The following is a 100,107-nucleotide window of genomic DNA, read 5'->3' on the forward strand; positions in this document are numbered from 1 at the left end:
AGTGTAGGAGCAGGTACAGCCACGTTAGGGGGAGCGGTTATTAAAGCTACTACGATTGATTTAACAGATGCTGCGTCAGCAGTGACATTTACGAATCCTGTAGTGGTGACCGGAGCGATAGATAATACCGGTAATGCAAATAATGGTATAGCAACGTTTACCGGTAATAGTACAGTAACTGGCAATATAGGTAATACGGCAGCATTAGCAACAGTGAATGTAGGAGCAGGTTTGCTACAAGTACAAGGCGGAGTGGTAAAAGCGAATGCAATAAACTTAACGGATGCTGCGTCAGCAGTGACATTTACGAATCCTGTAGTGGTGACCGGAGCGATAGATAATACCGGTAATGCAAATAATGGTATAGCAACGTTTACCGGTAATAGTACAGTAACTGGCAATATAGGTAATACGGCAGCATTAGCAACAGTGAATGTAGGAGCAGGTTTGCTACAAGTACAAGGCGGAGTGGTAAAAGCGAATGCAATAAACTTAACGGATGCTGCGTCAGCAGTGACATTTACGAATCCTGTAGTGGTGACCGGAGCGATAGATAATACCGGTAATGCAAATAATGGTATAGCAACGTTTACCGGTAATAGTACAGTAACTGGCAATATAGGTAATACGGCAGCATTAGCAACAGTGAATGTAGGAGCAGGAATAACATTACAGGCTGGAGGAAGCCTAGCTGCGAATAATATAGATTTTGGAGTCGGCAGTACTTTAGAGTTTAACGGACCTCTTGATGGTGGTGGTAACATAATCCCTTATTATTTTAAAGGAGCTGTAGCAAACGGTAATAACGCTATATTAAATGTTAATACAAAGTCACTTACGGTATATCATTCAACTATAGGAACAGTTGCGGAAATCAATATTGGAGCCGGTAATCTTTTTGCAATTGATGCAAGTGCTGGTGATGTTACTATATTAAATGCTCAAGATATTAATTTTGGAGCTCTAGATTCTGCTTTAGCACTTTCTAACTTAACCGGAGTCGGAGTAAAAAATGTATTGTTAGCAGCTGATTTAGTAGCTCCCGGTGCTAATGAAGGTGGTGTAGTCTTTGATGGTGGGGTTAATGGCCTGAATATCGGGAGTAATGTAGCAGGTACCGCTAGAAATATCGGTGATGGAGGCGGTAATAAATTTAACACTTTACTTATTTATAATGCTGTTACAATAACCGACGATGTAAATTTAGGAGGTATACAGAACGTGCTTATTAATAATAATGCAGATTTTACTAGTAGTACAGCATTTAATGCTGGTGCTATACAAATAAACGATGCTACTTATACGATTGATGCAAATAATGGTAATTTAAATGTACCGGCAGGAAATATTCAATTTGCACATGCGGATGCTCAATTAATATTACAAAATAGTTCAGGAAACGACCGTACGATCACACTAGGTGCGAATATAGACCCTGATAATGACGATGAGGGTATAGTAACATTAAATTCTGTAACTGCAGGAAAAAAATTAACGATAGCCGGAGGCAAGACGCTTGGTGGAGCTCATAAGTTACAAGCTATAGTTTTCAAAGGAGCGGGAGATTTCGGTGCGGCAGATACCACTTTTAATACAACAAATATAGTGCTTGATACTACAGGTCGATTAGAACTTGGAGCTACTACGGCAAACGTAGTTTTACTTAATGATGCTGTTCAATTAACTCAAGCCGGTGGTAATATTGGTGGTTTCTTAGATTTTAATGCAAAAAACTGTACGGTAACATTAAATAACAATGTAAATGTTGCGGGAGCAGTCCAAAATACCGGTGGTACTAATAACGGTACGTTAATAGTTTTAGGTGCAAGTAATCTTAATAGCGTAAACGGGATTGCTATGTTAAAAGTAGGTGCAGGAAATGTAACTATTGCCAAAGGCGGTGACGTTAAAATCAGCGAAATCCAAGGTACAGGTACAAATACTTTAACATTACCTGCAAACTTTAACTTAACAGGCAGCATAAATAAAACCGGTGGTCAGGCTCTGAAGCTAAACTTCACGAATGGTGGTAGTGTTAGTGGTGTTGTAGGGACTGCGGCTAATTTGGTTGGTGATATCACAACGGCAGGTGCTACAAGTTTTGCAAGCAGTGTTAACGCAAAAGGTACGGCGACACTTGGCGGTACTACAAGTTTTGCTAATACGTTTACTAATACAGGTGCGGTTACTTTAGCCAAAGGTTCTATCACTAATTTTGCTAAAAATGTAACGGCTACCAGCTTTGTAGCTAACAGTGCTACTATTAATTTCGGCAATAGCCTAGACTTTAATAGTAATATAACAGGTAGCGGTACTACACTTACTTTAGGTGCAAATCAAGTAACATGTACTGGCACCAGTAGTTTTACCGATACGCTAACCTTAAATACTACTTTTGACGGAGCGGCTAAGTCAGGTGGTAATATCTTAATTAAATCAGGTAGTACTCTTGATTTATCAGGGGTTTCAACTTTAGCACTTGTTGTTACTGCTACTAATTTCGACATTAATAATATAAGCCCAGATACAAAATATACGGTAATATCTGCAGAAACAGCAGGTGGTTTAAAGCCTACTCCTGAAGAGAATGTTAAAATAACTATTAATAATGACAACCGTTTTGTTGACTTTACTTTTGATGCATCGACTTTAACGTTATTTGCAGAGGATATAGCTGTAGATGTTATAGATGAAGATTTTGAACCGGGTGGACCGCTTGCAAATATCCCAAATGCTGGAAATATAAAGAAATCGCTTGAGTTAATGGAGAATGCTCCCAATGGTTCAGATGCACGTCAAGCTTTCAATAACTTTGGTCTAATGACACCGCTACAGGAAGCAGATGCTACAACTCACCTCATGCAAGATGTTGTAAAACCTAGCGATACTATAGCTGCCGTTAATAATCAAGTTGTAGCGAGTAATATATCAAGTAATATAACTGCTCTAAATGCTAGAATGGATAAAGTACAAGCAGCGAATAAAGGTCCTGTTTCTTCCGGTGATGAAGATATGGATGCTAAGTTTGGTGCGTGGATAAGCCCGTTTGTCGGTAATGCAACGCAGAAGATGTGTAACAATATAAGTGGTTATAAGTCTGATACAACTGGTGGCACTATAGGTTTTGACGGCTTAGTTAGGGATGATCTAGCACTCGGACTTGCATATACAAGAGCCGATACTGACATTAAGCTAAAAAATAATAAAACGGGCGATAAGAATAAGGTAGAGAGCAACATCTATTCTTTATACGGTTTATATAATGTACCTTATAAAAATCTCTTCGTTGAAGCTATAGCATCTTACTCAGATAATAAGATAAGCAGCAAATCAAGACGTGTTATTGCAACGGCACTAGAGACTGTCGGTTATCAAACTGCAAACGGTAAGTATAAATCCGAAAGCTATATAGGTCAGTTAATGGCTGGTTATACCTATATGATGCCTGAGAACATTAACTTAACACCGCTAGCTGGGCTTAGATATTCGACTATCAAAGATAAGGGTTATAAGGAAACAGGTACTACTTACCAAAATCTTACCGTTAAAGGCAAGAACTATAATACTTTCGACGGTTTACTCGGTGCTAAAGTATCAAGTAATATCAATGTTAATGAAATAGTGCTAACACCTGAGCTTTACGCAATGGTCGATTATGCATTCAAGAATAAAGTTCCGGCGATTGATGCAAGATTACAAGGTATGACTGCTTCTCTCCCAACCAACAGCTTTAAGCAAAGCAAAACAAGTTTTAATGTCGGTGTCGGTGTTACTGCTAAGCATAAAATGATGGAATATGGGATTAACTACGATACCAATATCGGAAGTAAGTATTTCGCTCAGCAAGGTAGTGTAAAAGTTCGTGTTAATTTTTAATTAACCGTTCTATAATCATAAAAAAAGCCTATATAGTTTGACTATATAGGCTTTTTTGCTTTATAATGTAGTCTTGAGAAGTGTCATTGCGAGGAGCGAAGCGACGTGGCAATCTCGTCAAATATCCTGAGATTGCTTCGTCACTTACTTCGTAATTTCCTTGCAATGACGATAAAAACTTAAATAAAAAATTATGTTAGATAATATTAGAAAAACTGCCGATAGTTTTATAATGCGGGTTTTATTCGCAATGATAGCTTTTGCTTTTGTTGGTTTTGGTATTAAAGATGTATTAAACGGAAGAAGAAGCGGCGATATTGTTACTTTTTCTCATGTGAAAAATATCTCTCAAGAAGATTTTTTGAGAGCAAAATCTTTAGAAATTAATGCTATAAGTAAGCAAACGGGAACAAATTTAACGGATGAAGAAATAGCACAGTTAAATATTGATAACCGAATCCTAAAAAGGCTTGTTTACGATAATGTCTTAGATTATTTAGTGAGTTATTATGACTTAGATCTAAGTGATGATACAGTTAAAATTTTAGTTAAAGAATCACCGGTTTTTAAAAATGAGCAAGGTGTTTTCAATATAAAAATTTTTAAAACTTATTTTAGAAATTCTTATATGGATGAAGAAAAATATTTATTAAACTTCAAAGAAAAAGCTCTAAAAAATATTTTTGTCGGTACTTTTGTAGAAAGTTTCTATGTTCCTAAAATTATGACTGACAATATAGTAGATTATATGGCTGAAAAAAGAGAAGTAGAATTAATACAAATAGATTTACAAAATAAACCGAAAGATTTACAAATCCCTACTCCTACCGATCAGCAATTAAAGGATTTTTACCAAGATAATAAAACCGCGTTTGAGGTACCTGAGAAACGCAGCTTTTCTTATATTAAAGCTAATATTAAGGATTTAAAAGTCTCAGTTACTCAAGATGAGTTGTTAGAATTTTATAATGAAAATAAAGATGAATTCGGTGATCAAAGTTTTGAGGCGGTACAAAAACAATTACATGATTTATTAAAGGCTCAAAAAATCGACATAATTAATATGGAGTTTGCTAAAAAGCTGGAAGATGAGACGGCAGCCGGTTCTAGCTTAGTTGAAATTGCTGAAAAATATAAGCTACCGATACAAAACGTTAACTATATCAGTTATGCAGAGCTTATTGAAGATAAAATAATTGCTGAAAATGCCGATAGTATTTTTGAGCTTTCGGAAGGTGAATTATCTTATCCTATAGAAACAGAGGATAAAAGCTATCTTATATTGGTAGAATTAAAATCTATTCAGCCAGCAAAAATACCTGAATTTGATGCTATTAAAGAGCAGGTAAATAAAGCTTGGATAAAGCGTAATATTGCAGATGTAAACTTAAAAATTATCAAGGATTTAGCAAAGGAATATGATTCAGATCAAGAGAATATAAAAGAGCTTAAAGCTACCGGAATAAAAATAAGTAAAAAAAGCTATATTAGATCCAAAATGGAAAATGATCTAACACTAACTCCTGAAATATTATTATCAATTTTTAATACTAAAATAGGAAGTAATACGCCTGTATTTCAAGTAGGTGATGAAGTATATTTTGCACATATTAAATCTAGAAGTATCGATGAATTAACAGCTAAAAATATTCATGTCAATTCAGAAAAAAATATAATATATAATATTAAAAATTCTGTAATTGACGAGCTAATTAACTACACAATTATTCAGAATGATATGCAGGTAAAAGCTAATTTTAGTAAGTAGCGGAATCCATCAGATCATACTGTATCGTCATTGCGAGGAAATTACGAAGTAATTGATGAAGCAATCTCAGGATATTTAATGAGATTGCCACGCAGCCTATGGCTGCTCGCAATGACGATAAAATAAGCCGCACATTATAAACAAAAAAATAAAACTATGAGCTTTAAAGATTTACCAGAGTTTTTAAAATTTTTAGAAAAAAACGGTGAGTTAAAGCGTATTGCTCTTGAGGTTAAAACTGACTTAGAAATTACTGAAATTAGTAGAAGAGTATTAGCACAAGGCGGACCTGCATTACTTTTTGAAAATGTTATAAAAGCCGACGGTATTAAGTCCGACATACCTGTTCTAACTAATCTTTATGCTAGTATAAATCGTATTTGTATGGGGCTTAAACTTAAGTCACCCAAAGAATTAAGAGAACTTGGTGTTTTACTAGCATTCCTTAAACAGCCACAATCTCCCGCATCTTTTAAAGAAACATTGTCAATGTTACCACTTGCTAAGCGTATATTTGCTATGTCTCCTAAAACCGTATCAAAAGCAACTTGTCATGAAATCATCATTAACAAACCGAATATCAATATATTGCCGATCCAAAGATGTTGGCCTGATGATATTTCGTCTTTAATTACTTGGGGTATAGTAGTTACTAAAGGTCCAACAAAAGATAAAATCGATAATTACAACCTTGGCATATATAGAATGCAGGTTATTTCAGAAAATAAGCTATTGATGCGTTGGTTAAAGTTACGGGGTGGAGCAGAGCATCATAAACGTTGGAAAGGGGCGAAAAAAGAACCTTTTCCTGCTGCTATTGTTATCGGGGCAAATCCAGTAGTAACTTTGGCAGCAGTTACGCCGATACCTGAGAATATCTCGGAGTATAATTTTGCTGGTTTACTCGGTAATGAAAAAGTAGAGTTGGTACAATGCAAAACTATTGGCCTCAAAGTACCTGCACATAGTGAAATAGTGCTGGAAGGTTATGTAAGTTTAGAGGAGTATTTGCCTGAAGGTCCTTTTGGGGATCACACCGGATATTATAATGATGTTGAGGAATTTCCTGTATTTACGGTTACCGCAATAACGATGAAGAAAAATCCAGTATATTTAAGCACCTATACAGGAAAACCGCCTGATGAGCCATCAATCTTAGGTGAAGCATTAAATGAAATTTTTATTCCTATATTGCAGCAACAATTTCCGGAAATAGTCGATTTTTGGCTTCCACCTGAAGGTTGTTCATATAGAGTTGCGATAGTATCGATTAAAAAATCCTATCCTGGTCATGTTAAAAGAATAATGCTTGGGATTTGGTCTTACTTACGGCACCTTATGTATAGTAAGTTTATTATAGTTGTAGATGACGATATTGATGTTCGTAATTGGCAAGAAGTAATTTGGGCAATAGCAACAAGAAGCGATCCAAGGCGTGATACGAGCTTTATAGATAATTCCCCGATAGATTATTTGGATTTTGCATCTCCTGAGTCAGGCCTTGGTAGTAAAATGGGAATAGATGCAACCGATAAAATATACCCTGAGACAAATAGAAAATGGGGTAAAAAAATAGAAATGAGTCAGGAAGTTATCGACAAGGTTAATAGTATGTGGAATAGTTTAAAGATATAAGGTATATTCGTTTAATTTGAAAAATTGGCGTCGTTGTTTCATATTTTTTGATCCTCACGTACTAGTATGTACGCTGCAGTCAAAAAATATGAAACGCCTTGCTCTTTTCCAAATTAAACTTCGTATACTGTTTATACTAATTGTTAATTTTTTGAAATATCTTGGAACTAAACATGTATAACATTCTGCACGAGACGATAATTAATAATTTCGAAGAAATTGCCGATAAATATCAAGAGCTTATTTCGCATTTCATGTAAGGTAGGGGGAGTATGATCCCTAGGAGTCTAATTGATAGTGATAAAAACAGAATTATAGCCTCTTTAATGGTAGAACAATTTTGGGCAAATCCTGAAAATTTTGTCAGCTTAATATTGAATATATTAATAAGTTAAGAGAGCTTACAGCGAATAGCTTTGCAAAGGGATAATGCTTATATGTATAAATAAATATTATATACTCGATTTATCTCCGCATAATTCTTTAGTATCTTTCTTAGTAGAAAATAATTTTCAAGTTTTTCTTATTTCATGGGTTAATCCTGATATCTCTCTATCGGCAAAAGGCTTCGAGGATTATTTAAAGGACGGTATTTTAGTACCTTTTGAGTATGTTATAGAAATCTTGGTTTTGAGAAAATTGATTTTGTCGGATATTGCATGGGAGGTACATTCCTTGCTATAATTATCGCCTACTTCAAAGCAAAAAAAATAGACTCCGTTCATCGTTCATAGTGCTACTTTCTTTACTACTTTGCTTGATTATACTCATCCCGGCTAGCTTGGAATATTTTTTAATGAAGTTACGATTAACTACATTAAGGAAGATATAAAACTAAAAGACTATTTTGATGGGTAATATTTATCAAATAGCTTTAGTTTACTAAGGGCTAATGATTTAATTTGGACGTTTTTTGTCAATAATTACTTACTCGGTAAAAAACCGATGCCTTTTGATTTACTATATTGGAATGCGGATTCTACTAACTTGCCGGCAAAAATGTATGAGGAATATTTACAAAATACATATTGCAATAACTTGCTAAAAGAGTCTAATAATTTAGAGATACTCGGAACAAAAATAGATCTTGGAAAAGTCGGTTGTAACTCTTTTTTCGTAGCCGCAAAAGAAGATCATATATCTCCATGGCATTCAATATATGATGGAGTAAAATTATTAAACGGACATAAGATTTTTTGTCTCACGGATTTAGGGCATGTAGCAGGTGTAGTTAACCATCCCGCTAGTGCTAAATATAATTATCGGCTTAATGACAACTTAAGTTTAAGTAGTCATGAGTGGCTTATGAAAGCTACGGAATATAAAGGCTCATGGTGGAATTATTGGCTTATAAAAATAATGATAATAAGCTAGTAGATTCTTTAGATTATCAGAATCTAGAGGCTATTGAAGAAGCTCCAGAAAGTTACGTAAGGAAGTAGGTGTGTTTGTGGGGATACTAAATCGTCATTGCGAGCAGCCATAGGCTGCGTGGCAATCTCATGAGATTGCTTCGTCAATTACTTTGTAATTTTCCTCGCAATGACGGAAAAGCCGATCTATGCAACGCCTAAAATATAAATAAGTCATGAAGAGAAAAAATAATAAATTTATAGAAATATCTATTGCCTTTATCTTAGGAATTGCTTTAGGTATTTATGGACAGAATCCGGATTATTTTACTAATCTAATAAGTCAAAAATCATTAGCTTTATCTGCTCTGCAAATAAAGCATTACAATATTTCAGAGCTTTCAAGAAGTAAAGTTAGTACATGTTTTACTCCGCCTGCCGGTTGTACTAAGTTTATAGCCAATCAGATAGATAAAGCTGAAGAATCTATTTATATGCAGGCATACGGTATGAGCGATGCGTTAATTACTACTGCACTTATTAATGCACAAGCGCGAGGAGTAAAGGTTAGAATATTGCTTGATCGTAGTAATTTAAAGCAAAAATTTTCTAAATTACATGAATTACAACGAGCAAAAATTGATGTAGGTATAGATAAAGTACCGGGAATCGCTCATAATAAAGTTATAATTATTGATAAAAAGAAAGTAATAACCGGTTCGTTTAATTTCACGGCTGCTGCCGATAAACGTAATGCTGAAAATGTAATTATTATAGAAGATCAAAAGCTAGCAGAATCTTATTTACAAAATTGGTTAAACAGAAAGGCGAGTAACTGAGAGGAGATTTCCACTATGTCATTCCTACGAAAGCAGGAATCCAGTAGCTAAAAGATATAAATATATTTAATTTTTTATATTAAAAGCTCAAATAATTTCGCTTTTTTCTAGATTCCCGCGCAAGCGGGGATGACATCAAATGCATTTTTCGGCTATGCAACAACGCCTTCAGTCGCTTAGCTCATGAGGTTGAAAATTAAGCAGATTTCTTGTTGAAGTTTTTTTGTACTTGTTCTACCATATTTTGCATATTATTAGAAGCATGATGAACATTCTCGGCAATGTGCTTATTTGCGGCTTCTAATATTTTGGTTGAAGACTCATAAGCAATACTTGCTAATTCCTTAGCATAATCCATAGATGTTTCATAAATAGATTTTAAACATTTTTGATGACATTCACTAGTTTGTTTGAAATCTTTAGAAGTTGCTGCTTCTTTAGTAGTATTCAAAATAGTATTAACAGTATTTTGTATAATTTCGGAATTTTTCTTAAGCAAAGATTGCATGCTTTCTGTAGCAATTTGGTTAGTTATTAAAAGAATATTCATAGCTCTTTGCATTGTATTTGTGATAGATGCTAGATAGGATCTACACTAGGGATATTTTTCATAGAGCTCATATAAAATTCTGGATTCATATAGGATTTCATTAAATCTAAAAATTGTGTATTATTTCACATTATGAGTCAATAATTGTTAGCATTAAGAATAATATTAAAAATAGTTAAGTTTTTATAAATGTTAGATACATCAATTCAAGCATTAATAAATAAGTGGCAAAAATACCTCGTTTTGCAAAGAAATTACTCTAATCATACAGTAATTTCTTATAATAATGACCTTAAGCATTTTCTTGAGTTTATGAATTATTATAATTCAGAGTTTGTAACGATAAATCATATTAAAACTGCAGATATAAGATTAATCCGAAGTTGGCTTGCAAAACGTAACTGTGATAATTTTACTACTTCTTCAATTTCACGTGGTTTATCTGCAGTAAAAAATTTTTATAGGTTTTTAGAGAAAACAATACAATTAAATAGTCATATAATTTTTTCTATAAAATCTCCTAAAAAGACTAAATTGTTACCAAAAGCTTTATCGGAAGATGATGTAGTAATATCACTTGAACATATTGAAGAATACGGGAATGTTAAGTGGGTAGAACTTAGAAATAAAGCCCTACTTGTTCTTATATATGCTTCAGGTCTACGTATATCGGAAGCATTATCAATTACGAAACTTCATCTACAAAATCTAGAATTTATAAGAATAATAGGTAAAGGTAGTAAAGAAAGAATAATTCCGTGGTTACCGATTGCTAAAAATTTAATTACCCAATATTTAGAAATATTGCCGTATAAGTTAGGTGATAATGAACCCATATTTAGAGGAAAGCAGGGTAAGAAATTGCAGCCACCGGTATTTAATCGTGAATTAATTAAATTAAAGCATTTTTATGGTTTACCGCAGCATTTAACTGCTCATTCATTTAGACATAGTTTTGCTTCACATTTGCTTGAGCATGGTGCAGATTTACGCTCTATTCAAGAGTTATTAGGTCATAAAAGTCTATCTACTACACAAAACTATACTAAAACAAGTATAAAGCATTTAGAAGCTGTATATACTACCGCATATCCAATTAAAAAATAAATATATTAATATTCATAATCTTCTTGCGTTAATTTTAATTGATATATTATATTATTTTAAAAACCTTATAAACATAATATATTAAAGCTAATATTGAGATATTAATATGCTAGAAACACCTAAATTACCTATGGGATATAAACCTTCTAAAGATGAAGAATATATGTGTCCTAATCACCTAGAATATTTTAGACAAAAACTTTTAAGATGGAAAGAGGATTTATTAAAGGAATCGCAAGAGACTTTAAATCATTTAAAGGAAGAAAATTTGAAAGAATCCGATCTTAACGATTGTGCTACTCATGAAACAGAAAGAGCTTTTGAGCTTCGTAGTAGAAATAGATATTGTAAATTAATGAGTAAAATAGAAGAAGCATTATCACGTATTAAAAATGGGGAATACGGTTACTGTGAAGAAACAGGCGACCCAATAGGTATAAAAAGATTAGAAGCACGACCTATTGCTGCATTATGTATTGAAGCTCAAGAGCGTCATGAAAATTATGAGAGAAGTCATTTGGATGAGCCTGGGAATTAAGTAGCTAGGTAATTTATGTGCGTGGATCGCAGGAATCCAAAAACATTTAATGTCACCACGTGGCTTGACCACGTCACGGGGTCTAGAAAAACAAATTATTATATTAATAACTTTAGTATTTTTAACTAGATTTCGCGATCAAGTCGCGGAATGACACTTGAACATCTAAAACCTAAAGAAGTTAGAGCATTTACTGTTTCAAATAAAGGTAATCCCATAACATTTGAATATGAGCCGGAAATAAATGAGATAAAAGCTTCTGCATAACCGGAAATTTTACATCCACCGGCTTTATTTATTCCCTCATCCAAAGAACAATAAAAATTAATCTCTTCATCACTTAATTTTTTGAACTTAACAATAGTCTGAACTATTTTTTGTCTAACTGTAAGCTGATCATTCTCTTTTTTGATAATACATAAACCGGTATAGACACGATGACGACGCCCGGATAACATCTTAATACAATTCTTGACTTCTTCATAAGTAGTAGCTTTCGGCAATATTCTTCTACCTACTGCCGCTACGGTATCGGCAGCTATAATTATAGCTGATTCCTCTATTTGAGATGCAATTTTTATAGCTTTTTTGTAAGCAAGTCTTATGGTTAAGGGAGCTGGTAATTCACGCAAATTAGGTGTTTCGTCTATATCTGCCGGAATAATTTGTGAAGGGATAATTTTGATTTTGTTTAGTAACTCAATTCTTGCAGGAGAGCTTGATGCTAATATAATCGGTAGGTTTTTTCTGTTCTGCTTCATACTTATAAAGACTAGTAACGATGAATCACACGCCCCTTAGTTAAATCATAAGGAGTCATTTCTACCATAACTTTATCTCCTAGTAATATTCTGATACGATTTTTACGCATCCTACCGGAAGTATGAGCAATAATTACATGATCATTCTCAAGTTTTACTCTGAAAGTAGCATTAGGTAAAAGTTCAAGTACTGTACCTGTAAACTGAATGAGGTCGTCTTTTGACATTATAATTTATGTTTTTATGGTCGGGGCGGAGAGATTCGAACTCCCGACCCTCTGGTCCCAAACCAGATGCGCTACCAGGCTGCGCTACGCCCCGATAATTAATTATGTCTATACTATATACTCTATTATTCGTAGCAAATCAATTTGTTTATGTAAAAATTTATAGATTTTACCTAGAAAAAGTGGTTTTGTTAGGTTCTAAGCGTCATTGTATCAGTCCTGCGGCTTTGTTGTATGGCCCTTATGTTTATACCCGCGGAAGTGGGAATCCAGTCTTTTTGCTGTCATACCGTGACTTGACCCCGATCTTGTATAACAGACTGTGTCCTGAGATTCCGCAATCAAGATGTGGGATGACATTAAAGATTACTGGATTCCTGCTTTCGCAGGAATGGCATAAGAGGTACAAAAATTAATAAAGTTTTGCGGTTTTCACTAAGAAGCTAAAATAGATAGGTTTTACCATTGTGTTCCTTAAGTTTTATATACGATTTACCGAATTTCTATAAAAAGTACATAAAGTTTAATTTATTTTAAACAAGAACAAGTAATCATAAGTTACTTTTTCTATACAGAAAATACCTTATTTATAAGTATTTTTTATAGGTATTTTAATATTTAATTAATGTTTTTCAACTATAATATGTTATTTATATAACAAAATCATAAGTTAGAAAAATTAAGCCCAAATTTAGGAGATATTATGTCAAGTCAACGATAAAAAATTTAATAAAAAAAAGCATGCTTGCATCAACTGCAGCATTGATGCTTGCTAGCACTAGTGCCCTTGGTACTGCTAACCGAATCGTAACAGTAGGGGGTGGCTCAGTAGCTGATGGTAGTGCTTTTGGCAGAGGAGCATGGGGGAGCATATGTACCAGGTTCATTTGTAACCCTTGGCGAAGTAAATAGAAGTGAATAATTTTACTGCAAATGTGTCAGCAATTCCTGCTATATATATATTTAGATACCTTTAATAATGCAACAATGACTGTGCCAAATAACATAACTCTTGGACCGGTTATACCTGTTGATCTTAATTGACACTGACTTTCAATTTAAACATCCAACTTGGATTAAGGCAAAAACTTTTAATATTGCAAATAATCAGCTACTTAATTTTGCTACTAATACTTCACCAGCCGCAGGTCTTTACGTTAATGAAGTTACGGATATACAACCTATGAAAATAGTATCAAGTTCGGCGGGCAAAATGCTACTTATGACGTAAGTAATGAATCGCCAAATGCCGCAGAATTTGTGGCTAGGCTAGCTTCAACCTAGTTCCAGCAAATGATGTAGATGGTCAATTAAGAGTACACGTGGCTTCCGGTAGCCGAGAAATTGCACTTAATGCAGGTAACGGTAATGGAACAGGAGGGACAATAAGGCTTAGCAAATTTTTTACCGATGGGATAGGAGCTCCTCTAAATCAAAATCCAGCTACAATTACAGGAACCATCTTTGCCCAAACTATTCAGATAGGGAACCAGTATCAGCCTAATATAGGAGTAGACACGCCGTATGGTGTGGATTGGGTAACGGCAATTGGATACCGGCGCGGGCGGATTAGTACAATTTACGCAGAACTCGTTAGTTAGTACGATTTCAGCAAGATGTAATTTCTGATATAGATTTTAACGGTACGGCTGCACAAATAACAATCGCTGATGGTAAGAATGTTGGTGGGGCTACCGGTGGTAATATAGATAATAAATTAGGAGGAGGTGCGAATATATTAAATTTTGTTGGTAATAGTACGAGCAATAATGCTGGTACAATAAACCTTGCTGCGGGCGGTAGTTTAGCGGCAGTAACAAGTAGCGGAGGTGTTAACGGCATTGTTAATGTTTTAGGAGCAGGTACGCTTGGACCTGTAACAGGTATTGCGGCTTTGAATCTTAACAGAGTAGGGAATGTTGTGATAATCGGAGCATCTAGTGCGACTACTCTTACCATAAATAATGCAGGTGTGGTAGCTACAGCTGCGGGTGGTTTTACCAGTAATGTTACTGTCGGAACAGGAACATCTACAGGAAATATTACCGGTAATGCAGCTTTTGACGGGGCCGGAACTATTAACACAACAGTTATTACAGGATAGACTGATTTTAAAGGGTCTGCAGGTACGATTAACGTTAATGATACCGGTACTTTAGTAGCAGTGACAAGTAGTGCAGCAACTAACGGTAATTTAGTATTTTTAGGAGGCGGTAACGTTACCGGGTCATAAATAATATTGGAACAATTACTGTTAATGCAGCAGGTAATAAAACGGTTATCTTTCAAAAAAGTGTATCCGTTACTTCTTTAATACTTGGTAACAATGCTGTGGTGAGTTTACAAGACTCGCTTACAACAAGCGGTAACATGGATTTTACCAATGGCGGTGTTTTAGAGTTTTCGGGAGCAAATCCTGCAGGTTATTTACTTAACAGCCAAATCAAAAACGGGAACACAGGAACATTACCGGTACTACTTTAACGGCTACTGATTCAAGTATAGGTATGGTAAACACAATTAATATCGGGCAGGGAAATGCAGCCGCAGCATTTACGATAGATGTATCTAACAAGGCTTTAACTCTAGGAAGTGCTATTAATTTGAATAATACTAAATCCGTATTTGGTTTAACTACTAGCAAAAATCAACAAGTTACCTTTATGAATAGTGTCGATGGTTTTGCCGGTGAAGGCGGTAGCGTCAATTTAAGTAGTACTTCTAGTACTATACCTAATAACAATGTGTTAACTTTGCAGGGTAATTTGGGTAATGAAACTCTTGGCACAAAGCAAATCCCCTTGCTGTTATAAATGTTAGTGGTAATGTCGGCGTTGTTGGTACTAATGCTACGTTAGGTACAAATGGACTTGATGTGAGTAATACTGCAGTGCTTAATATTGCTGTTGGCGGGGTTTTTGCCGATGCATCACTTACCTCGGCTAAGATTGCCAAAATTAATATCGGTGAGGTTAATGCTGGACCGGCCGTTTATGCCTTTGATGCATTAAACGGTGATTTTCCATTAGATGCACCAGGTGTTACATTCGTGAATCCCGCATCTGTTTTAAAGTTAATGACTACCGTAGCTAGCGGCAAGAACAGTACTATATAGCTAACAGGTAATATAGAGCCAGTTGTTCCAAATACCGGTGTAGTTGAGATAAATGCAAGAAATGCTAATACCAAGTTAACAATAGATGGTACAGCTAATTAAGTATGCTATCGGAACAAAAGCAAATCTGCTGAGTAAAGTACAACTTACAGGGCACGGAATACTGGTAATAACTGCTCTTAATACCCCAAATATCGACGTATCCGTTGCAAAAGTTGCTATAGGACCAGTTTGGATCAAATGTTTTTTCTCCACTCCTTCCGGTTCTATTAATAGCGAGCTTGGAGCTGTAAAGATGACGGTAATATGAATTTCCAAAATAATGCCGGTACCGCAATATTTGCTAGTGATATAGCAAATAATATAACATCAGCTGTTACCGGTAATATAACAAGTACCGGAGGTACTAACGGTACTATAGTACAGTTGACGGTAACGGAAACTCAACGAATACAATTATGAACCTTGCAATGTTAAAAGCGGGTGCTGACAACAGTACCGTTACGATTAACGCCGGCGGTAATATGTCAATTGCTGAAATCCAAGGAACCGGCACGGGTAATATAGTGTTTACTCAAGCAACTAATTTAACCGGTGGTATTAACATCACAGGTGGTAAAGCTGTGGATTTAATGTTTACCGGTCCAAGCAGTGTTAGTGGAGCTATAGGTAGCAGTACTTCAAAAGTTGGTGATATAACTATTAGCGGTGATGTATTAAATTGTACCGGAGGTATTATAATGCAGGATATGTAATATTAATAAATGGTGGCGACATAAAATTTAAGGGGACAACTAATAGTTTAGATATTTCTGAAGGATCAAGCTTTTCTCCTTTTGCTTTAGCTATAAATCCTGAGGGGAGCGTGGTAATTTTTGATGAATCTACCGCTATTACTTATTCCGATAGTATAGGTACTAAAGGAATGGTCGATATAGTTCAAATAGATGGGGGTGATGTTACAATTCAAGGTACCGTGAAAACAGGCTCGATTTCATTTACTACTGCTCGGTCTGCAACTTTAAGCCTTAATAATACTAAGTATAATAAATGGATCAATTACGACCACAGGTAATAAAATCCATACTCTTGCAATATCAAATGATTTAACAACTGGAGCTAGCGGTGTAGTGGTTCGGTAGGTTCAGACTCAAATCACCTTAAAACCGTTCAGTTCAACGGTGTAGACAGTAAAATCACAATCGATAGCGAAGATTTTTACTCGAGTATAACAACCAAGACTAATAATCAAGGTACGGCAATATTTAACGCTAATAATGGTTTTACTGATGATTTAGGCGGTGAGAATTTAAACATTAAACTAGTTCAGTAGTAATAAAGGCACGGTAAAAGGGGATACCTATGCTAAAGATATTACTATTGATGCCGGTAAATCAGCGGTATTTACCGGTTATAACAGTAGAAGTTTAGACATTCCGTCAGTCACGGTCTGCGGTGTTAAAGTGCCAAGAGCAACAACAAAATTTAATTACAAAATCGTTTCAGAGAACTTCAAAAAAGGGAGCAGCAGCAACTCTTCAGCGTAATACATTAATGCTGCACTTGTACAAGCACCGATTAACGGCGGTAGTCATAAATTCGATGATGATGTATGGTCACAAAAAGCGGTAACAGGTACTAATGCTATTACTTTTGCACCGAAGAAAAGCGCTTTTATTGTATTGGATTTAGGAGCAAATACTATAGTTGCCGATCAAGCAACAATGATGTTTACCTGTGATAATACTAGCGTAAATGTCAGGGGCAATATCTCAGGAAGTAATATAACTTTCGATCTTGGTAATAATAAAGTTATTTATACAGGCTCTGCTACTCCTACTGGTGAGCTTATTATAAATGTCTTCTATGATACTATAAGCAGGGCAAACAGGCAACGCTAATAGCGGTAATATAGTACTCGCAAGCGGTAGTACCTTTGATTTATCAAATGTTTCTTCAATTAAAGTATTTTTAACTGCACAAAATAATCCGTTTGCTATTGGGGAGGGTAGTGCTTATCCTATCATCACCACGGTAGGAGGTAATATCATAGTCGGTAATGCTGCAAGCTTACCTTTAATGTAACCGCTAATGAAGGTGGTTTTGTCAGATGGCAAATTACAAGTAATTCCTTTGTACTTTTACCGATAGAACTAACAGGAGATGTAACAATAGATAATATCATCAAAATTTTAATAAATACTCCTGTCGGTAATGTTATAGTAAATACCCCTGTAGGGCAAAGACGAGAAGTAGTTGAACATCTATTACCTATACTATAATTCAAAGACCTTCAAATGAAATACGTAGAATAACTACTCCGCTTATTACCCCAATGTGGTCCTTCCATCGGTCCGGGTGTTGGAGGTTTTAGCCCTCTATAGCCGCCACCAACTAGCGGTAGTGTAGTTAACAATATATATGTTCCGTCTACTACTCCGGGCGGCTACGACGTAACACCTAGCAATCAGGCAGGATATAATTAATACTCCGACTACTCCGGTTAACAGGCACAGGCGGATTTAGTCCTAACGGTCCGAATGCTTCGGTCGTAACGACTCCAACCTCAAACGTAGGCGCTAACCAGTTATCAACCGGAGGAGGCGGTAGTTTTGGAGGTACTACGGGCTATAACAGTCGGTCAACAGGTGGCTCAAGCTACAATAGTCCAGCTTCCGGTTCGGATGTATACAGTCCATCAACGGCTTCTAGTGGTCAGGGTGGTGCCGGTGGCTCAAGTTATAATAGTCCTGCTGCAACCGGTATTGCTCCTGCTAATAGCGGTAACTCTTTAGCACAAGGGAGCAGTTTTAGTTTGGGAGGTACAACTAAAGGTGGTGTAACCAACAGCGGAAGTAGTCCATACGGTAATAGCGGTAATCCTAAAGCAACAGGTGTTTCTCCCGCTAATAATAGTAACGGCATAGGAAGTAGTCCCGGTAGCGATATGTCTGCTATAGGTAGTAGCCAAGATAATTCTGCAGGTACACAAGTAGCGGTGGAAGCTCAGGTAGCGGAATAAGTCGTGCTAAAGCGAACGACGGCTTTAATGCTGCACAAGATAATACTAGTATCGGTAATCAAAAAGTAAGGGAGAGAATTAAGGCTCTTGAAGATGAAAATAACAACATGAATCCTGCAGCAGAAGATGCCACATCACGTAAGAGAGGTGCAGCTGTCGGAGGCGGTGATTGTGAACTTGAAAGTAAAGCTAATAATTTCATTTACGGGGTATGGGTTAGCCTATATTACGGTAAGGCAGTACAAAAAGCCTTTAACGGACTTAACTTAGCGGTTATAAAGCTAAATCTACCGGTGGCTCAATCGGGGTTGATACCGTTATAAACGATAATATAGTTCTTGGTGCTGCTTATACTAGAGTCGATACGAAGTTACGTTACCAAAATGCTAAAGCCGGCAATACTACTAAGGTCGGAACTAATATGGACTTCTATATACGGTTTATATAACTTTATAAATAACCTACTTATAGAAGGCGTAACCACCTATGCACGAAGTGATATTAAAACTAATGAACTACGTAATATTATAGGTGGTTATGAAACAGCACACGATAAGTATCATTCAACTTCTTATAGCGGTCAAGTAGTTGGGGGTTATAATTATCTATGGAAAGAAACTTCATTTGCACTGATGGCAGGAATCAGGCTTACTAAGATTAAAGATTCCAGTTATCAGGAATACGGTACTTCTTTCCAAAACCTAACTATTCAGAAACGTCAATATAACAAGGTTGAAGGTATGTATACTCGGCAGTGAAAATAACCTACTATAAGGATGAATTCATAATTAGACCGCAAATTCATGCCTTTATTAATTACGACTTCAAAGGTAAAACACCGGCAATCATTGCAGATCTTAACGGTCTTAATGAGCCTCTACCGGCATTTAAACCTACTAAAATGCTATATGATTTAGGGGCAGGTGCAGTAATTAAGAAGGGTAGAATGGGGTACGGAGTGCATTACAGTCTGAACTTAGCTAAAAAATACCATGCCCAGTCTGGTACGCTAAGACTTAAAGTAAACTTCTAAAATCCTTATTCTTAATTACACACGAATAGCGGATTACTATATAATCAGCTGTTTGCATAAAATTAAATAATAAGTTGAATTTGTATAAGGATTATTATATTAATATCTGTAATTATTTTTCGGGAACTGCGATAGTTTTTATGGTAATTGCATGTAGTTTTTTATTTAATATTTCAGACAGGGCGTTTTTTACTAATTTATGTTGATTAATTAAAGAAAGTCCATTAAATTGAATGTCTGATATTTCTAAGGCATAATGGTCTTGATCTCCTACTAAATCAGTAATTTTCATTGTACTGTTCGGAAATGATTCTTTAAGTATTTTTTCTAACTCTTCTACAGATATTGCCATTATTTTATCAGTATTAATTTAAGTATTAATTAAATTTTTTTTGCTTAAAGTAAAGCTTTATATGAATTTTTATTATAGAATTTTAAACATTCATTGATAAAATCGACTCTTATGCATATAATAATTAATATTATTATGTCATTTATTAATTATTATGAAAAAAGAAACTGAAGAATTAAAATTATTTATCTTAGAATGTTTAAGTAAGAAAAAAGCAGAAGATATTGAGGTAATTGATTTAACAGGAAAACATAAATTAGCCGATTATATTATATTTGCTAGCGGTCGTTCGACTAAAAATGTTGGAGCAATTGCTGAATATGTAGCTTTAGAATTAAAAAATAATGCTGGTATAAATAGTAATATTGAGGGGCTTGGTAAATCAGAATGGGTACTAATAGATGCAGGTACTATTTTAATTAATATTTTTTATCCTGAAGTACGGGAGCATTTTAAGTTAGAAGAAATTTGGAAAAGATGAACGATCATATTCTTATTAACGTTATAATTTTACTCGGTACTGCGGTTTTTATCGTGGCTATACTTAAGCGTCTTAGATTAAGTCCGGTACTTGGTTACTTAATTGCCGGAGCTGCAATAGGTGATCACGGTTTAAAAATCGTAACATATGACCAAACTAAGTTACTAGGTGAACTTGGTGTAGTATTTCTATTATTTGCGATAGGACTTGAGTTATCCTTCGAGCGATTAAAAGCTATGAGACGATATGTATTTGGTCTCGGTAGTTTGCAAGTTTTAACAACCGCTATAGTAATTGCCGGTGCAATGGTGCTTATAGACGGCAATAGTAGTGCGGCTATTATTACCGGCGGTGGTCTGGCCCTTTCATCTACGGCACTTGTTATGCAGGTTATTGAGGAAAATCGTAGTCAATCAACGCAAATAGGAAGAGTTTCTTTAGCTATTCTGTTACTACAAGATTTGGCCGTAGTGCCATTGCTTGTGATAGTTCCGTTACTTGCCGGTAACAATAAAGCCTCGCTTGCAGCGGCTCTTGGTATTGCACTCTTAAAAGCTGTAACGGCCTTACTTACAATATTTATTGTCGGTCGTGTTTTTCTTCGTCCTGTATTTTCATTCATTTCATCAGAAAGTAATAATGCAAGCGAGTTACCTATTTCGATGACTTTGTTAATAGTACTTTCTGCTGCTTGGGCTACCGAAACATTTGGTTTATCTTTAGCTCTAGGAGCATTTGTTGCCGGAGTATTAGTTGCGGAAACTGAATTTAGATTGCAGGCAGAGGAAAGTATTTATCCTTTCAAAAGTTTATTTTTAGGATTGTTTTTCATGACCGTGGGTATGAATATCGATGCCCTAGAAATGTATGAAAAAATATCTCATATTCTTACTTTATCTATTGCTTTAATAGGTATAAAAACCTTAATCATAACGGCTTTTTGTATTTTATTCGGTTTTAATAAAGGAGTTGCTTTTTATTCAGGCTTATTATTATCGCAAGGCGGAGAGTTTGGTTTTATATTATTCAGTTTAGGTAAAGATAGCGGAGTATTAGAAGAAAGTACTGCCGATATATTATTACTCGTAGTTACTTTTACTATGGCACTTACTCCATTACTCGCAGCTTTAGGGCAAAAGATTGCCGAGAAAGTTGATAAAGGACTTGGTAAAACTCCGACTCAAATGATTGAGCTTGGAGCAAGAGATTTAACAAACCATATTATTATTGCCGGACTCGGTAATACCGGTAAAATGGTAGCAAGAGTTTTGGAAGCGGAAGGTATAAGTTATGTAATACTTGATTTAGATGATGATAGAGTAAAAGAAGAGCTATCAAACGGTTTGCCGGTTTTTAAAGGTGATGTATCGCAAGCCGATACTCTAAAGGCATTAGGTACGGAAAGAGCATTCGCTATAATACTTACTATGAATAATCAAGTAACTATCAAGAAATCGCTTAAAACAATTAGCGGTAATTATCAGGATATACCGGTTGTCGTTAAGTTAAAAAATTTAAAAAATGCTAGAGAGTTTTATGATTTAGGTGCCACAACTATTATTCCGGAAAGTTATGAGACTGGATTACAAATAGGTGGAACAGTCCTAAAAAATATAGGTATTAGCGAGCAGGAAATTAATAGAATAAAAGTACAATTTAGGCTCGGTAATTATATAATAGCAAAAAAAGAGGATGCTTTATCTGAAGCGGAAGATAATGATTAAAATTCTTATTACTTTAATTATTGTAATATTATCAACAACAATTAATGCCGATAATAAAAAATTGCCTATTCCGAGATTTGTTTCAATAAAATCTAATGAAGTAAATGCAAGGAGCGGACCAACTACTAAATCTGCCGTAGAATGGGTTTTTGTTAAAAAAGGCGAACCGGTAGAAATAACTGCAGAGTACAAGCAATGGCGACAAGTACGTGACATTAACGGTGAAGGCGGTTGGATACATTCAAGCGTTTTATCAGCTAAAAGATCAGTAGTTATTACTTCTGATAAGGAAATAGAACTTACCAAATCCGCAGACCCTAAAAGCCGAGTTATAGCAAAATTAATGCCAAAAGTTCGTTGTAGTTTAAAAAAATGTAAAGAACAATTCTGCCAAATTACATGTAAGGATTACACAGGTTGGATTTCCAAGAAAGTAATTTGGGGAGTGTATGATGATAATGATAGGTATTAATAGGCTAACCTATCTTATAAAGAGGAACTTGAAGGGAACACGGAACACAGCACTGCAGCGTACATAAAAGTACGTGAGGATGCGAGTACCGGATTGACGTACAAATTACCTTTAGAAGGAGGTTATGCAAGAAGCCTAGTACCGATAATAAATTGTAAAAGTAATTTACTGCTTGAAGTTAATTTGCTATATATAAAAACTTACCAAAGATATAATTATTTATGCAAAGATATTTAGACGGTACAAATGATGTCGCATTTAAAAAATTATTTAGCGATAAATTATAATAAATTTATTGAACTCTCTTCTTAGGTTATCGAAAGGAGATAGAATCATAGATTTAAGCTATATAACTACTGAACAGTTACCTTTATTTCTTGAAGGGCGAAGAAGTTTGTTTGATCTAAAAGTTAAAGATGAAACCGGTAGATGGTATATAATCGAGATACAGCGTAAAACGGAGAAAGATTATCTTAATAGAACGCAGCTTTACGGTTGTTATACCTATGTTAGTCAAATTAAGAAGGGTATGAAACATAAGGATTTATTGCCGGTAGTAATAATTTCTATCATAGGAGCAAAAGCTTTGCCTGATGAATTGCCGTATATTAGCTATCATCATATAAAAGAAAGCAATACCCATAAACAATATTTGTTTTCATTAACTTATGTATTTATTGAATTAGGGAAGTTTAAAAAAAATGATCTTAAAGATGATACCGATGAATGGTTGCATTTATTAAAATATGCTTCGCAAGAACAAGAACCGCCAAAAGAGATTAAAAATGAAATTGTGTTATCGGCATATGCAAGTTTAGAGCAATATAAATGGACAGAACAGGAGCATGATGATTATTTTAGAGCTGAAATGGCTATACAATAAGAAATAAACAAATTTGAAGAAAAGTTTAATGTCGGGATGGAGAAGGGCATAGAGAAAGAGAAAATTGAAACTGCCCAAAGAAATGCTAATAGAGAACGAATCTACAGAGAAAATAGCACGATATACTAAACTTACAATAGAAGAAATAAAAAAGCTAAAAGCAGAAAAAATATAAAGTATAGATATTTAAATGAAAACCACCTTACCCGAACGTTCTCTTAAAATTAGAGCAAGGCTTAATTTTATAGTGCAGCATATTTTAGATATTGCGCAGGAAAAATCGCTATGATTATCTTGTATGGCTCTTTTGCTAGAGGCGATTGGGTACGTGATCTACCTCACGGCTATCATAGCGATACTGATATTTTGATAATTCTGAAAAAAGGTAAATATAAAGGATACACTGCTTTAAGATTAAAATATAATTATATATATAAGATTAGAAAAAACAGTAATAATAAACCCTAAGCAAATTATTCCGTATGATTCAAGAATATCGATAATTCTAGAGTCAATAGAGGAAATAAATAGGCAGTTAGAAAAAGGACGTTATTTTTATACCGATATAAAAAAAGAAGGTATTCTTTTATATGATAGCAGTGAATTTATACTTAGCGAGGCTAAAGATTTACCTTGGAGCGAGATGAAAGACATCGCTAAAGATTATTATGAATATTGGTTTGGTAGAGGTAAAGGTTTTTTAAAATGGGCGACTACTTATTTAAAAGATTTAGAGTATGCTTTATCAGCCTTTGCCCTTCTCATCAAGCTACGGAAAGTCTTTACAGTACTATTTTATTAGTTTTCTCAAACTACAAACCTAAATTACATAATTTACAAGAATTAGGTAGGATGGCAGGAAATTATGACAATGAATTATGGAGTGTATTTCTTCAATTAACCGAAGAACAAAAAAAGTGTTTTGAGCTTCTTGAAAAAGCTTATGTTGATGCAAGATATGATAAAAACTATAAAATTACTAAAGAACAGCTGCTTTGTCTTATTGAAAGAATAGAAAAATTAAAAGAAATCACCGAAAGAATCTGCACAGCAAGAATTAATCAGTAAGGATTGAGCGTCATTCCTAACTCAGCATTACCTGCGTGGACACCTAATCGTCATTGCAAGCGACTGCAAGGAGCGTGGCAATCTAGCAAAAATAATAAAAACCTAAATATTAGTATTTTTAACTGGATTGCTTCGTCAAAACTTGCAGTTTTTCCTCGCAATGATGGGGGCTTTAAAGATATCTATAGTTATTGAGCAATGCCCGTCAAGGTTTTAGTTTAAAGATTGATAAAGTTAATTAAATATAGTATAATATAAAACTTTTTATATTATATTCGATGAACTGCAAAAATTGGTTGAGTCGTTCTACAAGAGCTTTGGTTCTCACGTATTACGTTATACGCAGCTCATCTTGCCTTGTGAACTCCTCGCTCTTTTTGAAGTTGATCTTCGTATACTAGGCTTTTAGTTTAAAGATATATATATATATAAAAAAAATTATGAGTAAGAAGCTTTATATTAAGACCTACGGATGTCAGATGAATGTTTATGACTCCATTAAGATGCAGGATTTGCTTTATCCCTTTGGCTATGAACCTACTGAAAATATTGAAGAAGCAGATGTTATTATTCTAAATACTTGTCATATCAGAGAGAAAGCAGCCGAGAAAACTTATTCTGAACTCGGTCGTATTAAGAAACTACAAGATACCAGAACAAAACAAGGTTTAAGTTCTGCAATAATAGTTGTAGCTGGTTGTGTTGCACAGGCGGAAGGGGAGGAGATTTTTACAAGAACTCCTTATGTTGATATTGTTGTCGGTCCGCAATCTTATTATAACCTACCGGAATTAATCTCAAAAGTCGTTAGACACGAAAAGCACTTAATCGATCTTGATTTTGTTGAAGAAGCAAAATTTGATCAGCTACCTGAGCAATTATATCCGCAAGGAACAAGTGCCTTTATATCGGTACAGGAAGGGTGCGATAAATTTTGTACTTTCTGCGTAGTACCTTATACTAGAGGTGCTGAATTTTCAAGAAATGTAGAGCAGGTTTACAGAGAAGCACTAAAAGTAGTTAGTAGCGGTGCTAAAGAGATTATGTTACTTGGACAAAATGTCAATGCATATCACGGTAAAGGTCCTGCAGATAAAATATTTAGTCTAGCCGATTTACTCAAGCATCTAGCACAAATTCCCAATTTAGAGAGATTACGTTATACTACCTCACACCCGATAGATATGAATGATGATCTAATAAAACTGCACGGCACCGAACCTAAATTAATGCCGTTTCTACATCTACCGGTGCAGTCAGGTTCAAATAAAATATTAAAAGCCATGAACCGCAAACATGATCGGGAATATTATTTTGATATAATTAATCGCTTAAGAGAAGCAAGGCCCGATATAGTTTTATCCTCTGATTTTATTGTCGGGTTTCCCGGTGAAACAGATGAAGATTTTGAGGATACGTTAGATTTGGTCCGCAGAGTAAAATATGGTCAGTGCTATTCGTTTAAATATAGCCCACGTCCCGGCACACCTGGTGCAACTAGAACCGACCAAATACCTGAACATATAAAATCAGAGAGATTAACTATATTACAACAAGAACTCATGGCTCAGCAACTAGCTTTTAATGCAAGTTGTGTTGGTAGTACTATGAAAGTTCTATTTGATCGCAATGGTAAATTCGACGACCAGATAATAGGTAAAACTCCATACATACAGTCCGTATATATCCAAAACCCTAATAAATCTTTACTTGGTAAAATCATTGATATAAAAATTACTGAGGCTTCACTTAATAGTTTAACCGGTGAAATATTATAAGTCATGTATAAATCTCTTCTTTTTTGTTTAAAAATTTTTGCCTTCCTTATTTTAGTAGGTTGCGGGATTACTGCTTATATAATATACCACTATTCACGTGATTTGCCTGATTACTCACAGCTTGCACGTTATTATCCACCGTCGGTAACGCGTATTTATTCCCGTGACGGCAAATTAATGGAGGAGTACGCTTTTGAACGTCGTGTATTTGTACCGATTAATAGCGTACCGAGTTCGCTAATAGAAAGTTTTATTGCAGCTGAGGATAAGAATTTCTATAACCATCCAGGCGTTGATTTGCTTGGAATAGTTAGAGCGGCATTTTTAAACATATCTAATTATTTACATCATAGGCGTATGGAAGGAGCGTCTACCATTACTCAGCAAGTGGTTAAAAATTTTCTGCTAACTAACGAAGTTTCTCTTGAACGTAAGATTAAAGAAGCGATTCTTTCTTATATGATTTCAAGAGTATTTACTAAGGATCAAATTTTAGAATTATATCTTAATCAAACATTTTTTGGTCGTGGTGCATACGGTGTTGCAGCAGCTGCACAAAATTATTTTAATAAATCCGTAGAGGAACTTACTATTGCAGAATCAGCTTTTATTGCGGCACTGCCTAAAGCCCCTTCCGAACTTAATCCTGAGAGAAACTATGCTAGAGTAAAAGCTCGTCGTGATTACGTAATAGCACGTATGTTTGAAGATGGTTATATAACAAGAGATGCTGCGAAAGAAGCTATGGATAGCCCGATAGTTTTACGTAAACGAGCTAAAGAAGAAACTGTTACGGCAGATTATTATGCTGCACAGGTCAGAGAAGAAGTAATTAGGATGTTAAATAGTAAGGAAAAATTTTATACCGGAGGTCTTACTATCATTACTTCTTTAGATGCAAAGATGCAGCAATTAGCTGAAAACTCTCTAAGAAAAGGTCTAAGGGAGTTTGATAGAAGGCGTGGTTTTAGAAAGCCTAAAGCTAATATTTCTCTTGATAATTGGCAAGGAGAGCTAAAAAAACTACCGACTCCTCCATCGCTTTTAGAGTATAAATTAGCTGTAGTTCTAGATGTAGCCGATAATCATGTAGAGATTGGACTTATAGACGGTAGCAAATCTAAGATGCCTATTGCTGAAATGAAATGGGCAAGAAGTAATCTTAAATCAGTTAAGACCTTGCTTAAAAAAGGTGATGTGATAGTGGTTGAGGCTATAAAAGAGGGGTATGCTCTTCGTCAGATTCCTGAAGTAAACGGTGCTATTATGGTTATGAACCCCAATACCGGACAGGTACTTGCAAGCGTTGGCGGTTATGATTTTTCCACAAGTAAATTTGATAGAGTAACTCAAGCACTTCGTCAACCAGGTTCTTTGAGTAAAACCTTTGTTTATTTAGCAGCTCTTGAAACCGGTGTTAAGCCGAATCAGATTTTTAACGATGGACCTATTGAGATTCCGCAAGGTCCAGGGATGCCTAGTTGGCGTCCTAAAAATTATGATGGTAAGTTTTTAGGTGAAATCACTATGCGTACTGGTCTTGAAAAATCTCGTAATCTTGTAACCGTAAGAGTTGCAACTGCCGTAGGACTTACAAAAATCGTTGATATAATTAAGCGTTTCGGTATTAATAATGAACCAAAAAAAGTTTACTCTGTGGTACTTGGTTCAATTGAAACCACACTTAGCAGAATGACTAATGCTTATGCAATTATTGCTAACGGCGGTAAAAAAGTTGAGCCTCATTTTGTAGAATTAATTAAAGATCGTAACGGTAAAATTATTTATAGGCGAGATAATAGAGAATGTCTTGCTTGTAATGTTTCGGATAGTAATTTAGATACCGCAATATTAGAAATACCGAAAGAATATATCTATAGAGTTACGGATGAAGCTAGTGATTATCAAATTACTTCGTTTTTAACCGGAGCAATAGATAGAGGTACCGGTTATGCTGCGAAGAAGTTAGGGAAAATTATCGGCGGAAAAACCGGTACTAGTAACGATAGTAAAGATACATGGTTTGTAGGTTTTACACCCAAAATAGTAGTCGGCAGTTATGTGGGCTATGATACACCGAAAGAGCTTGGAAAAAGAGCAACAGGTTCAAACGTAGTATTACCGATTTTTATTGATTTTATGAGTAATGCTTATAAGGATGAGCCATCGCTGCCTTTCAAAGTTCCAGATTCAATTAAGCTAATCGCCGTAGATAGAGCAACTGGTAAAATTACACCAAGCGGTACTGTTATAGAAGCATTTAAAGTAAATAATGTTCAGATGTTTGAGAATGAAGATATGATTGATAATCAAGATAATAATGATATTTTTGATTATGTACCGAGTAAGGAAGATCAATCGCAGGAAATTTACTAAACTGTATAATTAGTTTAAGCTGATGTCATTCCCTGTTCTCTATGTCATGCAACAAAACCACCTATTTTTATTTTAACCTATGAAAAAATTATTTTATATCTCACTGCCCTAATATCACTTACTATACCTTTTATAACTCAAGCGGATTGTTTTTTAGTTAATGAAAATATAAAACAAGAAGGTAATTGCGAGTCTCGTTATGCTCCATGCTCAACATTTAAAATTGCTATAAGTTTAATGGGTTATGATTATGGGTTTTAATTGATGAAACTCTGGTTGTTGATTAAAAAGCAATATTCTAGGTTATCTATACTAAAGCACCTTCTTCTTCATAGGAGACTTCGGTCATATCTACCACAGCATGATCATTATCAAGTAGAGTGTTATTTTCAGTAGTAACATCTTCATTAATTTCAGCAGCGAGTTTTTCAGCTTCAATTTCATCAATATATTATTTTAATTTAGCTTTTTTTTTTTGCGTTTTTATTTCTAACATACATTGATGTATCATTTTGCTATTCCTTTGGATTTTTAAAATTGAAGGGCATAATCAGCAGTACTTATTTAATAGTCAAGAAATTATTAACAAAAATTAATAATTAATATATAATCATTGCAATTAGGTGAAATTATATAAATTTCAATATCGCTTGAAGTATCTAAAGAAATGTTGTAAAGTCAAAAAGTTCATAGAAATTTAAGGGTGTTATGCAAGTAGTAAAAGCTTTAGAACAAATTTTAGCAAGATAGCTATGCTTTATATTTTAAAACACAAAATTATCATTGGAATATAGAAGGAGCAGAGTTTAGAAGTCTAAATTTATTATTTGAGGGGTAGTATGAAGATTTAGCTGAAAGAATAAGAAGTTTAAATGCTAAAGTTCCCGCATTATCAGATTTAATAAAACTTGCATCTATAGATGAGGCAAATCCAAACGCAACAGCAAATGAAATGCTTAAAAGTCTAACAAAAGATCAAGATATTATTAGAGATATATTATATAAGGAACTCAAAGTAGCACAAGCAGAGGGCGATGAGGGGACAGCCGATATGATTATTGGACGAATTAAGGTGCATGAAAAGAATAGATGGATGCTGAAGAGTAGTATACTCTAGTGTCATTTCCATTTTCGTCATTGCAAGCGACTGAAAGGAGCGTGGCAATCTCAGGAGATAGTGTATGATTCTTGAGATTGCTGCGTCGATGCTGTGCATCTCCTCGCAATGACGTTAATGCTCATACAAACTAACAAAATAAAAATAAAATGGAACAATATGATGTAGCCGTTATAGGCGGTGGCCCAGGTGGATATGTTGCAGCAATTAGAGCAGCACAATTAAAGAAAAAAGTTGTATTAATAGAAAAAGAGCATTTGGGTGGGGTATGTCTTAATTGGGGGTGTATACCGACTAAATCCCTGCTTAAATCTGCTGAGGTTTTTGAATATATAAAACATGCTAAAGATTATGGAATTGATGCTAAAGGTGCCGAAATCAACATTAAGAAAATAGTCGAACGCTCAAGAGAGATTTCAAATAAGCTTGCAGGCGGTGTTAAGTTACTACTGAAAAAAAACAAAGTTATCGTGATAGACGGAGTAGCAAGTCTTGCAGGAAATAAAGTAATAAATATAAATGATAAACCTACAGTAAAAGCAGGAAATATTATTATAGCTACCGGAGCAAGATCTAGGGTTTTAAAAGGCTTTAAGCCTGACGGTAAACAAATTTGGACTTCTAAAGAAGCTATGATACCGCAGTATGTGCCGAAATCTATGATTATTGTCGGCTCAGGTGCAATCGGTATAGAATTCGCTTCGTTTTATAATAGTATTGGTGTGGATGTTACCGTAATTGAGGCACATAATAGAATATTGCCTGCTGAAGATACGGAAATTACCGGAATCGCTCATAAGAACTTTGAGAAGAAAGGTATAAAAATTATTACAAATGCTAAGTTAATTAAGCAAACAAAATCAAAAGATAAGATAGAAGTTGAGTTAGAGTTAGCAGATAAAACACAAAAATTACAAGCTGAAATTTTACTTATGGCAGTAGGTATTACAGCTAATACGGAAAATTTGGGTCTTGAGAAAACAAAAATTAAAGTAGAAAACGGCTATATAACTACTAACGGGTTAATGCAAACTGCGGCATCAGGAATTTATGCTATAGGCGATGTAGCAGGAGTGCCTTGTTTAGCTCATAAAGCAAGCCATGAAGGTATTATTGCAGCGGAAAGCATAGCGGGCTTAAAACCACATGCTATTAATAAACATAATATTCCTGGTTGCACTTATTCTTCGCCGCAAATAGCAAGCGTCGGTTTGACTGAAGAAGCAGCAAAAACCTTAGGTTATGAGCTTAAAATAGGCAGATTTCCTTTTATAGCTAACGGTAAGGCTTTAGTAAGCGGTGATAGCGATGGCTTAATTAAAACTATATTTGATGCTAAGACGGGTGAGTTGCTTGGAGCTCATATGATAGGTTCGGAAGTTACAGAATTAATACAAGGATATGTGATTTCAAAAAATTTAGAAGGAACGGAGTTGGATTTAATTAACACTATCTTCCCGCATCCGACTTTATCGGAAATGATGCATGAATCAGTATTCTCTGCTTATGATAGGGCAATACATATATAATACTCGATCAACTTCAAAAATTGGCTACGTCGTCTTATAAGAGCTGTGGTGCTCACGTATTAAATATGCGCTCCGCTCCTCGCCTTATAGACTCCTTGCTCTTGTTGAAGTTGATCTTCGTATATACATTTCATTTTACTTCGGAGATATAAATTAAGAAAATGAACAAAGGTAATTTAATCGAGAATTATGCAGTAGCATTATTTAATAACGCTATGGTTGATAATATACAAGATAAGATCTTTGAAGAAATTACTTCTATAAACCGTATAATTACCGATAATTTTGATATTAGAGAATTCCTATTTTCTCCTATAGTAAATAAGAACGACAAAATTAACGCAGTCAATTCGTTAGCAAAAAATATCAAAATTAGCACAATAGTACAAAATTTTTTATTGTTATTGGTAAAAAATTCTCGTACTGCTATTTTATCTAATATAGTAGATGCTTATAATACTTTACTATATGAAAGTAAAAATATAAAGATAGTTCAGGTTATTTCTGCAAATAAGTTACAACCTAAAGAGCAGGAGTGGATTAAATCTCGTATAGAAAAAGAATTAAATCAAAAAACAGAAATATTATTTGATATAGATAGTACTATTATTGGCGGTATTGTAATTAAATATGATAGTATGTTGCAAGATTACTCAATAAAAGGTAGTTTAGAGAAAATAGCGAAAGCTTTAAAGACAGTTAATATTGCTGCATAGATATTTATATAGTCATTGCGAGGAAGTTAGGAGACATAAACCACATGAAACTAAAGCCTATTGAAGTAGCTGAAATATTACAAAAGGAAATAGCCAATATTAATTGCTTAAGTGAGCTTGAGGAAGTAGGGCAGGTAATAACCGTCGGTGACGGTATAGCCCAAATTTACGGTCTTGCTAATGTAAAATCCGGTGAAGTAGTAGAATTTAAATCCGGTGTTAAGGGCCTTGTTTTAAACTTGGGAAACGATAGTGTCAGTGCTGTAATTATGGGGGATGATAACCAAGTACAGCAAGGTGATAATGTCAAAAGAACTAAAGAAGTTTTAGAAGTACCGGTAGGAAAAGCTTTGCTTGGTCGTGTTGTTGATGCTCTAGGTAATCCTATTGACGGTAAAGGCGATATTGCAAGTAAAGAGTACAGACATATTGAGATGAAGGCTCCGGGGATAATAGAAAGAACGAGTGTGAGCGAACCCATACAAACCGGAATAAAGTCTATAGATTCGTTAATCCCAATAGGTAGAGGACAAAGAGAGTTAATAATCGGTGATAGGCAAACTGGAAAAACGGCTATAGCCGTTGATACTATTATTAATCAAAAACAAGCTCATTCACTTACTAATGAAAGTGATAAAATTTATTGTATTTATGTAGCTATTGGGCAGAAAAGATCAAGTGTTGCACAAATAGTAAAAAAACTAGAAGATGCCGGAGCCATGGACTATACACTCATTGTTTCGGCTACTGCTTCGGAAGCTGCAGCTCTTCAATTCATTGCCCCTTATTCTGCTTGTAGTATGGGCGAATATTTCCGTGATAACGGTATGCACGCACTTATTATTTATGATGATTTAAGTAAGCATGCCGTTGCATATAGACAAATCTCATTATTACTTAGAAGACCTCCCGGGCGAGAAGCCTATCCCGGCGACGTGTTCTACCTGCATTCAAGGTTGCTTGAGCGTGCTGCTAAAATGTCAGAGGAAAAAGGCAGCGGTTCACTTACTGCTCTTCCTATAATCGAAACGCAGGCAGGTGACGTATCCGCATATATCCCAACAAATGTTATTTCGATTACCGACGGTCAAATTTTCTTAGAAAGTGAGCTATTTTATAAAGGTGTAAGACCTGCCGTTAATGTCGGTATTTCGGTAAGCCGTGTTGGTTCTGCAGCACAAATAAAGGCTATGAAGCAGGTAGCAGGTTCGGTAAAGCTAGAGCTTGCTCAATTTAGAGAGCTTGAGTCTTTCTCGCAATTTGGATCAGATTTAGACCCTGCCACTAAAGCACAAATCGATCACGGTAAAAGATTAGTTGAGATATTAAAACAAGCTCAATATCATCCTTTCCCGGTAGAAGAACAAATAGTAAGTATTTATGTCGGAACTAAGAAATATTTAAATGATGTCCCGATTCAGAAAGTAAAAGAATTTGAAGATAAAATGCTTACGGAGATAAGGTTAAATAAAAAAGATATTTTGGAATCAATAAAAAACGAGCAACGTATAACTGAAGAAACCGAGCAGAAACTGAAAGCATTTTTAGAAAACTTCGTTAAGAAATTTGTTAAATAAGATGATGTTGTTTTTGTGTGGATACTAAATCGTCATTGCGAGCGACTGAAAGGAACGTGGCAATCTCAGGATATTTGACGAGATTGCAACAAAGCTTCGCTCCTCGCAATGACATAAAAATACTAAATAAATATGTCAAATTTAAAGCAGTTAAGAACTAGAATTAAAAGCGTTAAATCTACACAAAAGATTACTAAAGCAATGCAACTAGTATCAGCTTCTAAAATGGCAAAAATAAAGAGTCAAATAGCCAATTCAAATTTTTATATTGAGGCTATTAGTAAAATGATGTCTGCTATATTATCAATTGATATGTATGAGTTATCTATAGAAGAGCAGAAATTTTTTAATACCGTGCCGAATAAAGCAAATTTATTGATAGTTATGACATCACAGCGTGGTTTATGCGGAACGTTTAATTACAGTATAATTAAGCAAGTTAAGAATGATATTAAAGATTTAGAAAATAAAGGCGAACAAATAAAACTTATCATTATTGGAAAAAAAGGTTACGAAGCACTAAAAAGGCAATATGTAAATTATATTGATAGTTATTTTGAGTTACCCAAAATTCATGATGAAAATTTGATGATACAAGTAAAACAAAAAATTATGTCGGCAGTAGAAAATTTAGAAGTTAGTAATTGTGTTATATATTTTAATAAATTTAAGAACGCAATGACTCAAATTATGACTAGACAACAGATTTTACCGGTAGCAAAATATCAGGATGATTCTATGATAGATAATCCTATAGTTAATTTAGTCGGATTCGGATACAAGGAACGAGGAGCGAAGCCTATAAATAATAGGAGAGCGACGAATGACATAGTAGGCGAGTCCAAATCAATTGACTATAATTATGAATATGAGGGAGAGAATCTCATTTCTAATCTAATTAATTTATATGTGAATTCCCAAATAAATTATGCTTTACTACAAAGTAGAGCAAGTGAGGAGGGAGCTAGAATGACCGCTATGGAAAATGCAACAAATAATGCTAATGATTTAATAAGTAAGTTAGTTTTAAAGCTAAATAGATCAAGACAGGCTATTATTACTACGGAATTAATAGAGATTATAGCCGGTTCAGAAGCAGTTTAGATATACTCGTTTAATTTGCAAAATTGGCGTCGTTGTTTCATATTTTTTGATCCTCACGTACACTAGTATGTACGCTGGCTGCGGTCAAAAAATATGAAACGCCTTGCTCTTTTCCACATTAAACTGCGTCTATCTGCTCTTCATTTTATTTGTAGTATATTTTTTAACAAAAGAAAAAATCATGACAAAAAATATTGGAAAAATTACTCAGGTTATTTCAGCGGTGGTGGATGTAAAATTTACGAATAACGGTGAGTTACCGGAAATTTTAAATGCTCTAGAGTGCTATAACGATAAACAAAGGATAGTACTGGAGGTAGCACAACATATAGGTGATGATACGGTACGTTGTATTGCTATGGATTCTACGGAAGGGTTAGTGCGGGGTGTAGAAGTAATAGATACAGGCAGTCCTATTCGTATTCCTGTAGGTACTGAGACGCTTGGGCGTATTATGAATGTTGTAGGTGAGCCGATTGACGGTAAAGGAGACATTAAAAGCTCAAATATTTCTTCTATATATAAGCCTGCTCCTGATTTTACCAATCAGTCAACCGAGCGTAATATATTAGTAACCGGTATTAAAGTTATTGATTTACTTGCTCCTTATACTAAAGGCGGTAAAATAGGACTATTCGGTGGTGCAGGAGTCGGTAAAACCGTGCTTATAATGGAGCTTATTAATAACGTAGCTAAAGCACACGGCGGTTATACGGTATTTGCAGGAGTCGGTGAGAGAACTAGAGAAGGTAATGATCTTTACCATGAAATGATTGACTCGGGTGTTATTAATCTTGCAGAGCCTGAAAAGTCAAAAGTAGCTTTAGTTTATGGGCAAATGAACGAGCCGCCTGGTGCAAGGGCAAGAGTTGCGTTAAGCGGTCTGACCATTGCGGAGAGTTTTAGAGATATGAATGAAGGGCAAGATATTTTGTTTTTTGTAGATAATATTTTCCGTTTTACTCAAGCAGGTTCTGAAGTATCGGCCTTACTAGGTAGGATTCCGTCAGCGGTAGGGTATCAGCCTACTCTTGCAACCGATATGGGCGAACTACAAGAGCGTATCACCTCTACTAAGTACGGCTCAATAACTTCCGTGCAGGCTATATATGTACCGGCGGATGATTTAACTGATCCTGCTCCTGCTACTTCTTTTGCACATTTAGATGCTACAACGGTACTTAGCCGTCAGATAGCTGAGCTTGGGGTTTATCCGGCAGTTGACCCGTTAGATAGTAATTCGCAGGTACTTGATCCGATGATTGTCGGTGAAGAACATTATAGTGTAGCAAGACAAGTGCAGCAGGTTTTACAAACTTATAAATCGTTGCAGGATATTATCGCTATTTTAGGTATGGATGAGCTATCCGAAGAAGATAAACTAACCGTGGCACGTGCTAGAAAAATACAACGTTTCTTATCGCAGCCTTTCCATGTCGCTGAAGTATTTACCGGAGCTGAAGGCAAATTTGTTAATCTAGCCGATACTATCGCAGGCTTTAAAGGACTTGTAGAGGGTAAATACGATGATTTACCGGAAGCTGCTTTTTATATGGTCGGAACTATAGACGAGGCTATAGAGAAGGCGCAGACGTTGAAGTGACGTTGATGTCATTCCCGCGTAGGTGGTAATCCAGTCACTAAAAATTATAAACACACTAAAAGCATTCCTGCCTACGCGGGGATGACATAGTAATTTTACTATATTATTCTATGAACGCAACAATTCTAGTTAAAATAATTACTCCTTTAAGTATTGCATTTGAAAAGCAAGCTAAAATGGTAACAATGCCGGCTGAGGAGGGTATGTTTGGAGTGCTGCCGAGTCACGTTCCGATGATTGTTAGTTTAAAAGTCGGTTTAGTGCAGGTTTATATAGATGATATGCATAAATCCGAAAACACTTATCTTATTTCCGGTGGTGTAACCAAAGTAATGGCAAATTATATTAATATAGCTACGGAAACGGCTATTAACGTTACGAATTTAAGTGAAGCGGAAATAGCAACTAAGCTTCTCGATCTTCAAAAACCTTTATCAGATCAACATTAATTTGTTTGAAAAATCTACGTTTTGGGATAAGATTATTTTAATGTCATTGCAAGGCTTTTTTCCGTCATTGCCGAGGAGCGAGAAGCGACTCGGCAATCTTGTCAAACTTCCTGAGATTGTCACGCAGTCTACGGCTGGCTGCTCGCAATGACGATGTTCATTCCACATAATCAAGTGAGAAACAAATGTCAAAAGTACATAATTCAGAATATATACAAGAGTTATCAGTCGATAATACTTCATACAAAATTTACGATATAAATAAAGCGGCAAGCGATATCGACCTTCCCTTAAAAAAGCTTCCATATAGTTTAAGAGTATTATTTGAGAATGTATTACGTTCTAATGGTTCAAAGCAAAGCTTACTTGTATTTAAAGAATGGTTAAAAACTAAAAAATCTGATGCGGAAATAGATTTTATGCCGGCAAGAGTTTTGATGCAGGACTTTACCGGTGTGCCTGCTATTGTAGATTTGGCGGCTATGCGTGATGCGATGAAGAAAATAGGAGGCGATCCGTTAAAAATTAACCCGCTTATTCCTGTTGATTTGGTAATAGACCATTCCGTAAGCGTTGATTCTTATGCAGCTAAGGATTCATTCGACAAAAATGTTCAAATGGAAATGAAACGTAATATAGAGCGTTATGCATTTCTTAAATGGGGGCAGCAAGCATTTAATAATTTTAAAGTAGTGCCGCCGGGTACGGGTATTTGTCATCAGGTAAATTTAGAATATTTAGCAAAAGTCGTGTGGCATAAAGACGGTACCCTTTGTCCTGATAGTTTAGTTGGAACGGATAGCCATACAACTATGGTAAACGGTTTATCGGTCCTTGGTTGGGGAGTCGGCGGAATAGAGGCAGAAGCTGCCATGCTAGGTCAACCTCTTACTATGATCCTGCCGGAGGTAATTGGGGTAAAACTAACAGGAAAATTAATAGGCATAGCTACCGCAACCGATTTAGTTTTAACCGTTACCGAGATGTTGCGGAAAAAGAAAGTAGTAGGTAGATTTGTCGAGTTTTTCGGTGAGGGGCTTAAAAACCTAACGATTTCCGATCGTGCTACTATTTCTAATATGTCGCCTGAATACGGTGCTACTTGCGGCTTTTTCCCGATTGATCAAGAAACTATAAAATATCTAGAGCTAACAGGTAGAGAAAAAACGCAAATCAGATTAGTAGAGAAATATGCAACCGAGCAGAATCTTTGGTATGATTTTGAACATGCGGCAGAATATACCGAGGTTTTAGAGCTAGATTTATCTACGGTACATAGTTCACTTGCCGGTCCAAAACGTCCGCAAGATCGAGTAAACTTAAACGATGTAGCAAGTAATTTTAAATATGAATTACCGAATTTTGCTTTAGAAAGTAAAGACATTGATAAAAAATATGCCGTAGCAAATCAGAATTACGAAATCGGTAACGGCAATGTAGTAATTGCAGCAATTACTAGCTGTACTAATACTTCTAATCCTTCGGTTATGATTGGTGCAGCACTTCTTGCTAAAAAAGCACTAGAACACGGGTTAAAGGTAAAACCTTGGGTTAAAACTTCTCTTGCTCCTGGTTCAAAAGTCGTAACGGAATATTTGAAGCTTAGCGGTCTTAATAAATATTTAGATGAATTAGGGTTTAATCTAGTAGGTTACGGCTGCACTACTTGCATCGGTAATTCCGGACCTCTAAATCCGGAAATAGAGGAAACTATTAACAAAAACGGGCTAGTTGTTGCTTCTGTTTTATCTGGTAATAGGAATTTTGAAGGGCGAATTAATCCGCTTACTAAAGCAAGCTATCTCGGCTCGCCTATTTTAGTCGTAGCATATGCACTTAGCGGCACTCTTAATATAGATCTAACAAATATGCCCATAGGAGAAAATATTTATTTAAAAGATATTTGGCCAAGCAAAGAAGAGATAGATGAAGTTATTGCAAATTCCATTAATTCCTCTATGTTTATAGAAAAATATTCTGATATATTTAGCGGAACGAAAGAGTGGAAAGATTTACAGGTTACTAATAGTTCTACTTATAACTGGAATAAGAATAGTACCTATATTAATAATCCGCCTTATTTTGAGGATATAGTCAGCAAGAATAATATACAAGATATAAAATCTGCAAAAATTCTAGCAATTCTCGGTGATTCTATTACTACCGATCATATTTCGCCGGCAGGTAGTATTAGTAAAACCAGCCCTGCTGCTAAATATTTAACGGACCATCATATAGAGCCTCTAGACTTCAACTCTTACGGATCACGTAGAGGAAATCATGAAGTAATGATGCGTGGCACATTTGCTAATATTCGTATAAAAAATGAGATGTGTAAAGGTGTAGAAGGCGGGTTTACCATAAACCAGTTAAGTGGCACGCAGCAAACTATCTACGATGCAGCTATGGACTACAAAGCTCATGATGTACCGGTAGTGATTTTTGCAGGTAAAGAATATGGCAGCGGCTCATCTAGAGACTGGGCAGCAAAAGGACCTGGGTTGCTTGGTGTAAAGGCAGTGATTGCCGAGAGCTTTGAGCGAATACATCGCTCAAATTTAGTAGGTATGGGTATTTTACCGCTAACTTTTACCGGCAATAATACAAGATTAGATTTAAAGTTAGACGGTTCAGAAACTATTGACATTACAGGCTTAAGCGAGAATATAAGCTCTTATAATCCTGTTAAATGCGTAATAAAAAAACAAACCGGTGAAATAAGAACAATCGATTTAATATTGCAAATATTTACGGATAATGAGATAAATTATATAAAGCACGGTAGTATTATGCATTTTGTGGTAGAGAGTTTGAAGGGGTAGTTTGCTGGTATCGTTATTACGAGGAAATTGCGTAGCAATTGTACGTACGCAATCTTGGGAGTTTGTTTTATTTCATGAGATTGCCACGTAGCCTACGGCTCAATGACAACTCAGATAGCCATGCAACAACGCTACACGGGGACGACATAAAGAGGTAAAAATATGGACAAGCATCTTAAAGAATATACCGAGAGCGGTAAGAAAAATTTAATTGTGGTATATATATTATATTTATGCGGGATAGTAGCTCCAATATTGCCGTTAATCGGGGTATTTTTTGCATATCTTAACAAAGATAAAGGCGATAACTTTGCAATTAGTCATTACATGTTTTTATTTCGTACTTTTTGCCTTGGGGTTCTTGGGTGGATTGTATGTTTTATATTTACGTTTATCATGATTGGAGTAGTACTATACCTTATACTCGCTGTTTGGTATATACTTCGTGTTGCCATCGGTTTTAAATATATGATAGAAGACAAAGCATACCCAAACCCTATGACTTATTGGATAAAATAAAAATGATAAAGCTGAACGTAGACGGCTCTGAAATAGAAGTATCAGAAGGTAGCACCGTTTATCAAGCCTGTATACAAGCAGGAAAAGAAATCCCTCATTTTTGTTATCATGAGCGTCTAAAAATCGCTGGTAATTGCCGTATGTGCTTGGTTGAAATAGAAAAATCACCAAAGCCTATAGCTTCTTGTGCTATGCCGGTAAGTAACGGTATGGTTATTCATACCGATACGCCTATGGTAAAAAAAGCACGTGAAGGGGTGATGGAGTTTTTACTGATTAACCATCCTTTAGATTGTCCTATTTGTGATCAGGGCGGAGAGTGTGATTTACAGGATCAGGCTTTCAGATACGGCAAAGGTACTAATAGATTCCACGAAAATAAGAGATCTATTAAAGATAAATATATGGGACCGCTGATTAAAACAGCGATGACTAGATGCATACAATGCACAAGATGTATTAGATTTGTGAGCGATATAGCGGGAATAGAGGAAATGGGAGCTATTCACCGTGGAGAACACATGGAAGTAACTTCATATTTAGAGCAAACTTTAGATTCCGAAATTTCTGGTAATATGATCGATATTTGTCCAGTCGGTGCTTTGAACTCTAAGCCTTATGCTTTTAAAGCTCGTAAATGGGAGCTAAAACATACCGCTAGCATTGGAGTGCATGATGCCGAAGGCTCTAATATTCGTATTGATAGTAGAGGCGATGAGGTAATGAGGATATTACCTCGTGTTAATGAAGAAATAAATGAAGAGTGGCTTTCGGATAAGAATCGTTTTAGTTATGACGGTTTAAAATATCAGCGCTTGGATCGTCCTTATATCAGAAAAAACGGTAAGTTAGTAGAAGCTAGCTGGAGTGAAGCTTTAAAGACAGTAGTGGATAAAATAAAATCCGTAAAACCAGAAAAGATTGCTGCTATTGCTGGTTCTCTCTCTTCTGTCGAAGCAATGTTTATGTTAAAAACATTATTGCAAAAGCTTGGCTCTAATAATTACAGCGTTAATCAGTTTGACTATAAACTAGATACCACGCAGCGAGGCAATTATTTATTTAATACTACTATTGCAGAGATAGAAAAGGCTGATTTATGTTTGCTAATCGGAGCAAATCCAAGGCAAATAGCTCCAGTATTAAATAGTAGAATAGGTATGCGAGTACGTGCCGACTCACTAAAAGTAGCAAGAATAGGTGGAGGGCATAACCAAACCTATAAAATTCACGATTTAGGAAGTGATATTAAGATTATTGAGGAGCTAGCCATTGGTACTCATGAGTTTACGAAAGCTTTAAAAGCAGCAAAATATCTGATGATTATAGTAGGTGACGGTGTATATGCAAGAGATGACGGATATGCTATATTGTCGCTTATTCATAAGATAGTGACTGAATATAATATTATGCGTGATGATTGGAAAGGCTTTAATATATTGCATAATCATGCTTCTATAGTTGGCGGTCTTGATATTGGTTTTAATACTCCTATTAAGCTCGAAGAGTTAGAACTCGCTTATTTACTTGGAGCGGACGCCGTCCCATTTGATAAGCTGAAATTGACTTTTATAATATATCAAGGACATCACGGGGACGCAGGTGCTAGCAGTGCTGACGTAATTTTACCTGCGGCTGCTTATACCGAGCAGAGCGGAATTTACGTAAATTTAGAAGGTAGACCGCAAATAGCAGAGAAAGCAGTATCGCCTGTAGGGGTAGCTAAAGAAGATATAGAAATTATTAAAGAGCTTGCCGGTTATCTAAAAATAGATATTGGAATGGATAATTTGCAAGAAGTAAGAGTAAGGCTTGCTAAAGAATATAAGGTATTTGCTAGTATTGATAGAATTATAGAAAATAAATTTAGTAAGTTTAGCTTTAAAGATAAGTTATCAAAAGAGCCTATAACTGCAGAACCTATTAATTATTATATGACTGACGTGATTAGTAAAAATTCGGTCACTATGGCTAAGTGCGTTGAGGCTAAGGAAGCAAGAGACGAGGAGGTGGCATGATGAAAAATATGCTATTCTCAACTCGTATGTCATTCCTGCAAAAGTGGGAATCCAGCTCTTTTTTTGTAAATTATTTTCTGGATTCCCACTTTTGCAGGAATGACATAATAAGAGTACAATCATGCTAGAACTCTTTTTTGAATATATTTTTCCGTTAATTATCATCGCTCTAAAGGTAGTTGCAATTACTATCCCTTTAATATTGTGCGTTGCGTATTTAACATATGCAGAGCGTCGTGTTATTGGATTAATGCAGCTTCGACGAGGACCTAACGTTGTCGGTCCGTTTGGATTACTTCAGCCTATTGCTGATGCGGTTAAGCTCTTATTCAAAGAGCCGATCATTCCAACCAATTCCGATAAAATATTATTTATTTTAGCACCGATGATAACTTTTATATTAAGTTTAATCGGTTGGGCAGTTATACCATTTGCAAAGGGCGTAGTTCTGGCAGATATTAATGTAGGTGTTTTATATATTCTTGCTATTTCCTCTTTAAGTGTTTACGGCATTATTATTGCCGGCTGGGCTAGTAACTCAAAATATGCTTTTTTAGGAGCTATACGTTCCTCTGCCCAAATGATTTCTTATGAAGTGTCGATGGGGCTGGTTATTATTACCGTGCTACTTACTACCGGTACTCTTAATTTAAGTGAGATCATTGAAGCACAAAGAACAATGCCGTGGTGGATTGATTTAATGCTACTACCTATGGGTGTCGTGTTTTTTATCTCGGTGCTTGCCGAAACAAATAGATTACCTTTTGATTTACCTGAAGCAGAATCGGAGTTAGTCGCTGGCTATAATGTTGAATATTCCTCTATGGGATTTGCTTTATTTTTTCTAGGTGAATATGCTAATATGATATTAGTTAGTGCAATGACTACGACTTTCTTTTTAGGAGGTTACTTGCCGCCCTTTAATATATCGTGGTTAGATTGTATTCCGGGGTTCTTTTGGTTTGTATTTAAGGTCGGATTCTTATTGTTTTGTTTTTTATGGATTAGAGCGACCTTACCAAGATATCGCTATGATCAATTAATGCGACTTGGCTGGAAGGTATTTTTACCTCTAACTTTATTTTGGGTAGTGTTAGTATCAAGCGTGCTTGTTTATACAGATAATTTACCGAGTATTTAGGTGTTATTGTCATTGTTGTTTGATCGGTTGTTTACCCGTCATTGCGGGGAAATTACGAAGTAATTGACGAAGCAATCTCAGGATATTTGACGAGATTGCCACGCAGCCTACGGCTGCTCGCAATGACGACTTGGTATCCGTGTATCTATGCGGGCAATGCCCCGCAGAAATACATCGATCTTTAATATATAATTTTTATGATAAACTATTTAAAATCGTTTTTTCTATATGAGATAGTAAGGGGGATGGCTTTGACTTTAAAGTATTTCTTTAAGCCCAAAGTTACCATAAATTATCCTTATGAAAAAAGCCCTGTTAGTCCAAGATTTAAGGGTGAACATGCCCTGCGTCGCTATGAAAACGGTGAAGAACGCTGCATTGCGTGCAAACTCTGTGAGGCGATTTGTCCGGCACAAGCGATAATAATTGAAGCGGACGAACGAGAAGATGGCAGCAGGCGTACTACTCGTTATGATATAGATATGACAAAATGCATTTATTGCGGATTATGTCAGGCAGCTTGCCCTGTAGATGCAATAGTTGAAGGTCCTAATTTTGAGTTTGCAAGTCTAACTCATACCGCACTTATTTACGATAAAGAAAGATTACTGCAAAATGGTGATAGATGGGAACAGGCACTCGCTAGTAAACTACACAAAGATTACAAGTATAGGTAATATACTCGTTTAATTACTCTTCGTTTATTCGGAATATATACGTATATTATGCTATTGTGATTCTGTTAATAGGTTCATTTCACAAAAGTTAAATTAAAAAAAGTTTATAAAACAGATTTATAGTATGGTAGTTTGTTTTGTTACTACTATAGTTTTATTGATAACGCTCTCTATTACATTTAATGCATTCATTACATTATTCCTACCCGGAATAAGAGGAACTCATAAATATAGTACTAATGAGCAATATTTAAAGCTAAAATCATATGATAAGAATTTATATGAACAATTAAAAGGGTTGCCTACAAAAAAGCTAGAAGACAAGAGAACTAGTTATAAGAATGAATATATAGAAGTTACTAAAACACATGCTGTAAGTATAATAATTAATTGTTCAATTTAGATTATAGTTAGCCTTATATTTTTTATTGTACATTGGGAGATTTATAAAAATACGCAAAACAATAATAATTAATCAAGCTGTAATATCTGTGCAGATTTTATAGAGCTTTCTAGATGGGAGGATAGCAGAACAATACCGCCGCTATTTGCTTTCATGACAATTAGATTATTTAGTAAATCCCTATTTTCTTTGCTTAAGTTAGTTTCAACTTCATCAAGTAGCCATAAGTCAGATTGGCAAGCAATAAGCCTTGCTATGGCTACGATTTTCTGCATTCCGCTAGACAAACTATAGCATTTTTCATCTAATAAGTCGTGTAATTTGAAGTAATGAATAGCAGCATATAGGGTTTCAGCGGAATTATAAATTTCCGACCAAAATTTTAGATTCTCAAAAACAGTCATTTCTGATTTTAGACCTAAATTATGACCGATATAAGTGCAGTAAAGTTTAGCGATATTGTTAATATTACAGTTTCTATAGTAGATATTACCGCTACTCGGTTGCATAATTCCTGCTATCATTCGTAGCAACGAGCTTTTCCCACAACCGTTAGTTCCTTTTATATATGTGATAGAAGAAGGAAGAAAAGTAATATTTAGATCAAATAAGTTTTTAAATTGTAATTGATAAAGTGATAGCATGTTCTTGTTATACCGTCGCTTAACCACAATATCTAGTAAAATTATTAGTATTTTGAATTGCTTTTATGATACCGTGGTCAAGCCACGGTATGACATCTGTTGCTTTTTAATAAATTTAATTTTCATGATGCCCTTCTGGTGTGCTCCCAGTTAATTCTGTATTATCTTATTGATTATTATGACCAATCCCAAGTTTCTCACGAGCATCTCTTAAAGCTTCTTTATGATCTGATGCATCAGGATTTACCACATGACTTATATCTATGCCTGTTACCTTATTAGCTTTTTGACCTAGTTTTTTAGTTGCGTTGTCTAATTCATGGTTTATTTTTTAGCTTCTTTTGCTATTTTTCATATAAATCTCACTTTTAAGTTCTATAATTAGAGTAGCATTTATATTTTTTGTAAGCAATTAAAATTTTACCAGCAAATTTTCCACCGATAAGCTAAATACATTTAAAATAGAACTCGGCATTAGACCAAAGTAAATAATTAATAATATTAAAGGAGCTATTGAGATTATTTCGTATTTATATAAATCTCTGAAATACATAATTTCTTTATTGGTAATTTCACCGAGCATTACTTCTTTGTATAATTTCAGCATATAAACCGCCCCGAAGATTATGCCGAGAGCTGCTATAAAGGTTGCTACTACATTCACCTTATAAATCCCAAGCAGGCTTAAAAATTCTCCAATAAATCCACTAGTTCCGGGTAACCCGACAGAGCCGAGCATTGCAATCATAAAAAATGCGGCAAGCACCGGCATTTTACTTGCTACACCACCATATTTAGCTATTTCTTTTGTATGCAATCTTTCGTACAAAGTACCGACTATTAAGAATAGACATGAAGAAATTATGCCGTGGCTAAGCATCTGAAATATTGCTCCGCTAACTCCGGCTTCAGTAAAGCTAAAAATACCTATTGTAACATATCCCATATGTGCAATAGATGAATATGCTATCATCTTCTTCATATCTTTTTGAGCAAGAGCAATGAGTGATGCATATATTATAGCAATAACGCTAAGGTAAATTACGTAAATTGCAAATTCTTGTGATACACTCGGACATAGAGGTAGTAATACTCTTAAAAAACCGTAACCGCCGAGTTTTAGCAAAATACCGGCAAGAATAACCGAGCCGCTGGTTGGAGCTTGTACGTGTGCATCGGGTAGCCAAGTATGAAAAGGAATCATAGGGATTTTAACGGCAAAAGCAATAAAGATAGCCCACCATAAAATTTGCTGAGCAAATAATGGAATATTATCGGTAAGCTGAAAGATATAGGTTAAATCAAAGCTATGCATTTTGCTATAAATATAAATTAATGAAAGTAGGAAAAATACAGAACCAAAAAACGTATATAAGAAGAACTTAAGAGCCGCATATATTCTATTCTCGCCACCCCATACGCCGATAATAATATACATCGGCACTAATATTGCTTCAAAAAACAGATAAAACAATAGTAAATTTACCGAGGTAAATGCCCCTATACAAAAAGATTCCATTAATAAAAAACATACCAAATATTCTTTAATATATTTTTTAACGGTAAATAAGCTTCCAATTATACAAATAAGAGTAAGAAAAGAAGTTAGAACCACAAAAAATATTGATATACCGTCAACGCCTACATGGAATTCAAGCCCGATCTTATCAAGCCAAGCGTAGCGTTCAACAAATTGATAAGCGTGGTTTGAGGAGTCAAACTCTATTAAAATATAGATAGTGGAGATGAATGTTAAAACAGAACTAAGTACTGCAACATACATTACATATATCGGTTTATCTGCTTTTTTACTTTGACTAATAAACAGCAAAATATATAGCACGCTTATTAGCGGCAGAAAAATACTGATAGATATAATAGGTAATTCTAACATTCTTTAAGATTTTATGAGTTTTTTCCGTCATGGTGAGGCAAATTACGAAGTAATTGACGAAGCAATCTCAGGAATTTGTTATTATTTCATGAGATTGCCACGTTCTCTACGTTCGCTCGCAATGACGGTTTTAGTTTTTAACGTAAATAACATCAGTACATTATGTTTTTCCAAACAAAATAACTAATTGTTATAACAATAAATGATACTATATACAAAGCATAATTAAAAACATATCCTGTTTGTATTTTGCCGGTAAGAACGCTAAAGCAATTAACGACTCGTGAAAAACCGTTTGGTCCAAAACGATCGATTATTTGCTGATCGCCAAGATAACATAAAGAAGCTAAACAGTTAATAGGTTTCACAATTAAGCAATTATATATTTCATCGAAGTAATATTTATTGCGTAATATGTTGGAAATTAATACAAGGGGTGTCATCCCGCGGCTTGACCCCAGGATCCAGGCGTTTTTAATATTTTTACTGGATTTCTGCTTTTGTGGGAATGACATAACAGTACTTGACTTATATAAGTAAACCCCAGTAGCAATTCCAACTATACCGACTGCCATAGGTAGTAGCTTAATATATAAAGGTGGCTGGCTAATTAGTAATTTATAAATATGTAAATTAAATAGGCTTGCATGGAAATAACCGTTTGGTTTGTCCATAGCAAGTAAATAATAGCCGATCATACCGCTAAAAAAGCTCCCGGCGACAAGTAATATGAGTGGATTATTCATTACTTTAGCCGGTTCGTGAGCATGCTCAAAAACATCTTTTTCTAGCTTAGTTTTGCCATGAAATACCAATATAATAATCTTCATTGAATAAATAGCGGTAAGTATTGCTGCTGCTATTCCAAAAATAAACATAAACGAGCCGCTACTATAAGCCGCTTCTAAAATCGAGTCTTTAGAGTAAAATCCTGCTAAAGGATAAATCCCTATTAGTGCAAGTGAGCCGATTAAGAAGTTGCCATAAGTTACCGGCATTTTATTTCTTAAATCACCCATTTTAAAAATATCCTGCTCGTGAACGGTATGTATTACGCTGCCGGCTGATAAGAATAATAAGGCCTTAAAAAAGGCATGAGTTACTAAGTGAAATATTCCGCTATTATAGGCAGATACTCCGCACGCCATGAACATATAACCAAGCTGACTGCAAGTTGAGTAAGCAATAATCTTCTTGATATCGCTGTGCATAATAGCAATGCTTGCAGCAAAAAGACAAGTAACACCGCCGATAATCGTAATAAATTGTAGAATTAAAGGGCTATATTCAAATAAATACGAGCAGCGTGCTACTAAGAATACTCCTGCCGTTACCATGGTTGCTGCATGAATAAGTGCAGATACCGGAGTCGGTCCTTCCATCGCATCGGGAAGCCATACATGTAAACCGATCTGTGCAGATTTACCCATACAACCGATGAATAATAATAAACAAATAATGTCTAGAATGGAAAAATGTAAAAATATTTTTGTATTAGATAATAATTCTGCAGATGACAATACATCTTTGTAATTTGCCGAGCCACAATAAACAATAATCGTCATTATGCCCAAGATAAAAGCAAAATCGCTGGCTCTATTTATTATAAAAGCTTTAATCGCTGCTTTATTGGCTGATTCTTTTGAATACCAAAAACCTATTAGTAAATATGAGCAAACGCCTACGCCCTCCCAACCGAAAAATAACTGTAAGAAATTATCGCTAGATACTAGCATTAACATAAAAAAAGTGAATAAAGAAAGAAAAGACAAGAAGCGTATAATCCCCTTATCTTTAGCCATATAGCCAAGCGAGTAGATATGCACGACGCTTGACACCCATGTTACGGCTATAAACATTATGCTAGTTAGCTGATCGATATAAATCGACCAATTTACTTTAAAATTTCCAAGCTCAATCCATGGTAATAATTTAATATGGATTATATTCCCGTCTAAGCCCGCGTCGCAAAATATTATTAATGAGAATAAGGCAGATAAAGATAAAAAGCCGGTTGCAATTACTTGCGCTAATTTTTTGTCTATTACCCTTACGAATAACCTGTTTATTATGCTAGATGCAAGCGGTAACATGATGATCATTATGGAAATATTTTGATACATCATTATCCCCACATCTGATTAATGTCGGTAGTTTCAATTGAGCCTTTATTACGGAAATATATTAGTAATATTGCAAGCCCGATTGAGGTTTCGGCAGCTGCTACGGTTAAGATTATAATACTAAAAATTTGTCCCGATAATTCTTGCATATATACGGAAAATGCAACAAAATTTATGTTAACTGCAAGCAGCATTAACTCAATAGACATTAATATATTGATAATATTTTTGCGATGCATAAATAATCCAAACATTCCGATAGTAAAAACTAAGCTGCTTAAGATTAAATAATGATTAAGCGAAATATATTCATTCATATTTAATATTCTCAACACCTTTATTTAGAATAGGCTTTGTCATTAATACGGTATTTTCTTTATTGTGACGTAGTTGTTTTGATATATCTTGACGTTTTACTCCCTCACGCTTCTTTAGTGTTAACGTAATACATGCAATCATAGCGACAAATAATATAAGGCCCGCCATTTGAAACGGTAGCATAAAGTCTGTGTAGAAGAGTACGCCTCCTATTGCTTTAGTATTTGAGATATTATTTGTTATGGCAAACGATACATTGGAGTTGAAATTAATATTTTTAGTACCAAGTAAAATAATTATTACTAAATCGGCAAACATAATCAAAGCTATAAAAATACTTAAAGCTAGATTTTCTTTTAGCTGCGTTATTGTCTTATTAAAATGCATATCTAGCATCATTATCACAAATAAGAATAATACTGCTACAGCTCCAACATAAATCACTATCAGCATCATAGCTAAAAATTCTGCTCCAAGCAAAATCATAAGCCCTGCACCGTTGATAAATGCAAAAATTAACCATAATACCGAATATACGGAATTTTTGCTTAAGATAACGCATAAGCTACTGATAGTTATTAATGTTGCAAATAAATAAAAAAATATAGGCATGGTGTTTATATAGGTTGTGTCTTATCTCTATTTTATCCTCGTAAAACTCGTTTTACAACATTAGGTTCTTTCTCAATAATCTTAAGAAGTAATTTTGCAGCTCCGGTAGGTAATCTTCTGCCTTGTTCCCAGTTTCTTAAAGTTGCAACACTCACTCCAAATGTTGTAGCAAATTGTTGTTGTGTTAATTTTAACTTATCTCTTGCTTCATGTACGTCTATATTAGATAATTTTATATCATGTTTATTTGCTTTTAATTTTCCTTTAGTGTATAAAACAGCCTCTTGCATTCCAATTAATATACTTTTATCGGTTTGATTAATATTTTTATTATTCATTTTTGCTTCTTCCGACATATAATTTTACCAATTCTTCAGTTAGTTTTTTTAATTCATTACAACTATTATGATTAATATTTTCCATCTTACTTTTTATAAAACCGGTTATTAAAAATACCAGCATATTTTCATTGTAGTAAAAATAAATTATTCTTAGCGAATTTTTGAAACTCTGGAAGCTCAACAACTAAAATCAGTTTTTTACTAATAATAATTATACGCCATTGGCGTAGGAAAATCAATAAATAATTTTTCTTTAGTATCATGGATACCGTGGCAAGACCATGGTATGACAGAGTGCAAATTGGCTATACCAACAAAGCATTAGAAGAAAATTTCTTGATCATCGGAATAAATAAGCTTTCTAGTTCTTTGCGTATTTCTTCCTTGTTTTCTACTTTTTGACCTTCTTTACTTAAAGTTAGCTCGCCTTTTTCTACATGACCAAGTACAGCCTCAATGATTGCTTTTTTATCATGTTTACCATCCATATATCTAAGTGCAAACTTCTCAAAGAAATTAACGCCGATCGGTTCATGTTTTAAATTTGTAACCCACATAGAAGGTGTATGGGTCGCTTGATGTATCACCATTTTTGTTGTTTTAGGCTTATCAAGCTCAGGGTTATTTCGATACTTCTGATTTGTAATACTAATATAACCTTGTAGTACTAGCTTCATTGCATTATTTAAAAGCTCAGCTTTGATTTCGTTTAATTTAGTATTATGTAGCTTTTTATTAGCTTCAGTGGTTATTTTCTCAAAGCTTAACGGATTATTTAGATTTTCGCTGAAAGTGTATAAAATAGCTTTCATATAAGGCGAACTAGTTGTTAAGTTAGAGTCTTTATTGCCGTTTAAGAAGAATTTTAAATTTTCGGAAGCATTATTAAGATCTACTTCTTTGAGTGGTTTTTCAGGCACTATATTAAAGATTATATTAAATTTCGTTATATCATCATTGTTAATATTTCTATTAATTTTCACATCACTATGACATAGTAAAGTGGTTCTAAAACGACGATTCGTAATGAAATCCATATATTGTTCAGTTCTAACTATATCGTTTACCGCTTTTAACTGCTCTACTACTTTCGGTGGCATATTACCGAGATACATAGTCGAAAGATTACAATCGGCTAAATATTGTAAATTGTGCTTTCTTGCTTCATTCATAAATTCATGGAAGTAGAATTGAGCATTTTCTTCTTCTAGATGATCATGACGTAAATAATGATCGGTTTGTTTAGCAAGTAGCCCTGCTTCGGTTTTTAATGCTTCTGCATAAGGAGTTTTAGAGTTTTCTAAGCTATCCTTAACAAATTCTAGTAACAACCTAGATTGAGCTATTCTATCCCGTACATTTGCAAATGAGCTAGAATGATACATCATCATATCTCTAATAGTACGGACCATATTCCAACCAGGGAGGGTATTATAGCTAATATATGCTATTCCGTTTGGACTAAGATTTTTATTACAAACTTCAAAAATTTTATCTCTAACGGTTTTTGGTACCCAAGAAATTACGCCATGGCAAATTATATAATCAAACTTACCGAAAGAATCGTCAATATCGGTTATCGAACAATGATGGAACTCTATATTTTTTAATCCTAGTGCTTTAACATTTTTATTTGCTTCGTCAATTTGTACCTTAGACAAATCGATCCCAACAAAATGAGCTTTTGGATAAAGAACTGCATGTGGTATTAAATTACCACCTGCTGCACAACCAAGCTCTAATATTTTTGCATTCTCGACTTCAGGAGCATTTACACCGAAAAGAGTTGCAAGTGTACTTAAGTGATAAGGATTTGTAAGAGCATATGGGTAGCTTTCATACGGTACTTCATCATAAGTGTTATGACCTGAAACCGCACCGTTAACAACAGATTGTACGGAATGTGTTTTTTTTGCCATCTTATCATGACCGTTAGGGGTAGAAGAAGAGTTAGTAGCTTTTGGAGACATATTTTTTCCTTATATAGTTGAATTATTCGTGTCATCCCGCGGGATGACATTGTAGCTTTCATATAAATATTTCACAGAATTATTAAAATGGCAATCTATAAGTAAATCCTACGCCAAATTCTCGAACGGCTATAGTTTTTGTGATAGGATTTGCTAGCATGAATTGCCCCGTTTTCATATCAAGCGTATCATAATTAATTCTTACTCTATATGCTGTTTGTAATTTTGCAGTTGCATCAATACTTAAATTTGAAGTTACATCTTGTGAAATTCCAAGACCTGCTTGCCAAGCAACACAATTTTTATGAGTTTTTCTTACTTTAAAGTAATCGCTATTTATAACACTCCACCTAGAAGAGGTAGGCTTAACTTTTACTTGTGCTATTCCACCTCCAAGTATTACAAAAGGTGTGAAAGTTTTTATTTTTTCTAAATCATAAATAAGATTTAGCATATATATATTTGATAATACGGTAGTATTACCTGGGGTTTTAGGAATAGTGAGACCATTACTTAAATTTTGCTGAGGTAATACGTAATGCAGACGATATTTAGGTTGATAAGTTGCTGAGAATTCAATAGCTATCTGTGGATATATTATATAGCCTATTTCCCCACTATACATACTTGATTTTTTTAAAATTATTTCGGTATTTGAGTGTTTATGTCGGAATTTACTAACGACCGGTTCAACTATTCCGCCTTCTGCTCCTATATAGAACCCTGTTTCTTTTGCGAAAGCAATGTTATTAAAAATGATGATAGTAATAAAAAATAATTTTAGTAATTTAGTCATTATAATTGCTTAAAAAATAATATTATATACCCACTTTATTAATGGTCAATCATATTGTGCCTAATTATGGAAGCAATTATACCAAATAGTAATAAAGTAATAGTTATAGTGAGTGCAACACATGCCGGAATCGCTATATAATGATGAATAAATATTTTAAAGCCGATAAATATTAAAATTAAAGCCAAAGAATATTTTATATAACTGAAACGTTCTACAATTTCTGCTAAACAAAAGAATAACGTTCTAAGCCCTAAAATAGCAAAAATATTTGAAGTATAAATTATGTAAACATCATTAGTAATTGCAAATATTGCCGGTATACTATCTATAGCAAAGACTAAATCTATTGCTTCTATCAGTACTAGAGATATAAAAAGGTGGGTACAATATAGTTTGTTATTACGTTTAACAACAAATTTATCCCCTTCAAGGTTAGGGGTAATATTTAGATTTTTTATTATTGACTTGTAAATATAAGAATTCTGTATATCAAAAGTTTTATGTGATACATAGAAAGTTTTTATACCTGTAGCAATAAGTATTACGGCAAAAATATATAATAACCAGGCAAATTTATTTATAAGAATAATACCGCCATAAGTCATTACGGCTCTGAATATTATTACGCCTATTATACCGAAAAATAAAACACGATGTTGATATTGCCCGGGAATTTTAAAAAATTGGAACATAATAGAGATAACAAAAATATTATCAAGTGACATAGCTTTCTCAATGAGAAAGCAAGTATAATATTCACGAGCATGATCTGCTCCCCTATTATAGTAAACATAGATACCGAATAAACAAGCTATTACAAGATAGAAAAGACTAAAAAGTACGCTTTCTTTAAAGCTCATTATGGTATTTTTTTTGTGTATTATTCCCAAATCGAGAATCAGTAAAGTAGCGATTACCGTATAAAAAATAATCCAACTCATTTATTTATCTCTTCATTTTATATTGCATGTGGAAATATAGTCCTCCACCAAACATAACTCTTAGCTGGAATCTTATAGTATTTTCTCCTTGTTTTAAATAACGCTTTATATCAATCGGTAAATTTTTAGCTTGTAATGCTTGATTTTGGTCATTTCCATTGTTACAGTACCTTTTCTCATCTAGAGAATCAACGTTAGTAGGGAGGCTAAGTAACTTTGTGCCGTTGACATATATTAATGTGCAATCATCATACCATAAATCTTTTACTTTAAAATACTCAATATCGTCCATTATTGCATCTAAAGTTACTTTGAATTCTACAGTATGCAATATTGTATTGTCCGGTTTGTTCGCTGCATCTATAAATGCTCCATCCTCTGGAAATGCCATAATGCTCCCCTGTGGTACCGGTTTTTTGTTTAAGATATAGTCACCTATTTTAGTTACCGGATTATAAGGGGTCTCAGGTAATTGGTCTGATGGAAAGTCGTTATAACCAACTTTTATAGGTAATCCTTTAGATTCTCTACAGCCGACATTTTGGCCTAAAGGTTCAAACTCGACAACCTTTCTATCAAAATATGATAAACAATGGCGTTCTAAAGGTTTATTAGGATCAATAGGTATCCAATTCGTCGGGCATTTTCCTTTTGCAAGTTCTCCTATATCGCTTTCAGGCCATTCTGCATTACCGTGATTATTACCGGAAGGAGCTTTCTCTGTGCTAGGAATTTTAGCACAAGTAGGTACTAATATAGGAGCACAAAGATTTAGCTCTTGCCAAGTTTTATCTCTTACATCTTCAGTCTCAGCTTTATATGTCGGCTCAGGAGGAGTATTGTTATCTCCTTTTGTATATGTCACTGTATAATATTTTGAAGGATCTACCGGTACTAATATTGGTCCTATGTTAGGTTTCGGCTCGATTCTATCTGTATAATCCCTACTTAGGACACATATTGGAGTATTAGCCTTATCGTTATTGGTATAGCATTTACTCGGAATCTTATTTATATTGCAAGTATAAATTGTAATACCTCTTCCTGGACCTGACACTGTTTCTTCTAGAGTACAGCGCGTTAGATCTGTATCTTTTTTACATAAGCCAAGATTTGGATATTTAACGTTATATTTATTTTTAAAATCTTTACAATTTATAGTATCGTTGTTGTTGAGTTTAGCAAGTACACAATTTGTCGAGTCATTATTATAACCGGGAATAGGTGATCCATCAGGTAAAGTAGGACGCAGGATAGGGTTACAATGTTGGAAATTTTTCGGCATCAAGCAGGCATGCGTTCCACCTTGGATATATTTACCGTTTATATATTCTAAATATTTTAAATATACCGCACTTGAGTCAGGATTTCCACTACTATCATAAGGTTCTTTATCGTCTTTATATTTACCGTGAATAGTCAACTGATTTAGAGCATTCTCTCCTGAAAACGGCATAGCAATATATTTATCTTCCTTTGGATCTTTTGGTGGATCTTTAGGTATAAACGCAACGGAAGAACTGTACTTATAACCGGCAAGCATTACTATGCTTTCTGTGTCAGTGGGGTTGGGAGGTGGAGGTCCGGCGTATGCTAATGGTGTTACAAGAGTGCTTGTTTCATCTATGATATTGTCGTCTTCTCTTACTTGTACTGACGCAATGAATTGCGGTTTATAATAAGCCTCGTTGGGATTGCTATTATTAGTACAGGTAATTCCGGCATATTGTTTTGCACATTCATAAGCAGTTAAGCTGTAAGAATGATTTACTCTCGGTACGCAATCTATTAAATTACCGGACTCAAATAAGCAAATATTATTAGGATTTTGCTTATCGTCTTCGGTATTACTAATAGAGACATAAAGCTTTCTATCTTTACCGTTATTGTCTTTTAAGGTGACATCTGTCTTTATAGGCATTAAGCTAGCTGTATCTTGCTTTTGTACCTTAGGAAATTTTACGCTTACATCCTTAAATTCGCCGATATTAACTCCCCACACTTTTTGACAGGTAGTTGAATTAGAACTTGGACAGTCCGGTATATCGCTTATGTAGTAATCGCTGGGTGTTTCTACATTTCCAATTTTCTGCGAATATACTATTCTAAATCCCTCATTACAACCGTTAGCCGTAACACTACATGGCGTAGAAATTTCTGTATTAATACATGGAGTGTTGCCTGAAGTATTCTTACACGATTTAATTAAATCTTTAAAAGCCGTATTAGTATGAGTAATTTTTGCTGAAGAAAAATCTATATTACGTGGTTCTACACAAGTTTTGAGGTCAGAGGGAGAACTCGTGCAAAGCGGGACAAGATTGCTAAAGCTAACACGTATGGTATTATTAACAATATTGTTTTTAACATTAATATTAGATGGCACTACACAAGCCAGACTAGTAGAAGATTGGTCAAAGTTGCCGCTTGCATCTTTTATGCTACATACATTATTAGCACTCGCATTAATGCTAATATAATCTAAATTTGGACAATATGGCGGTGGAAAAGGCCCTAAAGGTAATTGTACACAACCAAAAGAATAGCTATCTACAGAACCGTTTAATGACCCAAGTGCTTCAATAATTTTTATTATTAAAGCAGGAAAAAATTTAAAAATCTCTCCTATTGCATTAAGTATTGATTGAAGTACTTTTATAAATTCTGAATCTTGATTTATCATACCAAGAAGCTGCCCTAATAAACTTGGTAAACTTACTCCTTTTATCGTTTCAACTAAAAATTTTAATACTTTTGCAATAGGGCTAAGTTCGTTAGTTTGATGAAGAGGTTGACGATTAGGATTCCAGTCCATCGGATCAAGATGTACACCGGAATCTGAAACAAGGTTAACAAGTCCAGGATCGCTATAAGCACAAAGTTTAGGAGATTTTAAAGTAATTATTTGTCCGTCTACACCGATTATCTTATTATCAGTTTCTGTATAACCGACTTTATTGAGATGTACTCCATCGGTATAACCTGGATCCGCAGGGGAAGGTGGGGCATTTATCCCGGGAGGTGGAGGCATATCCGGTACGGCAACTCTAGCACAGACTCTAGTTAGAGGTAGACCGTAACCTGTAGGCCATAATACACATTCTCCATCCCAATTTAAAGTAGAGTTTTGGTGCCAACAAGCTATGGCATTACAGCTTTGAACTCTAATACGAATTTTTGGAGTAAAGTAACTACTATCAGGGGCTTCTTCTGCACATCTATTGAGTAAAAAACCGATAAATGTACCTGGGTAATCAAATTTTAATAAACAAGTATCATTATCGCGACCGTCGCTTTTATTCCAAGGAGGACATAATGTGCCTGGTTTAAAAGGCCCTCTTGGCTTTGCATTGATGCCTCCATCCTTATTCCAAATTTCCGTTCTCTCACTTTGACCGCAATTACATGGATCGCTAAGACAATCGGCTATATCACCCCAAATAGATGCATATACATTAAATGAGAAAAATGAAAATAAGAAAAATAGTAAATATTTTTTTAACACTTTGAGTATTCTTTATGCTCGTTGTTTTTATAGTTCATAATAAATTATTGTCATCCCACGAGCTTGTAGCGGGATCCAGTCCTTTTTAATTTTTTTGGGATCCCATAATAAATCACGGGATGACAGAGTGAAATATTAGTCCGTATTTAACTCATTATATAGGTAATTAATCCAATTATCCGGAGGACCTTGGTGTTGTTCAAGTATTTTTTTATAAATATCCATTTCCTCCTGTCTGCTTGATAAAATACGGACAACTCCTATTAAGGCGGCAATACTTAATTCAGAAGCTATCGATTCATTATCCTTACTAATTAAGAACATTCTTGCAGAAAGTATTAGTTGTGATAATTTTCGTATTTCTGGCTCGCTTAAACCTAAAATTTTATCTAAATCTTCTATTTTAACGTCAGACGGTAGAATAATTTTAGTATTAATTAAATCAAGCCAAGGTTTTATAGTATATTTTGGATATGACTTAAGATAAATAAAATTGAAATTACTGACGAAAATACCGTTATTTTGAGACAAATCATTATAGATTAAATTTATATTATCATAATAAACCTCAGGTCTGTAAAGTTTATCAAAATTATCGGCAGCAAATATTTTAGGTTTTGTGCCAACTAGACTTAAATGATAAGTAAAAGCATAAATTACTGCTGCACTAATACTTTGGTGTTTCTTTAAATTATTATTAAATTGTTCTAAAAATTTTCTCTCCGTCGGGTAAAATTGTTTAGAAAACGGCTCATCAGAAAGTTTATATAAATTAAACCCTATAACTTTCCCTTCTTCAATGTTAAGAGACGATCCGTCAAATAATCCGGAATATAATTGCTCTTCGGTAAAAACTTTAAGTTTATCAAGTATTTGTATTCCTCCTTCCTCCTTAAAATCTTCTAATTTTAAAATATCGGAAAAAATACGTTTTTCTTTTTCAATTGATAAAATTTTATCTTTTAATTTCTCTAGAAATGATATCTCTATTTCGCTAAGAGGTGAAATATAATGACCACTGATTAATTTTAAAAATTCTAAAATGAATGCTTGTGATTTTTCTGTATCATCTACTAAAAATGGATTGATAATTTGTTTGTCCGGTTCTAACCATTTGCCTTCTATTGCCTCAATAAAAATTTTAGAATCATTATTATTAGAGATATAAATTATTGTTGGATCGTATTTAGTCGATTCTGATATTAAAAAGTTCAATAATACGGTTTTGCCGGTTTTTCCCGTACCAAAGATGCAAGTATTACCTTTATTCGTTTTATCATGAAAATTCATGAAATATGGAGTACCTTTCTCGGTTCGCAGTAAAGTTATAGCCTTACCCCAAGGATTATATTGATTACCGAGTGTAGTATTATGAAGAGCGGTAAGAGAAGCAATATGCTCTACGGGTAATGGCGACATTCTACGTATAAAGGCAAAGTTAGCAGGTAATTGCGACCAAAATATTTGCTCAATATTAAGATCTTCTTTTACATGAATAATACCAAGTTTAAAAAGTTCGGTTGATGCTTTAGCTACGGCTGCATCTAGTTTATTTTCATCTTCTTCTATAACGGCAATTGAAATTTGCTGATTACAAAATTGAAAATCTAAATTAGCTGCATCAAGCTTATTAATACCTTTGTGATTAAGTAAAGTTGAGTCGTTAGTAATTTTTAGAATATAATCTTGACCACGCAATTTGGATATTACTTGTTTTTTGCTAACAAAGTAAAATATTTCAGTTATTATTAATTCAATCGGTAACTGTAAAAATTTATCCAGTGTATTAGAAGGAGTTTCGTGATATTCTTTTATAGATAGTAAAGAAGCGAATTTATTATTTTTCTCATGATCCGTAACTACCATTTTATCGCTGCTAATTGTATAAATACTTCTACCTAGTGCATCGGATAAATCTATTATAGGTACCAAACAATCATTATTATTAAGGTTAGCTATTCGATTATATAAAAATAAAGGATTAGAAAAAACATTATCATTTTCAAATATTATACCTAGTTTTTCAGCACCGAATTCGTTTAAATCGTTTAAAATATTATTAGTGATATTGTCTAATTTTTGAAAAGCTGAATCTAAGTAGTTATTTTCAAAATCAGTAATTAATTTATTAGATAAAGAATTTATTAAAGAGTTAAAATTTTTGATGTTAACTTTAGCAGAATCATGTACTATAGATATATATAAAGTATTAACGAATTTATCATTCCAATGGTTTTTTCTTTGCCATAGGGTATGAATATTTGCCGGTAATAATTTTTTGTAAGGAGTTGAATCGTCTAAGTTTTGTTTTTCTCGTATTGTATGTAGCCAAAAAGCAAAATCATAATCGGTTATATTCTTTTTTATAGAAACTCTAACCATTCCACGTAAATTTTGTATGTTATCGCTTATTTTCTCTGAGTTAATGCCGTGTATTTTGATAATTTGTAGTAATTTACCGTCTTTGGTAAGTAAAGTATTTTCATTATAATGACATGCTATAGGTATAAAATTAGGAGCATTATAATTATATATATCTTTGTCAAATTTTCGTAAATCACTAAACACAAATAACCTGAATTTAAATTATCGTTTTGTATACTCGTTCAACTTGACAAATTGGCTGCGTCGTCTTTGTAAGTCCTCGGATGCTCACGTATTAAGTATACGCTCCGCCCCTCGGCTTACAGACTCCTTGCTCTTTTCCAAGTTGAACTTCATATAACAACTCTTCATTTCACAGGAGTATATACTAATGAACTTTGCCTGCGTAGATGCTAGAGTCGTCATTGCGAGTAGCCGTAGGCCTCTACTCGATGTCATTCGCGCTTTCGCGGGAATGACATAAGAGCCATGCAACAAAGCCAATTTAACAACAACTAGAAACTTTACCTTATTATTTATATTTAATAAACAATTACTCACTATAGGCAGTGATTTTTTGTAATCCTCCCATGTAATTTATCAAGACATCCGGTATAGTTATTGATCCATCTTCATTCTGATAATTTTCAAGTATTGCAACCATAGTTCTTCCGATAGGTAATCCTGAAGCATTTAAAGTATGAACTAAGGTAGTTTCGTTACTGCCGAATTCTTTATATCTTGCTTTCATTCTACGTGCTTGAAAATCTCCACAATTAGAACAGCTAGCAATTTCGCGATATTGCTTTTGTCCCGGAAGCCATACTTCTATATCATAGGTTTTTTTTGCCGCAAATCCCATATCTCCGGTGCAAAGTAACATAACACGATAAGGAAGATTCAGTTTTTGTAAAATAGTCTCTGATGCATTAGTTATATATTCATGCTCATTTTTTGATTCTTCAGGGGTAGTAATAGATACTAGCTCAACTTTGCCGAACTGATGTAATCTAATCATACCTCTTGTATCTCTACCGCTACTACCTGCTTCTGATCTAAAGCATGGGGTGTAAGCAACATAACGCATCGGTAATTTTTCTCTTGGTATAATAGTATCGGCGACTATATTTACTAAAGGTACTTCTGCGGTTGGAATTAGTCTGTAACCATTTGTTGTTGCAAAAGACTCTTCGGCAAATTTAGGTAGTTGTCCTGCATTATACATAGCATTATCTCGAACTAATACCGGGGGTGATATCTCAAAGAAATCCAACTCTTTAGTATGAACATCAATCATAAAATTAATTAAAGCACGTTCTAGCTTTGCTAAATCACCTTTTAACGTTACAAATCTAGTTCCAGAAATTTTAGCAGTTTGTTCAAAATCCATTAAATTTAATTTTATACCTAGTTCAAAATGCTGTTTATTCAAAGCATTTGGATTTGTCTCTCCGTAAGTACGAACTAATTTATTCATACTTTCATCCATTCCGTAAGGTACTTCTTCGTCCGGAATATTAGGAAACATATTTAATAGTTCATTTAATTCGTTATTATTATTTAGATCCTGTTCAAGTGCTTCCAACTTCTCATTTATATGTTTGACATCTCTTTGTAACCCTTCAAAATCTTCGCCGCTTTTAAAGGCCATATTACCTAAAATCTTTGATTTTACCTTACGTGCATGCTGAAATTCTTGAATTAAACTTGTAATTTTTCTTTTCTCTCTGTCGAGCATAGCAATTTTACTAGACATAGGTTCAATAAATCTTTGGCTAAGCTTTTCATCGAACAATTCTTGATTTTCTCTAATCCATTTGATATTTAACATTTAGTGTCCTCGGTTTTTCTATAAAATTACATATCATTATTGAAGTTTCATATAATAAAAGTAGTGGTATTGCAAGAGCAAACTGGCTTAAAATGTCAGGAGGCGTTAATATTCCTGCAATAATAAAGTTAATTACCACGGCAATGCGTCTTTTTTGCTTAAGTGTTTGTACCTTAACTATTTTTAGTATATTTAATATAATTATCACAACTGGTAGCTGAAAAGCAATTCCAAAAGCAATAATTAAATGAATAACTAAATTTAGATACTCGCTAATTCTTGCTTCCAAAACTATCGGTACTATCATATCACGTTTTTCAAAACTAAGAAAAAAATTCCAAGCTTTCGGCATTACAAAGTAAAAAACAAAAATACTACCGCACCAAAATAAAATAGGTGACATAAAAAGAATAAAAGCGATAATTTTTTTTTCATGGTGGTGTAACCCGGGACTGATAAATAAATAACACTCCAAAGCAATTATAGGTATAATAATAGTAAAAGCAGTAAAAGCTGCAAGTTTAATATAGGTAAAAAATGCTTCTGTAAGTCCTGTATAAATTATATTTCGTACCGTATCACCGCTTAGCTTAGCAAGCGGTTTTAATAAAACACTATAAATATTGTCGCTAAAATAATAGCAAATAGCAAATATAATTATAGAAGCAGTAAATATTCTAAGAAGCCTTATTTTTAATTCTAATAAATGTTCTTGAAAACTATATAGTTTCATAAAAATTCTGACTCTTCATTTCGCAGAAATATATATATCAATATTATAAACGTTTTTTAATAATTGTCATATCTTTTTAGAAATATTTACAAAGCCTAGTTTCTTTCTATATATTTTATAAAATATCGGGATAAATAATATGCTAAACAGAGTATTACATAAAAAGAATACAGGCCAAGTAAGATATTTTGCACAAATACCGCCAAGGCTAGCTAGAATAATACGGCTAAGAGAGCTAAAAGATGCAATAATAGAATATTGTGTGGCAACAAATTCACTGTTGCAAAGGCTAGCAAAATAGATAGAGATAATAGTTCCTGCAAAGCCTGCACAAAAATTTTGTACTGTAACAGTTAGTATAAATGTCTTTATATCATAGCCGATAGTAGCAAGAATCATAAACATAAGAGGTGACAATAATTGAATCACTCCACCAATTAAGACACTATGAAATATACCAATTTTTGCAGCTAAAACGCCGCCTAAAGCTCCTCCGACGATCATGATTAGTAACCCGTAAGCTTTGTAAATAACGGCAATTTCATGAGTAGTAAAACTTAAATCTAGAAATAAAGGCGAACTCATAGCCATAGGTATAGAATCCGCAGCTTTATATAAAAAGATAAACAATATAATTAGCAGTAAATATTGTTGTTCATTTTTTAAGGAGATAATACTTTTTTTAATAACTTCAAAATATTGTTGTAATCCTATTAAATTAGTAGTTGTATGGTGTATTTCTTTTGATTGTGGTTCTTTGATACATAAAATTACTATAGGTCCAATTAGAGTAATGAATAGAGCAAATTTATATACTGTATTCCAGCCGAAAATAATTGATGAATATAAAGTACCGACGCTGCCAAGTAACATACCTAAACGAAACCCTATGCTACTAAAGGTAAAAGCCATTGAAAGCTCTTCTTTAGATGTAGGTCTCTCAATTCTATATGCATCAAGTACAATATCTTGTGTAGAACTGCAGAATGAAATAATAAATAAGATAATTGCAGTAATATATAAGTTATTACAAGGGCTTATGTTTAAGAACCCCGTCATCGCTAAGATTAAAAATATTTGTGATACCAATGCCCAGCCACGCCTGTGACCGAATTTAGAACATAAAAAAGGTATAGAGTATTTATCTATAAAAGGTGACCATATGACCTTTAAGCAATACGGAAAGGCAGCTAGTGATATCGAACCTATTATATCAGTGGTGTATTTTGCTTCGGATAATTGATATGGAACTGTAAAAAAAATTAAATTGAACGTAAGACCAGAAATTAAGCCTAAAAGTAAAATACCGATTAAATATGTATGGTTATTTATGTCATTCTTGCTTGAATTGATCTTCAACGTCATTGTGAGGAAAAACTGTAAGTTTCGACTAAGCAATCCAGTAAAAAATTCTGATTTACAGAATATTCTATTATTATTTCTGGATTGTCGCGCTCCTTGCAGTTGTGGCTTTGTTGCATGGCTTATTTCCACCTCTGTCATCCCGCAAGTTTGTAGCAGGCCCCAGTTAAAAATACTAATATTGTTAGTATTTTTAGTTATTTTCTGGATACCGTGGTCAAGCCACGGTATGACACCGGACACGTTTTTTGAGCGATGCAACAACGCTTTCAGTTGCTCGCAATGACGATTAGGTACACACGCAATAATGCCTCGCAGGAATGACATAAAGGAATGATTAAAAATTTTGTACACGAAATCTAATAGCTTTAAATAGTTACTTAATATTTCATTTTTAGGGAGTAAGGAGCGACTTTGGAAAATATTTTACCGACTACCGGTATTTTAGTTACAATAGTGCTGATTAAGAAAAAGGAAGGAATAACATTTCCTTTAACCATAATTAATTGCTGCTTGGTATCAATATTACCTGTCATAGTAAAATCAAAGAACGGTCCATGTGCTTCCGTATCAAAAATTGTAATTATATTTCCTCTATAATTAAATTTACCGCTCATATCTTCAAATAAAATATTTTTATTATTAGTTATTGAACTAAGAAAACCCGGCAATGAAACAAAGGAAACAAGCCGTGTTAAAAAAGGAGTATCGACTACCGTAAAATGTTTTATAGAAAATTTGCCGTCTAATATTGGCACTATTTCACCTTTTTTTACTTCATATCTTTTTGTATTTAAGTTGATGTTAATCTGACCGTTTTGCATAGTGGTATACATTCCGAGTCCCCTAAGCAATGCTCCGGCATTATCGGATTCAATTAACCATTGTTCAAAAGTTTCCCTAGCGGTAAGCGACATCTTAACTTTTTTATTATCAATATTAGCATTTAGAAAGCCTGAGAAACATCGCACTTTATCACATTTAATTGCTAAATCAAGATTACCTAGAATTATATTATTCTTTAAAAGTATTTTTGATATATTAGTTTTTAAATTAATATTACGTGTAGAATCTCCCGCTTTTTCTAAAAACTGCATCATATTAGCATTTGATAAATCTAATCCGCTTCCATAAAGTGCCGTATTAAGATTATGGTTATCTATGATTATTTTTCCTTTTAAATCCGTATGATTATGTTTAACAGAGGCTAGATTAATATTATAAATATTTTTCTTAATTAAGGCATTACCGTTAATTTTTAGATTATCCTGCCCTGAAAGGTTAAATTCAATATTTCTATCGAAATTTTTATCATTTAATTTAGTATATAAATATAAATTGGCTTTTTTATATAATTTTTTATGAATAGATACTTTATCTATATAAAATTCTAAATTATTAAGATTAGAATTAACGGTGATAAAACTCTCATTATTATGCTGTTTTTTATACTCAAAATTTAAAACGGTGCTGCCTGAAATTAATTTAAACACTCCAAATCTTTGATTATTTGCCGCAATATTGCTTTTTATTTTAAGTAAACACTCATTATTTTTATCCGATATATCATGATCATAAGTAAAGCTGCTTGCATAATTATTAATGTTACCTTTACCGCTAATATTTAGTTTATTATCTTTAAAACTACCTTTGGCTTCACCGTTTTGTAATAGGATATTATTGTCTAAGGTGTTAAAAGAGATATTTGTTAATGTCGACAAAACATTATAGCTATTAGGGATATTGGGACTAATAGGAATTATTAGCTCTATTATTGAACTTGCCGTTCCTTTGATTTTTTTAAGATCAATATTTTGAGCTTTAATATTTTGATATGCATCATTTGGAACAAAGGCAATTAAGTCATTAATTTCACCTTTAGCAGTAGCATTAAAAACAAATTGTGATTTATCCGGTCCTTCCCATTTGAAAGTCATAATACCGTCTGAAACGACACTTTTACCGCTATATGCTTCATTAATTAGAAATTTTATTTCCGGTCCTGAAATGATTATATTAGTATCAACTTTAGTCAAAGGCGGTAAATCTGTATGATATTTATATTCAAAATTCGAGATATGTAAATTTGCTTTTAAATTATCTTCTACTAAAATATTTTTTTTAAAAAATTTTTTATCTAATTTAATATTTAATTCTCCGTTTTGGATGTAACCTTGTTTTATATGTTCTCGTAAATATGAGATTATAGGATTATCCGGAATAATTTTTTCGACTGTTTGATAAATTATTAAAGGCATATTTGCGGCAGCTGCACTTGCATCGATATTTTTATCGGTTATTATACCGCTTAGTGATAAAAAAGCTTTGTCCCCAAAGGTGAGTTTGCAATTAACGGTCTTTGGATTATCTTTAGAATAGGCGGTTTTATATGAGCATAAAGCATTTCCTAGAGGTAAGTCTGCTCCTTGCTCATCAGTTAAGATATCACTTTTTATTGAAGTTAGTCGTATGTCGGTTAGGGAATCTTTTTTAATTATATTTAACGAATAATCACCGGTCGTTGAAGTATTTATAATCTCTTCATCGTTATTTGAAATTACGGAAATTTTATCGATATTAAAATTAGCCTCTATTAACGAATTAGAGAAGAAATTTTTGAAATTAAAGAAAAGATTAAAATCGTTAATTTCTCCTCTAGCATTATCTATAAGACTTAAGGAAATTTTATCTATGGATAATCGGTTTTCTTTAAATTCTAGATTATGTAGTACAGCCTTTATATCATTTTTACTTAAATAAAATTCAATTATTTTTTTCAAAGGTTCATTTAAGTGTCCTTTATTTGCGCTATAAACAGTTAGAGTTATAGCCAAAGATAATGAAATCAGAATTATAAAAATACTAATAAAGGTTTTTTTAATAAAATTCATTTGAGCTTGTAAATCTATTGAAATATGATAAAAGCTTTATATACTCGGATAGAACTTCAAAAATTGGCTACGTCATCCTACAAGTACTCCGGTACTCACGTATTAAGTATACGCTCCGTTCCTCGTCTTGTGGACTCCTTGCACTTTTTGAAATTGAGCTTCGTCTATACTGCTCTTCATTTATTTGAGGTATACACTTGGGGAATATAACGTATAATTTAAAAATTTAATATAAAAATCACAAAAAATTATGAATATTACATTTATCGGTAGCGGATATGTGGGATTAGTCTCAGGTATTATTATGGGCTATTTAGGTCATAATGTTACTTGTCTTGATAATGATGAGGTTAAAATATCCAAATTAAATAAGCAAATATTACCGATTTATGAAGCTAAACTTGATGAGTATCTTAAGCAAGCTTTAGAATCTGATAGGTTAAAATTTACAAATATTTATAATAATGAACTTCAAAATGCCGATGCAATATTTATTACGGTCGGTACACCTTCAAAATGGTTGGGAGAAGCGGATTTAAAATATGTTTATGATGCTATTGATAAAGTTTCCGAGCATATAAATAAAGATTGTTTAATAGTCATAAAATCTACCGTTCCGCCGGGTAGTTGCAGTAATATTATAGCTTATTTAAAATCAAGAGGCTTTTCATTTAATGTTGCTTCTAATCCTGAGTTTTTAAGAGAGGGGAGTGCAGTAGAAGATTTTTTATATCCTGATCGTATAGTTATCGGTGTAAATAATAAAGAATCAGAGGAAATATTGCGAAAAATTTATGCACCTTTAATAGAACAAGGTGCAAAGTTTGTGGTTACCGATTTAGTGACAAGCGAACTTATTAAATATGCTTCAAATAGTTTCTTAGCTACCAAAATTGCTTTTATTAATGAGATGGCTGATTTATGTGAAAAAATCGGCGGTAATATTAAAGATTTATCTAAAGGTGTAGGACTTGACCAAAGAATCGGTCAAAATTTTTTAAATGCAGGACCTGGTTTTGGCGGTTCGTGCTTTCCAAAAGATATTCTAGCGTTAAATAATCTTGTAGAAAATCATCATATAGATTGTAGGATTCTTAAGGCAGTAATTAAAAGTAATAAGCAGCGTCCAAGTAATATGGTAGATAAAATAGCTACTTTGTTAGACGGAGATTTAAAAGGTAAAAATATAGCAATTTTAGGCTTAACATATAAAGCAGGAACAAATGATGTGAGAGCAAGCCCTGCCATCGAAATTGTAAAGATCTTATTAAATAAAGATGTATATGTTAAAGCATTTGATCCTATCGGTCTTGAAAATGCTAAAAAGAATTTGGAACATAAAAGTTTGCTATATTTAGATTCAGCAGTTGAAGCCTGTAAATCAGTAAATATTATAGTTATTGCAACTGAATGGTCAGAATTTAAAAAACTTAATTGGCAAGAAATTCATGATTTAGTAAAATCGCCGATAATCATTGATCTTAGAAATATACTAGATAATGAAGCAATGAAAAAAATCGGTTTTAGATATTATGCAGTCGGAAGTAAAATTTAGTCTTGTCGTTAAGGCTTCCGATGTCATTCCCGCGAAGGCGGGAACCAGTACTTTAAAGCTTTTTAAAAGCTTGATTTATCTTGCTTTATTTACTCTGGATCCCGGCCTTCGCGGGAATGACATAAAGAGTCATACAGTAATACAATAAACTTTAACATTAATTTAAAATGCGACCTGAATTTATTCATTTAAGAACTCAAAGCTCTTATTCTTTTCTAGAAAGTGCATTAACGATTGAGAAGGTAGTAGAACTTGCTTCAGCGAATAAAATGCCTGCTATTTGTTTGGCAGATAAGGGAAATTTATTCGGCTCATTAGAGTTTGCATTATATGCAGTAAAAAAAGGACTGCAGCCGATACACGGAGTTATTCTAAATATAAAATACGATATAGATATTTTTGCTCAAATTTTGCTTATAGCTAAGGATGAAACTGGCTATAAAAATTTACTCAAACTATCAAGCCTTACTTTTACTAAAAATGATCGTAAGATATGCGATCACATTGGTTTTGAAGATTTAATCGAATATCAAGAAGGATTAATAGGATTATGCTGTTATACCGACGGTATTGTCGGAAAATGCTTGCTAGCTCGCAACGAGGAGCAAGCGATGCTGTTTGCACGTAAATTACAGGAAATTTTAGGAGATCGTTTTTACTTTGAGATTATGAGACATGAGCTACCGGAAGAACAGTTTATTGAGGATAGTTATATTAGAATTGCTGCCGAGCTTGCTATTCCGCTTGTTGCTACTAATAAAGTTTTGTTTAGTGAGAAAAGCATGCATGATGCACATGATGTATTGTTATGTATATCAGCCGGTGTTACTAAAGAATATCCGGATCGAAAAACAGTTAGTGAAAATTGTTATTTTAGATCACCGCATGAGATGATAGAGCTTTTTTCCGATTTACCTAGTGCCATCCAAAATACCGTGAATTTAAGAGAGCGTTGTTATTTTGCCGCACATGCAAATCCGCCGATGCTGCCTAATTTTGCCACCAAAGATATTAGTGAAACGGATTTAATTAGAAAAGATGCAAAAGAAGGGTTGCTTGCAAGGCTTGCTACAAAGTTTAAATCTGAAAATATTCCGTTAGAGAATCAAGAAGAATTGAAAACCGAATATTTTGCTCGTCTTAATTATGAACTGGATATTATCTGTAATATGAATTTTGCCGGTTATTTTTTGATTGTATCCGATTTTATTAAATGGAGTAAAAAAGAGGGTATTTTAGTTGGACCGGGTAGAGGATCGGGAGCAGGCTCGGTTGTTGCTTGGAGCTTGCTTATTACTGATCTCGATCCGATTAAATTTGGCTTATTATTTGAAAGATTTTTAAATCCTGAACGTATTTCAATGCCTGATTTTGATATTGATTTTTGTCAGGAAAGGCGTGAGGAAGTAATTAATTACGTACGTTCCAAATACGGTAATAATAGAGTAGGACAGATTATAACTTTCGGTAAGATGCAGGCAAAGGCTGTAATTAAGGATGTCGCTCGTGTGCTTAGCTTACCTTATAAATTCGCTGATTATCTAACGGAGCTTGTCCCTTTTAGTGCAGTTAATCCAGTTAGCTTAGAACAGGCGATGCGTGAAGTTCCGGAGCTTGCAAATGCCGCTAAAGGTAATGGGTTGTATAATTTAGACGGTGAAGCGGAGTTAATTAAGCTAGTGCTTGATACTTCGTTAATTCTTGAGGGGCTGCATAGGCATTCCTCAACTCATGCTGCAGGAATCGTAATAGCAGGTACTGATTTAGTCGATATAGTACCGGTATATAAAGATGCTAACTCCGATATGCTGGTAGTCGGTTATTCTATGAAATATTCCGAGATTGCCGGTTTAATTAAATTTGATTTTTTAGGGCTACAAACCCTAACGGTTATTACCGATTGTAAGAAATTGCTTAAAGAGCGAGGGATAGAAGTAGATTTTAACAATATGACGTTTGATGATAATAAGACTTATCAAATGTTGTGTAAAGGTAAAGGAGTCGGCGTTTTCCAATTTGAAAGTATCGGGATGAAAGATGCACTTAGACGCCTTAAACCTGATTCTATACATGATTTGATAGCTCTTGGTGCGTTATACCGTCCTGGTCCTATGGAAAATATTCCTACCTATATAGCTTGTAAGCATAAATTACAACAGCCTGATTATTTACATGAGCTATTGAAGCCAATCTTAGAAGAAACTTACGGAGTGGTGATATATCAGGAGCAGGTACAAAGAATTGCTCAGGTTCTTGCAGGTTATACGCTAGGAGCTGCCGATTTACTTCGTAGAGCAATGGGTAAGAAGATAAAAAAAGAAATGGAGGAGCAGGAAGAAATTTTTGTTAAAGGAGCAATTGCTAATAATATTTCGGAATCTCAAGCTAAATCCATTTTTGCGACCGTGGCTAAATTTGCTGGATACGGTTTTAATAAGGCACATGCTGCGTCTTACGGTGTTATTTCATACCAAACTGCATATCTTAAAGCTAATTATTCTGCTGAATTTTTAGTAGCATGCTTAAATCTTGAATTGAATAATCACGATAAAATTAATTTATTTTTACAAGAAGCAAAAGATAACGGCATAAAAATTACTGCACCTAATATTAATATTTCTGAAGGATATTTTAGTGTAAAGTTTTCGGACACTGTCATCCCGCATAGCGTAAAGCCTGTCATACCGCGACTTGATCGCGGTATCCAGGAAATTTCAAAAGATACCGTGGTCAAGCCACGGTATGACATCGCGGGTGCAATAATCTTTGCCTTAGGTGCTATTAAGGGAGTCACGCCGAATTTTGGTAAGTTAGTAACGGATGAGCGAAAAGCAAGAGGGGCGTTTAAATCAATTACTGATTTTATTGAAAGATTACCCCCCAAATCTATTAACAGTAAATTATTGGAAAATTTAATCAAGTCAGGCTGTTTTGATGAGCTGCATGATAATCGATTGCAATTATTGTCAAGCATCCCAAAATTGCTTTCTTATTCAACTTCATATCACGAAGAGCAGGAATCTAATCAATTTAGCTTAATTAAAGTTTCTAGTTTAAGTCCAACTATTTTAGTATCAAGCGATTATGCCGATAAAAATACTTTAGCCTTTTATGAATTTGAGGCTATGGGTTTATTTATCTCTAATCATCCTCTTACGGAATATCAAGAAATATTTAGTCGTTTAAATATTTTAAATACTGCGGATTTGCATAATAACTTACCTGATGGTACTAACCGAGTAAATCTTGCCGGTGTAATACAAAAAAAGGATTCTCGTATGTCGGCAAGAGGTAGGTTTGTGACGCTCGTGCTTTCCGATCCTGAGAATATCTTTGAACTTAGTATTTTTAGTGAGGAAGTTTTAAAAGATTATGTACATTTACTTGATGTTAAAAGTTTGGTAGTTGTTAATTGTGACATAGTTAAAGATGAGGGAGGAATAAAACTAACAGCAAAAAGCTTTTCATCAATTGAGGATGCAATTAATAATAAACAATTTGAACTACAGTTTTATCCACAAAATCATGAAGAATTACGGCAGATAGTAACCTTGCTTGCAGCTCGTATAAATAACGAAGATCAGAGTAATGCTAAAGCTACAATCTATTTACAAAGCGCAGATGTAAAGAATTTTGTAGCAAAAATTACATTACCTGAAAAATTCTTGCTCCAAGGGCAAGATTTTGAGATTTTAAAAGGATATAGTAAATAGCGTAGTTGTCGCGTGGTTCGGTTTTCTGCTGTCATTCCCGCAAGCCATTGTTGTGTGGATACCGAGTCGTCATTGTGAGCAGCCATAGGCTGCATGGCAATCTCATGAAATAATAACAAACTCCTGAGATTGCGGAAGTACAATTACTGCGTAATTTCCCTCGCAATGACGAAAAAAACGAGCCATGCAACAAAGCCAATGCCTTGTAGGAATGACATCGAAACCTTGAGTTAACTTTTTATAGGCAATACCTGAATTGATGGTAAAATGAATCTATAATTGAGTAATATTCTTTGATATTTTTTTACCGCTAAATACTGCATTATTATTTTTGTTATCGCTAAGTTCCATATATTTTGTTAGTCGATGTTTGTCTGCTATTAACTTTGCTTCTTTTTCTAAATTGATATTTTGCTCAAGATTTGGATCTTTAATTAATTCTTTAAAATGATTACTTATGGATTTTAATCCCAATTTTCTCGTTAATTTACTTAAATACTTATAAAATTTATTTTTGATAGTTTGTTTTTTAGGTTCTGAATTTTTATTGAATGTATTATTGGTTTTAACTTCTTGTTTTTTATCTTCTAATACTCCTGTATTATTAGGTAGATTTTTATTAACTTCAGTTATTAGTGCATTTACTAAATTTTGTTTTTCTTCTTTAAGTACAGCATCATTCAAAAAGCTTGATACAGGGGAATTTTTTGAGTGTATTGTATCCAAGTTAAGGTTAGTAGTTTCTTGTGTTTCTATGTTCGGGAGCGATATATTAATATGCTCATTTTTTGTTTCAATTATAGGTGAGTCTATTAATTTATTCTCTCCAAAAATATCTAGAGTTTGCTGCGTAAATTCATCTACTAATTTTTGGGCTTTTATAGGTGTTATTTATTCATTAAATTTATTTTTACTAATAATCTTTGACCATTTGAGTGATTTCTTCGAATGTTTTTGCTTCCGGTATAGTCATTTGTATTTTTGTGCCATATCTTTTATGACATCATCCAATTTCTTATGTTCTTCCGATAGCTCTAGCGGTTTAGGGTTAGTATTACTTTGTTTCATTTGTTGGAAAATATCTATAGCCGGGCGGTTTGCTATTTTCGCTTGTATTTGTGCTTTGATAAGTATATTTATATCTTTATCACTTAAGCATTTTGCTGATAGCTCTTTAATGATTTGTTCTTTGTTAGATTTATATAATCTATAATTTTCTAAAACTTTTTTTTGAGGGAGCGATTTTGTGGTCTTCAAAACAAGTTTGGATATGGTTTATAACAGGCTTTAAAAGATCCTCAGTAATAGGTAAATCAGTGTCCTTATAGGGAAGAAACACAGTAGATAAAAAATCTACTAGATCAATCTTGATATACTTTAAATTCGATTCTTCAGCAACTTTATTAAATAACTTTTCTTTTGTGCTTGGTGTATGCCCTTCATTATAAAAAAAAGTATCACAATAATTAGTAGCTGAATTGGCAATATCTTTTTGAAATTGATTTTGATAAGTTGTATTTGAGATACTTTGTTCTTTTATTAAAGGTATATTTAAGATATTTGCTAAATTTTTTTGTTCACTTTCTAAGTTTGATATTATTTGTGATACTTGATTTTGTGTAATAAAATCATATATTTCACCAAATTCTGAATCCGGTACATTGTCTCTTAAAACTTCTCTTATTGACCTGCTACTACAATTCCCTAAAGTTTGCCCGGTAACTGTTCTTCTTGAATCAGCTGTTGGATTAATAAATTGTTCTGATTTGAATCTGTTGATTCCGTTATTATGAGCTTTTATCGCTTCTATTTCATTTATAGATAATATAGAAAATATACTATCTTTTATTTCTTTATCTGTTTGATTTTTGAGTTCATATTTAATTGAGCTGAATTTTGCTTTACTTCTTACTTCTATTGTTTCATTTATTTTAGATAATTGATCTTTTGGTGTTTAATTTAGCTTTGAATTATCTGCTCTTACCCCAGCACCGGCATTATATATATACGATAATTTTTTCCATTTTCTTTAGAATATTTTATAACATTTGCATGTAATTCTGTATTAGTAGGAGCATTAGAATATGATAAATATGCTTCTCCGGTTTTTTGCAGTTTATCATATATTTCATCTGTAGTTTTTTCTAAAAATTTTTTTAACTGTTCTGCTGGTGGTAATTCAGTTGAGCTAGTTAAATTACGTACTAAAAAGGATTGCTTATAAATCTCATCTAAGCCATCCATAAAATGGTCTAATTTTTTACCTATATTTTCGTCAGGATTTAAAACTTTATAAGCTCCAAGTAAAGCTTTATATTTTATACGCTAGCTGTTATAAAATGAGCTGAGCCTAAATTATAATCTTTTGTGGATTTATCATAGGTACGGGCATCGTCAAGCATTTCGCGGTACTGAGTTGCTTTTGCTTCATACATTTCCATATGTTATTTAAGGCTTGAGTGATATTTTCATAATGCTCTTTCAGCTTATTTTGGTTATTCTCTTTTAGAGCAGTATTTGTAAGTTCATTATCATAATTTTCTAAGTGACCGAACTTTTTATCATTATTTATATCCTCAGTCATATTTTCAACTAGCTAGTTAAACAAGGATAAAAATAATCATGTATTACGAATAAATAAATGTTAATAATTATCCACCTCAATATATCTACTTTATCTAATTGCTCCCATGTAAAATTTTCATCTTCTCGGCCGAAATGACCGTAAGAAGCCGTTTTTTGATAACATGGAGTGCGAAGCTTAAGATGTTTAATAATTCTTCCTGGACGCATATCAAAATGCTGTGTTATGAGCTTAGTAATTTGTTCGTTGCTTAATTTGCTAGTACCGTAAGTTTCAGCATAAACAGAGACGGGAGCAGCTATGCCTATTGCTTAGGATATTTGTATTTCACAGTGATTGGCAAGTCCTGCTCCTACTATATTCTTAGCAATATAGCGTACCATGTAAGCAGCCGACCTATTATCTATTTTTGTTGGATCTTTTCCAGAAAAGCAACCGCCTCCGTGTCTTGTCATTCCTCCATAGCTGTCCACGATAATTTTCCTATCGGTTAAACCGCAATCTGCAACGGGATCGCCTATAACAAACCGACCCGTCGGATTAATTAGGTATTTAGTGTCTTTATGAAGTAAATTGCTTGGTAATGCCTGTTTAATAATTTCTTCCATTACTGCTTCAATAAGGTCTTTTTGTTGTATTTCCTGGTGATGATGAGTTGATAAAACTACTGCATCAATGGCAATTGGTTTGTTATTTTCATATCGTAACATGACTTGAGATTTTGCATCGGGTCTAAGCCAAGCCAAGACATTTTGTTTACGTAAATATGCTTGCCTTTTCATTAATAAATGAGCGTAATAAACCGGTGCGGGCATGAAACTATCCGTTTCATTACAGGCATAACCGAAAACCATACTTTGGTCTCCTGCACCTATTTCATCGTCATTTGCATTGTCAACACCCATAGCTATATCGGGTGATTGTTTAGTGATAGCTAAAATTACGGCACAACAGCTACCGTCAAATCCATAATTTGGATTATTATAGCCGATTTCTTGTATCTTGCTACGTACTATTTGCTCAATATCCACATAGGTACTAGTAGTAATTCGCCGCTCACTAGAACTAGACCGGTTGTTACAAATGTTTCACAGGCAATACGACCGTTAGGGTCTTGTTTTAGAATCTCATCAAGTACCGTATCTGAAATTTGATCGGCAATTTTGTCCGGATGCCCTTCAGAGACTGACTCAGACGTGAATATAAAATTTTTCATACATTACGCTCTTTTTAAGATTCTTTAAATGTTATATTAATATATGATTTTTTATGTCATTCCCGCAATAACGCCGCCTTTAGCTAGGAATTATACACCTTCAATGAATTTCCATCCAGTTATTACCTACTCTAATTTCGGTTATAATCGGTACATCCATATTAGTAGAATTTTCCATGATTTTTTTAATAATAGGTGTTATAATTTCTACTTCATCAATCGGTGCTTCAAATAGTAATTCATCATGAATTTGCAGTACTAATCTTGTTTTAAGTTTACGTTTTTCTATTTCTTGATCTAGATTGATCATAGCAATTTTAATTATATCGGCATTAGTTCCTTGAATCGGAGCATTAATAGCCGCACGTTCTGCAAATTGTTTAAGCTTTTTATCATGAATTAGAGGTACAAAACATTTTCTGCCAAAGAAATTTGTGACATAGCCGTTGCTACTTGCAAAAGCTTTTGTTTGCTCCATATATTCTTGCACTCCTTTATATTCAGCAAAATATTTCTTGATATATTCGGATGCTTCGCCGGTAGTAACGTTTAATTGCTTAGCAAGCCCAAAAGCACTTATACCGTAAATGATACCAAAATTTATAGCTTTTGCTTTACGCCTATGTTCGCTAGTTAGTTCATGTTTTTGTAAGTTAAAGATCTGACAAGCAGTTTGAGTATGGATATCGTCTTTATTGATAAATGCTTGTTTTAGTGCATCTATATTTGCGATATGGCTTAATATTCTAAGCTCAATTTGAGAATAATCGGCAGATATTAGTTTATAACCTTCTTCAGCAATAAAAGCTTGTCTGATTTGATTCCCCTCACTAGAGCGAATAGGTACATTTTGTAGATTAGGTTCTTGTGAGCTAAGTCTTCCTGTAGTGGTAGAAGTTTGTAAAAATGTCGTATGTACTCTATGTGTTATATTATCTATTTGTTTCGGCAAACTATCGGTGTAGGTATTCTTTAATTTTGTCAGTTGCCGCCATCTTAATAACAAATCTGCAATATTATATCCATGCTCACTAAGTTTTTCTAGTATTTCCGCTCCCGTTGAGTAAGAGCTTGCTTTAGCTGAAGCTTTACCGAAAGGTAATTGCATTTTTTCGAACAAGATTTCGCCTAATTGTTTTGGCGAACCAATATTAAATTTAGTTCCGCTAAGAGCAAAAATTTCTTCTTCAAGTTTTAGAATTTCTGTTCCAAATTCAGCGGATAATTGTTTTAGGTAATTAGCATCTACTGTAATACCCACTTTCTCCATTTTATCTAAAATAAAACAAATAGGTAAATCAATGTCGCTATAAAGTCTAAAGGTTTTGTTGTCTTTAAGCTCCAATATAGTTTGCTTATAAAGTGAGATAAAGTTTATTACTATTTTTGCTGATTCGATAATTATATTTTCTATCAAAGTTTCTTTCAAAACTTCTTTAAATAAATTTTTCTGTGATAAACCGGCAGATAACGCATACTGCATTAATTCTAAGTCTTCTATAGCCGTAATGTCATGAGATTGGTTTGCATAAAATTTAAGTAGAGGTTTAAGAGAGTAAGTAATTTTTTTTATGGATTTATCGGTTAGTAAATTGAAGATTATATCCGAAAACCAGTTGTTATTAGTTTTAGTATTATAAGAAAATAGATCATGAGAAGTGTTTGAAATTTTAATAATATAGCTTTGGTTTTGCAGTGATAAAATAAAAGCAAGATTAGCTCCTTTATGCTGTAATAAATATATCCCGAATATTCCTATTTTCTCAGCTTCTTTAGCAAAGTCTGCTAACTCATTAGCATTATTAATTTCTTTTATTTCCGTTACTTTATTATCTGCTATCTCTTTGTGGTCATTAATTTTAATATCCAATAAATTTCCTACTCTTTTATATAAAGATCTAAAACCGTATTCCTGTAAAAATCCTGTTAATTTATCGCTATTTGGAGGTGACCATTCTAAATTATTTAGCTGAAAATCTAAATCAACATTAGAATCAAGCCCTATTAACTGCCATGAAATTAACGCCGCTTCTCTTGAATTTTGTAAAGTTTCACGTTGTTTTACGCTTGAGACTTGGTCTAAAGAGTTAAATATATTTTCTACAGAACCAAATTGTGTTATAAGACTACTTGCAGTTTTTGGTCCAATAGATGGCACACCCGGAATATTATCCGATCTATCGCCGATTAAAGCCATTACTTCACGTAATTTATCAGAAGTAGTGCCGAATTTTTTAACAACATCATCCTCCGTAATATATTTCCCTTTTAACGGATCATATATCTTGATGTTTTCAGTCATTAACTGTAATAAATCTTTATCGGAAGAGATAATGACTACATGTTCGCCAAGTGTAGCAGTTTTAGTAGCAAAGGTTGCGATAATGTCATCGGCTTCATAACCGTTCTTCTCTAGAATAGGAAAATTTAAGTTACTTGCAACATCACGAACTAAAGGTAATTGTACAATTAAATCTTCAGGGGGTGGAGGGCGGTTAGCTTTATAGTCGGGATAAATCTGATGGCGAAAATTTTTCCCGCCGCTGTCAAATACTACAGCGACATGTTTAGGCTTAAAGTCGTTCAGTAATTTTAGCAGCATTGAAGTAAAACCATAAAGAGCACCGACAGGCTCGCCTTTTGGTGAAGTTAAAGGCTGTTGTGCATAATAGGCTCTAAAAACAAATCCATATCCGTCTATGAGCAATAAGGTATTTTTTTGAGTCATTTTATGATTTTATTTTTAATTAAATCGTCATTGCGAGGAAATTGCATAGCAATTGACGAAGCAATCTCAGGAGTTTATTATTACTTCATGAGATTGCCGTGCAGCCTGCAGCTGCTCACAATGACGACTCAATATTTGTGCGGGCAATGACGTAGCAAAACCTCACAACCCCACTAGATTTCTAGCAAAATCATGTCGGTTGAATATTTTTAAGTCCTCTATCTTCTCGCCTATACCGATAAAGTATAAGGGTAAATTAAATTTTTGTACTACTCCGACAATTACGCCCGCTTTAGCACTGCCGTCTAGTTTAGTCACGATAAGCCCCGTCAAATTAGTAGCATCATTAAAATGTTCTACTTGGTTATAAGTATTTTGTCCGGTAATAGCATCAATGACTAAAACGCTATGAGTGGGTGCATTCTCGTCTAGTTTTTTTATAACTTTTACAATCTTAGACAGTTCATCCATCAAATTTTTCTTATTATGAAGCCTACCTGCCGTATCGATAAAAAGTATATCGATATTTTGTTTCATCGATTCTTCCATCCCGCGATAAGCAACACTCGCAGGGTCAGCCGATTCTTCACCGGTAATAAGTAGTGCATTTGCTCTATCTGCCCAAGTACTTAGCTGATTTACGGCAGCTGCTCTAAAAGTATCGCAGGCTGCAACTGCTACTTTTTTCCCTTGTGCCGAGTACATTGCAGTAAGCTTACCTATAGTCGTGGTTTTACCTGCTCCGTTAACACCGCAAACTAAAATTACGTTTAATTTATTTTCGCTTAAGGTAAAAGGAATTTCTGATTTTGATAGCTGCTGCTCTATTAATTTAGCAAGGGCTTCTTTTACTGTATCACCATCTATTTCTTTGTCAAATTTTACCTTTTTAAACTCTTCAATAATATTAGTTACTATCGAAACACTCATATCACTTGAGATAAGTAGCTCTTCTAGCTCTTCTAGAGTTTCTGTATCTAATTTTTTCTTGTAAAATATTTTGTCGATACCTTCCGATATTTTATTAGAAGTTTTAGATAAACTTTGTTTTAATTTACTAAATATCGAAATCATATTAGATAGTTTTTTGTTTTATGAGTGTTGGTGTTACGCCTGCGTGAGTATCAAATCGTCATTCCGAGGAAATTACGTAAGTAATTGACGAAGCAATCTCAGGAGTTTGTTGTTATTTCATGAGATTGCCACGCAGCCTATGGCTCGCAATGACGATTAGGTATCTACACAGATAAGCCATCTTGCAATGATGATTAAGGTACTTATCTCTTTTTCTTATTTTTGCTTTTGTTTTTATTTCCGTCAGTGGTTTTATTGAATCTACCTAAATTTTTAACAAATTTTTGTAGTCCGTTAAGCTCCGTTCCATATGTCCTAGTATATTCATGGACTATTTCTATATCTTGTCTATGAGAATCATCTATTACTACTACTTCCTGCATAAAATTATTAGCATCAAACGTAATTTTTACTATCTTCTGCTTTTCAATTTTTGGATTAAGCCAAGCTCTTTGAGACATAACTCTTTCAACATAATACCAGGTATTTTGGGAATATTCCGGTACCATAGTAGGCGTACCTATTAACTCTACGACTTCTGTTTTATTTAGTTTTTTAGACTCTAATTTTACAAGTGCCGAATCATCTATGGATTGCCCTCTATTTTCGATAGTTTTGCAGCCGCTTAAGGAAAAAAAGGCTAATATACTAAAAATGTATGTTATAAAAATTTTCATAAGTTTAATTTTATCTAGATTTTATTACAGGATTATAATATACTGCTTCACTAATTTGACAAATACTTTTTAATTTATATTTAGAGAGGCTAATAATGGCAGTTCCAAAGAAAAAAACATCAAAATCAAGACGTAATATGAGACGTTCGCACTTAGCACTTGGCAAAGTTAACGTAATAGTTGATTCGCAAACCGGTGAATATAAGCTTCCGCATCACGTTTCTTTAGTCGACGGTACTTATAATAATCGTCCAGTAGTAACAAAGAAAATTAAAACTGAAGAAGAAGTAGCCTAAAAGATTTATGACCTGTAAAATTATTGGTTGCGGCGGGTATCTTCCTTCAAAAATAGTTAGTAATGATGAGCTTGCAAAATTCGTAGATACTAACGATGCATGGATTAGAACAAGAACAGGTATTACGCAGCGTCGTATAGCAGGTGATACAGAATATACTTCCCATCTTGCTTTAAAATCAGCTGAAAAAGCTGTAGTAGATGCAGGGATATCGGTAAATGATATTGATTTAATTATTACATGTACTACTACTCCCGATAATAGCTTCCCTTCGGTTGCCTCTAAGCTTCAAGGTTATCTTGGTTTAACTAATATACCGTCTTTTGATTTACAAGCAGTATGTGCCGGCTTTGTTTATGGTTTACAAGTAGCAAATTCTCTTATCTCATCAGGTAAATATAAAACTATTTTGCTTATAGGAGCCGAGAAAATGACGTCGTTATTAGATTGGAATGATAGGACTACTTGCGTTTTATTCGGTGATGGGGCTGGTAGCGTAATATTACAGCGTAGTAGTGATGATTCCGGTTTAATAGATAGTAATATCTTCTCAAGTGGGGCTGATTATGAAATATTATACACAAACGGTGGTGTAAGTATGAACGGTATTAGTGGCAAAATAGTTATGCAGGGGCAAAAATTATTTCGTCATGCAATAGAAAAAATGCAACAATCTATAAAAGATTTACTGCATGCTAATCAATTCAGTGTAAGCGATATTGATTATTTTATACCTCATCAAGCAAATATCCGTATTATAAATAAACTCGCTGAACTATTAAATATAGAAGAGCATAAAGTAGTGAAAACCGTAGAAAAACATGCTAACTGCTCTGCTGCTTCTATTCCGCTTGCTTTGAGTACTCTCAAAGCATCAGGCAAAATAAAAAAAGGTGATATTCTACTATTTTCAGCTATCGGTGCAGGTCTTACTTGGGGCAGTGCATTCATTAGATGGTGAATATACTCGTTTTATTAGACATCTTCCGAAACTCTACTGCTAGAGGTAATTTGTACGTTGATCCTGTACTCGAATCCTCACGTACCTCTATGTACGCTGCGGTTCTGCGTGCCGTGTCTCCTTCAAATTCCTCTCTATAAGCGAGTTTCTGAAGATGTCTATTTGAAAAATTGGCAACGGCTACTTTATTTGCTTATAATCCTCACATAATTTATATATACGCTGCGGTTATAAGCTTCAAAATCGATTCCTCTTTTCCCTATTAAACTTCATCTATCTATTTATCCAAAGTATATACTTGTATTATAAAAATGATATTTTTACCACATTTATACATTAATTGCATTTTATAATATTTTAGCCTTTAAACTAATAAAATAATGATATATACTAACTCACATAGCTTTTGGTTAGTTTAGTTTTATGACTAGCTAAAATGAATTAAATATTAATAAATTATAATCTCAAGGAGTTTAATTATGAAAACAAAGATTACATTAGCTTTTCTTGCATTATTTGTGCTTGTAGGGTGTAATACAACAAAAAGAGCACCGCAATTTGATGGTAATATTATGAACCAAGGTGAAGAAACTTCATTAATGAAAGATTTCGAGAAGCATGCAGGAAATGCCGTATGGTTTGCTTTTGATAGCTCTGCTTTATCACCAAAGACTAAGGAAGAACTAGAGAGACAAGCTTGCTGGTTATCAAAGCATCCTGAAGTAAAAGTTACTGTTGAAGGACATTGCGATGAACGAGGTACCAGAGAATATAACTTAGGTTTAGGTGAAAGAAGAGCAGCAGCAGTGAAAAAATTCTTAGTTTATAAAGGAATCGATCATAACAGATTAAATACAATCTCTTATGGTAAAGATAGACCTGCTATGATGGGTAATACTGAAGAAGCTTTTGCTTATAATCGTAGAGCTGTAACAGTTGTACACCACTAAAATTATTTACTAATTATAGTATCCTAAAAGGTTGAGTTTACTACTCGGCCTTTTTTTATTTATAACTTGATGTTATTATTGCGAAAGCGTTGATGCGTGGATACCAAATCGTCATTGCAAGCCATAGGCTGTGTGGCAATCTCATGAAATAACAACAAACTCCTGAGATTGCTTCGTCAATTACTTTGTAATTTCCTCACAATGACGAAAAAACTGAACCATATTGCCCTGTTTTCTAGGCGATACCTCAAAAATATAAAAATTTTACTAGACTCAACTGCATAATAATTATATAAATTTCAAATGAAAAGGGGCTGTAGCTCAGTTGGTCAGAGCACGCCGCTCATAACGGTGTGGTCGTAGGTTCAAGTCCTACCAGCCCCACCACACAAATTCTTATTTAAATTCGCATTAGCACTGAATTTATAATGATTAATCTAAAAACACTTTCTTGGTATCTTACTAAATTATATTCTAAGTGTTTCTTTATTATATTATTTCTTTTAATCGGGCTATTAATTATCTCAAATATTTTTGATCTTTTACAAAAATTCAAGAATATTTATGTTCCTTTTAGTTTTTTTTGGAGACTTATCTTATATAAGATTCCTTATTTACTAGATCAAGTATCTTCGTTAATTAGTTTTACCACTATGTTATTTTTTCTTAGAAATCTAACAAAAAATAATGAATTAACGGCTATGTTATCTAGCGGTATTCATATTTGGCAAGTGCTTGTTATTCCATGTATTGTAACTTTAATGTTAGGTATAGTTTTTACGACTATATTGAATCCTATCGGTACTATAGGCTTACAAAAATATGAGTTATTAGAAGCAAAACTAACTAAAAAAGCCTTGAGTGAGGGGATAATATCTAAATCAGGCTTATTATTTTTTGAAGCTTTAAATGATGAAAATCAAATTATCCAAACACAATTTATTAATGTTGCCGAGAAAAAATTAAATAATATTACAATTTTATTTGTTGATCATAATAATTCTTTTTTAAAGAGAATTGATGCATTATACGGTATTATTGAAAATAAGATGTTACATTTAAATAGAGTTAAGGTTTTCACAAAAGAGGAAACTAAGGCTTACAATAATTTAACTATACAAACAAATTTATCAATTAATAGTTTAGTAAATAAATTTATTCGTCCTGAAATGGTTTCTATTTGGGCTTTACCTAAATTAATTAATGAATTATTAAATTCAGGTTTACCGGCTATTAATTATCAAATTTATTATTACAAGCAATTATTTAAGCCTATAATGATGATGGCAACCGTAATTTTAGCAAGTTGTTTTATTAGTCTTAAACAGCGTGATAATTACCAAGAAAAAATACTGCTATTAGGTTTATTTTCAGGTTTTATATCATATTCGTTATCAGAAATATTATTAAAAATACTTACTTATAATAATTTGTCTTTAATTGCTGCTATTTTATTACCTAGTATGTTAATATTTTTTATTAGTAACTTTATTATGTTACATTATAAAGAAATTTAATATAGACGAAGTTTAATTTGGAAAAGAGCGAGAAGTCTCAGAATTTTTGACCACAGCTTAGAATACTAAGTGAGGATCAAAAATGAGAAGCGACGATGCCAATTTTTCAAATTAAACTTCGTCTATATTAAATTTTTATTTACTATGGGACTGTTTATTTTGTTAACAGTTCTATAGAAGTATTTTTAGAATTTAGAGAGAAAAAATAAAATGATAATGAAATTTTTGGAAGGGTTTTCTTCCGGTATGGCCATAGATCTTGGTACGGCAAATACTATTGTCTATCAAAAAAATTGTGGAATTGTTCTAAGGGAACCTTCTGTTATTGCGTTAATAAAAAAAGACGGTGCTTTTGTGCCTTATGCTTATGGTCATGAAGCAAAAATGATGCTTGGGCGTACTCCTACGGATATTGAAGCAAAAAGACCTTTAAAAGACGGTGTTATTGCTGATTTTAAGGGTGCAGAGGAAATGATAAAGTATTTTATTAGAATGGTGCATAATCGTCGCTCTTTTTTTGGGCCGACAATTGTTATTTGCGTGCCTTCCGGTTCTACGCCGGTTGAGCGTCGTGCTATCCAAGAAGCAGCAGAAAGTGCAGGGGGGAGGGATGTCTATTTAATTGAAGAACCTATGGCGGCAGCGATCGGAGCAGGGCTACCCGTAACGGAAGCGACCGGTTCGATGATTGTTGATATTGGAGGAGGCACTACCGAAGTTGCAGTTTTGTCACTAGGGGGCATAGTATATGCAAGGTCGGTAAGAGTCGGAGGTGATAAGATGGATGAAGCTATTATCTCATATATAAGAAGACACTATAACCTATTGATAGGTGAGGCTACTGCCGAAAAGATAAAGCAAGAAATAGGTACGGCTTATGTAGATGAGAATGCTGAGCCGAGAAAGATGGAAATTAAAGGACGTGATTTAATTTACGGTATTCCTAAAGAAATGATATTGAACGAAAGACAAATTGCTGATAGTCTAATTGAACCGGTAAGTCAAATTGTTGAAGCGGTAAAAGTAGCACTAGAAGCAACACCTCCTGAATTATCTTCAGATATAGTTGATAAGGGAATTGTTTTAACAGGCGGCGGCTCATTATTACGAAATCTTGATTTTGTTCTTAGTGAAGCCACTAAATTGCCAGTAATAGTTGCAGATGATGCCCTCTCTTGTGTGGCACTTGGAACAGGAAAAGTACTTGAAGATTTTACAAAGTTAAAACATGTACTATTTAAACAGGATTAAAAATGGCAATACTTGCAAATAGAGTAAAAAATTCTTCAAATTCATTAGAATTAATAAGAATAATATCAAATACTCTTAAGCGTTTTTTTGTTATATTTGGGCTTGGATTGTCTGTATATTTATTTTTTACTACACCTAAAAAAATATCTAGTATATCACTTGAAGTAACTGGTAGTATAGTATCAACTGGTTTAGCAGTTTATGACGATATATTTGAATATATAAATTCAATAACACAAAAATTTGTTTATTTTCAAGATTTAGAACGAAAAAATATAGAACTTAAACTTGAGATAGCAAGATTACAACATTTACAAAGTGAAGTAGAATCGGTAAGAGCCGAAAACATTGCATTAAAAGATTTGTTAACGATTGCTGAGGAAGAAGAATTTGAATATATTACTACTAAATTACTGAGTGTTTCCTTTAATCCCTTTTCTAGAACTGCTTTAATTTCTGCAGGTAAAAAGCAAGGCATTGAGCCTGATCAAATCGTTGTTAATTCAGGAAAATTAGTAGGAAAAGTAATAGAAGTGAGTAATAATTATGCTAAAGTAATGTTAATTAGCGATGTTAATTCTAGAATACCTATTAAAGCTAATTCTTCAAGAGAACAAGGTATTTTAGCAGGTAATAATAATAATAGTAAAATTTTATACTTGCCTAACAATCATTTAGTACAGAAAGATGAGGAGATAGTAACCTCTGGACACGGTAATATTTATCCTGCAGGTATTTTAGTGGGCTATGTGTCTAAAGTTACGGAACATGATGTTATGGTAAACGTAGCAGCTGATCTATCTAAAACAGAATTTGTACAAGTATTATTGCCTAAGGAGTAATTTCTGTTTTTTTGTACTCTATGTCATTACCGCAGAATCGGGGCTTTGTTGCATGGGGCAGTTTATGTCATTCTCGCGTAGGCATTGTTGCATGGACCGGTACAATCTCCTGTGTGTCACCCCGTGGCTTGACCACGGTGTCCAAAAAACAATAAAAAATACTAATAATTTTAGTATTTTTAACTGGATCCCGCGATCAAGTCGCGGGATGACAGAGGTGAAATTGATCAACGCAACAAAACTTTCCCGTATAGGCGGGAATTCAGCAAAATAACTTCAATATTGCTACAGAAGTTATATATTTGATAAAATAACCATATAAAAACTTGTTTTTATATGGTTTTACTAGATTTTCTCCTACGCGGGAATGACATTGAGTAGGCTTTTCGATCCATGTAACAAGGCTGGTAATACTCAACACACTTTGTATATATCTATCCTTTATTTATTCAGAGGTTATTAATATGGCACTTGCTACTAAAGTAAAAGAATTTTTAGAAGAAAAATTAAAACAAGAAAAGATAGATCGTAAATATCTTGCCGAAGTCACTAATATCCCTTATACGACTGTTAGCAGAATTATGAGAGCGGAAGCTAATCGTGAATTCAACCCTGAAATAGATACTATTTTAAAAATAGCAAAATATTTTAATTGTACTATGGATGAGGTAATAAAAAGAAAAGTACAGAATAATTCATAAAGCTTGATACAAGCGAATTTTGTATGACTCGCCTGTACTCTCACATAGTTTACCTACTGCTTTCGCAGGCTCGCATTTAAATTCATCTTGTCTAAATCTTTCTGAAATATGCTGTACCTAGGCAATAAAACATAAAATATGAAAACAAAAAATAAAAGAGTTCTTCAGAAATTCGCTTATAGGGAGGAATTTAAAGGAGACATGGAACGTAGCACCGCAGCAACGTCTAAATTACCTCTAGAAGTAGAACTTTCGAGGAACTTTAAAGGACTGATTATAATTTTATCTTCCCCTTCAGGTACAGGTAAGTCGAGTTTAGCTAAAGCATTATTGAAAATAGATAATAATTTGCGTTTATCTATTTCGGCAACTACAAGAAAACCACGTTTAGGAGAAGTAGAGGGCATAAACTATTACTTTAAGACCGGTCTAGAGTTTGAAGAATTAGTTAAGCAGAATAAATTCCTTGAATATGCCAAAATATACGATAATTATTACGGTACGCCTAAAGAATATGTCGAAATGTTATTAAATCAAGGCTTGGATGTTTTGTTTGATATTGATTGGCAAGGAGCAAGGAGTATTAAGAAAAATGCTACTAATGTTGTTGCTATATTTGTATTGCCTCCTAATATTGAAGTATTGGAACAACGCTTAAGAAATAGAGCGACCGATAATGAAGAAGCAATAAAATTACGTATGCAGTCGGCACAAAACGAAATATCACATGCTAATGAGTATGATTATGTAGTTACTAACGATGACTTTGATCGGACGCTTAAAAAAATACATGCGATTATAGTTGCAGAACGAGAAAAAGCGTTTTGACTTTGTCGTTTTTTTTTCTATACTGAGAAGAGTATGATTATGTAGTTACTAACGATGACTTTGATCGGACGCTTAAAAAAATACATGCGATTATAGTTGCAGAACGAGAAAAAGCGTTTTGACTTTGTCGTTTTTTTCTATACTGAGAATTAGACGTTATGTTTCTAATTTTCATGGTAATTTAAATGCTTAGAAAACAATTCCTTTCATCAATAATAAAACATTTTAAAACTCATAAAGTTTGTGCCTTGTTAGGACCAAGGCAGTGCGGAAAAACTACACTTTCTAAACAATTCGTAGAAGCTTATAATATTCCTAAAATCAATATTTTTGATCTTGAAAATCCTTTAGATTTAGCAAGGTTAAATGAACCGATGCTTGCTTTGTCTGATCTAAAAGGATTTGTTATTATTGATGAAATTCAGTATAAACCGAATCTATTCCCTATTTTAAGAGTTCTTGTTGATACAACTGATATTAAATTTTTAGTACTAGGCAGTGCATCAAGAGACTTAATTAAACAAGGTTCTGAAACACTAGCAGGTAGAATAGGTTATATTGAAATGACACCGTTTACCTTATCTGAAGTGTCAGGTACTCAGCAATTATGGATACGCGGTGGATTTCCTTTATCATATCTTGCAGATGATGAAGAGTTAAGTGCTTTATGGCGTCAGAATTACATTAAAACATTTTTAGAAAGAGATATACCAAATTTAGGTTTTACAATTCCGTCTATGCAGTTACGTAGGTTTTGGTTAATGCTTTGCCATTATCACGCTAATATATTTAATGCTTCAGAACTTGGAAATTCTTTATCTATCTCATATCATACCGCAAAGCATTATTTAGATATTTTAGAGGGAACTTTTATGATCCGTATTTTGCAGCCTTGGTATGAAAACCTTAAAAAAAGACAAGTTAAGACTCCAAAAATTTTTTTTAGAGATAGTGGAATATATCACGCTTTATTAGGCTTAAATAATTATGAATCTTTAAGCACTCATCCTAAAATAGGTGCATCATGGGAAGGATTTGCCTTAGAACAAATTATTAGATATTATAAAGCCGAACCGGAAGAATGTTATTTTTGGTCATCTCATAATGGAGCGGAAATAGATCTTTTAATTTTTAAAAATGGAAAACGTTTGGGGTTTGAAATTAAATATACAAATACACCAAGCATTACAAAATCAATACAAATATCTTTAGAAGATTTAAAACTTGATCAAATTAATATAATATTTCCAGGTGAGATTAGCTTTAAATTGTCAGAAAAAATACAAGCAATAGGCCTTTCGAGCTTAATTCAAAATAATACAAAAGCTGCAACTATATAGTTACAGCTTTTAGAATGTTATATTATTTCACATCCGCCTTTAGAAGCTTTACCGGCAAGCTTGATATCTTTGGAAGCATTATCCACACAATCACCTAAATCTTGATTATATTGGTGGATTTGACTACTCGCTTGCATAGCTTCTTTAAATATTGCGTTATATTGTTGCTGTTGTTCTTCAAATTGTACTTTTGCAGCTTCTAAAGCTGCTTTTCTTTGTTCAGGAGTTAAATTTTTAAATTTAGACATAATATTACCCTTTAGTTAAATTCCTCTCGTTTTATTACTTGCAACTTTAATATTAGGAGTACGAGCAGGATATAAACTCCCAGTATTAGTATCTTTTACTTGTGTTTGTTCTCTGATTTTATTAGCTAAAGATTTAGTTTTATCTACGTTAATTTTATTTAGTACTTTATTATGATGCTCTATATCCTTTACAACGCCGTCTGTCTTAATTGCTTTATGCTGATTTCTTAGAACTACATATTTTTCATATGCATCTAAATATTTTTCTGGTTCTTTTTTATAACGCTCTTTAATATCACTTCCTAATTTCTTTATTTTATCTTTATTTATGTTGTATTCTTTTTCACGTTTAATAATTTCTTGATCTAATATTTTTTTACTATTTTCAATCTTCTCTACACATACTTTATGTATTTTTAGCATTTCTTGGTGAAATTCTAATTCTTCTTTTAATTCTTTAACTTTTTTTGGCGCTAAGCCTTTTTCTTGTAATTGTTGTGATAAATTCGTTATTGTTGTATTTAATTGATTTAATTCTGTATGTGCTTGTTTGTGTTGTTCAGTTATTTTTTTATGGTTTTCATGTAATACTTTATGTGTTTGATTTAGTTTAAATATTTCTTCATGAGTTAATATTTCACGATTTAACTCTTTATGATCAATAATGTTTTCCTTTTCCAGTTTATTTATTATCTTATCTAAACGTTTATTACTTTCTTCAATTCTTTTAGTATCTTTAGTAATATTTTTTATAAATTCATTATGTAAATTATTAAGTGCAGCAATTCTTTGTGCAATTTCTTTTTCTTCTTCGGCAAGTTTTATTGCTCTTTGTGATTTTAGAAATTCTTGTTCTTGAGCCCTAGCTTTCTCAATAGATTGTTCTACTTCATAGTTCTTGAGCTTAGTTTCAGCATTCTCTTTTAGATTGGATATGTCAAAATTCAAGCCATATGAAGCTGCTTCGCTTTGTAAACTACTCAATTCTCTTAGAATCGTTTCTATTTGAGAGCGAGAATAAGAATTTTTAAGATACTCTTTTAAATTATTGAATTTATATTTTAATGTAGCTGTTATATCAGACATACATGCTAATCATCTTTAATATTAACGTCAAGAAACGTTAACAAAAGTTAATAATTAAGTCAAGAAAATTTTAACAAAAATTAATCTTGTATTTCTAGCCATTGATTTAATAACTCGTCTAGTTTCTTTTTATCATTAATTAATTGGCTAGTAATGCGGTTATATTTTTGAGGATTATCTAAATATAGATTAACGTCTTTAAGTTCTTTTTCTAAGTGTTTGATGGATATTTCTAGCTTTTCAATATCGTTGGGCAATGTTTCAAGCAAACGCTGATATTTATAAGATAGCTTTTTATTTAGAGGTTCTTTTTGAGAAGTTAGTGGTAGTGGTTTTGAAGCTTTTTTGGCTATAGGAGAGGTAGTAAAATACTGCTTATAATCTTCATAACCTCCTGTTAAATCATGAATTTTACCTTGAGCGAAAACTAAAGTTCTAGTAATTAACCTATCTAAAAAGTCACGATCATGGCTCACGACTATTAAAGTACCTGAATAATCTGCAAGTATATCTAGTAAAATTTCCAGACTATCCATATCGAGGTCATTAGTCGGTTCATCTAAAATTAACAGATTGCCAGGGTTAATTAGAATTTTTGCAAGTAATAATCTATTAGCTTCACCGCCTGATAAAATAGCGGTTTTTGCATTAAGTAGTTTAGGATTAAACATGAATTGTTTTAAATAACCAGCAACATGCATGGTTTTATTGTTTGGCAAAAATACTTGATCACCGCCTGTAGGACATAAAGTTTGTTGTAATGTATGATTAGGCTCTAGTTTTTCTCTATGTTGATCAAAATATGAAATATCTAAATTACCGCCATATATAATTTTGCCGCTTTCAGGGGTAAGCTGTTTTGTTAGTAGTTTGATAAAGGTAGATTTGCCTGCGCCATTTGCACCGATTATACCAATTTTCTCGCCTTTTTTTACACGAAAGCTAAAATTATCAATAATTTTAGTATTTTTATAACTAAAAGTAATATTATCTGCTTCAATAATGAATTTACTTTTAGCTATATTTCCGGCAAGCTCTGCCCTAACTCTTTGTGTTGAACTAGCTAGTTTTGCAGTCTGTTTTTGTGTTATTGCTCTTAAAGCTTTCAAATCTGCAAGTCTCTTTTGATTCCGCTTACGTCTAGCAGTAACACTGGAATTTAACCATTCGTTTTCTTGAGATAATTTTTTATTTAATTTCCGAAGAGCGGCTTCTTCTTGGTCTATGATAATTGTTTGCCATTCATCAAAAAATTTAAATCCTTTATCAGATTTACGTAAAATTCCTCTATCAAGCCACCAAATTTTATTAGTAACATTTGAGAGGAATGTTCTATCATGACTAACGCAAATAATAGCACCGTTATAAGATTTAACAAATTCTTCTAACCATTCGATTGTTGCAATATCTAGATGGTTAGTCGGTTCATCAAGTAGTAATATTTCCGGCTCTAATATTAGAGCTTTAGCAAGGCTTGCTCTTCTCAGTTGACCGCCTGAATAGGTGGATAAATTATCTGTTCCGTTGATTTGTAATTTTTCTAGAATTATATCTGTTTGGTATTTATCTATTTCTTTTGTACTATCTGTTTGTTGTAAGACAAAATCATAAACAGTTGGATGAGTTTTTATAGAAATATCTTGTCTTAAATAACCGGTTGTAACTAAAGGACCTTGAAATAATTCACCGTTATCTAGCTCATAATCACCTGATATTACTTTCATTAAGCTTGATTTCCCGCAGCCGTTACGTCCTATAAGACAAATCTTATCGCCTTTGTACAAATAAAGCTCTAAATCAGATAAAATTACTTTATCCGCAAAACTTAAGTTACCGTCTTTAATGTAATAAATTGGGGTCATAGTTGATTATTGGCTAGTTTTTATGTCATTCCTGCGAAAGCAGAAATCTAGAAAATATTACATATTTGATAGAATAAACATATAAAAACAAGTTTTTATATGTTTTACTGGATTTCTGCTTTCGCAGGAATGACATTGGTTAAAGGTTGGTAGATGAAGTTTAATTTGGAAAAGCGCAAGGAGTCCATAAGACGAGGAGCGGAACGTATACTTAATACGTGAGTACCACAGTGCTTATAGGACTTGGTGCCAATTTTTCAAATTAAACGAATATACTCTTAATCACTAAACTAGCATTAGTACCACCGAATCCGAACGAGTTGGAAAGCACGTAATCTATCTTAGTTTTCTTAGCTTTAAGTGCAACTAAATCTATATTCACCTCATCCATAGGGTTATCTAAGTTTAAGGTTGGCGGTGCAATCTGGTCTCTAATTGCAAGAGCTGAAAAGATAAACTCAACACTTCCTGCCGCACCAAGCAAATGTCCTATTGATGATTTAGTAGAAGACATTAAAACTTTGGGATTCACTTCTAAAAATAATTTTTGTACGGCTGCTAATTCTATTCCATCACCAAGTGTAGTAGAAGTACCGTGTGCATTAATATAATCAATCATATCGGGTGTGATAGTTGCATCTAGCATTGCGTCTCTCATAGCTCTATAAGCTCCTCTACCTTCAGGATGTGGAGCTGTCATATGATAGGCGTCACCTGTAGAGCCGTATCCTATAACTTCACCGTAAATTTTAGCCCCTCGATTTAAGGCATGCTCATATTCTTCTAAGACTACAACGCCTGCTCCTTCACCCATAACAAAGCCGCTGCGGTCTTTATCCCAAGGTCTTGAGGCTTTTTCAGGATTATCGTTATATTTAGTACATAATGCTCTAGCAGCAACGAAACCTGCAACTCCGACAGGTGTAACTGGAGCTTCCGCACCGCCTGCGATCATAACATCGGCATAGCCGTGTTTTATCATACGCATAGCATCGCCTATAGCATGTGCCCCTGTAGAGCAAGCTGTTGCTGCCGCTTGGTTTGGACCGCTAAAACCGTATTTTATAGAAACAAGACCGGATAAAAGATTAATTAATGAAGCGGGGATAAAGAAAGGACTAACTTTGCCGTTATTTGCTTGATAAAGTTTGATAGAGGTATCTTCGATCATTTTAAGCCCGCCGATTCCTGAACCTAATATCAAGCCAGTTCTATCACGAGATTTTTCATCGTTGGGTAACCAGCCGCTATCTTCAACTGCTTCGGTTACGGCTGCTACTCCGTAATGGATAAATTTATCCATTTTACTTAGTCTATTAACGTCATCTGCTTGTGTGAAATTTTCAAGTTTGAATCCATCTTTCTCAGAGTTATCTATAAGTCCGGCAATTTTACACGCAAGTTTAGAAGTGTCAAATTCTGTAATAGTTTTTATACCGCTTACTCCATCTACAATATTTTTCCAAGATGAGCTAACATTAAGCCCAACAGGAGTAACAAGTCCAAGTCCGGTAATAACTACTCTTTGATTCGACATTTTTAATTATCTATTAGGGATTTAATTTATGCAGATTAAGATTGGCGTTCTTTGATATATTTTATAACATCGGATACGGTTTTAATTTTAGTGGCTTCATCATCAGGGATATCAATACCATATTCAACTTCTATTGCCATCATTAACTCTACGGTATCAAGGCTATCGGCTTTCAAATCTTCTATAAATCTTGAATCCGTAGTTATTATCGATTTATCTTTATTTAGCTTTTCAGCAACCATTTCAATAACTTTCTGTTCGATCTTATCCGTTGTACTCATAATTTTGAACTCCATAAATCATTTAATTTTACATGCCGTATAATAGCGGTTATTCAGCTATTAGACTTTATTTTAACTGTATTGAATACTTATTTAAAATATTCATCGCATTTTATCTTTAAAAGAACTTTTAACACAAAAAATTATTTTATGCTAGCACAAAATAACCTTATTAATTTTTATACCATTAACATACCGCCGTTTACATGTATAGTTTGACCGGTAATATATGATGCCTGATCGCTTGCTAAAAATGCGACTGCGTTTGCCACGTCTTCCGGCATACCGTAAGTGCCTAGCGGAATTTTTTGTACTATAGCTTCTCTTTGTTTTTCATTTAGTTTATCGGTCATATCTGATTTAATAAATCCTGGAGCTACTGCGTTAACCGTAATTCCTCTGGTTGCAACTTCGTAAGAGAGCGATTTGGTCATACCTATTAAACCTGCTTTAGAAGCACAATAATTAGCCTGTCCGGGGTTACCTGAAATTCCTACTATTGAAGATATGTTAATAATACGTCCATACCTGTTTTGTATCATTTTTTTTATTGCTTCACGATTTAAAATAAAATTTGCTTTTAAATTAATATCAATAACTTTGTCAAAATCTTCATCTTTCATTCTAATTGCTAGCGTATCGCTAGTAATACCGGCATTACATACTAAAATATCTAACTTTGATGCTTTAGATATTAGATTGCTACATTCTTCCTTATCGGCAAGATTACATACTTCTATCGTATAATTATCTTTTACAACCTTTCCAAGGGATTTTAATTTTTCCTCATTACTACCGCTAATAATTACATGGCTTCCGAGTTTGTGCAGTAACCTCGCTATAGCTCCGCCTATGCCTCCTGAAGCTCCCGTAATTAAGGAAGTTTTACCTGTTAAATCAATCATTTTCTTCCTCCGTTTGATCAAGATTTATATTAGTAATTTTTGATGATTTTTCACGTATTATTTTCTCAATTTCGTTGGAAATTTGTGGGTGTTCTTTTAAATATTGTTTGACGTTTTCACGCCCTTGACCTATACGTACGTTCTTGTAGGAAAACCAAGAGCCGGATTTCTCAACAATATCAAGCTTAACTCCAAGGTCGATTATCTCGCCTTCTTTTGAAATACCTGAACCGTACATTATATCAAAATCTGCAGTTTTAAATGGAGGAGATACTTTATTTTTGACTACTTTTACTTTGGTTTGGCTGCCTATTACTTCTTCTTTATCTTTAATGGAGCCGATTCTTCTTATATCGATCCTAACAGAAGCATAGAATTTTAAGGCATTACCGCCTGTCGTAGTTTCAGGACTACCGAACATCACACCTATTTTCATTCTGATTTGATTGATGAAAACAGTAATACAATTGGTGCGATTAATTGATGCGGTAAGTTTACGCAAAGCCTGGCTCATTAACCTTGCTTGAGAAGCCATTTGAGCATCACCCATTTCGCCCTCAATCTCTGATTTCGGTACTAAAGCCGCGACACTATCTATTATTATCATATCAATACCGCCGGAGCGAATTAACGTATCGGCAATTTCTAGGGCTTGTTCACCTGTATCGGGCTGTGAAATAATAAGTTCATCAATATTTACGCCTAATTTTTTAGCATAAGCAGGGTCTAATGCATGCTCGGCATCAATAAAAGCACATGTACCACCCTTTTTTTGAGCTTCTGCAATTAAATGCAATGTTAGAGTGGTTTTACCTGAGCTTTCAGGACCGAAAATCTCGATGATTCTACCTTTGGGAACACCGCCGATTCCAAGAGCTATATCTAGCCCAAGTGAGCCGGTCGATACAGCCTCTATATCAACATGCGGACGCTGCCCTAGTTTCATTACCGAACCTTTACCGTGGCTTTTTTCAATTTGTGCGAGTGCTGCGGCAATGGCTCTTTCCTTATCTGTATTTGACATAAATTTCCATATTATAAACTTACCAATTAAAATATAAAAATATAAGTTTGAGAAAGAAAAATCAAATTTTATTTATGTTATTGTGCTTGTAAGATTAAATCTTGACTTCCATACTAGGTGATGCTTAGATGTTAAATTTACTTGTGTTATGGTTAATTGATTTGGACTTGCTTACTATGTTACCAACTTAACCTAGGACTATTAACAAAATAAATTTTAAAGCTAATTAAATTACTTGTTAACAGTTCCATAGTTCTCGAAAAAGATAGATTTAGTAAAACCCTTATTAAATAACTTATCACATATGGTATTACAATTTCCGCAAACTGAATATATCACTAAAGATAATTAATCATCTATATCTTATAAATTTAGATGACATATTTTAATTGTTTTAAGCATTTGCTTACTTTTGGTATCGATGGATGCTACAATCTTGCATGCTGTTATGCCTACTATAATCCTTGATTTAAAACCATCTAATTTACAACAATTATGGATAATCAATGCATATGTATTAGTATTATCAGGTCTTCTAATTACCGCAGGTGCATTAGGAGATAGATTTGGTCGTAAAAGATTATTACTTTGAGGGCTTTTAGTTTTTTCCATCGCTTCAATGTTAGTTTATGTATTTGATAGCTCATGGGGATTAGTATTATGTCGTGCTTTACTTTAGGAGGATCAGTGATGATGCCTTCCACTTTATCGATATTGCCTAACATTTTTACTAATACACATGAACGTATGATCGCAATATCCGTGTGGGGAATAATGGCAACCGTAGGAGTTACAGGACCAGTACTAGGAGGAGTATTGGTTGAGCTTTTAAGTTGGCAATTTGCATTTTTTATAAATGCACCTATTGCATTAGTAATTATTGCTTTTGGCATAGTTTGGATTCCTGAATCATCTAATCCTAGTAATGAACCATGGGATTGGATACGAGTATTTCAATCGTTTTTTGGGATGACAGCTTTAGTTCAAGGCATTAAGATGTAGATACGGTATTATGAATCTAGCATCCGGCGGAATGCTATTAATTGGCATTGTGTTACTAATAATATTTACCTAACGCCAACTTAAAATTGATGATCCGTTAGTTTATTCTTAATTAGCAATTTTAGTATAGGAGTAATAGTTTATTTGCTGATTACGTGTGTCTTAGGATCCATAATGTATCTTATGTCCTTATGGTTACAGTTTATCAAAGGGGTTAAATCCTTTATATGCAGGTCTTTATATGTTGCCTGCAGCAGTTTTTGCTTTAATTGCATCTTTAGTTATGGCATATTTACTCACACGATTTATCGCACGTGTAATAATGTTTAGTGGGCTTATCTTTACTACTATATCATTGATTTTACCTAGTATATTAGACTATAGAGATTTATTATCGAATACTATATATCTTGGATTGCTTGGTATAGGAAGTAGTCTATGCTTCTCTACCACTGTAACAGTTATGATGAATGCAGTACCGGCAGAGAGATCCGGAGGTGCAGCAGCATTACAAGAAACAGCATATGAATTAGGTAATGTATTAGGTATAGCTGTTATTGTGAGTATTACGTCTTTTATATATAGTAACAATCTAGTAATCCCTCACGGTGTTTCTGTATCAATGGCAGAAATAGCTCGTGACTCAATCGGTGAAGGAATAATTATTGCTCAATAACTACCACCTTCATTTGTTCACGAATTAATTAAGGAGGTAATTAAGGAGGTTAATATTACTTTTATAAATGCATTTAATATAGTAGGTATTATTCTAGGAGTAATCATGCTAATATTGGTGGGTGTGATTATGTATGTTCTTCCTCCTTTTAAAGCATCTACCTCTCTACATTAATATGATGAAACTGGTATAGAAACCTTACCGTCTTTTGCTATTTTTGCACTATTTACCATAATGGTTAATAATGATCTTTAGTGCTTATTTTTATAGTAGGTAGTTAATAAAAATGAGATGATGATATTTTTAAGACTATAAATCATTACTAAATATTTTTTCTAATTCTGCTAAGCGTTGTTCTATTCTTTCGATATTGCTTTTTGTTATAGGTCTTTCTAGTAAATCTGCTTCGGCTCTTAGATTTTTTTTATTTTCATTTAAAGTAAATTCTATGACGAGTCTTGAGATGGTTTTAGTATTTTGGTCAGACATATTTGTTCTCGATTGATTAAACTTAAACTGCTCAAGTTTCAACCACCGAAGAGAAATAAACTCTTGGTGGTCGGGGGAGTAAGAAAACCATCAACGATAGCCATAATAGCCTTTAGGTTCTAAGCTTAAGCTTTAAACCTTGGACATAACTATTATGACCCCGACCGGAATAAAGCCGAGGATTGCATCAGTTTTGTGAGAGATGTTCTCACTTTTGGCAAAGGTTTTGACGCCCCGAAATAGCACTTTGCTACTCTAAGTATCATTTTATGTATAACTTTCAAAAAGTCAATGATGGTTTGTTATGGTACTAACAATGTTCTATGCTTCTATACCTGAGGAGTCATATGGTGATGATACATCGGCTAATAACGGCATTTCGCAATTTTGATAGTCAATATCTGTGTAATGAGGGTTAAATATCTCAAATATTTCTGTAATGCTTTCTTTATATTCTTCAGACTCGGGATTTGCTGTTCGTATAGTTGTTATTAAACGTGCAAAGTTGCTGATAGTATTAAAACTATCATCACCGCCAAGACCCTTACATATTTCATGCAATATTCCGCTTGAAGAATCTAAGTTTATTGCTATAGCGGATGGGGAATTTAATTTTACAATTTCATTATTTAAATTAGTTAGTGGTAGTATTGAGAATTCATATTCCTTAATAGATTTTGCTAGTTTTATAATATCATGTAAATTATTAATTTTTATAATTTCATCTAATATAACTGCATTATTCTTAAAATTTTCATGTAGTAGTTCTACAAATGCTAATTCTTTATTCTTCATTACTAAATCTAAATTTTCATTTTTTATATTTCTTCCCTTATAGCAATCCCATCCATATTTAATGCAATACCCTAAGATAGTACCTACAGCTAATGTTCCTAATGCTACTCCAGCTATATAAGAACCGCTATATCCACCGTCATTTGTATCATCGTTAGGTCTTTCTGTAGTAGGGGCAGTGTAAGTTTTACCGAGTTGATCTAAAATATCTTTACCTATTTCTGTAGGAGAGACATTATCTAAAGAGAGACCTAAGTAATTTAGAGTATTTTCAAGAGTATTTATAAACGATTCGCGAGGGATTAAAGTTTCTTTATAAGCGTTATAGTTTTGTAAAGCACTCATAGCTTCTTCTTTAGTGCATTCATTTAAACCTAAGAAATCAACTCCGCTAGTTTCAGTGATATTGCCTTGAGAGAACATATAATCATTTATTACTTTATAAAGTTGACCAAGAATACTAGCCGTACCATTTTGATGAGGTGTTACGGCTTGTTGTAAAAGTATATGAGAATTATTTTCAGCATCGATAAAAATATTATTTATTGGAGTATTTAAACCATTGTTGCACTCTTGGTATAGTATTGAAAAATCATTTGGGGACTCATTGAAAGATTGTTTAATGTTTTTCCAATTACACTGTGCATTATCTACTATATAACCTTTTTTAAAAGCTCCTTCAACAGTACTATATACTGATGAAAATATAGTACCGCTTAATTTATGAATGATGTAGCTTATATTACCCGTTAAATTGCTTACTATTTCATTTCCAAATATAGGCATAACGCATTTAAAATTTATATTTAATATAGATGCCATAATGTTACTCCTTTAATTAATAAAACGTGGTTTCTAAAGTATGTTAATGTTTTTGTCAAGATAAAGTTAAAATAAATTAATATATCGAAAGATTTGAGAAAGATGATTGTTATGCTGTAATGTTTCGTTTTTTCGTCATTGCGACGGGAGGCAAAGCCTCGACGTGGCAATCTCAGGCATTTTGTAC

Annotated in this window: 93 protein-coding genes, 2 tRNA genes and 9 pseudogenes; 62 read left to right on the forward strand and 42 right to left on the reverse strand. The window is 33.7% G+C overall.

Features of this window, described 5'->3' with window-relative positions; all coding sequences use genetic code 11:
* The 6 genes and pseudogenes from AB4K15_RS06065 to pld all read left to right on the forward strand — a co-directional run.
* On the forward strand, nucleotides 1-3,876 hold a 3,876-nt coding region (locus AB4K15_RS06065), incomplete at its 5' end, for an autotransporter outer membrane beta-barrel domain-containing protein (RefSeq protein ID WP_500225757.1).
* 193 nt (nucleotides 3,877-4,069) lie between these two features.
* Nucleotides 4,070-5,644: a SurA N-terminal domain-containing protein gene (locus tag AB4K15_RS06070; RefSeq protein ID WP_500225279.1), complete on the forward strand. Its 1,575-nt coding sequence runs from the start codon at nucleotides 4,070-4,072 to the stop codon at nucleotides 5,642-5,644.
* 156 nt (nucleotides 5,645-5,800) lie between these two features.
* Entirely contained in the window at nucleotides 5,801-7,279 is a 1,479-nt protein-coding gene (locus AB4K15_RS06075; RefSeq protein ID WP_032073659.1) for a UbiD family decarboxylase, read from the forward strand.
* A gap of 429 nt (nucleotides 7,280-7,708) precedes the next feature.
* Nucleotides 7,709-7,963 carry a PHA/PHB synthase family protein gene (locus tag AB4K15_RS06080; protein ID WP_032073658.1) on the forward strand — a complete coding sequence of 85 codons (255 nt, stop codon included), beginning with the start codon at nucleotides 7,709-7,711 and terminating at the stop codon, nucleotides 7,961-7,963.
* 216 nt (nucleotides 7,964-8,179) lie between these two features.
* Nucleotides 8,180-8,440: pseudogene (locus AB4K15_RS06085) on the forward strand (PHA/PHB synthase family protein); the annotation flags it as partial.
* 427 nt (nucleotides 8,441-8,867) lie between these two features.
* The gene (gene pld / locus AB4K15_RS06090) at nucleotides 8,868-9,470 is read left to right on the forward strand and encodes a phospholipase D (protein WP_500225281.1); all 603 of its coding nucleotides are present in this window, start codon (nucleotides 8,868-8,870) and stop codon (nucleotides 9,468-9,470) included.
* Between the two features lie 196 nt (nucleotides 9,471-9,666).
* Here the strand turns inward: pld and AB4K15_RS06095 are convergent.
* Nucleotides 9,667-10,109: pseudogene (locus AB4K15_RS06095) on the reverse strand (phasin family protein).
* 100 nt (nucleotides 10,110-10,209) lie between these two features.
* Here AB4K15_RS06095 and AB4K15_RS06100 point away from each other — a divergent pair.
* A complete protein-coding gene (locus tag AB4K15_RS06100) occupies nucleotides 10,210-11,127 on the forward strand; it encodes a tyrosine recombinase XerC (protein WP_032073656.1) in 918 nt (305 codons plus the stop codon).
* A 106-nt stretch (nucleotides 11,128-11,233) separates the two neighbouring features.
* On the forward strand, nucleotides 11,234-11,665 hold the full coding sequence (gene dksA / locus AB4K15_RS06105) for an RNA polymerase-binding protein DksA (RefSeq protein WP_032073655.1): 432 nt from the start codon (nucleotides 11,234-11,236) through the stop codon (nucleotides 11,663-11,665).
* A 125-nt stretch (nucleotides 11,666-11,790) separates the two neighbouring features.
* On the opposite strand, the gene AB4K15_RS06110 is transcribed toward dksA, so the two are convergent.
* From AB4K15_RS06110 to AB4K15_RS06120, 3 genes are all read right to left on the reverse strand, one after another.
* Nucleotides 11,791-12,426 (reverse strand): Maf family nucleotide pyrophosphatase, encoded by a 636-nt coding sequence (locus tag AB4K15_RS06110; RefSeq protein ID WP_032073654.1) that lies wholly within the window; start codon nucleotides 12,424-12,426, stop codon nucleotides 11,791-11,793.
* Nucleotides 12,427-12,437: 11 nt separating this feature from the next.
* Nucleotides 12,438-12,653: a translation initiation factor IF-1 gene (gene infA / locus AB4K15_RS06115; RefSeq protein WP_032073653.1), complete on the reverse strand. Its 216-nt coding sequence runs from the start codon at nucleotides 12,651-12,653 to the stop codon at nucleotides 12,438-12,440.
* Nucleotides 12,654-12,670: 17 nt separating this feature from the next.
* Nucleotides 12,671-12,747 (reverse strand) — tRNA-Pro (locus AB4K15_RS06120).
* Between the two features lie 671 nt (nucleotides 12,748-13,418).
* Here AB4K15_RS06120 and AB4K15_RS06125 point away from each other — a divergent pair.
* The 3 genes and pseudogenes from AB4K15_RS06125 (at nucleotide 13,419) to AB4K15_RS06135 (ending at nucleotide 14,254) form a co-directional block, all read left to right on the forward strand.
* A pseudogene (locus AB4K15_RS06125) lies at nucleotides 13,419-13,687 on the forward strand (cell surface protein).
* Nucleotides 13,684-13,884 carry a hypothetical protein gene (locus AB4K15_RS06130; protein WP_084698749.1) on the forward strand — a complete coding sequence of 67 codons (201 nt, stop codon included), beginning with the start codon at nucleotides 13,684-13,686 and terminating at the stop codon, nucleotides 13,882-13,884. The pseudogene AB4K15_RS06125 and the gene AB4K15_RS06130 overlap by 4 nt, the downstream one beginning before the upstream one ends.
* 91 nt (nucleotides 13,885-13,975) lie before the next feature.
* Nucleotides 13,976-14,254 carry a hypothetical protein gene (locus AB4K15_RS06135; protein WP_048751024.1) on the forward strand — a complete coding sequence of 93 codons (279 nt, stop codon included), beginning with the start codon at nucleotides 13,976-13,978 and terminating at the stop codon, nucleotides 14,252-14,254.
* Nucleotides 14,255-14,261: 7 nt separating this feature from the next.
* On the opposite strand, the gene AB4K15_RS06140 is transcribed toward AB4K15_RS06135, so the two are convergent.
* Nucleotides 14,262-14,942 carry a hypothetical protein gene (locus tag AB4K15_RS06140; protein WP_500225282.1) on the reverse strand — a complete coding sequence of 227 codons (681 nt, stop codon included), beginning with the start codon at nucleotides 14,940-14,942 and terminating at the stop codon, nucleotides 14,262-14,264.
* Nucleotides 14,943-14,987: 45 nt separating this feature from the next.
* Here AB4K15_RS06140 and AB4K15_RS06145 point away from each other — a divergent pair, with 45 nt between their 5' ends.
* The 8 genes from AB4K15_RS06145 (at nucleotide 14,988) to AB4K15_RS06180 (ending at nucleotide 17,669) form a co-directional block, all read left to right on the forward strand.
* On the forward strand, nucleotides 14,988-15,137 hold the full coding sequence (locus AB4K15_RS06145; RefSeq protein ID WP_500225285.1) for a hypothetical protein: 150 nt from the start codon (nucleotides 14,988-14,990) through the stop codon (nucleotides 15,135-15,137).
* Between the two features lie 23 nt (nucleotides 15,138-15,160).
* The gene (locus AB4K15_RS06150; RefSeq protein ID WP_500225760.1) at nucleotides 15,161-15,466 is read left to right on the forward strand and encodes a hypothetical protein; all 306 of its coding nucleotides are present in this window, start codon (nucleotides 15,161-15,163) and stop codon (nucleotides 15,464-15,466) included.
* A 62-nt stretch (nucleotides 15,467-15,528) separates the two neighbouring features.
* Nucleotides 15,529-15,768 carry a hypothetical protein gene (locus AB4K15_RS06155; RefSeq protein ID WP_500225290.1) on the forward strand — a complete coding sequence of 80 codons (240 nt, stop codon included), beginning with the start codon at nucleotides 15,529-15,531 and terminating at the stop codon, nucleotides 15,766-15,768.
* An 85-nt stretch (nucleotides 15,769-15,853) separates the two neighbouring features.
* On the forward strand, nucleotides 15,854-16,078 hold the full coding sequence (locus AB4K15_RS06160) for a hypothetical protein (protein WP_500225291.1): 225 nt from the start codon (nucleotides 15,854-15,856) through the stop codon (nucleotides 16,076-16,078).
* Nucleotides 16,075-16,230: a hypothetical protein gene (locus AB4K15_RS06165; protein WP_500225293.1), complete on the forward strand. Its 156-nt coding sequence runs from the start codon at nucleotides 16,075-16,077 to the stop codon at nucleotides 16,228-16,230. Before AB4K15_RS06160 ends, AB4K15_RS06165 begins: the two co-directional genes overlap by 4 nt.
* 8 nt (nucleotides 16,231-16,238) lie before the next feature.
* Nucleotides 16,239-16,523, forward strand: a complete 285-nt coding sequence (locus AB4K15_RS06170) for a hypothetical protein (protein WP_500225294.1) — start codon at nucleotides 16,239-16,241, stop codon at nucleotides 16,521-16,523.
* Nucleotides 16,490-16,843, forward strand: a complete 354-nt coding sequence (locus AB4K15_RS06175; protein ID WP_500225295.1) for a hypothetical protein — start codon at nucleotides 16,490-16,492, stop codon at nucleotides 16,841-16,843. Before AB4K15_RS06170 ends, AB4K15_RS06175 begins: the two co-directional genes overlap by 34 nt.
* Before the next feature lie 607 nt (nucleotides 16,844-17,450).
* Nucleotides 17,451-17,669: a hypothetical protein gene (locus AB4K15_RS06180; protein WP_500225298.1), complete on the forward strand. Its 219-nt coding sequence runs from the start codon at nucleotides 17,451-17,453 to the stop codon at nucleotides 17,667-17,669.
* Nucleotides 17,670-17,815: 146 nt separating this feature from the next.
* Here AB4K15_RS06180 and AB4K15_RS06185 read toward each other — a convergent pair whose 3' ends face one another.
* Entirely contained in the window at nucleotides 17,816-18,055 is a 240-nt protein-coding gene (locus AB4K15_RS06185) for a hypothetical protein (RefSeq protein ID WP_500225301.1), read from the reverse strand.
* A gap of 528 nt (nucleotides 18,056-18,583) precedes the next feature.
* On the opposite strand from AB4K15_RS06185, the gene AB4K15_RS06190 reads away from it, so the two are divergent.
* From AB4K15_RS06190 to AB4K15_RS06210, 5 genes are all read left to right on the forward strand, one after another.
* Nucleotides 18,584-18,790: a hypothetical protein gene (locus tag AB4K15_RS06190; protein ID WP_500225303.1), complete on the forward strand. Its 207-nt coding sequence runs from the start codon at nucleotides 18,584-18,586 to the stop codon at nucleotides 18,788-18,790.
* A gap of 107 nt (nucleotides 18,791-18,897) precedes the next feature.
* Nucleotides 18,898-19,113: a hypothetical protein gene (locus AB4K15_RS06195; protein ID WP_084698746.1), complete on the forward strand. Its 216-nt coding sequence runs from the start codon at nucleotides 18,898-18,900 to the stop codon at nucleotides 19,111-19,113.
* Nucleotides 19,092-19,238 (forward strand): hypothetical protein, encoded by a 147-nt coding sequence (locus tag AB4K15_RS06200; protein WP_500225372.1) that lies wholly within the window; start codon nucleotides 19,092-19,094, stop codon nucleotides 19,236-19,238. Before AB4K15_RS06195 ends, AB4K15_RS06200 begins: the two co-directional genes overlap by 22 nt.
* Nucleotides 19,174-19,548 (forward strand): autotransporter outer membrane beta-barrel domain-containing protein, encoded by a 375-nt coding sequence (locus tag AB4K15_RS06205; RefSeq protein WP_500225305.1) that lies wholly within the window; start codon nucleotides 19,174-19,176, stop codon nucleotides 19,546-19,548. Before AB4K15_RS06200 ends, AB4K15_RS06205 begins: the two co-directional genes overlap by 65 nt.
* On the forward strand, nucleotides 19,545-19,823 hold the full coding sequence (locus AB4K15_RS06210; protein WP_500225763.1) for an autotransporter outer membrane beta-barrel domain-containing protein: 279 nt from the start codon (nucleotides 19,545-19,547) through the stop codon (nucleotides 19,821-19,823). Before AB4K15_RS06205 ends, AB4K15_RS06210 begins: the two co-directional genes overlap by 4 nt.
* A gap of 112 nt (nucleotides 19,824-19,935) precedes the next feature.
* Here AB4K15_RS06210 and AB4K15_RS06215 read toward each other — a convergent pair whose 3' ends face one another.
* A complete protein-coding gene (locus tag AB4K15_RS06215) occupies nucleotides 19,936-20,175 on the reverse strand; it encodes a BolA family protein (protein WP_032073649.1) in 240 nt (79 codons plus the stop codon).
* Nucleotides 20,176-20,329: 154 nt separating this feature from the next.
* Between AB4K15_RS06215 and rsfS the strand changes: the two genes are divergently transcribed.
* The 23 genes and pseudogenes from rsfS to AB4K15_RS06330 all read left to right on the forward strand — a co-directional run bounded on the left by rsfS (nucleotide 20,330) and on the right by AB4K15_RS06330 (nucleotide 44,632).
* Nucleotides 20,330-20,656, forward strand: a complete 327-nt coding sequence (gene rsfS / locus AB4K15_RS06220; RefSeq protein WP_032073648.1) for a ribosome silencing factor — start codon at nucleotides 20,330-20,332, stop codon at nucleotides 20,654-20,656.
* A complete protein-coding gene (locus AB4K15_RS06225; protein WP_012736865.1) occupies nucleotides 20,653-22,380 on the forward strand; it encodes a monovalent cation:proton antiporter-2 (CPA2) family protein in 1,728 nt (575 codons plus the stop codon). The genes rsfS and AB4K15_RS06225 overlap by 4 nt, the downstream gene beginning before the upstream one ends.
* The gene (locus AB4K15_RS06230; protein ID WP_032073647.1) at nucleotides 22,373-22,852 is read left to right on the forward strand and encodes an SH3 domain-containing protein; all 480 of its coding nucleotides are present in this window, start codon (nucleotides 22,373-22,375) and stop codon (nucleotides 22,850-22,852) included. The genes AB4K15_RS06225 and AB4K15_RS06230 overlap by 8 nt, the downstream gene beginning before the upstream one ends.
* Nucleotides 22,853-22,858: 6 nt before the next feature.
* Nucleotides 22,859-22,987, forward strand: a pseudogene (locus AB4K15_RS06235) (palindromic element RPE1 domain-containing protein); the annotation flags it as partial.
* Between the two features lie 160 nt (nucleotides 22,988-23,147).
* On the forward strand, nucleotides 23,148-23,735 hold the full coding sequence (locus AB4K15_RS06240) for an Rpn family recombination-promoting nuclease/putative transposase (protein WP_500225313.1): 588 nt from the start codon (nucleotides 23,148-23,150) through the stop codon (nucleotides 23,733-23,735).
* 285 nt (nucleotides 23,736-24,020) lie between these two features.
* On the forward strand, nucleotides 24,021-24,203 hold the full coding sequence (locus AB4K15_RS06245) for a nucleotidyltransferase domain-containing protein (protein WP_048751025.1): 183 nt from the start codon (nucleotides 24,021-24,023) through the stop codon (nucleotides 24,201-24,203).
* Nucleotides 24,204-24,440: 237 nt separating this feature from the next.
* Nucleotides 24,441-24,803: a HEPN domain-containing protein gene (locus AB4K15_RS06250; protein WP_500225318.1), complete on the forward strand. Its 363-nt coding sequence runs from the start codon at nucleotides 24,441-24,443 to the stop codon at nucleotides 24,801-24,803.
* A 3-nt stretch (nucleotides 24,804-24,806) separates the two neighbouring features.
* Nucleotides 24,807-24,998, forward strand: a complete 192-nt coding sequence (locus AB4K15_RS06255; RefSeq protein WP_032073646.1) for a hypothetical protein — start codon at nucleotides 24,807-24,809, stop codon at nucleotides 24,996-24,998.
* Between the two features lie 245 nt (nucleotides 24,999-25,243).
* Nucleotides 25,244-26,581, forward strand: a complete 1,338-nt coding sequence (gene miaB / locus AB4K15_RS06260; protein WP_032073645.1) for a tRNA (N6-isopentenyl adenosine(37)-C2)-methylthiotransferase MiaB — start codon at nucleotides 25,244-25,246, stop codon at nucleotides 26,579-26,581.
* Between the two features lie 3 nt (nucleotides 26,582-26,584).
* Nucleotides 26,585-28,957 carry a penicillin-binding protein 1A gene (locus tag AB4K15_RS06265; protein WP_500225320.1) on the forward strand — a complete coding sequence of 791 codons (2,373 nt, stop codon included), beginning with the start codon at nucleotides 26,585-26,587 and terminating at the stop codon, nucleotides 28,955-28,957.
* Between the two features lie 708 nt (nucleotides 28,958-29,665).
* Nucleotides 29,666-30,074: pseudogene (locus AB4K15_RS06270) on the forward strand (Dps family protein).
* Nucleotides 30,075-30,223: 149 nt separating this feature from the next.
* The gene (gene lpdA, locus AB4K15_RS06275; RefSeq protein ID WP_032073643.1) at nucleotides 30,224-31,603 is read left to right on the forward strand and encodes a dihydrolipoyl dehydrogenase; all 1,380 of its coding nucleotides are present in this window, start codon (nucleotides 30,224-30,226) and stop codon (nucleotides 31,601-31,603) included.
* A 161-nt stretch (nucleotides 31,604-31,764) separates the two neighbouring features.
* Nucleotides 31,765-32,319, forward strand: coding sequence for an ATP synthase F1 subunit delta (gene atpH, locus AB4K15_RS06280; RefSeq protein WP_032073642.1), 555 nt, complete (start codon nucleotides 31,765-31,767; stop codon nucleotides 32,317-32,319).
* A 44-nt stretch (nucleotides 32,320-32,363) separates the two neighbouring features.
* The gene (gene atpA, locus AB4K15_RS06285; protein ID WP_032073641.1) at nucleotides 32,364-33,896 is read left to right on the forward strand and encodes a F0F1 ATP synthase subunit alpha; all 1,533 of its coding nucleotides are present in this window, start codon (nucleotides 32,364-32,366) and stop codon (nucleotides 33,894-33,896) included.
* Between the two features lie 132 nt (nucleotides 33,897-34,028).
* Nucleotides 34,029-35,000 carry an ATP synthase F1 subunit gamma gene (gene atpG, locus AB4K15_RS06290; protein ID WP_500225323.1) on the forward strand — a complete coding sequence of 324 codons (972 nt, stop codon included), beginning with the start codon at nucleotides 34,029-34,031 and terminating at the stop codon, nucleotides 34,998-35,000.
* A 181-nt stretch (nucleotides 35,001-35,181) separates the two neighbouring features.
* On the forward strand, nucleotides 35,182-36,603 hold the full coding sequence (gene atpD, locus AB4K15_RS06295) for a F0F1 ATP synthase subunit beta (protein ID WP_032073639.1): 1,422 nt from the start codon (nucleotides 35,182-35,184) through the stop codon (nucleotides 36,601-36,603).
* Between the two features lie 110 nt (nucleotides 36,604-36,713).
* A complete protein-coding gene (locus tag AB4K15_RS06300; protein ID WP_032073638.1) occupies nucleotides 36,714-37,052 on the forward strand; it encodes a F0F1 ATP synthase subunit epsilon in 339 nt (112 codons plus the stop codon).
* Nucleotides 37,053-37,237: 185 nt separating this feature from the next.
* A complete protein-coding gene (gene acnA, locus AB4K15_RS06305) occupies nucleotides 37,238-39,874 on the forward strand; it encodes an aconitate hydratase AcnA (RefSeq protein ID WP_500225326.1) in 2,637 nt (878 codons plus the stop codon).
* Between the two features lie 162 nt (nucleotides 39,875-40,036).
* On the forward strand, nucleotides 40,037-40,393 hold the full coding sequence (locus tag AB4K15_RS06310; RefSeq protein WP_032073636.1) for a DUF4870 family protein: 357 nt from the start codon (nucleotides 40,037-40,039) through the stop codon (nucleotides 40,391-40,393).
* A 2-nt stretch (nucleotides 40,394-40,395) separates the two neighbouring features.
* Nucleotides 40,396-42,411, forward strand: coding sequence for an NADH-quinone oxidoreductase subunit NuoG (gene nuoG / locus AB4K15_RS06315; protein ID WP_032073663.1), 2,016 nt, complete (start codon nucleotides 40,396-40,398; stop codon nucleotides 42,409-42,411).
* Between the two features lie 121 nt (nucleotides 42,412-42,532).
* On the forward strand, nucleotides 42,533-43,552 hold the full coding sequence (gene nuoH, locus AB4K15_RS06320; protein WP_004997335.1) for an NADH-quinone oxidoreductase subunit NuoH: 1,020 nt from the start codon (nucleotides 42,533-42,535) through the stop codon (nucleotides 43,550-43,552).
* Between the two features lie 197 nt (nucleotides 43,553-43,749).
* Complete coding sequence (gene nuoI / locus AB4K15_RS06325; protein ID WP_500225331.1) at nucleotides 43,750-44,229, forward strand: NADH-quinone oxidoreductase subunit NuoI; 480 nt, start codon at nucleotides 43,750-43,752, stop codon at nucleotides 44,227-44,229.
* 124 nt (nucleotides 44,230-44,353) lie between these two features.
* Nucleotides 44,354-44,632, forward strand: coding sequence for a hypothetical protein (locus AB4K15_RS06330; protein WP_500225334.1), 279 nt, complete (start codon nucleotides 44,354-44,356; stop codon nucleotides 44,630-44,632).
* A 68-nt stretch (nucleotides 44,633-44,700) separates the two neighbouring features.
* Here the strand turns inward: AB4K15_RS06330 and ccmA are convergent, their stop codons facing one another.
* The 17 genes and pseudogenes from ccmA to AB4K15_RS06415 form a co-directional block, all read right to left on the reverse strand.
* On the reverse strand, nucleotides 44,701-45,276 hold the full coding sequence (gene ccmA / locus AB4K15_RS06335) for a heme ABC exporter ATP-binding protein CcmA (RefSeq protein ID WP_032073634.1): 576 nt from the start codon (nucleotides 45,274-45,276) through the stop codon (nucleotides 44,701-44,703).
* Nucleotides 45,277-45,688: 412 nt separating this feature from the next.
* Nucleotides 45,689-47,170 carry an NADH-quinone oxidoreductase subunit M gene (locus AB4K15_RS06340; protein WP_500225335.1) on the reverse strand — a complete coding sequence of 494 codons (1,482 nt, stop codon included), beginning with the start codon at nucleotides 47,168-47,170 and terminating at the stop codon, nucleotides 45,689-45,691.
* 152 nt (nucleotides 47,171-47,322) lie between these two features.
* A complete protein-coding gene (gene nuoL / locus AB4K15_RS06345; protein ID WP_032073632.1) occupies nucleotides 47,323-49,296 on the reverse strand; it encodes an NADH-quinone oxidoreductase subunit L in 1,974 nt (657 codons plus the stop codon).
* Nucleotides 49,296-49,610: an NADH-quinone oxidoreductase subunit NuoK gene (gene nuoK, locus AB4K15_RS06350; RefSeq protein WP_032073631.1), complete on the reverse strand. Its 315-nt coding sequence runs from the start codon at nucleotides 49,608-49,610 to the stop codon at nucleotides 49,296-49,298. The genes nuoL and nuoK overlap by 1 nt, the downstream gene beginning before the upstream one ends.
* Entirely contained in the window at nucleotides 49,603-50,223 is a 621-nt protein-coding gene (locus tag AB4K15_RS06355) for an NADH-quinone oxidoreductase subunit J (RefSeq protein WP_032073630.1), read from the reverse strand. The genes nuoK and AB4K15_RS06355 overlap by 8 nt, the downstream gene beginning before the upstream one ends.
* 32 nt (nucleotides 50,224-50,255) lie before the next feature.
* A complete protein-coding gene (locus AB4K15_RS06360; protein ID WP_032073629.1) occupies nucleotides 50,256-50,561 on the reverse strand; it encodes a helix-turn-helix domain-containing protein in 306 nt (101 codons plus the stop codon).
* The gene (locus AB4K15_RS06365; RefSeq protein ID WP_500225338.1) at nucleotides 50,554-50,685 is read right to left on the reverse strand and encodes a hypothetical protein; all 132 of its coding nucleotides are present in this window, start codon (nucleotides 50,683-50,685) and stop codon (nucleotides 50,554-50,556) included. Before AB4K15_RS06365 ends, AB4K15_RS06360 begins: the two co-directional genes overlap by 8 nt.
* Before the next feature lie 19 nt (nucleotides 50,686-50,704).
* Nucleotides 50,705-50,827, reverse strand: a pseudogene (locus AB4K15_RS06370) (transcriptional regulator); the annotation flags it as partial.
* Nucleotides 50,828-50,869: 42 nt separating this feature from the next.
* Complete coding sequence (locus tag AB4K15_RS06375) at nucleotides 50,870-52,534, reverse strand: class I SAM-dependent methyltransferase (RefSeq protein ID WP_032073628.1); 1,665 nt, start codon at nucleotides 52,532-52,534, stop codon at nucleotides 50,870-50,872.
* 82 nt (nucleotides 52,535-52,616) lie between these two features.
* A complete protein-coding gene (locus AB4K15_RS06380) occupies nucleotides 52,617-53,330 on the reverse strand; it encodes an outer membrane protein (protein WP_032073627.1) in 714 nt (237 codons plus the stop codon).
* Between the two features lie 38 nt (nucleotides 53,331-53,368).
* Entirely contained in the window at nucleotides 53,369-54,274 is a 906-nt protein-coding gene (locus AB4K15_RS06385; protein ID WP_032073626.1) for a TerC/Alx family metal homeostasis membrane protein, read from the reverse strand.
* A 4-nt stretch (nucleotides 54,275-54,278) separates the two neighbouring features.
* Nucleotides 54,279-57,779 carry a hypothetical protein gene (locus AB4K15_RS06390; protein ID WP_500225767.1) on the reverse strand — a complete coding sequence of 1,167 codons (3,501 nt, stop codon included), beginning with the start codon at nucleotides 57,777-57,779 and terminating at the stop codon, nucleotides 54,279-54,281.
* Between the two features lie 135 nt (nucleotides 57,780-57,914).
* Nucleotides 57,915-60,347: a VirB4 family type IV secretion/conjugal transfer ATPase gene (locus AB4K15_RS06395; RefSeq protein WP_032073624.1), complete on the reverse strand. Its 2,433-nt coding sequence runs from the start codon at nucleotides 60,345-60,347 to the stop codon at nucleotides 57,915-57,917.
* Between the two features lie 349 nt (nucleotides 60,348-60,696).
* Nucleotides 60,697-61,974 carry a serine--tRNA ligase gene (gene serS, locus AB4K15_RS06400; protein ID WP_032073623.1) on the reverse strand — a complete coding sequence of 426 codons (1,278 nt, stop codon included), beginning with the start codon at nucleotides 61,972-61,974 and terminating at the stop codon, nucleotides 60,697-60,699.
* Nucleotides 61,952-62,707, reverse strand: a complete 756-nt coding sequence (gene tatC, locus AB4K15_RS06405) for a twin-arginine translocase subunit TatC (RefSeq protein WP_032073622.1) — start codon at nucleotides 62,705-62,707, stop codon at nucleotides 61,952-61,954. The genes serS and tatC overlap by 23 nt, the downstream gene beginning before the upstream one ends.
* 66 nt (nucleotides 62,708-62,773) lie before the next feature.
* Nucleotides 62,774-64,423, reverse strand: a complete 1,650-nt coding sequence (locus tag AB4K15_RS06410; protein ID WP_500225344.1) for an MFS transporter — start codon at nucleotides 64,421-64,423, stop codon at nucleotides 62,774-62,776.
* 26 nt (nucleotides 64,424-64,449) lie between these two features.
* Complete coding sequence (locus tag AB4K15_RS06415) at nucleotides 64,450-66,960, reverse strand: transporter AmpG 3 (RefSeq protein ID WP_500225346.1); 2,511 nt, start codon at nucleotides 66,958-66,960, stop codon at nucleotides 64,450-64,452.
* Nucleotides 66,961-67,210: 250 nt separating this feature from the next.
* On the opposite strand from AB4K15_RS06415, the gene AB4K15_RS06420 reads away from it, so the two are divergent.
* Nucleotides 67,211-68,515: a UDP-glucose dehydrogenase family protein gene (locus tag AB4K15_RS06420; protein ID WP_032073619.1), complete on the forward strand. Its 1,305-nt coding sequence runs from the start codon at nucleotides 67,211-67,213 to the stop codon at nucleotides 68,513-68,515.
* Between the two features lie 167 nt (nucleotides 68,516-68,682).
* Nucleotides 68,683-72,228 carry a DNA polymerase III subunit alpha gene (dnaE, locus tag AB4K15_RS06425; RefSeq protein ID WP_032073618.1) on the forward strand — a complete coding sequence of 1,182 codons (3,546 nt, stop codon included), beginning with the start codon at nucleotides 68,683-68,685 and terminating at the stop codon, nucleotides 72,226-72,228.
* A gap of 273 nt (nucleotides 72,229-72,501) precedes the next feature.
* On the opposite strand, the gene AB4K15_RS06430 is transcribed toward dnaE, so the two are convergent.
* The 8 genes and pseudogenes from AB4K15_RS06430 to AB4K15_RS06465 form a co-directional block, all read right to left on the reverse strand.
* Nucleotides 72,502-72,702 carry a hypothetical protein gene (locus tag AB4K15_RS06430; protein WP_032073662.1) on the reverse strand — a complete coding sequence of 67 codons (201 nt, stop codon included), beginning with the start codon at nucleotides 72,700-72,702 and terminating at the stop codon, nucleotides 72,502-72,504.
* A gap of 495 nt (nucleotides 72,703-73,197) precedes the next feature.
* Nucleotides 73,198-73,485, reverse strand: coding sequence for a hypothetical protein (locus tag AB4K15_RS06435; protein ID WP_500225347.1), 288 nt, complete (start codon nucleotides 73,483-73,485; stop codon nucleotides 73,198-73,200).
* A 723-nt stretch (nucleotides 73,486-74,208) separates the two neighbouring features.
* Nucleotides 74,209-74,472 carry a hypothetical protein gene (locus tag AB4K15_RS06440; protein WP_032073617.1) on the reverse strand — a complete coding sequence of 88 codons (264 nt, stop codon included), beginning with the start codon at nucleotides 74,470-74,472 and terminating at the stop codon, nucleotides 74,209-74,211.
* 74 nt (nucleotides 74,473-74,546) lie between these two features.
* Nucleotides 74,547-74,812: pseudogene (locus AB4K15_RS06445) on the reverse strand (hypothetical protein).
* A gap of 8 nt (nucleotides 74,813-74,820) precedes the next feature.
* A pseudogene (metK, locus tag AB4K15_RS06450) lies at nucleotides 74,821-76,028 on the reverse strand (methionine adenosyltransferase).
* 100 nt (nucleotides 76,029-76,128) lie between these two features.
* Entirely contained in the window at nucleotides 76,129-78,756 is a 2,628-nt protein-coding gene (gene polA / locus AB4K15_RS06455; RefSeq protein ID WP_032073615.1) for a DNA polymerase I, read from the reverse strand.
* 162 nt (nucleotides 78,757-78,918) lie between these two features.
* A complete protein-coding gene (gene ftsY, locus AB4K15_RS06460) occupies nucleotides 78,919-79,830 on the reverse strand; it encodes a signal recognition particle-docking protein FtsY (protein ID WP_032073614.1) in 912 nt (303 codons plus the stop codon).
* A 203-nt stretch (nucleotides 79,831-80,033) separates the two neighbouring features.
* Nucleotides 80,034-80,507 carry an outer membrane protein assembly factor BamE gene (locus AB4K15_RS06465; protein WP_014392786.1) on the reverse strand — a complete coding sequence of 158 codons (474 nt, stop codon included), beginning with the start codon at nucleotides 80,505-80,507 and terminating at the stop codon, nucleotides 80,034-80,036.
* 95 nt (nucleotides 80,508-80,602) lie between these two features.
* Here AB4K15_RS06465 and rpmF point away from each other — a divergent pair, with 95 nt between their 5' ends.
* Nucleotides 80,603-80,803 (forward strand): 50S ribosomal protein L32, encoded by a 201-nt coding sequence (gene rpmF, locus AB4K15_RS06470; protein ID WP_014014787.1) that lies wholly within the window; start codon nucleotides 80,603-80,605, stop codon nucleotides 80,801-80,803.
* 7 nt (nucleotides 80,804-80,810) lie between these two features.
* Entirely contained in the window at nucleotides 80,811-81,764 is a 954-nt protein-coding gene (locus AB4K15_RS06475) for a beta-ketoacyl-ACP synthase III (RefSeq protein WP_032073613.1), read from the forward strand.
* On the opposite strand, the pseudogene AB4K15_RS06480 reads toward AB4K15_RS06475, so the two are convergent.
* Nucleotides 81,754-82,027, reverse strand: a pseudogene (locus AB4K15_RS06480) (palindromic element RPE1 domain-containing protein). The gene AB4K15_RS06475 and the pseudogene AB4K15_RS06480 sit on opposite strands and share 11 nt — an antisense overlap.
* A gap of 216 nt (nucleotides 82,028-82,243) precedes the next feature.
* Here AB4K15_RS06480 and pal point away from each other — a divergent pair.
* From pal to AB4K15_RS06520, 8 genes are all read left to right on the forward strand, one after another.
* On the forward strand, nucleotides 82,244-82,714 hold the full coding sequence (gene pal / locus AB4K15_RS06485; protein ID WP_032073612.1) for a peptidoglycan-associated lipoprotein Pal: 471 nt from the start codon (nucleotides 82,244-82,246) through the stop codon (nucleotides 82,712-82,714).
* A gap of 310 nt (nucleotides 82,715-83,024) precedes the next feature.
* Nucleotides 83,025-83,101, forward strand: a tRNA-Ile gene (locus AB4K15_RS06490).
* A gap of 41 nt (nucleotides 83,102-83,142) precedes the next feature.
* A complete protein-coding gene (locus AB4K15_RS06495) occupies nucleotides 83,143-84,231 on the forward strand; it encodes an LptF/LptG family permease (protein WP_500225353.1) in 1,089 nt (362 codons plus the stop codon).
* A gap of 210 nt (nucleotides 84,232-84,441) precedes the next feature.
* Nucleotides 84,442-85,482 (forward strand): rod shape-determining protein, encoded by a 1,041-nt coding sequence (locus tag AB4K15_RS06500; protein WP_010977764.1) that lies wholly within the window; start codon nucleotides 84,442-84,444, stop codon nucleotides 85,480-85,482.
* Between the two features lie 2 nt (nucleotides 85,483-85,484).
* A complete protein-coding gene (mreC, locus tag AB4K15_RS06505) occupies nucleotides 85,485-86,324 on the forward strand; it encodes a rod shape-determining protein MreC (RefSeq protein ID WP_500225356.1) in 840 nt (279 codons plus the stop codon).
* Between the two features lie 464 nt (nucleotides 86,325-86,788).
* Nucleotides 86,789-87,025: a helix-turn-helix domain-containing protein gene (locus AB4K15_RS06510; RefSeq protein WP_004997409.1), complete on the forward strand. Its 237-nt coding sequence runs from the start codon at nucleotides 86,789-86,791 to the stop codon at nucleotides 87,023-87,025.
* Nucleotides 87,026-87,163: 138 nt separating this feature from the next.
* Nucleotides 87,164-87,853, forward strand: a complete 690-nt coding sequence (gmk, locus tag AB4K15_RS06515) for a guanylate kinase (RefSeq protein ID WP_500225358.1) — start codon at nucleotides 87,164-87,166, stop codon at nucleotides 87,851-87,853.
* Between the two features lie 185 nt (nucleotides 87,854-88,038).
* Entirely contained in the window at nucleotides 88,039-89,193 is a 1,155-nt protein-coding gene (locus tag AB4K15_RS06520; RefSeq protein WP_032073607.1) for an ATP-binding protein, read from the forward strand.
* Between the two features lie 17 nt (nucleotides 89,194-89,210).
* Here the strand turns inward: AB4K15_RS06520 and AB4K15_RS06525 are convergent, their stop codons facing one another.
* From AB4K15_RS06525 to recA, 7 genes are all read right to left on the reverse strand, one after another.
* Complete coding sequence (locus AB4K15_RS06525) at nucleotides 89,211-89,441, reverse strand: hypothetical protein (protein WP_032073606.1); 231 nt, start codon at nucleotides 89,439-89,441, stop codon at nucleotides 89,211-89,213.
* Nucleotides 89,442-89,456: 15 nt separating this feature from the next.
* A complete protein-coding gene (gene roaM, locus AB4K15_RS06530; RefSeq protein WP_500225361.1) occupies nucleotides 89,457-90,527 on the reverse strand; it encodes an actin-based motility regulator RoaM in 1,071 nt (356 codons plus the stop codon).
* Nucleotides 90,528-90,607: 80 nt separating this feature from the next.
* Nucleotides 90,608-92,389: an ABC-F family ATP-binding cassette domain-containing protein gene (locus AB4K15_RS06535; protein ID WP_500225769.1), complete on the reverse strand. Its 1,782-nt coding sequence runs from the start codon at nucleotides 92,387-92,389 to the stop codon at nucleotides 90,608-90,610.
* A 262-nt stretch (nucleotides 92,390-92,651) separates the two neighbouring features.
* The gene (fabF, locus tag AB4K15_RS06540) at nucleotides 92,652-93,926 is read right to left on the reverse strand and encodes a beta-ketoacyl-ACP synthase II (RefSeq protein WP_032073576.1); all 1,275 of its coding nucleotides are present in this window, start codon (nucleotides 93,924-93,926) and stop codon (nucleotides 92,652-92,654) included.
* Nucleotides 93,927-93,961: 35 nt separating this feature from the next.
* Complete coding sequence (acpP, locus tag AB4K15_RS06545; protein ID WP_008579292.1) at nucleotides 93,962-94,222, reverse strand: acyl carrier protein; 261 nt, start codon at nucleotides 94,220-94,222, stop codon at nucleotides 93,962-93,964.
* A gap of 164 nt (nucleotides 94,223-94,386) precedes the next feature.
* Entirely contained in the window at nucleotides 94,387-95,112 is a 726-nt protein-coding gene (fabG, locus tag AB4K15_RS06550; protein ID WP_032073575.1) for a 3-oxoacyl-ACP reductase FabG, read from the reverse strand.
* Complete coding sequence (gene recA, locus AB4K15_RS06555; RefSeq protein ID WP_032073574.1) at nucleotides 95,105-96,136, reverse strand: recombinase RecA; 1,032 nt, start codon at nucleotides 96,134-96,136, stop codon at nucleotides 95,105-95,107. Before recA ends, fabG begins: the two co-directional genes overlap by 8 nt.
* Nucleotides 96,137-96,557: 421 nt before the next feature.
* Between recA and AB4K15_RS06560 the strand changes: the two genes are divergently transcribed.
* The 3 genes from AB4K15_RS06560 to AB4K15_RS06570 all read left to right on the forward strand — a co-directional run bounded on the left by AB4K15_RS06560 (nucleotide 96,558) and on the right by AB4K15_RS06570 (nucleotide 97,814).
* Nucleotides 96,558-96,728: a hypothetical protein gene (locus AB4K15_RS06560; protein WP_500225365.1), complete on the forward strand. Its 171-nt coding sequence runs from the start codon at nucleotides 96,558-96,560 to the stop codon at nucleotides 96,726-96,728.
* A gap of 68 nt (nucleotides 96,729-96,796) precedes the next feature.
* Nucleotides 96,797-97,138 carry an MFS transporter gene (locus tag AB4K15_RS06565; RefSeq protein WP_500225367.1) on the forward strand — a complete coding sequence of 114 codons (342 nt, stop codon included), beginning with the start codon at nucleotides 96,797-96,799 and terminating at the stop codon, nucleotides 97,136-97,138.
* A 241-nt stretch (nucleotides 97,139-97,379) separates the two neighbouring features.
* Nucleotides 97,380-97,814 carry an MFS transporter gene (locus AB4K15_RS06570; protein ID WP_500225369.1) on the forward strand — a complete coding sequence of 145 codons (435 nt, stop codon included), beginning with the start codon at nucleotides 97,380-97,382 and terminating at the stop codon, nucleotides 97,812-97,814.
* A gap of 309 nt (nucleotides 97,815-98,123) precedes the next feature.
* Here the strand turns inward: AB4K15_RS06570 and AB4K15_RS06575 are convergent, their stop codons facing one another.
* Nucleotides 98,124-98,303: a hypothetical protein gene (locus AB4K15_RS06575; protein WP_032073573.1), complete on the reverse strand. Its 180-nt coding sequence runs from the start codon at nucleotides 98,301-98,303 to the stop codon at nucleotides 98,124-98,126.
* A gap of 321 nt (nucleotides 98,304-98,624) precedes the next feature.
* Entirely contained in the window at nucleotides 98,625-99,920 is a 1,296-nt protein-coding gene (locus AB4K15_RS06580) for a DUF5460 family protein (RefSeq protein WP_500225370.1), read from the reverse strand.
* Between the last annotated feature and the right edge of the window lie 187 nt (nucleotides 99,921-100,107).

It is taken from the genome of Rickettsia aeschlimannii (assembly GCF_047973405.1).
Lineage (GTDB): Bacteria > Pseudomonadota > Alphaproteobacteria > Rickettsiales > Rickettsiaceae > Rickettsia > Rickettsia rickettsii.

Coding starts and splice junctions, on each gene's coding strand:
- AB4K15_RS06070 (WP_500225279.1), top strand. CDS start 4,070: ATGTTAGATAATATTAGAAAAACTGCCGATAGTTTTATAATGCGGGTT.
- AB4K15_RS06075 (WP_032073659.1), top strand. CDS start 5,801: ATGAGCTTTAAAGATTTACCAGAGTTTTTAAAATTTTTAGAAAAAAAC.
- AB4K15_RS06080 (WP_032073658.1), top strand. CDS start 7,709: ATGCTTATATGTATAAATAAATATTATATACTCGATTTATCTCCGCAT.
- pld (WP_500225281.1), top strand. CDS start 8,868: ATGAAGAGAAAAAATAATAAATTTATAGAAATATCTATTGCCTTTATC.
- AB4K15_RS06100 (WP_032073656.1), top strand. CDS start 10,210: ATGTTAGATACATCAATTCAAGCATTAATAAATAAGTGGCAAAAATAC.
- dksA (WP_032073655.1), top strand. CDS start 11,234: ATGCTAGAAACACCTAAATTACCTATGGGATATAAACCTTCTAAAGAT.
- AB4K15_RS06110 (WP_032073654.1), bottom strand. CDS start 12,426: ATGAAGCAGAACAGAAAAAACCTACCGATTATATTAGCATCAAGCTCT.
- infA (WP_032073653.1), bottom strand. CDS start 12,653: ATGTCAAAAGACGACCTCATTCAGTTTACAGGTACAGTACTTGAACTT.
- AB4K15_RS06150 (WP_500225760.1), top strand. CDS start 15,161: ATGGTAAACACAATTAATATCGGGCAGGGAAATGCAGCCGCAGCATTT.
- AB4K15_RS06160 (WP_500225291.1), top strand. CDS start 15,854: ATGGTACAGCTAATTAAGTATGCTATCGGAACAAAAGCAAATCTGCTG.
- AB4K15_RS06165 (WP_500225293.1), top strand. CDS start 16,075: ATGAATTTCCAAAATAATGCCGGTACCGCAATATTTGCTAGTGATATA.
- AB4K15_RS06170 (WP_500225294.1), top strand. CDS start 16,239: ATGTTAAAAGCGGGTGCTGACAACAGTACCGTTACGATTAACGCCGGC.
- AB4K15_RS06195 (WP_084698746.1), top strand. CDS start 18,898: ATGAATCCTGCAGCAGAAGATGCCACATCACGTAAGAGAGGTGCAGCT.
- AB4K15_RS06205 (WP_500225305.1), top strand. CDS start 19,174: ATGCTAAAGCCGGCAATACTACTAAGGTCGGAACTAATATGGACTTCT.
- AB4K15_RS06215 (WP_032073649.1), bottom strand. CDS start 20,175: ATGGCAATATCTGTAGAAGAGTTAGAAAAAATACTTAAAGAATCATTT.
- rsfS (WP_032073648.1), top strand. CDS start 20,330: ATGAAAAAAGAAACTGAAGAATTAAAATTATTTATCTTAGAATGTTTA.
- AB4K15_RS06225 (WP_012736865.1), top strand. CDS start 20,653: ATGAACGATCATATTCTTATTAACGTTATAATTTTACTCGGTACTGCG.
- AB4K15_RS06230 (WP_032073647.1), top strand. CDS start 22,373: ATGATTAAAATTCTTATTACTTTAATTATTGTAATATTATCAACAACA.
- AB4K15_RS06245 (WP_048751025.1), top strand. CDS start 24,021: ATGATTATCTTGTATGGCTCTTTTGCTAGAGGCGATTGGGTACGTGAT.
- AB4K15_RS06250 (WP_500225318.1), top strand. CDS start 24,441: ATGGGCGACTACTTATTTAAAAGATTTAGAGTATGCTTTATCAGCCTT.
- miaB (WP_032073645.1), top strand. CDS start 25,244: ATGAGTAAGAAGCTTTATATTAAGACCTACGGATGTCAGATGAATGTT.
- AB4K15_RS06265 (WP_500225320.1), top strand. CDS start 26,585: ATGTATAAATCTCTTCTTTTTTGTTTAAAAATTTTTGCCTTCCTTATT.
- lpdA (WP_032073643.1), top strand. CDS start 30,224: ATGGAACAATATGATGTAGCCGTTATAGGCGGTGGCCCAGGTGGATAT.
- atpH (WP_032073642.1), top strand. CDS start 31,765: ATGAACAAAGGTAATTTAATCGAGAATTATGCAGTAGCATTATTTAAT.
- atpA (WP_032073641.1), top strand. CDS start 32,364: ATGAAACTAAAGCCTATTGAAGTAGCTGAAATATTACAAAAGGAAATA.
- atpG (WP_500225323.1), top strand. CDS start 34,029: ATGTCAAATTTAAAGCAGTTAAGAACTAGAATTAAAAGCGTTAAATCT.
- atpD (WP_032073639.1), top strand. CDS start 35,182: ATGACAAAAAATATTGGAAAAATTACTCAGGTTATTTCAGCGGTGGTG.
- AB4K15_RS06300 (WP_032073638.1), top strand. CDS start 36,714: ATGAACGCAACAATTCTAGTTAAAATAATTACTCCTTTAAGTATTGCA.
- acnA (WP_500225326.1), top strand. CDS start 37,238: ATGTCAAAAGTACATAATTCAGAATATATACAAGAGTTATCAGTCGAT.
- AB4K15_RS06310 (WP_032073636.1), top strand. CDS start 40,037: ATGGACAAGCATCTTAAAGAATATACCGAGAGCGGTAAGAAAAATTTA.
- nuoG (WP_032073663.1), top strand. CDS start 40,396: ATGATAAAGCTGAACGTAGACGGCTCTGAAATAGAAGTATCAGAAGGT.
- nuoH (WP_004997335.1), top strand. CDS start 42,533: ATGCTAGAACTCTTTTTTGAATATATTTTTCCGTTAATTATCATCGCT.
- nuoI (WP_500225331.1), top strand. CDS start 43,750: ATGATAAACTATTTAAAATCGTTTTTTCTATATGAGATAGTAAGGGGG.
- AB4K15_RS06330 (WP_500225334.1), top strand. CDS start 44,354: ATGGTAGTTTGTTTTGTTACTACTATAGTTTTATTGATAACGCTCTCT.
- ccmA (WP_032073634.1), bottom strand. CDS start 45,276: ATGCTATCACTTTATCAATTACAATTTAAAAACTTATTTGATCTAAAT.
- AB4K15_RS06340 (WP_500225335.1), bottom strand. CDS start 47,170: ATGTTAGAATTACCTATTATATCTATCAGTATTTTTCTGCCGCTAATA.
- nuoL (WP_032073632.1), bottom strand. CDS start 49,296: ATGATGTATCAAAATATTTCCATAATGATCATCATGTTACCGCTTGCA.
- nuoK (WP_032073631.1), bottom strand. CDS start 49,610: ATGAATGAATATATTTCGCTTAATCATTATTTAATCTTAAGCAGCTTA.
- AB4K15_RS06355 (WP_032073630.1), bottom strand. CDS start 50,223: ATGCCTATATTTTTTTATTTATTTGCAACATTAATAACTATCAGTAGC.
- AB4K15_RS06360 (WP_032073629.1), bottom strand. CDS start 50,561: ATGAATAATAAAAATATTAATCAAACCGATAAAAGTATATTAATTGGA.
- AB4K15_RS06365 (WP_500225338.1), bottom strand. CDS start 50,685: ATGCTGGTATTTTTAATAACCGGTTTTATAAAAAGTAAGATGGAAAAT.
- AB4K15_RS06375 (WP_032073628.1), bottom strand. CDS start 52,534: ATGTCTCCAAAAGCTACTAACTCTTCTTCTACCCCTAACGGTCATGAT.
- AB4K15_RS06380 (WP_032073627.1), bottom strand. CDS start 53,330: ATGACTAAATTACTAAAATTATTTTTTATTACTATCATCATTTTTAAT.
- AB4K15_RS06385 (WP_032073626.1), bottom strand. CDS start 54,274: ATGAGTTGGATTATTTTTTATACGGTAATCGCTACTTTACTGATTCTC.
- serS (WP_032073623.1), bottom strand. CDS start 61,974: ATGTTAAATATCAAATGGATTAGAGAAAATCAAGAATTGTTCGATGAA.
- tatC (WP_032073622.1), bottom strand. CDS start 62,707: ATGAAACTATATAGTTTTCAAGAACATTTATTAGAATTAAAAATAAGG.
- AB4K15_RS06415 (WP_500225346.1), bottom strand. CDS start 66,960: ATGAATTTTATTAAAAAAACCTTTATTAGTATTTTTATAATTCTGATT.
- AB4K15_RS06420 (WP_032073619.1), top strand. CDS start 67,211: ATGAATATTACATTTATCGGTAGCGGATATGTGGGATTAGTCTCAGGT.
- dnaE (WP_032073618.1), top strand. CDS start 68,683: ATGCGACCTGAATTTATTCATTTAAGAACTCAAAGCTCTTATTCTTTT.
- AB4K15_RS06440 (WP_032073617.1), bottom strand. CDS start 74,472: ATGGATGGCTTAGATGAGATTTATAAGCAATCCTTTTTAGTACGTAAT.
- polA (WP_032073615.1), bottom strand. CDS start 78,756: ATGACTCAAAAAAATACCTTATTGCTCATAGACGGATATGGATTTGTT.
- ftsY (WP_032073614.1), bottom strand. CDS start 79,830: ATGATTTCGATATTTAGTAAATTAAAACAAAGTTTATCTAAAACTTCT.
- AB4K15_RS06465 (WP_014392786.1), bottom strand. CDS start 80,507: ATGAAAATTTTTATAACATACATTTTTAGTATATTAGCCTTTTTTTCC.
- rpmF (WP_014014787.1), top strand. CDS start 80,603: ATGGCAGTTCCAAAGAAAAAAACATCAAAATCAAGACGTAATATGAGA.
- AB4K15_RS06475 (WP_032073613.1), top strand. CDS start 80,811: ATGACCTGTAAAATTATTGGTTGCGGCGGGTATCTTCCTTCAAAAATA.
- pal (WP_032073612.1), top strand. CDS start 82,244: ATGAAAACAAAGATTACATTAGCTTTTCTTGCATTATTTGTGCTTGTA.
- AB4K15_RS06495 (WP_500225353.1), top strand. CDS start 83,143: ATGATTAATCTAAAAACACTTTCTTGGTATCTTACTAAATTATATTCT.
- AB4K15_RS06500 (WP_010977764.1), top strand. CDS start 84,442: ATGATAATGAAATTTTTGGAAGGGTTTTCTTCCGGTATGGCCATAGAT.
- mreC (WP_500225356.1), top strand. CDS start 85,485: ATGGCAATACTTGCAAATAGAGTAAAAAATTCTTCAAATTCATTAGAA.
- AB4K15_RS06510 (WP_004997409.1), top strand. CDS start 86,789: ATGGCACTTGCTACTAAAGTAAAAGAATTTTTAGAAGAAAAATTAAAA.
- gmk (WP_500225358.1), top strand. CDS start 87,164: ATGAAAACAAAAAATAAAAGAGTTCTTCAGAAATTCGCTTATAGGGAG.
- AB4K15_RS06520 (WP_032073607.1), top strand. CDS start 88,039: ATGCTTAGAAAACAATTCCTTTCATCAATAATAAAACATTTTAAAACT.
- AB4K15_RS06525 (WP_032073606.1), bottom strand. CDS start 89,441: ATGTCTAAATTTAAAAATTTAACTCCTGAACAAAGAAAAGCAGCTTTA.
- roaM (WP_500225361.1), bottom strand. CDS start 90,527: ATGTCTGATATAACAGCTACATTAAAATATAAATTCAATAATTTAAAA.
- AB4K15_RS06535 (WP_500225769.1), bottom strand. CDS start 92,389: ATGACCCCAATTTATTACATTAAAGACGGTAACTTAAGTTTTGCGGAT.
- fabF (WP_032073576.1), bottom strand. CDS start 93,926: ATGTCGAATCAAAGAGTAGTTATTACCGGACTTGGACTTGTTACTCCT.
- acpP (WP_008579292.1), bottom strand. CDS start 94,222: ATGGAGTTCAAAATTATGAGTACAACGGATAAGATCGAACAGAAAGTT.
- fabG (WP_032073575.1), bottom strand. CDS start 95,112: ATGATTGATTTAACAGGTAAAACTTCCTTAATTACGGGAGCTTCAGGA.
- recA (WP_032073574.1), bottom strand. CDS start 96,136: ATGTCAAATACAGATAAGGAAAGAGCCATTGCCGCAGCACTCGCACAA.
- AB4K15_RS06560 (WP_500225365.1), top strand. CDS start 96,558: ATGGATGCTACAATCTTGCATGCTGTTATGCCTACTATAATCCTTGAT.
- AB4K15_RS06565 (WP_500225367.1), top strand. CDS start 96,797: ATGTCGTGCTTTACTTTAGGAGGATCAGTGATGATGCCTTCCACTTTA.
- AB4K15_RS06570 (WP_500225369.1), top strand. CDS start 97,380: ATGTTGCCTGCAGCAGTTTTTGCTTTAATTGCATCTTTAGTTATGGCA.
- AB4K15_RS06575 (WP_032073573.1), bottom strand. CDS start 98,303: ATGTCTGACCAAAATACTAAAACCATCTCAAGACTCGTCATAGAATTT.
- AB4K15_RS06580 (WP_500225370.1), bottom strand. CDS start 99,920: ATGGCATCTATATTAAATATAAATTTTAAATGCGTTATGCCTATATTT.